82 protein-coding genes (2 of these 82 cut by a window edge) are annotated in these 115,343 nt (G+C 67.6%); 36 read left to right on the forward strand and 46 right to left on the reverse strand.

Annotation, left to right across the window (positions count from 1 at the left end; genetic code table 11):
- On the reverse strand, positions 1–670 hold the 5' portion of the coding sequence (locus ACZ7LE_RS14280) for a carbohydrate ABC transporter permease (RefSeq protein ID WP_470403914.1). The gene continues 272 nt to the left of window position 1, outside the view; only the first 670 of its 942 coding nucleotides appear in the window; the start codon lies at positions 668–670; its stop codon lies beyond the left edge, outside the window.
- On the reverse strand, positions 667–1,959 hold the full coding sequence (locus ACZ7LE_RS14285) for an ABC transporter substrate-binding protein (RefSeq protein ID WP_470403915.1): 1,293 nt from the start codon (positions 1,957–1,959) through the stop codon (positions 667–669). Before ACZ7LE_RS14285 ends, ACZ7LE_RS14280 begins: the two co-directional genes overlap by 4 nt.
- Before the next feature lie 140 nt (positions 1,960–2,099).
- On the opposite strand from ACZ7LE_RS14285, the gene ACZ7LE_RS14290 reads away from it, so the two are divergent.
- The 4 genes from ACZ7LE_RS14290 to ACZ7LE_RS14305 all read left to right on the forward strand — a co-directional run bounded on the left by ACZ7LE_RS14290 (position 2,100) and on the right by ACZ7LE_RS14305 (position 5,588).
- Entirely contained in the window at positions 2,100–2,819 is a 720-nt protein-coding gene (locus tag ACZ7LE_RS14290) for a TMEM175 family protein (protein ID WP_470403916.1), read from the forward strand.
- Between the two features lie 10 nt (positions 2,820–2,829).
- Positions 2,830–3,432, forward strand: a complete 603-nt coding sequence (locus ACZ7LE_RS14295) for a VOC family protein (RefSeq protein WP_470403917.1) — start codon at positions 2,830–2,832, stop codon at positions 3,430–3,432.
- Positions 3,433–3,823: 391 nt separating this feature from the next.
- A complete protein-coding gene (locus tag ACZ7LE_RS14300) occupies positions 3,824–4,882 on the forward strand; it encodes a DUF4241 domain-containing protein (protein ID WP_470403918.1) in 1,059 nt (352 codons plus the stop codon).
- 82 nt (positions 4,883–4,964) lie between these two features.
- The gene (locus ACZ7LE_RS14305; protein WP_470403919.1) at positions 4,965–5,588 is read left to right on the forward strand and encodes a hypothetical protein; all 624 of its coding nucleotides are present in this window, start codon (positions 4,965–4,967) and stop codon (positions 5,586–5,588) included.
- Positions 5,589–5,692: 104 nt separating this feature from the next.
- Here ACZ7LE_RS14305 and ACZ7LE_RS14310 read toward each other — a convergent pair whose 3' ends face one another.
- The 3 genes from ACZ7LE_RS14310 to ACZ7LE_RS14320 form a co-directional block, all read right to left on the reverse strand.
- Positions 5,693–7,045, reverse strand: coding sequence for a M15 family metallopeptidase (locus ACZ7LE_RS14310; protein WP_470403920.1), 1,353 nt, complete (start codon positions 7,043–7,045; stop codon positions 5,693–5,695).
- Positions 7,046–7,341: 296 nt separating this feature from the next.
- On the reverse strand, positions 7,342–7,911 hold the full coding sequence (locus tag ACZ7LE_RS14315) for a hypothetical protein (RefSeq protein WP_470403921.1): 570 nt from the start codon (positions 7,909–7,911) through the stop codon (positions 7,342–7,344).
- A gap of 9 nt (positions 7,912–7,920) precedes the next feature.
- Positions 7,921–17,073, reverse strand: coding sequence for a golvesin C-terminal-like domain-containing protein (locus tag ACZ7LE_RS14320; protein ID WP_470403922.1), 9,153 nt, complete (start codon positions 17,071–17,073; stop codon positions 7,921–7,923).
- A gap of 284 nt (positions 17,074–17,357) precedes the next feature.
- Here ACZ7LE_RS14320 and ACZ7LE_RS14325 point away from each other — a divergent pair, with 284 nt between their 5' ends.
- Positions 17,358–17,669 (forward strand): hypothetical protein, encoded by a 312-nt coding sequence (locus ACZ7LE_RS14325; RefSeq protein WP_470403923.1) that lies wholly within the window; start codon positions 17,358–17,360, stop codon positions 17,667–17,669.
- 37 nt (positions 17,670–17,706) lie between these two features.
- Here ACZ7LE_RS14325 and ACZ7LE_RS14330 read toward each other — a convergent pair whose 3' ends face one another.
- The gene (locus tag ACZ7LE_RS14330; RefSeq protein WP_470403924.1) at positions 17,707–18,297 is read right to left on the reverse strand and encodes a uracil-DNA glycosylase family protein; all 591 of its coding nucleotides are present in this window, start codon (positions 18,295–18,297) and stop codon (positions 17,707–17,709) included.
- Positions 18,298–18,427: 130 nt separating this feature from the next.
- On the opposite strand from ACZ7LE_RS14330, the gene ACZ7LE_RS14335 reads away from it, so the two are divergent.
- The 3 genes from ACZ7LE_RS14335 to ACZ7LE_RS14345 are packed head-to-tail and all read left to right on the forward strand — an operon-like array spanning position 18,428 to position 21,194.
- Positions 18,428–19,261 carry a lysostaphin resistance A-like protein gene (locus ACZ7LE_RS14335; protein WP_470403925.1) on the forward strand — a complete coding sequence of 278 codons (834 nt, stop codon included), beginning with the start codon at positions 18,428–18,430 and terminating at the stop codon, positions 19,259–19,261.
- Positions 19,258–20,460, forward strand: coding sequence for a sensor histidine kinase (locus tag ACZ7LE_RS14340; protein ID WP_470403926.1), 1,203 nt, complete (start codon positions 19,258–19,260; stop codon positions 20,458–20,460). Before ACZ7LE_RS14335 ends, ACZ7LE_RS14340 begins: the two co-directional genes overlap by 4 nt.
- A gap of 35 nt (positions 20,461–20,495) precedes the next feature.
- A complete protein-coding gene (locus ACZ7LE_RS14345; protein WP_470404554.1) occupies positions 20,496–21,194 on the forward strand; it encodes a response regulator in 699 nt (232 codons plus the stop codon).
- Between the two features lie 677 nt (positions 21,195–21,871).
- Here ACZ7LE_RS14345 and ACZ7LE_RS14350 read toward each other — a convergent pair.
- Together ACZ7LE_RS14350 and ACZ7LE_RS14355 are read right to left on the reverse strand one after the other, a co-directional pair.
- The gene (locus ACZ7LE_RS14350) at positions 21,872–24,748 is read right to left on the reverse strand and encodes a glycoside hydrolase family 43 protein (protein ID WP_470403927.1); all 2,877 of its coding nucleotides are present in this window, start codon (positions 24,746–24,748) and stop codon (positions 21,872–21,874) included.
- A gap of 161 nt (positions 24,749–24,909) precedes the next feature.
- Complete coding sequence (locus tag ACZ7LE_RS14355; protein ID WP_470403928.1) at positions 24,910–25,449, reverse strand: hypothetical protein; 540 nt, start codon at positions 25,447–25,449, stop codon at positions 24,910–24,912.
- 155 nt (positions 25,450–25,604) lie between these two features.
- Here ACZ7LE_RS14355 and ACZ7LE_RS14360 point away from each other — a divergent pair, with 155 nt between their 5' ends.
- A complete protein-coding gene (locus tag ACZ7LE_RS14360) occupies positions 25,605–26,417 on the forward strand; it encodes an NAD-dependent epimerase/dehydratase family protein (protein WP_470403929.1) in 813 nt (270 codons plus the stop codon).
- Positions 26,418–26,427: 10 nt separating this feature from the next.
- On the opposite strand, the gene ACZ7LE_RS14365 is transcribed toward ACZ7LE_RS14360, so the two are convergent.
- The gene (locus ACZ7LE_RS14365) at positions 26,428–27,210 is read right to left on the reverse strand and encodes an SDR family oxidoreductase (protein WP_470403930.1); all 783 of its coding nucleotides are present in this window, start codon (positions 27,208–27,210) and stop codon (positions 26,428–26,430) included.
- Between the two features lie 88 nt (positions 27,211–27,298).
- Here ACZ7LE_RS14365 and ACZ7LE_RS14370 point away from each other — a divergent pair, with 88 nt between their 5' ends.
- On the forward strand, positions 27,299–28,246 hold the full coding sequence (locus ACZ7LE_RS14370) for a DUF2797 domain-containing protein (RefSeq protein ID WP_470403931.1): 948 nt from the start codon (positions 27,299–27,301) through the stop codon (positions 28,244–28,246).
- Between the two features lie 58 nt (positions 28,247–28,304).
- Here ACZ7LE_RS14370 and ACZ7LE_RS14375 read toward each other — a convergent pair whose 3' ends face one another.
- A complete protein-coding gene (locus ACZ7LE_RS14375) occupies positions 28,305–29,048 on the reverse strand; it encodes a hypothetical protein (RefSeq protein ID WP_470403932.1) in 744 nt (247 codons plus the stop codon).
- A 25-nt stretch (positions 29,049–29,073) separates the two neighbouring features.
- The gene (locus tag ACZ7LE_RS14380) at positions 29,074–29,646 is read right to left on the reverse strand and encodes a CGNR zinc finger domain-containing protein (protein ID WP_470403933.1); all 573 of its coding nucleotides are present in this window, start codon (positions 29,644–29,646) and stop codon (positions 29,074–29,076) included.
- A gap of 97 nt (positions 29,647–29,743) precedes the next feature.
- On the opposite strand from ACZ7LE_RS14380, the gene ACZ7LE_RS14385 reads away from it, so the two are divergent.
- The 3 genes from ACZ7LE_RS14385 to ACZ7LE_RS14395 all read left to right on the forward strand — a co-directional run bounded on the left by ACZ7LE_RS14385 (position 29,744) and on the right by ACZ7LE_RS14395 (position 32,991).
- Positions 29,744–31,036: a Bcr/CflA family efflux MFS transporter gene (locus ACZ7LE_RS14385; protein ID WP_470403934.1), complete on the forward strand. Its 1,293-nt coding sequence runs from the start codon at positions 29,744–29,746 to the stop codon at positions 31,034–31,036.
- Between the two features lie 199 nt (positions 31,037–31,235).
- Positions 31,236–32,444, forward strand: coding sequence for an MFS transporter (locus tag ACZ7LE_RS14390; protein ID WP_470403935.1), 1,209 nt, complete (start codon positions 31,236–31,238; stop codon positions 32,442–32,444).
- Positions 32,445–32,547: 103 nt separating this feature from the next.
- On the forward strand, positions 32,548–32,991 hold the full coding sequence (locus ACZ7LE_RS14395; protein WP_470403936.1) for a hypothetical protein: 444 nt from the start codon (positions 32,548–32,550) through the stop codon (positions 32,989–32,991).
- Between the two features lie 42 nt (positions 32,992–33,033).
- On the opposite strand, the gene ACZ7LE_RS14400 is transcribed toward ACZ7LE_RS14395, so the two are convergent.
- From ACZ7LE_RS14400 to ACZ7LE_RS14415, 4 genes are all read right to left on the reverse strand, one after another.
- Positions 33,034–33,486 (reverse strand): hypothetical protein, encoded by a 453-nt coding sequence (locus ACZ7LE_RS14400; RefSeq protein ID WP_470403937.1) that lies wholly within the window; start codon positions 33,484–33,486, stop codon positions 33,034–33,036.
- Positions 33,479–33,937 (reverse strand): DUF4259 domain-containing protein, encoded by a 459-nt coding sequence (locus ACZ7LE_RS14405; protein ID WP_470403938.1) that lies wholly within the window; start codon positions 33,935–33,937, stop codon positions 33,479–33,481. The genes ACZ7LE_RS14400 and ACZ7LE_RS14405 overlap by 8 nt, the downstream gene beginning before the upstream one ends.
- Before the next feature lie 28 nt (positions 33,938–33,965).
- Positions 33,966–34,934 (reverse strand): phosphotransferase, encoded by a 969-nt coding sequence (locus tag ACZ7LE_RS14410; protein ID WP_470403939.1) that lies wholly within the window; start codon positions 34,932–34,934, stop codon positions 33,966–33,968.
- 82 nt (positions 34,935–35,016) lie between these two features.
- The gene (locus tag ACZ7LE_RS14415; protein ID WP_470403940.1) at positions 35,017–35,400 is read right to left on the reverse strand and encodes a MerR family transcriptional regulator; all 384 of its coding nucleotides are present in this window, start codon (positions 35,398–35,400) and stop codon (positions 35,017–35,019) included.
- A gap of 65 nt (positions 35,401–35,465) precedes the next feature.
- On the opposite strand from ACZ7LE_RS14415, the gene ACZ7LE_RS14420 reads away from it, so the two are divergent.
- Positions 35,466–37,010, forward strand: coding sequence for a SulP family inorganic anion transporter (locus tag ACZ7LE_RS14420; RefSeq protein WP_470403941.1), 1,545 nt, complete (start codon positions 35,466–35,468; stop codon positions 37,008–37,010).
- Between the two features lie 152 nt (positions 37,011–37,162).
- On the opposite strand, the gene ACZ7LE_RS14425 is transcribed toward ACZ7LE_RS14420, so the two are convergent.
- The 3 genes from ACZ7LE_RS14425 to ACZ7LE_RS14435 form a co-directional block, all read right to left on the reverse strand.
- A complete protein-coding gene (locus ACZ7LE_RS14425) occupies positions 37,163–37,783 on the reverse strand; it encodes a hypothetical protein (protein ID WP_470403942.1) in 621 nt (206 codons plus the stop codon).
- Positions 37,784–37,918: 135 nt separating this feature from the next.
- Entirely contained in the window at positions 37,919–38,404 is a 486-nt protein-coding gene (locus ACZ7LE_RS14430; RefSeq protein ID WP_470403943.1) for a hypothetical protein, read from the reverse strand.
- 75 nt (positions 38,405–38,479) lie between these two features.
- Positions 38,480–38,791 (reverse strand): hypothetical protein, encoded by a 312-nt coding sequence (locus tag ACZ7LE_RS14435; protein ID WP_470403944.1) that lies wholly within the window; start codon positions 38,789–38,791, stop codon positions 38,480–38,482.
- Positions 38,792–38,967: 176 nt separating this feature from the next.
- On the opposite strand from ACZ7LE_RS14435, the gene ACZ7LE_RS14440 reads away from it, so the two are divergent.
- The gene (locus tag ACZ7LE_RS14440; RefSeq protein WP_470403945.1) at positions 38,968–39,948 is read left to right on the forward strand and encodes an aminoglycoside phosphotransferase family protein; all 981 of its coding nucleotides are present in this window, start codon (positions 38,968–38,970) and stop codon (positions 39,946–39,948) included.
- A 125-nt stretch (positions 39,949–40,073) separates the two neighbouring features.
- On the forward strand, positions 40,074–41,204 hold the full coding sequence (locus ACZ7LE_RS14445; protein ID WP_470403946.1) for a PrsW family glutamic-type intramembrane protease: 1,131 nt from the start codon (positions 40,074–40,076) through the stop codon (positions 41,202–41,204).
- An 845-nt stretch (positions 41,205–42,049) separates the two neighbouring features.
- Here the strand turns inward: ACZ7LE_RS14445 and ACZ7LE_RS14450 are convergent.
- From ACZ7LE_RS14450 to ACZ7LE_RS14460, 3 genes are all read right to left on the reverse strand, one after another.
- The gene (locus ACZ7LE_RS14450) at positions 42,050–44,032 is read right to left on the reverse strand and encodes an ATP-binding protein (RefSeq protein WP_470403947.1); all 1,983 of its coding nucleotides are present in this window, start codon (positions 44,030–44,032) and stop codon (positions 42,050–42,052) included.
- A 34-nt stretch (positions 44,033–44,066) separates the two neighbouring features.
- Positions 44,067–45,479, reverse strand: a complete 1,413-nt coding sequence (locus tag ACZ7LE_RS14455) for a DNA cytosine methyltransferase (RefSeq protein ID WP_470403948.1) — start codon at positions 45,477–45,479, stop codon at positions 44,067–44,069.
- Positions 45,480–46,064: 585 nt separating this feature from the next.
- A complete protein-coding gene (locus ACZ7LE_RS14460) occupies positions 46,065–46,307 on the reverse strand; it encodes a hypothetical protein (RefSeq protein ID WP_470403949.1) in 243 nt (80 codons plus the stop codon).
- Positions 46,308–46,976: 669 nt separating this feature from the next.
- Here ACZ7LE_RS14460 and ACZ7LE_RS14465 point away from each other — a divergent pair.
- The 3 genes from ACZ7LE_RS14465 (at position 46,977) to ACZ7LE_RS14475 (ending at position 49,751) form a co-directional block, all read left to right on the forward strand.
- Positions 46,977–48,113, forward strand: a complete 1,137-nt coding sequence (locus ACZ7LE_RS14465; protein WP_470403950.1) for a DNA cytosine methyltransferase — start codon at positions 46,977–46,979, stop codon at positions 48,111–48,113.
- A 36-nt stretch (positions 48,114–48,149) separates the two neighbouring features.
- Entirely contained in the window at positions 48,150–48,557 is a 408-nt protein-coding gene (locus ACZ7LE_RS14470) for a very short patch repair endonuclease (RefSeq protein ID WP_470404555.1), read from the forward strand.
- A 399-nt stretch (positions 48,558–48,956) separates the two neighbouring features.
- On the forward strand, positions 48,957–49,751 hold the full coding sequence (locus ACZ7LE_RS14475; protein WP_470403951.1) for an NgoMIV family type II restriction endonuclease: 795 nt from the start codon (positions 48,957–48,959) through the stop codon (positions 49,749–49,751).
- Between the two features lie 42 nt (positions 49,752–49,793).
- Here ACZ7LE_RS14475 and drmB read toward each other — a convergent pair whose 3' ends face one another.
- The 9 genes from drmB to ACZ7LE_RS14520 form a co-directional block, all read right to left on the reverse strand.
- The gene (gene drmB, locus ACZ7LE_RS14480; protein WP_470403952.1) at positions 49,794–51,608 is read right to left on the reverse strand and encodes a DrmB family protein; all 1,815 of its coding nucleotides are present in this window, start codon (positions 51,606–51,608) and stop codon (positions 49,794–49,796) included.
- Entirely contained in the window at positions 51,589–54,765 is a 3,177-nt protein-coding gene (locus tag ACZ7LE_RS14485; protein ID WP_470403953.1) for a helicase-related protein, read from the reverse strand. Before ACZ7LE_RS14485 ends, drmB begins: the two co-directional genes overlap by 20 nt.
- Positions 54,762–56,279 carry an NERD domain-containing protein gene (locus ACZ7LE_RS14490; protein WP_470403954.1) on the reverse strand — a complete coding sequence of 506 codons (1,518 nt, stop codon included), beginning with the start codon at positions 56,277–56,279 and terminating at the stop codon, positions 54,762–54,764. Before ACZ7LE_RS14490 ends, ACZ7LE_RS14485 begins: the two co-directional genes overlap by 4 nt.
- A complete protein-coding gene (locus tag ACZ7LE_RS14495; protein ID WP_470403955.1) occupies positions 56,276–61,027 on the reverse strand; it encodes a DEAD/DEAH box helicase in 4,752 nt (1,583 codons plus the stop codon). Before ACZ7LE_RS14495 ends, ACZ7LE_RS14490 begins: the two co-directional genes overlap by 4 nt.
- Before the next feature lie 422 nt (positions 61,028–61,449).
- Complete coding sequence (mobF, locus tag ACZ7LE_RS14500; protein WP_470403956.1) at positions 61,450–66,672, reverse strand: MobF family relaxase; 5,223 nt, start codon at positions 66,670–66,672, stop codon at positions 61,450–61,452.
- A gap of 503 nt (positions 66,673–67,175) precedes the next feature.
- On the reverse strand, positions 67,176–68,909 hold the full coding sequence (locus ACZ7LE_RS14505; RefSeq protein WP_470403957.1) for a class I SAM-dependent methyltransferase: 1,734 nt from the start codon (positions 68,907–68,909) through the stop codon (positions 67,176–67,178).
- A gap of 116 nt (positions 68,910–69,025) precedes the next feature.
- A complete protein-coding gene (locus tag ACZ7LE_RS14510; protein WP_470403958.1) occupies positions 69,026–70,396 on the reverse strand; it encodes a competence protein CoiA family protein in 1,371 nt (456 codons plus the stop codon).
- 175 nt (positions 70,397–70,571) lie between these two features.
- Complete coding sequence (locus tag ACZ7LE_RS14515) at positions 70,572–71,498, reverse strand: phosphotransferase enzyme family protein (protein ID WP_470403959.1); 927 nt, start codon at positions 71,496–71,498, stop codon at positions 70,572–70,574.
- A gap of 5 nt (positions 71,499–71,503) precedes the next feature.
- Positions 71,504–72,844 (reverse strand): helix-turn-helix transcriptional regulator, encoded by a 1,341-nt coding sequence (locus tag ACZ7LE_RS14520; protein WP_470403960.1) that lies wholly within the window; start codon positions 72,842–72,844, stop codon positions 71,504–71,506.
- 237 nt (positions 72,845–73,081) lie between these two features.
- Between ACZ7LE_RS14520 and ACZ7LE_RS14525 the strand changes: the two genes are divergently transcribed.
- From ACZ7LE_RS14525 to ACZ7LE_RS14535, 3 genes are read left to right on the forward strand one after another with little or no spacing between them, the layout of a single operon-like run.
- Positions 73,082–73,357, forward strand: coding sequence for a hypothetical protein (locus ACZ7LE_RS14525; RefSeq protein ID WP_470403961.1), 276 nt, complete (start codon positions 73,082–73,084; stop codon positions 73,355–73,357).
- Positions 73,354–73,722 (forward strand): hypothetical protein, encoded by a 369-nt coding sequence (locus tag ACZ7LE_RS14530; RefSeq protein WP_470403962.1) that lies wholly within the window; start codon positions 73,354–73,356, stop codon positions 73,720–73,722. Before ACZ7LE_RS14525 ends, ACZ7LE_RS14530 begins: the two co-directional genes overlap by 4 nt.
- Entirely contained in the window at positions 73,719–74,927 is a 1,209-nt protein-coding gene (locus ACZ7LE_RS14535; protein ID WP_470403963.1) for an HAD family hydrolase, read from the forward strand. Before ACZ7LE_RS14530 ends, ACZ7LE_RS14535 begins: the two co-directional genes overlap by 4 nt.
- A 22-nt stretch (positions 74,928–74,949) precedes the next feature.
- Here ACZ7LE_RS14535 and ACZ7LE_RS14540 read toward each other — a convergent pair whose 3' ends face one another.
- Complete coding sequence (locus tag ACZ7LE_RS14540) at positions 74,950–76,197, reverse strand: ATP phosphoribosyltransferase regulatory subunit (protein WP_470403964.1); 1,248 nt, start codon at positions 76,195–76,197, stop codon at positions 74,950–74,952.
- A gap of 83 nt (positions 76,198–76,280) precedes the next feature.
- Here ACZ7LE_RS14540 and ACZ7LE_RS14545 point away from each other — a divergent pair, with 83 nt between their 5' ends.
- On the forward strand, positions 76,281–77,333 hold the full coding sequence (locus ACZ7LE_RS14545; RefSeq protein ID WP_470403965.1) for a D-alanine--D-alanine ligase family protein: 1,053 nt from the start codon (positions 76,281–76,283) through the stop codon (positions 77,331–77,333).
- Between the two features lie 3 nt (positions 77,334–77,336).
- Here the strand turns inward: ACZ7LE_RS14545 and hisS are convergent, their stop codons facing one another.
- The 4 genes from hisS to ACZ7LE_RS14565 all read right to left on the reverse strand — a co-directional run bounded on the left by hisS (position 77,337) and on the right by ACZ7LE_RS14565 (position 82,384).
- Complete coding sequence (gene hisS / locus ACZ7LE_RS14550; RefSeq protein ID WP_470403966.1) at positions 77,337–78,653, reverse strand: histidine--tRNA ligase; 1,317 nt, start codon at positions 78,651–78,653, stop codon at positions 77,337–77,339.
- A 106-nt stretch (positions 78,654–78,759) separates the two neighbouring features.
- Positions 78,760–79,929: a glycosyltransferase family protein gene (locus ACZ7LE_RS14555; RefSeq protein ID WP_470403967.1), complete on the reverse strand. Its 1,170-nt coding sequence runs from the start codon at positions 79,927–79,929 to the stop codon at positions 78,760–78,762.
- Complete coding sequence (locus tag ACZ7LE_RS14560; RefSeq protein ID WP_470403968.1) at positions 79,926–80,816, reverse strand: pantoate--beta-alanine ligase; 891 nt, start codon at positions 80,814–80,816, stop codon at positions 79,926–79,928. The genes ACZ7LE_RS14555 and ACZ7LE_RS14560 overlap by 4 nt, the downstream gene beginning before the upstream one ends.
- A gap of 92 nt (positions 80,817–80,908) precedes the next feature.
- A complete protein-coding gene (locus tag ACZ7LE_RS14565; protein WP_470403969.1) occupies positions 80,909–82,384 on the reverse strand; it encodes a pentapeptide repeat-containing protein in 1,476 nt (491 codons plus the stop codon).
- A gap of 595 nt (positions 82,385–82,979) precedes the next feature.
- On the opposite strand from ACZ7LE_RS14565, the gene ACZ7LE_RS14570 reads away from it, so the two are divergent.
- From ACZ7LE_RS14570 to ACZ7LE_RS14580, 3 genes are all read left to right on the forward strand, one after another.
- On the forward strand, positions 82,980–83,333 hold the full coding sequence (locus ACZ7LE_RS14570; protein WP_470403970.1) for a GNAT family N-acetyltransferase: 354 nt from the start codon (positions 82,980–82,982) through the stop codon (positions 83,331–83,333).
- Positions 83,334–83,407: 74 nt separating this feature from the next.
- Positions 83,408–84,037 carry a GNAT family N-acetyltransferase gene (locus ACZ7LE_RS14575; RefSeq protein WP_470403971.1) on the forward strand — a complete coding sequence of 210 codons (630 nt, stop codon included), beginning with the start codon at positions 83,408–83,410 and terminating at the stop codon, positions 84,035–84,037.
- Positions 84,034–85,287 carry a class I SAM-dependent methyltransferase gene (locus ACZ7LE_RS14580; protein ID WP_470403972.1) on the forward strand — a complete coding sequence of 418 codons (1,254 nt, stop codon included), beginning with the start codon at positions 84,034–84,036 and terminating at the stop codon, positions 85,285–85,287. The genes ACZ7LE_RS14575 and ACZ7LE_RS14580 overlap by 4 nt, the downstream gene beginning before the upstream one ends.
- Before the next feature lie 788 nt (positions 85,288–86,075).
- Here the strand turns inward: ACZ7LE_RS14580 and ACZ7LE_RS14585 are convergent.
- The gene (locus ACZ7LE_RS14585) at positions 86,076–86,576 is read right to left on the reverse strand and encodes an HAD domain-containing protein (RefSeq protein WP_470403973.1); all 501 of its coding nucleotides are present in this window, start codon (positions 86,574–86,576) and stop codon (positions 86,076–86,078) included.
- A gap of 506 nt (positions 86,577–87,082) precedes the next feature.
- Between ACZ7LE_RS14585 and ACZ7LE_RS14590 the strand changes: the two genes are divergently transcribed.
- The 9 genes from ACZ7LE_RS14590 (at position 87,083) to ACZ7LE_RS14630 (ending at position 99,384) form a co-directional block, all read left to right on the forward strand.
- Complete coding sequence (locus ACZ7LE_RS14590) at positions 87,083–88,015, forward strand: hypothetical protein (protein WP_470403974.1); 933 nt, start codon at positions 87,083–87,085, stop codon at positions 88,013–88,015.
- Positions 88,008–89,147, forward strand: coding sequence for a ParB N-terminal domain-containing protein (locus tag ACZ7LE_RS14595; RefSeq protein ID WP_470403975.1), 1,140 nt, complete (start codon positions 88,008–88,010; stop codon positions 89,145–89,147). Before ACZ7LE_RS14590 ends, ACZ7LE_RS14595 begins: the two co-directional genes overlap by 8 nt.
- Before the next feature lie 139 nt (positions 89,148–89,286).
- On the forward strand, positions 89,287–90,726 hold the full coding sequence (locus ACZ7LE_RS14600; protein ID WP_470403976.1) for a DUF3375 domain-containing protein: 1,440 nt from the start codon (positions 89,287–89,289) through the stop codon (positions 90,724–90,726).
- Positions 90,723–91,316 (forward strand): DUF4194 domain-containing protein, encoded by a 594-nt coding sequence (locus ACZ7LE_RS14605; protein ID WP_470403977.1) that lies wholly within the window; start codon positions 90,723–90,725, stop codon positions 91,314–91,316. The genes ACZ7LE_RS14600 and ACZ7LE_RS14605 overlap by 4 nt, the downstream gene beginning before the upstream one ends.
- Entirely contained in the window at positions 91,309–94,689 is a 3,381-nt protein-coding gene (locus ACZ7LE_RS14610) for an ATP-binding protein (RefSeq protein WP_470403978.1), read from the forward strand. The genes ACZ7LE_RS14605 and ACZ7LE_RS14610 overlap by 8 nt, the downstream gene beginning before the upstream one ends.
- A complete protein-coding gene (locus ACZ7LE_RS14615; RefSeq protein WP_470403979.1) occupies positions 94,686–95,951 on the forward strand; it encodes a Wadjet anti-phage system protein JetD domain-containing protein in 1,266 nt (421 codons plus the stop codon). The genes ACZ7LE_RS14610 and ACZ7LE_RS14615 overlap by 4 nt, the downstream gene beginning before the upstream one ends.
- A gap of 257 nt (positions 95,952–96,208) precedes the next feature.
- Positions 96,209–96,655: a hypothetical protein gene (locus tag ACZ7LE_RS14620; RefSeq protein WP_470403980.1), complete on the forward strand. Its 447-nt coding sequence runs from the start codon at positions 96,209–96,211 to the stop codon at positions 96,653–96,655.
- Positions 96,652–97,887 (forward strand): hypothetical protein, encoded by a 1,236-nt coding sequence (locus ACZ7LE_RS14625; RefSeq protein ID WP_470403981.1) that lies wholly within the window; start codon positions 96,652–96,654, stop codon positions 97,885–97,887. Before ACZ7LE_RS14620 ends, ACZ7LE_RS14625 begins: the two co-directional genes overlap by 4 nt.
- 3 nt (positions 97,888–97,890) lie before the next feature.
- Entirely contained in the window at positions 97,891–99,384 is a 1,494-nt protein-coding gene (locus ACZ7LE_RS14630; protein ID WP_470403982.1) for a hypothetical protein, read from the forward strand.
- Between the two features lie 82 nt (positions 99,385–99,466).
- Here the strand turns inward: ACZ7LE_RS14630 and ACZ7LE_RS14635 are convergent, their stop codons facing one another.
- The 9 genes from ACZ7LE_RS14635 to ACZ7LE_RS14675 form a co-directional block, all read right to left on the reverse strand.
- Entirely contained in the window at positions 99,467–100,444 is a 978-nt protein-coding gene (locus ACZ7LE_RS14635; protein ID WP_470403983.1) for a hypothetical protein, read from the reverse strand.
- 84 nt (positions 100,445–100,528) lie between these two features.
- Entirely contained in the window at positions 100,529–101,293 is a 765-nt protein-coding gene (locus ACZ7LE_RS14640) for an SMI1/KNR4 family protein (RefSeq protein WP_470403984.1), read from the reverse strand.
- Entirely contained in the window at positions 101,290–102,039 is a 750-nt protein-coding gene (locus ACZ7LE_RS14645; RefSeq protein ID WP_470403985.1) for a hypothetical protein, read from the reverse strand. Before ACZ7LE_RS14645 ends, ACZ7LE_RS14640 begins: the two co-directional genes overlap by 4 nt.
- A 1-nt stretch (position 102,040) precedes the next feature.
- Complete coding sequence (locus tag ACZ7LE_RS14650; RefSeq protein WP_470403986.1) at positions 102,041–102,634, reverse strand: hypothetical protein; 594 nt, start codon at positions 102,632–102,634, stop codon at positions 102,041–102,043.
- Positions 102,635–102,745: 111 nt separating this feature from the next.
- Entirely contained in the window at positions 102,746–102,979 is a 234-nt protein-coding gene (locus ACZ7LE_RS14655) for a hypothetical protein (RefSeq protein ID WP_470403987.1), read from the reverse strand.
- Between the two features lie 28 nt (positions 102,980–103,007).
- A complete protein-coding gene (locus tag ACZ7LE_RS14660) occupies positions 103,008–103,436 on the reverse strand; it encodes a hypothetical protein (RefSeq protein WP_470403988.1) in 429 nt (142 codons plus the stop codon).
- A 2-nt stretch (positions 103,437–103,438) separates the two neighbouring features.
- Positions 103,439–103,687 (reverse strand): hypothetical protein, encoded by a 249-nt coding sequence (locus ACZ7LE_RS14665; protein ID WP_470403989.1) that lies wholly within the window; start codon positions 103,685–103,687, stop codon positions 103,439–103,441.
- On the reverse strand, positions 103,687–110,343 hold the full coding sequence (locus ACZ7LE_RS14670) for a glycohydrolase toxin TNT-related protein (RefSeq protein ID WP_470403990.1): 6,657 nt from the start codon (positions 110,341–110,343) through the stop codon (positions 103,687–103,689). Before ACZ7LE_RS14670 ends, ACZ7LE_RS14665 begins: the two co-directional genes overlap by 1 nt.
- A gap of 104 nt (positions 110,344–110,447) precedes the next feature.
- Positions 110,448–113,492 (reverse strand): LamG-like jellyroll fold domain-containing protein, encoded by a 3,045-nt coding sequence (locus tag ACZ7LE_RS14675; protein WP_470404556.1) that lies wholly within the window; start codon positions 113,490–113,492, stop codon positions 110,448–110,450.
- Between the two features lie 549 nt (positions 113,493–114,041).
- Here ACZ7LE_RS14675 and ACZ7LE_RS14680 point away from each other — a divergent pair.
- Complete coding sequence (locus ACZ7LE_RS14680) at positions 114,042–114,254, forward strand: helix-turn-helix domain-containing protein (protein WP_470403991.1); 213 nt, start codon at positions 114,042–114,044, stop codon at positions 114,252–114,254.
- Positions 114,255–114,336: 82 nt separating this feature from the next.
- On the opposite strand, the gene ACZ7LE_RS14685 is transcribed toward ACZ7LE_RS14680, so the two are convergent.
- A protein-coding gene (locus ACZ7LE_RS14685) for a tyrosine-type recombinase/integrase (RefSeq protein WP_470403992.1) crosses the window boundary here: on the reverse strand, positions 114,337–115,343 show its 3' portion. 301 nt of this gene lie beyond the right edge of the window; only the last 1,007 of its 1,308 coding nucleotides appear in the window; its start codon lies off the right edge, out of view; its stop codon occupies positions 114,337–114,339.

Below are 115,343 nucleotides of genomic sequence, written 5' to 3' on the forward strand. Positions count from 1 at the left end.
GGAACTGCCGCCAGGGCGTGGCGCCGTCCAGCGCGCTCGCCTCGTACAGGTCGCTCGGGATCGACGTCAGCCCGGCGGTGTAGACGAGCAGCGCGCCGGGGATCGTCTGCCACGCGGACACGATCACGATCGACAGCCAGGCCAGGTCCGGGTTGCCGAGGATGCTCTCCTCCAGCGGTCCGAACCCCACCGCCGTCGCGATCGCGGGCAGCGAGTTGGAGAACAGGAAGTTGAACACGTAGGCCACGACGATCCCGGAGACCACCATCGGGATGACGAACACCGTGCGCAGCGTGGTCGTGAACCGGATGCGCCGGGTCAGCGCCACGGCCAGCGCCAGCGCGATCGTCTGCGCGACGACGACGGTCACCAGCGCGAACCCGAGCGTGAACCCGTACGACTCCAGGATGCGCGGGTCGCTGAACAGCGCGGCGTAGTTGCGCAGACCCAGGAACGACCAGTCGCCGAAGCCGACGTAGTCGGTGAGGCTGTAGAAGATGCCGATCAGGGCGGGGATGATCACGAACGCCGTGAAGATCAGCAGCGTCGGGACCAGGAACACGTAGTACAGCGGCTCCACGCGCCGTCCGCTCGTGCGACGGGCCGTGCGCCGGGCCGTCGTCGTGCCCGGGGACGTCGTCTCGCCCTGGTACATCGTTGTGTCAGTCATACCGTGGCCTCCCGTCCGGCGAGCCGGCGCCAGTCGGCGTCGAGCTGACGGAGCATGCCCTCGAAGTTGCCGCTGCGGATCGCGGACTGCAGGTAGTTGCCGAGCGGGATCGACGTCGGCACGAACGTCCCGGCCCCCTGGTAGAAGGCGGCACGGTCCACGTAGTCCTGGAGCCCGGCCAGCCGCTCGTCCTGCTGCGGCGGGGCGTCCTTGAGCGTCGAGTACGCGAGGTTGTCGGCGTTGTAGGCGTTGAGGATGTCGGGCCGCATGAGGAACTCGACCAGCTCGCGGGCCTCGTCCTGGTGGGCCGACGCCGTCGGGATCCACAGGCCCAGGTCGATGTTGACCCGCGCCTGCCGGTCCTCGGGGTTCTCGGAGACGGGCAGCGCGAAGGTGCCGATCTCCAGGTCCGGGTCGACCAGCGCGATCTGGCTGAGCGCCCACGGACCCTGGAGGTACATGGCGGCCTCGCCCTTGCCGAACGCGAGGTTGCCGTCGGCGTAGGCCCGCACCGCGTGGTCCTTGTTGAAGTACGACGAGATGGTCTTGGCGCGCTCCATCGGCACGGCGAAGTCCTTCTCGAAGGAGACCTCCGAGTCCGGCCCGACGTCGGTGCCCAGCTCTTTCAGGCGGCGGAAGAACTCGCCCGGCGCCACGAGGCTGCCCACGGAGTAGTCGAAGAGGCCCTGCCAGAGCGTCCAGGTGTCCCGGTCGGTCGCGTAGACCGGCGTGATCCCGGCGCGGGTCAGCTCGTCGCAGACGTCCACGAACTGCGACCACGTCTCCGGGACGGGCAGCTCGTGCTCCGCGAAGATCTTCTTGTTGTAGATGACGCCGGCCGCGGCGAGCGAGTACGGCAGCACGCTGGTGCGGCCGGGGTAGGTGGCGTACTGGTCGGTGAGCTCGCCGATGTCCGTGCGGACCGCCTGCGCCGACGGCAGATCGGAGAGGTCCCCGAGCACGCCGCGCTTGATGTAGCGGGCCAGCTCCAGGTTGTCGTTGAAGCAGCCGACGTCGGCGGGCTCGTTGCGCACGAACTGCGGGGCGATGGCGACGGTGCTGTCGTGCACCACGGTGATGCCCGGCCGCTCCTTCTCGAACCGCCGCAGCAGCTCGTCGAAGTAGGCGATGACCTCCTGCTTCTGCTCGTAGAAGCGCAGGGTGGTACCCCCGCCGGACCCCGCCGAGGCCGACGCGCACCCCGCCACGCCGAGCGCGACCAGTGCGGCCGAGCCGGTGAGAAAGGACCGTCGGCTCAGCGATGAGGAACGACCTGAACCTGGACTCACGCTGCATCTCCCATGCTCGAACTCCGTTGCTCGCTGCGACCGTCGGAATTTACAGCGCTGTAAATGATCCGTCAAACATCCGGCGGTGCGGAGTGGCAGGATCACCGACGAACGGTCCAGGACGGTCCAGGGAGGCCCGGATGGAAACTCGGACGGATACCGCACCACCGCACGTGCGCACCAGCGAGCGCCTCATCGCGTTCCTCGACGCCGCGATCGCGATCGCGCTGACCCTGCTGATCCTGCCGCTCATGGAGAGCGTGTCCGAGGCGGTCGACGAGCAGCAGACGCTCGGCGACTACGCCGCGGAGCACAGCTGGCAGCTGCTGGCCTTCGCGCTCAGCTTCGTGATCATCGCGATGTTCTGGCGCATGCACCACGGGATCCAGGCGCCGGACACTCCCCTGACCCAGCCGCACCTGACGCTGCAGCTCGCGTGGCTGTTCACCATCACGGTGATGCCCGTGGTCACGGCGCTGACGGGCGGCCTGGACACGGACCGGGCGCTGGTGGCCTCGTACATCGGCAACCTGGCGGTGAGCGCGTGGCTGCTGTTCGTGATCGCCCTCGTCGAGCGCCGCGACCGGACGGCGGCGGGGCTGCCCGTGGAGGCGGCGCTCCCGGCGACGCCGCTGGCCGTCGCGCTGCTGTTCACTCTGACCCTGGTGCTGGCGCTGATCGTGCCGTCGTACACATGGCTGTTCCTCATGGCGCTGTCGGGTCTGGTCCGCGCCGGGCTGGTGCGGTTCGGGGTCGTGGGGCGGGTGCGGCCGACCGGCAAGGGGGCCGATGACGGGGCCGGCGCCGCCGCCGAGCACTCGTCAGGAATCGAGAAGCGCACCCCGCCGTCCGCTCCCTAACGTGGTGGGCATGGCAAACATCGACTCCGTCACCCTCGAGGTGGCCGACCCCAGCACCGCCCGTTCCTTCTACGACGCCGCCTTCGGCCTGGGCGAGGACCGCCTCGACCTGCGCGCCGGCGAGACGCCCAGCACCGGCTTCCGCGGCTTCCACATCTCGCTGGTCTCCGACCAGCCCGGCGACGTCCACGCCCTGTTCGACGCCGCCGTCGACGCCGGAGCCACCGTGCTCAAGCCCATGGCCAAGTCCATGTGGGGCCACGGCGGCGTGGTCCAGGCGCCCGACGGCACGATCTGGAAGGTGGCGACGTCCGCCAAGAAGGACACGCGACCGGCCGAGCGGCGGTTCGACGAGATCGTGCTCCTGATCGGCGCCGAGGACGTCTCGGCGAGCAAGAAGTTCTACGTGGGCCACGGCCTGACGGTCGGCAAGAGCTTCGGCTCGTACGTCGACTTCAAGATGGGCTCCAGCCCCATCGGCTTCGGCCTCTACAAGCGCGCCGCCCTGGCCAAGGACGCCGGGGTACCGCCGGAGGGCACGGGCTCGCACCGGCTCACGGTGGGCGGCGACCTCGGGGAGGTCACGGACCCGGACGGGTTCGCGTGGGCGTGAGCCCGGACGACACCGTCGTGTGTCGCCGGTGACTGCCCGAGATGTACAGTTCCGGCTCGTGGATGGGAACGGTCGGCCGCGGCCGGCGACAATCGTGCTGCTGTGCTCGCTCGTCATCGGCACTTTCGTGCTGGCGGCCGTCCTTCCAGCCGAAACTCACGCGGGCCGGACGTGGTTCCGCCGGAACGATGCCGTAGTCCCTAGTGCGGACCCTCTGCCGTCAGCCTTCCTCGACTGGCCCGACGCTCCCGACGGCGACCCGTGCGCAGCCGAGCGGGATCCGGCACCCGCCGGGCTGACCGCGGCCTACGCCCTGGGCTGGGATGACGGGCTGGTCGGCCCGCTGAGTCCCGAGCAGGCGAGCCACCGCGACGAGGCTGGGCTCCCATACGTGGCGGTGCTGCACGCCGACGGGGATCCGCGCGCGGTGGTCCGCGTGGCCTGGCAGGAGCGTCGCGCAGAGGTCGACCTGCTCGACGACGCCGGCGAGCCGACGTCCAGGGACGAGTTCAGGGTCGACGACGACGGGTCGCTCTTCCTGCTGCACCACACCGACGGTGAGCCGATCACGGTCGCGCCCTCCAAGGAGCACGTGGTGCGGACGGTGGCCTACGGGCGGGACGGCCATGCACTCTGCGGTCTGGATGACGGCGGCCTCTTCCAGACATCGGCCGAGATCGACCGTTCGCGTGCCGATCGTCCCGCCTTCGGTGCCTGGCAGGAAGTCCTCGCAATCGCAGGCATCGAGGGCGCCGACCTGTCCGGCACGGCAGGACCGCCGCCGCTCCCGATCAACGACGACGGCGACCGGTGGGCACCGGGTCACCCGCTGCGTCCGGGTGACCTCGCGGCGATGTTCACTCCGGGTGCGCGCGCCCGCGAGTCGGGTGATCCCGTGGAGATCGAGGTGGTCGACGCCGGCGAGGTCCGGCTCCCGTCGGGCCGGCTCCTGGCCACCGACCCCGGGTACCTGACACGGAAGCTCCTGCCCGAGGAAGGACCGCTCGCGGTTCGGGTCGCGCCGGGCTCCTACCCGGTGGAGCTGAGCATTGCGCAGAACCTGGCGAACGACTGGGGCACGGTAGCCGGCGCGCGAGTCGTCGTGTCCGACGAGCCCGTGGTGTCCTGGGAGCTCGGTCTGCGCGAGGGCGAGATCGAGGCCGATCTCAACGACGAGGAGTTCTTCGGGTTCGGCGTCGACACAGGGACTGCGTCGTTCACCGACGTCGAGGCGATCCCCGCCGTCGCGGACCCCGCACAAGAGGTTTCGGCCAGGCTGGACGGCTGGTACGGAACCGTCGACAAGGGCGACCTGGTGATGTGGCACGCCGGCTACGGCGACGGGTCGTACCCCGTGTGGGTGGGACGTGACGGTGACGGCGCGGTCGCAGCCTTCGTCGCCGACATGCTCATCCTCGACGGACCGGACGGATCGACCGCAGGACCCTGACCGGCTGGCGGGCCGTCTCGACTGACCCGCCGTAGGCCTTGGGGTCGATCTTGAGCCAGGACGGCTCAGCTAGAGTCCGCGCATGGTCCGCTATGAGCAGTTGTGGAACCGGACGAGGACAGACGAGCACATCGCCTGGGCGGCCCCGCTGCTCGACCTGCTCTACGTTGAACCGCGAACGAAAGACCTCTCACCGGGATGCAGCATGGGCGTTCTCCGCTTCTGGTCCCATGACCGCCGCGGAACACGCGAAGTGGTTCTGATCCGGCGCGAGTACTCCGCAGGCGAACCTACGGGCCGCGCTCAGGTTCTCGTCCCGACCCCGGACGAACTGTATGACCCGTGGGGGCCGTGGGGTTCCTGGCGCACCGCCGAGACCGACGACGAGGCGCTCGCGATCATCTGCGACGAGCTCGACAATCTGCCGCACAAAACTGTTGAACCTGTGGTGTGGACACTGCGGGACAACGACGGTGTTGTCGCACGGCTGATCGCGACAGAGCCGGACTACCCCGGTCTAGCTGGTCGGATGGATCCGACGCACCTGTCCACCCGATGGAACGAACACCTGGCTGAAAAGCGACGGATCGAGTCCGTTTCCGGGCTCACGATGCACGACCACACCGGTGCCAGTGTGCCCGCCTACCGGATCACCGTCTTCGACGACGGCGAAGTCAGCTGGCGCTGGGACCTGGCGGAGAGCTGACGAGACCACGTCCGGTGTGGGCTCATTGACGTCCACGACCGCCCGATCCGGAACGCGCCCACAGAGCCCTCATCGCCGTGACCATCGAAAGGACCCCGAGCGCGTCAGTAGCTGTTCGGTGCCTTGACTGACTGCCAGTGCCACGGCTCCGGGTTGCGCCCGGACGGCTCGGCAAACGGCGGGTGCACCCAGCCGTAGGCCTCCGCGTTGTCCTTGAGCCAGTCGTACTCTGCCGACCCGAACGCGGCCACGCCGCCGCCGATGTCGATCGCCAGGCCCGTGCCGTGGTTGGAGCAGCCCGGCGGGGCCGCGGTCTTGGACGACGGGTCATACAGCGCCTCCTGCTCCGCGTAGGTGCGGTAGGAGGAGTTGATGGTCATGTTCACGCCGAACTCCGCCGCGTAGGCGGCGTTCAGCTCGGCCAGAGCGCCGACGACGTCCGAGCGCACGTAGTGCCCCGAGGCGAACGGGATCTGGGCCAGCTCGGACGACGACAGGTGCCCGTTCTCGGCGGACCACACCTGGTCGGGCTCGGGGCAGGTGCCGGCGGGAGCAGTGTCGGTGTCATCGGTCGTGCCGGTGTCGTCGCCCGGGTCGGCGCCGGTGTCGTCCGCATCCGGGTCGGTGGCGTCGGCCTCAGCCGCTGCCGCGTCGTCCGCTGCCTCCGCCGACACTGCGGCGGCGGCCTCCTCGATACCGGTGGTCGCCTCGGTCAGGGCATTGGTCAGCCGTCCAGCGTCGCCGAGCAGGTTGGTGCTCGCCTTCGATACCGGGTTCGCCTGGGCAGTGCTGGCCGCGGCGCCGCCGGCCTGCGCCGTCGCGGCCGGAGAGGCGTCCGCCTGCGCATCCGTCGTGGTCTGGACCTCCGCCGCCCGTGTGAGCAGCTTGTCCGCCTGGGCGGTCAGATCGCCCGCATCGTCCAGGGCGCTGCGCAGGGCATCCCGCCCGGCGACGTCCGCGGCCGACTCCGCGTAAGCCTGCTCGCCGTCCGCCACCGCCGTCCTCAGACCGTCCCGTGCCGCCTCCAGCCCGGAAACAGCTCGGGCGATCCGGGCGTGCCGCCCCGAGGCGACCACCGCATCGCTCGCCTCGCGGAGCGCAGCCGTCACGGCAGGCGCGTCGACGTCGAGCACGTCGCTCGCCTCCAGCACCACATTGGCGTCGACCTCTGAACCCGATGCCAAGGTGGTCACCGACTTCAGGGACGTCACCGCCCGCTCGGCGTCCTCGATCGCAGTGTTGAGCGCACGACGCGTGGACTTGTTTGCGGCCTTGCCGTCCGGGCTCTTCAGCACAGCCCGGGCGTCGCCCAGCTCAGCGGTGAGGCCGGTCTGGAGCGACATGCTCTCGGCGATCGCCACCTGCGCTTCTGCCACCACGGACGAAGGGCTAGCCGCCTCCGGTTCGAACACGTCGAACGCGTAGGCGCCTCCGGCGGCGACGATCAGGCTTGTCACGGCCGCGACGATGCCGATGGTCCATCGCTTGCGCCTCCGCTCCGAGGCGCGCATGCCCCGCCGGGGCCGCGGCGACGTTGGAGGCGCCGGCGGCTCGGGCCAGAGGGGCGTCTGGGTCAGCACCGACGGAATCTACCGTCGATCCGGCGCTGGCGCTCGGGTCGCAGAGGGTGAATTTACGTTCCAATCTCACTGGCTTCAGATGAAGTTGACACCGTCAGACTTTCTTTGACGGACGGGGACGCACATTCATCGCCCTCAGCAGCTCGTTCCACGGGACGACCGCGTAGTCCGGACTAGCGACCACCCGAGGAATCGATCTCGGGAGGAGATGCGAACCAGACATCTCTCACCGAGTTCGCTATCCCGAATGGAGTGAATCCTGGATCGCCCAAGACGTGCCACAGGAATTCTGACGCGGACATCTCGAACCGGGCCATTCCGCCCTTCAGGGTGTCATCAAGCCCATCACTGGCTTTGACAACAACCGGCCAAGAACTCGGGTCGACTGCCGGATCTGCATACCAGAAGTAAAGTTCACCAACGTCGGTCCCACCCCAGGGGATTAGCCCCGGCCCGCCTGACTCAAAAATCGAGTACGGCGAAAGAGGTCCACCGCCGTCAGCACCACTCTGACCAATCGTCGCCGATAGATGACGCCACATAGCAAGCACGCCATCTCGGCTATCCGCGCGCCCGTCATACAAGAAGACGAACTGGCAGAATGACCCTTCGCCAAACCTGATCGCCAATTCGAAGTAATCGTCAGGCAAGCCGACCTGAAGGCTCGCCTCGATCTCGGAGCGGTCGACAGTGAAAGACGGATCGACCCGACCTACAAGTTCACCGATTCTCTGCACCCACATATTGCCTCCCTAGCCGTAGCACCCTGCGCCATCAGCTTCACCGAATGGGGTGTTGAAGATCGTACACTGACCGCCTGCACCACTTGAACTTTGCCAGGTTATATCCACCGAAACTGGGATACCACCATTCCCGACATATTTCGGGACCGAGGAATAGAAGATTGACTCGCCCCCATCGATTCGGGCCGCGATCCTATTCTCTAAGCCAGCCATCATCTGGGCGTTGGCAGATGCATACAACGGGACCAGATTCCGCCTGTCCGTCCCGGACCCTCCAAGCTGGCGACCGAGAAGGTGCCCTCTGTGCATCTGCCCCGGACCCTTGGAGTTGGTCCGCGGAAAGCCGGCCACCTTCGGCGGAAATCCGCCGGTGTACAAGCTCGGCACGGGAGTTCCTCGGACCGCGGAATCGGGATTTCCCGTCACGTTGCCCTGCGCATCATTGTAGCCGAACCCACCCTTGGTCAGGCAGGCATACGTTCCTTGCGCACGCTCTTGACTGTCGAGGGGCATGTAGTAGACGGCACTGACGCCATCGCTACAGTCAGACTCTTGGACATCCGTTGCATCGTAGTATCGACGCTCGTACGCCTTTTCCTCGGTTACCGACAGAGCGGTCCCATTGGAATAGTCGGGACTTCCTTCGTCGTATTCGTGCTCGAAGTTGTCAGGTTTTGCAGCCGCGACGTCAAGTGCAAGTAGGCCAGCAGTCGCTACACCAATCCATCCGAGTATCGAACCAGCTCCTGCGGCAACCCCACCGCCGCCCATCGCCTCGAGGAGCGCCGATGGTCCGGTAGGGGGCACCCAACGGTGCCCGTCGTTCTCGATTCGGCCGATGGGGTTTCCACTGGTAAAGGCGTACCGGTTTCCGGTATAGGGATCGGTCCCCATCCCCATGTCCGCAAGTGCGCCGTTGTACATGTCCCGCGTGGTGAAGCGGTTCAGGCCCGGGGCGTAGTCGCGGAACCCCATGTCGTAAGTGTCAGAACCCGCGTCCCAACGCTTTGAGTTGTATCGGTACGCGTTGTATGGCTCCGCATTCTCCGGCGCACCGGCCTCAGGCTTGTCGATCCCCGTGTACTCGGACTCGTCTGTGTTTCCATACGCGGTGTACCCGTAGGTCGCGACCGCGTCGCCGGCATCGTCCGTCAGAGTCTCGACGTCCGTGTGTGCGTTGTACCCGTAGTACGCGCTCTCCCCCGCCTCGACACCCGACTCCGGATCAGCCTGGTGCGTGATCTGCGACAACCGCTGACCCCACGGCGAGTACTGGTACGACTTGGTCAGCTCACCAGCGACCTCCTCGCCCAGCACCTCCGAGGAGAGGCCGAGGTAGGTGTAGTCGGTCGTCTCGCCGCTGGCAGTCTTCGATGCCGTCCTGTCCAGCGGGTCGTACGCGTAGGTAGTCGAGTCCATTCCGCCGGACTCGTTCAGCTTCTCCGAGGTGGCGATGTGGTCGAACCCGTCATACGTGGTCCGGCTGATCGTCAGCCCTGCCGAGACCACTGACGTCTGCCGACCGAACGGGTCATACCGGTAGGACGCCGTCGCACCATCCGCCGTTGCCGTGAGCAACCGGTTACGGTCGTACGCGTACGTCGTCGGCGTCCCGCCCACGCTCTGCGAGATGACATTCGCGTTGTCGTCGTGCACGTACGTCTCGGTCGCAGCCCCGTTGCCGGTCTTCACCGACTGAGACAGCCGGTCCACCGGGTCGTATGAGTACGTCGTGGTGCTGTTCAGGAACGCACCCGCGACATCGGCGTTCGCCTTGGAGGCGACGTCGGTGGCCTTGTTGCCGTTGTTGTCGTAGGTGTAGGCGTGCGAGGAGATCAGCGCACCGCCCGACTTCTCCTCACGCAGCGACTTGAGCGCACCGTCCAGGAAGAACCCGTTGGTGACGACGTTCCCGTTGGCCTTGGTCTGCGTCGCCTGACGCCCCAGAGCGTCGTAGGTGTACCGGGTCACCTTCGCCGCCGCAGTGTCGTTCAGATCGTCCACCGACAGGGACGTGAGAGGTCCGCGCGCGTCGAGCGCGAGGTCGTAGGTGTACTCCGACCGCTGGTCCGGGTGCGCCACCGTCAGCGGCTGCCCCAGCACGTCGTACGAGTAGCTCGTGGTCGCCGTGTCCTGACCCGCCAACGCCTCCTTGACGCTGGCCACCTGGTTCAGCCCGGTATAGGTGACCTGGTAGTCGTCCGCCCGGGCACCCGAGGAGGTGTCGTTGATCCCCGTGAGGTTCCCGTTGACGTCGTACGAGTACGCGAACGCGCGCGCCTCCGTGTCGTTGTCGGCGGCGTTGTCCCGCACCAGCCGCACCCCGTCAGCGAGCACCTTGCCCGTCGCCGACGGCTTCAGGGTCACCGTCACCGGGTCGCCCTTGCGCAACTCGACCTGGCCCACGTCCTTCCACCCGGCGGCACCCGTGGTCTGGTTGACCGTGTAGGCCGGCTCGGTCACCACACCGCCGTGGCCGTCGCCGTCCTTGCCATGCGTCAGCTCGAACTTCGCGTCCGTGGCCGCACCCGACACCTGCGGGTACGTCACCGCCACCTTGTACGTCCCGTCCGCTGGCGCGTCCAGGGTCCACGTGAACTTGTCCGTGCTCGACGTCGCCGCCGCATGTGTACGGTGGTCCGTTCCCTGCTCCCCCGCCACCGACGCGGTTGCCCACGTACCGGTCGCCGTGGCCAACCCGGCCGTGTCGTTGTCCGTCACCACGGAGTGCGAGCCCACCGGCACACCGTCATCCGCCTTGGTCTGCAGCTTCCCGTCCGGGAAGTACGACCACGTCATCGTCCGGTTCGCCGAACCATCCGCACTGGTCAAAGTACGGGCCGTCTGCGCACCCAGGTCGTCATACTCGTACGTCGTGGAGATGTCCCAGGCATCGCTGGACTTCTTGATCCACCCGTTGTCGAAGTACTCCGTCGTGGACTCGTTGCGCGCCGTCTGCCCCTCCGACGCCGGCATCGACGACTTGGTCACGCGGCCCGCGGCGTCGTACGTCGTCTCGGTGAAGACGTTCGCGTCGTTGTACCGGGCATCGGCCGGGTCATACGGCTGGAACTGCTTGACCGGCCGGTTCAGCGCGTCGTACTGCGTCCGCGACGCGAAGTCGTCCGCGTTGGCCGTCGCCACACCGCGCGGAGTGATCACCCGCGTCGTGTTGCCGACCTCGTCGTACTCCACCTTCGTGGTCCGGTACTGCACCACGCCGCCGACGCTCTCGTGCGGCGTCTTGGTCTCCACCTGCGCGCCACGCTCGTCATAAGTGACATAGGACGTGTTGCCGTCCGGGTCCGTCGAGGACACCGCCAGGCCGTCCGCGTCATACTCCGTCGAGCTCGAGTTGCCCGCCGCGTCCGTCGCCGAGACCGGCCGGTGGTTCAGGTCGTACTCGGTCGTGGACGTGAAGTCGTCCGGATCCGATGTGGCGTTCTTCTTCGGGTCGACCGTCTTGACCAGGTTGCCGACCTCGTCGTAGCTGTACCTGATGACGTCACCGTCAGCGTTGGTCACCGACGTCTGCTGGTAGATCGCGTCGTACCCGTAGGCCGTGACGAAGTCCGTGGCGTCGCCGGTGGTGGCCACACCCTTGGGCTCGGTCACCGTGTCGAGATTGCCGACCGTGTCGTAGGTGTACACGCTCGCGCGCTCCGGACCGGTGGGCGTGTCCTTCGGCATCGTCGACTTCGTGACCTGGTCGGTCGCGTCGTACGTCGCCGTCGACACTGCCCCGTTCGGCGCCGTCGACTTCGTCACGTTGTCGTTCGCGTCGTACACCGGCGCCGGCGTCGTGATCGTCTCGTCCGCCGACTTGCGCACCGTCGAAGCGAGCGGCCGCCCGAACGCGTCGTATGCCTGCGTGACCAGTCCGTCCAGCGGGTCCTCGACCTGCGTCACCAGGCCACGCCCGTCGTTCGAGTACGTGGTCCGCGAGACGTTGCCGAGCGCGTCCTCGGTCACCACGGGGTAGCCCACGTCGGTGTACTCGCGGTACTCCGTCACGTTCTCGTTCGCGTCCGTGGCCGTCAGCAACTGCCCGAACGAGTCGTACGTGTACGACGTCGTGTAGTCGCCCGCCGTCGTCGTCGCGATGCCCTTGCCGTCCGTGACGGTCAGCAAATTGCCCTTGGCGTCATACGTGAACTGGTTCTTGCGGCCCTGCGGTGACGTGGTCTTCGCGATCTGCGCGACATACCCGTTCTCCCAGGGCTGGTACTCCATGACCTGTGCACCGGGCGGCGCCTGCTCCGCCGTCTCCCCAGCGACACACTCCGACGCCGCCGGCGCACCGCCCCGAGCGTCGTTCTGCTCCGCGTCCCGCTGCCACAGCGGGTACCCGGTCTTGGGGTCGTAGCAGTACGCGGTGACCGCCCCGTTGTCCTCGGTCAGCGTGCGGACGTTGTTGTCCGAGTCCCACGAGAGCGAGACCGTCTCGGACTTCGCGTTCGTCACCGAGCGCGGCCGACCGAAGTCGTCCGACACGTAGGTCGTGGCGTGGTCCTCGGCGTCCGTCACCGTCGAGTTCCACCAGCCAGCCGTGGTGTGCGGGGCGTAGTCGAACGTCGTCACCCCGTCGTTGCGGTCCGTGATCGTCTGCACCGACCAGTGGTCCTTCGGGTCGTCGCCCTCGGACGGGTAGAAGTACGACAGCTCCGTGTCGTTGCCGCGCGGGTCGGTGATCCGCGTGAGCTTCGCGTTCTTGTTGCCCTGGTCGGCGTCGTAGGTGAACTTGAACGTCTTGGCGATCGACGCGCCCGAGGCGTCGGTCGCGCCCGCGCCGTCGATCATCCGGCCCATCAGGCCCTTGCCGGTGTAGTAGAACTCGATCTTCCGCCCGGAGATGTCGGTCATGGACCGCACGTGGTCGTAGATCTTGGAGTTGTTCAGCCCGCCCGAACCGGCCACCAGGTTGCCGGTGGCCTCGTCCACGTACTGCCAGCCGGTCTGGCCCTTGGTCCAGTAGTTCACCGTCAGGGTCTGCCGGCCCGTGGGGTCGGTGACGTACTGCAGGAACTTGCGCGGCTGGTTGTTCGACTGCCGCTCGGCGTAGGTGAACTGCTGCGTGTTGCCGTTCTTGTCGATCACCTGGTTCAGGTAGCCGTCGCAGCCGAACACGAACTTCGTGCCGTCCGGACGCAGCATCGTCCAGGCCGCCGGGTCCGGATCCTTGTTCGACGCACGGCAGTCCACCCCGGCCTTCTGCGTCAGCCGGTAGTTCACGCCCGCGGGCGCGTCCCACTGGCCCGTCGTCGTGTTGAGCCGGAAGACGTGGGTCGTGCCGTCGCCGTCGGGCAGCATGACCTCGCGCGGGCTGTTGTTCGGGTGGAACTCGAGCGGCGCGCCGAGCCGGATCGGCCCGGACACCTGCGCCGACCAGCCGAAGCCCGACACCGTGTCGGAAGTGTCCTGCGAGTTGTACGAGAACCGCGCGAACGTCGACAGGCCACGCCCGGGGTTGCTGAACGCGTCGTACGACCAGACGGCATTGCCCGCCGCCACGTTGTTCATCAGCGTGGACCCAGCGCCGGTGTTCTTCCCGGCGTAGGTGTAGAAGCTCTCCAGACCCAGCTGGTCGGACGTCGGGTCCTCGACCGCGACGTTCTGCTTGAGCTGGCCCGCCGGCAGCGCCGCGATGCCGGCCTCGGCCAGGGTGCTGGCCTCGGTCTGCTCCGCCGCGCCCCCGGTCGCGATGGTGTCCAGGCCCTGGGCCGACGCCGCGGCCTCGACCGAGTCCTCACCCGCCGCCTGGGCCTCCTGGCGAGCGGTCTTCTCCTGCGCCGCCGAGGCGGTGTTCGCGATCTCCCACGACAGCGAGTAGTCGCTGCGCAGGTTGCCGTCGCTCACCGGCGGGGCGACGACGGACGCCGTCATGTCCGCCACCTCACCGGACGACAGGTCCTGCGGCAGCGCCGACGTCGTCGAGGTCGAGCCCGGCGCCACGGAACCGTCCGGCAGCGTCCAGGACGCGACCAGTGCCTGGGCACCCTTGACCCAGGTGGTCGGGGTCGTGTTCGAGACCGTCACCGGCACCTGGTAGGTCGTGCCCGGCGTCATCCGCTCCGGGGTGTCCGGCGCGTAGAACGTGTCCTCCGGCGCCGTCGACAGGTACGTCACCGACAGAAGCGGACCGGAACGCTCCAGACCGTTGTTCGCCTCCGCCTCACCCGAGGCGAACAGGGACCGGTCCTGGGACGCGGCCTCGTCAGCCATCTTGACGACCAGGCCCCGGTACTGGGTGGGTCCGTCGGCCCAGCTCTGGACCGCGGCCTTGACGTCCCACGACAGGCGCGACGGACCCTCCCCGACATTCGACACGGAATCGAGCAGGACACTGCCCAGGTTGCCGCCGGCAGGCCAGGTGCCACCGGTGCCCGGCGAGTTCCAGGTCGCGGCGGTCTCGACGAAGTCGGTGTTCTGCCGGTAAGCCCGATACACGCCCTGGGTCGGGTAGACCATGTCCCCGTTCGCGTCCACACGGGTTGTCTCGGTGGTCTCCTGCCACAGGCGCAGGGACGCATCGGTCACCACCGCGTTGTCAGGGACGTCCCAGCTCGCGTCGTCCCACTCCATGACCGTGCGCGTGTCGCCGTACACCGCCGACGCGTTCCCGACCAGGTCCCAACGCTGCGTGGTGATGTCCTGCACCGAGTCCCAGTTGGTCGTCGGCTGCGCCGACGCGAGCGACGTGTCCCCCGAAGCCACGAGGATCTTCGTCGTGTGCCCGGCCTTGGGCAGCCGCACGATCTGCGTCGACGACGGCACGATCGCGCCGTCCTTCCGCTTCACCGCGACCTGGTAGTAGTACAGCTTGCCCTCACCGGTCGCGTCGGCCGCGGTCGGCACCGCCGTCGTGTCGACGAACGACGTCGTCCCGGGGGCAATCGGTGCCACCAGCGTGGTGGCCGACGGCTGGAACGTCTGCGAGACCGAGCGGTGCACCTGGTACTCCACCAGGTTGTCGCTGGTGGACGACGACGGGTCCTTGTACGCCGACCAGGACAGCTCCGCGCCCGTGGCATGGATGGTCTCCGGGATGTCCATGACCACACCGGGCTGGCCGTAGGTGACCGTCAGCCGCGGCATGTTGCGGGTCTCGCCGCCGTAGACGTTCTCACCCGCCTCGTAGCGCGGACCACCCACGGGGCCTGCGGCGGTCTCGTCGGCCGCCTTGATCATGAACCCGTTGTCGAGCGTCGGGTCCTTGGCCCACTCCCCGACCGTGCCGGACACGTCGTAGGTGTGCCACTTGCCGATCTCGCCGGCCGTCCGGACCTCGGTGGCGTCCTTGATGAACCGCACCCCGTCCGCGATCACCGCGGTCGTCGACGTCGCCGGCGTGTCCAGGATCTCCACCTTGCCGCTGGTGCCGGCGTCGAAGGTGTGCGCCGCGACCTGGCTCCATCCGGTCGCCGCCTGCTGGTTCACCGTGTAGGTGTGCACCGGGTTGGAGGTGGCGTGCGTGATCCGCACCGGCACCTGCGTGGACCGGTTGCTCCCGGTCACGTTGTGCAGCCACACCTGCCACAGCCCGGAGGCCGGGAGATCGGGGGTCCAGGTGAAGATGTCGCCCGCGACCGTGTCCCGGTTGAACTGGTAGTCGCCGCCGAACCCGTCCGCGCCCGTCGCCGAGGCGGGCCAGTTGCCCGTCGCCGACGCGTACGGCGAGACGTTGTTCAGCGTGCGGCGCGTGCCCGCGACCGCGCCCATCAGGCCGTTCGCGCTGTTCCACGTGGTGGTCGACGACGTCCACGGTGCCGTGACCTCCCGCACCTCCAGCGGAACCCGCGTCGCCCAGTCGGTGTGCGCCTGGTCGAAGTAGAGCTCCAGGTCGGCGTGCGTGACGGTGGCGCCCACCGGCACCACGCCGTTCGTACCGGTCAGTCCCGGGAACTGCACCATCGAGCGCGCGACTCCGCCCTCGGTACGACCGACCGAGAGCCGCGACGACGTGTAGTAGCTCGTGGTCGGCGCCTCCGACAGGATCATCGTGTCCTTCGAGAACGCCTGCGTCGGCGAGATGATGATCGTCGGGTCCACCGTCACCGGCCACACCCGCGCCTCGTCGGTGAGCCACTCCTGGTCCGGCGTCACGGTCAGCGTCCAGGCAGCCTTGCCGGCACGCTCCAGCTCGTAGTCCACGTCCGTCGAGACGGCCGCACCCTGGTCGTCGGGCGCGGACAGCTTGCCGCCCTGCGTGGTCTCGGCCTCGCGCGAGTCCCACATCACGCCCGCGGGGATCGACGCCACCGGCTCCGGGTCGAGCTCACCGTAGAAGCCGATCGAGCCGTCGTCCTCGACCCGCGGGGTCAGGTCGCCCAGGTCGGACAGCGTGAACGTGAACTCGGTCTGCTCGCTGCCGACCGGGGGCTCGGCCAGGACGATCGACTCCTTGACCCGCCCGGGCAGCACCTCGTAGGACAGGTCCGCGCCGCCCAGCGCTGCCACGTCCGGGTGCGTGACGGTGTCACCGTCGACCCGCGGCGAGTCGAGGTCACCGGCGTCGGGCAGCCCGACGGTCACACCACGGCCGGCGGCGTCCTCCACCCGCACCACCCGGTCCGCGCGCCGGCCGAAGTACGCGCGGGCGGTGTTCGCCACGCTCGCGTGGGACCAGCCGTCCGAGGTGGCGGCCTTGCCTGCCTTCGCGGACAGGCCCTTGGCCTCCGCCCCGGCCACGGCCTTGCCCGTCGCGGCGACCGTCGTGTCGATCTCGGCCAGACCGTCCTGTGCGGTCTCGTAGAACTGCGGCTCGGCGGAGAGCTCGACCTGGCGCTGACCGTCGTCCAGCAGGAACGTCCTGGAGTTGACCGTGCGCTTGCCCGTCAGCTCACGGACACGCTCGCCCGGCTCGCCGGCCGTCGCGACCGGTGCGTCGACCGGGTGCTGCTGGGTCGCGAGCGCGGAGTCCGCGGGGATCGGGTCGCCCTCGGGCTCGTCGTCACCGCCGCCGAACAGGTCCGTGAACCAGTTCCCGCCCTCGTCCCCGTCCTGTTCGGGCGAGGTGTCGGACGGCGGAGCCGCAGCCGCCGCCGCAGCGGCACGATCCGCTTCCGAGAGCCCGTCGTCGGCAGCCGCGAAGGCCGAGCCGGCAGGCACCAGGTACACGCCGACCAGTGCGGCAGCCGTCACCCCCACCGTCGACGCGCGCACCCACCGTCGTGCGCCCGACCTGGGCATCGTCGTCGGAACCGCCACCGGACCGGTCGTCCTGCGAGCCATCGAAAAACTCCCCTGAGCTGCGCCCCCACCACTTCCAGGCAGAGGTCAAGAAACCTCCGGTAGCGAACCAGCGCCTGCTCAGGACGAACAGAGGAAGAAAACCTACGGGTGAAACTGAATATCGGTATATGTCGGACTTTGACGTCCACTCACCGACGTGCTTACGGTGTCGGTCCATGCCGCGAAGCTGAGGGTTGGGGGAAGGAACCGCCACGATGGGGAGCTCCAAGAGGGCCACCAGCGAGAACCTGCTTGCTGTACTGACACTCCATGAGCGTGGCTCGTACGGGGCGGCGGCCAACGCCCTCGACCGGGACTCGGCGACGGTCAAGTACCACCTCATGGCCACACGGCAGGCGTACGACGACGACGTGCTGATCTACACCGAGGGCAGCTGGCAGCCGACAGCCAAGGGGGAGCAGATCCTGGAGCTCGCCAAGTCGGCCCGCCTGCTCAACGAGGCGCTCCGTGGGTTCGACGACACGGAGCCGCCCGCGCCGGTCCCGGCGTCCGAGGACGCCGCCTGACGGCCGGGCTGAGGTCAGCCCTGCGCGCCCGCCCGACTCATCGGTCTGCGAGCGCCCCCGCGACCGCCGCGCGCAGCGCCGGCACGACGTCCGCCTCGAACCAGGGGTTCTTGGCCTGCCAGCGGAAGTTCAGCGGCGACGGATGCACCAGCGGCACCGTCTCTGGCAGGTACTCCTGGTAGGCCCGCACGGTCTCCGTCAGGCTCTTCTTCGCCCGGTCGCCCAGGTAGTACTTCTGGGCGTAGCTGCCCACCAGGACCGTGAGACTGCGGCTCGGCAGCTCGGCAAGGATCCGCGGATGCCACCGCCCTGCGAAATCTTTGCGCGGCGGCAGGTCGCCGGACGCCCCCTTGCCCGGGTAGTAGAAGTCCATCGGGAGGATCGCGAACAGGTCGGGATCGTAGAACTGCTCGTCGGTCACGCCGAGCCAGGACCGCAGCTTCACGCCGCTGGCGTCGTTCCAGGGCTTGCCGCTCTCCTGGGCCTTGCGGCCGGGGGCCTGCCCGACGAGCACGATCCGGGCACCCGATGCCACCGAGTAGAGCGGCTCCCAGCCGAGCTCGGCCGCCCACGCGTTGGAGGGGTCGGCGGCGATCTCCGCACGGATCAGGTCGAGGGTGCCGGTCACCGGCCCAGTCTGTCCCCCGTGCGAGCTACCCGCGAGTGTCCACCCCGCGGTGACGACTGTTGACCTGGGAATTCATAGCGTTCGGGGTACCCCGCGGCGCCCGGCCGCGGCCCCTTCCCAAGGAGTCATCGTGCGTCTGGTGTGGCAGCTCATCGCGATCGTGGCGGTCTCGTTCCTCGGCGGCCAAGGCCTTGTGGCGGTCCAGGACAACCCCTGGCTGACGCTCGGCGTCGGCCTCGCCACGGCCCTGGTCGGCATCGTGGTCTACCGGTGGGTGGTGCGGCTCACCGAGCGCCGTCCCGTCATCGAGGTGGAGCTCAAGGGTGCGGCGCCCGCGCTGACCTGGGGCACGCTGCTCGGCCTCGGGCTGTTCGGCCTGGTCATCGTCAACCTCGCCTTTCTCGACAGCTACACCGTGCACGGCCTCGGCTCGCCGCTCGGCGCCCTGGGCCTGGTCGGGTTCATGGCCGCCGCGGCCGTGACCGAGGAGCTGCTGTGGCGCGGCGTCCTGTTCCGGATCGTCGAGGGCTGGACCGGCACCTGGGTCGCGCTGACGCTCACCGGCCTGCTGTTCGGACTGGCGCACCTGCTCAACGCGAACGCCACCCTGTGGGGCGCCCTCGCCATCGCCATCGAGGCCGGCGGCATGCTCACCGCCGCGTACGTCGCCACCCGCAAGCTCTGGGTGCCGATCGGCCTGCACCTCGGCTGGAACATCGCCGGCAGCGCGATCTTCAGCACCGAGGTCTCGGGCAACGACACCCCGCAGGGCCTGCTCGACGCCACCACGCAGGGCCACGTGCTGGTCACCGGCGGCGCCTTCGGCCCCGAGGGCAGCCTCTACTCCGTGGTGTTCTGCGCGATCACCGCCGCGATCTTCCTCGTGGTCGCCCACCGGCGCGGCCGCATCGTGCCGGTCCGCCGCGCCGCCCGGGCCGAGGTGGCCGCTAGGCTCCCCCGGTGATCGAGCTGAGGCAGGTCCGGGACCGGTGGCGCCGTCTCGACGTCACGATCCGGGACCTGCCGCTCGCCCTCGGGCTCGCCGGAGCGGCGTTCCTGCCCGCGCTGCGCGACTACGGCACCCAGGTGGGCGAGCTGCCCGCCCGGCCCCTCGACGGGTGGGCCGTGCTGGTCATCGCCCTGGAGTGCCTGCCCCTCGCCGTCCGACGGCGGTGGCCCGCGCTCTGCATCCTCCTGGTGGCGGCCGGCTTCGCCGCCGGCCAGGTGTTCGGCTACCACTCCTTCGCGGGCAACGCGCTCGGCATCGCGCTCGTCAGCACGGGCGCCCACCTGGGCCGACGGCGCCGCGTGGTCGCCGCCGTCCTGACCATCGGCTACCCAGCGCTCGCGATCGCGCTCGACCGGCTGACCGGCGCCGAGCGGGTGGACGAGTTCGTGACGTTCTACCTGGCGATGGCCCTCGCGTGGGGCATCGGCGCCTGGCTGCGCTCCACGCGGGCGACCGAGGCCGAGCGCCGACGCCGGGTCGCGCAGGACACCCTGATCGCGGAGCGCACCCGCATCGCCCGCGAGCTGCACGACGTCGTGACGCACCACGTCACCGCGATGGTGGTGCAGACCGAGGCCGCGAAGTATCTGACGGCGGCGCCCGACCGGCTGGAGCAGACCCTGGACGCCGTCACCGACACGGGCCGGCGCGCCATCGCCGACCTGCGGCACCTGCTGGACCTGCTCGATCCGGGGCACGACGGCGCCGCACGGACGCCGTCCGCCGCCGAGGTGCGCACCCTCGTGGAGCAGACGCGCCGGGCCGGGCAGCCGGTGGACCTGATGGCGGACGGCGAGCCGGTCGGGTCGGCGGACAGCGCGGGGCTGACCGCGTACCGCGTGGTGCAGGAGGCCCTGACGAACGCGCTCAAGCACGCGCACGGCGCGCCGACGACGGTCGCGGTGCGGCACACGGAGAGGGAGGTCGTGGTGGAGGTCAGCACAGCGGGGCGGGGTGCCGGGGCAGGTTCCGGGCTGACCGGAGCGGCGCGTCCGCCCGTCGTCCCCGGCGGGAGCGGCCGGGGCCTGGCCGGTCTCCGCGAACGCGTCGAGGCCCTGGGCGGCGAGTTCGGCACGCAGCGGCTGGACGACGGCGGGTTCGTCGTCCGGGCTTGCGTGCCGCGCACGTACTCGGCGGCGGGGAGCCGGTCGTGAGCGGGGGCGAGCCGGCTGCGGCGGTCGACCCGGCCGTGGCGCCCGACGACCCGGTCGCGCCGTCCGGGCCTGCCGCGACCCCGCCCGTCCGGGTCCTGGTGTGCGACGACCAGGCGCTGATCCGCACCGGCTTCGCGACGATCATCGACGCCCAGCCTGACCTGGAGGTCGTGGGCGAGTGCGCGGACGGGCGCGCCGCCGTCGACCTCGCCCGCCGCCTGGAGCCGGACGTCGTGGTGATGGACGTGCGGATGCCGGTGCTCGACGGCATCGAGGCGACGCGCCTGCTCGCGGGCGCCGGCGTCGAACGCCCCGTGAAGGTGCTCGTCGTGACCACGTTCAACCTCGACGAGTACGTGTACGAGGCGCTGCGCGCGGGGGCCAGCGGGTTCCTGCTCAAGGACGCCCCGGCGGGCCAGCTCCTGGCGGGCATCCGCACGGTCGCGAGCGGCGCCGCGCTGCTCGCCCCCGAGGTGACGCGGCAGCTCGTGGGCCGGTACGCCGCCCGGATCCGGCCCGCCGGGGACGCCCCCGCCGACACGACCCTGACGCCGCGCGAGCTCGAGGTGCTGCGCCTCATCGCCGACGGCCGGTCCAACAGCGAGATCGCCGCGACGCTCGTGATCAGCCAGGAGACCGTCAAGACCTACGTGTCGCGGCTCCTGGCGAAGCTCAACCTGCGCGACCGCGTGCAGGCCGTCGTCTACGCGTACCGCACGGGGCTGATGACCTGACTGGCGGCAGCGCACGGCAACCGTCGGGGTGATCTCTGTCCCTCCGGCGGTCGCGGCCGGAACGCGGACGTACGTTGAAGATCGGGAGGGCGGACCGGGTTCGACCGACCTACCCGGACGCCCTTCGCCACAAGGAGGTGGTGACCATGAGGCGTGTCATCCTGACGTGCGTCGTGACAGCAGGGCTGACCCTCGGCGGAGCCATATCGGCGATGGCCGGCGAGACCAACGGCAACGGCGACCCGATCCCGGGCGCGCACTAGGCCAGCTCGGCGTGCGCGTTCTCCGGCCGGGACCTGCCCGACGCGCAGGAGAACCAGCCGCCCGAGTTCAACGACGACTTCGTCACGGACGGCCGGGTCCAGAGCTACGGCAAGTACGTGAGCCACGGACTCAAGGACGCCGTGCCGAGCCCCGGCCAGGCGTGCCGCGGCAACGTCGACTTCGAGGGCTGACGCCGCGACCGCCGCGACCGGAACGACCGCCGCGACCGGCCGGCAACCGTCCCTACCGGCGGCCGGCCCTCCCCTTTGAGGCCCGGGTTTCTTCGCTTTCGATCGGCCGAAAGCGAAGAAACCCGGGCCTCAAAGGGGAGTTGCGCGTCAGGCCCAGCCGCGCCCGGCCGTCACCACCAGCCGTCACCGCAGCCGTCAGCCCGAGCGATCAACCTTTGGCCGTCAGGCGCACTCCGCCGCCGGGTAGCCCGTCGTCAGGCCGACGTCGCCCCGGGTCGCGACGGTGACGCTCCCCGCCTCCAGCGCCGTGGACTTGGTGCTGACCACGGCCGATCCCGTCCGGCCCGGCGCGACGTCGCGCACCACGCGGGTGCCGAACGGCGTCCGGACCTCGATGTCCGCCCTCCGGTCGCCGAGGTTCCGCACCGTGGTCACGAGCTGGGCCGTGTCGCGCCCCACGCACCGCGCCGCCACCTCGGGCACGACGGCGGTGGCGCGCGCCCCCACGCCGAGCGCGGGGATCTTGAGGTACGAGCCCGGGGTCGCGAACGTCAGCCGCACGGCCGACGCCCAGACCGGCTCGAACTCGACCGACACCGGCGTCCCGGTGGCGCCGGGCACCACGTCCTGGGCCGTGGTCGGGTGCCAGGTGCCCGCGGCGTCGCGGTACTCGACGCCCACGGTCGCGATGGTGCCCTCGGTCGTGGTGAAGCCCACGCGGTCGACGGCGCGCGCCTCGGCCGGCTCGACCGTGAACGTCACCTCGTCGCGCCCGGCGCTGCCGGACCACGTCGACCACGAGGTCGAGGCGTTGCCGTCGCACGCGTTGGCCGCCGGCATCGTCTCCCATTCCGTCTGGTGGAAGCTCGCCGAGACGGTGGTGCCCTCGGCGCGGCAGAGGTCGACGACGTCGTCCGCGCCCCAGACCTGCACCTCCGAGACCGACTGCCACGTGTTGGTCGCCGTCGTCAGCCGCAGGCGCAGGCCGTTGGTACGCGGCAGGCCGGAGACGTCGAGGGTCGCGACGGGCGCGGCCGACGCCGCGTCCTGCGCGAGGTCGACACTGATGTCCGTCGTCGTCCACGTGCCCGACGCGTCCAGGTACTCCGCGGCGACCGTGGACGGCCAGGTCGCGCCCGCACCGTCCTTGTAGGTGTGCACCACCACCTCGGTCAGGTCCTGCGTGAGCGGCCACGTGAAGGACAGCCAGCTGTTGCGGGGATAGCCCGACGACGTCCAGTCGTCCCAGCCCTTGCCCTTGACGTTGCCGTCCACGACGGTCGGCGCGAGGTTCGCCCGGCTGGAGGCCGCGACGGACGCGTCGGGCGCGAGGTTGGCGACGCCGTCCTCGTGCACCTCGACGGTGCGCGTGAACGTGCGGCCGGCCGTGAAGCCGTCGCCGGCGGCGAGCGTGCCCGTGATGGTCTGGGTGCCGCGCTCGGCGAACGACGTGGCGCTCCAGGTCACCGCGACGTCCGTCGTGACGCCGTCGACCTCGACCGGGACGGCGTCGGGGAGCACGGCGCCGAAGTCCTCGCTGGGCGCGACCTGATCGGGCACGCCGTCCTCGGTCACGCGCCAGATCTGGGTGCCGGCGCCCTTGTCGTCCCAGTAGCTGTCGTCCCAGCCGTCGCCCCAGCGGGCCGGGTCCTCCGTGGCGGGGTTGCGCATCTCGGCGCGGCCGTTCTCGCCGATCGTGACCGGGAGCCACACGTAGTTGGAGTTCGCGGCCCCGGCGTTCCACCGGTCGCCCATGTAGACGAACCGGCCACCGCCCAGGTCGAGCACGTTCGTGGACTGCGAGCCGAAGGTGGTGCGGCGGGTGTCGCCGACCGAGAGCAGGCCGTCGCCACCCTCGGGGATCGCGTTGTAGGCGACGTTCTCGTGCGGGTCGCCCGCCTCGACGCCGCGGATCCACGACCCGAGGATGCTGTCGGCCGTGTAGTAGGTCTGCGGGTTCGGCGCCCAGCCCGTCGCGCCCGACGCCACCGTGTAGTACCTGCCGCCGTGCTGGAACAGCGCGGGCGCCTCCAGCACGCCGCACTCCTTGACGATCTGGAAGTCCTCGCCGCGCACCGGGGCGGCGGCGGTGCCGTCCGCGAACAGGTACGGGAAGCGGCCGTCCTCCGAGTACTGCCCGGCGTTCACCATGTCGACGTCGGTGGTGTGCGTGACGTTCGTGTAGTCCGCGTCGAGCTCCGCGATGTAGAGGGAACGGTTCTCCTCGGAGGAGTAGACGATGTACGCGGTGCCGTCGTCGTCCTGGAAGACCGTCATGTCGCGGGCCTGCCCGGGCACGGCCGCGGAGATGCACGCCTGGTAGTTGGTCCGGTTCGGCATCCGGTACACGCCCGTCATCCTGAACGGACCGGTGGGGCTGTCCGAGACCGCGACGCCCGCCATCGAGCGCGCGTACATGCTGCCGCCCACGGTGGTCTGCCCGTCGGAGTGCCACCACAGCACCCACTGCTTGGTCGCCTCGTTGTAGAGCACCTTGGGGCGCTCGAAGATCGTCGTGTAGTCGGCGGCCTCGTTGGTGTTCAGGTGGTAGTTCACCTCGGCGATCCGGTCCGCGCGCGGTTCGCCGGCGTCGTCGACCGTGTCGTAGAGGGCGTCGAAGTAGTCCGACTCCAGCTCCGCGGCGTCGGACACCGAACGTAGGACGACGCCCTCGTCGGTCCAGTTCCTCGTGTCGTACGACTTGTACGCGTGCACGCCCGGGCTGCCGTAGTAGCCGTTGCTGCGGTCCTCGCCGTACCAGTAGTAGACGGTCTGCCCCGCCTCCTCGCCCTCGACGACGGACCCGGCGTCGACGCCGAGCTCCTCCGCCGAGACGGAGACGACCTGGCCGCCGTGGGCCTGGATGTGGTTGCCGCCGTCGTCGAGCCAGGACGGCGTGAAGTAGTCGGCCGCGCCGGAGCCGGGGTCGAGGATCGTCGGGTACGTGGTGTAGGCGGCGTCGTCAGCCGCGTGCGCGACGGCGGGCAGCGCCGGGAGGGCGAGCGTCGCGGCCAGCGCGACGGCGAGCGCCGGGCGAACGGGTGCCGGGCGAACGGGTGGTGCGGAGGGGCTGGTGCGCCGAGCGCGGCGAAGTCCCATGTCCGTCTCCTTCATCCTCGAAGTCTGTGGACGTGCGAGGACGGACGGCGCCGGCCTCGCGGAACGCGACCCTGCGTTCCGGCGGGCCCTGCGGGACCGCCGCGCAACAGGCTGGCACCCGCGGAATGTTCACGTCAACAAGATGTCCGAAAGTGATCGACTCAGCCGTGCGCGAGCAGCTTGAGCCCCACCACGCCGACCGCGAGCGCCGCGAGCACACCGAGCGCCAGGATCCGCGCGAGCCAGGGCAGCTTCGTGCGGCGGATGCCGAGCCAGGCGATGAGCACCAGGGTGGCGATGAACACGCCGACGCCCACGCGCAGCGCGGTCGTCACCTCCCACCAGCCGAGGCCCGCGGCGGCCAGTGCGAGCAGCGGGATCACGAGCGTCAGGAGGGCGCCGCCGCTGGTCCGGGTCATGGCGCCGAGGTGGTGCCGGTCGGGGAACCCGCCGTGCGCGGCGAGGTGGGAGATAAGCTCGGCGAGCCAGGCGGCGGCCACGGTGCCGACGGCGGTGATGGTCAGCGACGCCGCCGCGGTCCCGGCCCCGAGCCCGTGCGCGTGGGCCAGCAGGGTGAGGATGACGGCGAGCGAGGCGAACGTGACGTAGACGCGCTCGCGCAGTCGCTCGGCGAGGTCTTCCCGCTCCTCGGGGGTGATCGTCTCGGGATCCGGGTGCGGGGCGCGGCGCGAGGTGCTCATACGGCCATTCTCTCGCGCCGGCCCCGAACCAGCCCCGTGCCGCCCTCGAACCCATCCGGTGCCGCTCGCGCGTGTCGCCGCAGGTCGGCGCGGTCGTCCGCCGTGAAATCCCCTACCCTCTCGTCAGAACGCCGACCGGACGAGGGAGCCCGAGCATGTCGAACGACGCACCGCAGGTGGTCGCGATCACGGGAGCGGCGGGCCGGATCGGCCGCGCGGTCGCGCCCCTTCTCCGGCGCGAGGGCCGGGAGCTGCGCCTGCTGGACCGGGCGGTGCCCGCCGAGCGCGACGACCGCGACGTGTGGTTCGCGGGTGACATCACGGACCCGGCCACCCTGGACGACGCCGTCCGGGACGCCGACCTGGTGGTGCACCTCGCGGCCCACCCCTGGGAACGGCCGTGGCCCGAGATCCTCGCCGTCAACATCGACGGCACCCAGAAGGTGCTCGACGCCGCGCACCGCGCAGGCGTCCCGCGCGTGCTCCTGGCGAGCACCATCCACGCCGTCGGCTACGCGACGCCCGACGAGGCCGGCGCCGCCGACGTGCTCGTCCCGCGGCCCGACACGTTCTACGGCGTGAGCAAGGCGGCCGGCGAGGCGCTGGGCAGCGTCTACGCCGACCGCTTCGGCATGACGGTCGTCAGCGCGCGGATCTGCGCCTTCAGCACCGACGTCCGCGAGGGCCGGTCGGTCGCGGAGTGGCTCTCCCCCGCCGACGCCGCCCGCCTGGTCGAGGCCGTCGCCGCCCTGGACCGGCCCGGGCACCACATCGTCTGGGGCGTCTCCGACAACGCGCCCGGCTGGTTCCCCCTCGGCCCCGGGCACGCGATCGGCTTCCACCCGCAGGACGACGGGGTACGCCGCGCGACCGAGCGCGACGGCGTCGCACCGCCCGTGCCTGAGCGTGAGGGGGCGCTCGCGGGCATCTTCGCGGACGACGACCACCCGCTGGGCGGCGAGTGGTGACCTGCCGACCTCAGCCGTGGGCGGCCATGCGGGCGGGCCGCTCGGCCCCGCCCGGCCAGTCCCGCAGCGCCGTCGGCGCGATGCGGGCACCAGGTTCGGGCAGGAGCGCGCGGCGGTCGACCACCCCACCGAAGTAGGTGGCGTCCGGGTCGCGGACGACGGCGTGGGAGGCGCCCAGCCGCGACAGCGCCACGCGCACGAAGGTGTCGAGCTCGTACTGGTCGGGGCCGGCCAGGTCGAGGTCGGTCATGCCCGGCGGCGCGCTTACGAGCCGAACGAGCTCGGCGGCGACGTCCAACCCCGCGACCGGCTGCACCAGCAGCGGGGTGATCAGGGCGGGCCCGCCCTCCGGTGCCGTCGAGGCGCGGGCGATGGCCGGGGCGAACTCGAAGAACTGGGTCGCGTGCAAGATGGTGCAATGCGCGTCGCCGCCGCGGACGGCGTCCTCCAGCCGCACCTTGGCCGCGTAGAACGGGACGTCGGGCGCACGGTCCGACCCCACGATGGACAGCATGACGTGGTGCCCCACGCCCGCCTCGCGCTCGTACCGCGTGACGTTCTCCCCGGCCCGCCCGAAGAACTCGTCGATGCGGGCCGGGTCCAGCGATCCGGGCTTGGCGGTGTCGACCACCACCCGGGCGCCGTCCAGCGCCTCGCCCAAGCCCTGCCCCGTGACGAGGTCGACGCCACTGGCGCGCGACGCGACGCGAACGTCGTCGCCCCGCGCCCGCAGGAGCCGGACCACCTGGGCGCCGATGGTGCCGGTGCCGCCCAGCACAACGATCGTCGTCATCGTCGACCCTCCCTCCGGCCGTGCACAGAAACCCATCGTGTACCCGGGAGGCGGTGATCGGCTTGTTGTTCGGCTCTAGAGTCGGTCCGTGTCCGACGCACGCACCCCGCCGAGCGCCACCCCGCCCGCCTGGCGGCCGACGGGTCTGGCCTGGGCCGATGGCGCCGCGGCGCTGGAGTGGCTCTCCCCCGCCGGTGCGACGCGGCGCAGCCCGCTGGACGTCGGGGCGCGGCTCGGGCTGCGGGTCGGCGCCGACCGGCGGTGCCTCGGCCTGTGGTGGGACGGGCGCCGGGTCCCGTGCGTGGCGGGAGTGCGGATCGACGCCGCGGCGAAGTCGGGCCAGTGCGAGTCGTGCGCCGCGATCGCCCGCACCCGGTCCGTCGCGACCGACACCGCGCTGGACGATCCCCGGGAGTTCCGCGTCTACCTCGCCCACCACGGGAGCGTGATCAAGGCGGGCATCACGGCGTCAGCGCGCGGACCGGCCAGGCTGCTGGAGCAGGGCGCGCTCTCGTCGGTGTTCCTCTCGGCGGGCACGCTGGTCTCGGCCCGGCGGTGCGAAGCCCTGCTGACCACCGCGCTCGGCCTGCCGCAGCAGGTGCACACCGCGCGCAAGCGGGCGGCCCGTCGGGCACCGGGGACGACGGCGGCGCGCGCCGCCGAGCTGGCCGCCGTCGTCGGGCAGGCGGCCGGGCTGGACTGGCCGCCCGGGCAGGCGTGGGCGCCGACTCGCCCCGCCGACCATGCCCCGGCCTACGGCCTGCCCGAGAGCGGACTGACGCCCGCCCGGCAGCTCGACCCGCTGCGCCCGGGGACGACGGTCACGGGCGAGGTGATCTGCCGGATCGGGCGGGACCTGTACCTGAGCGCGCCGGAGCGGACGACGCCGGGCGGCGTGCTGCTGGTCGACACCGGGCTGCTGGAGGGCTGGGACCTGACGCGGGCTGACCCGGCGGCGCCGGGGACGGCGAGCACCTCCGTCGTCAGCACGCCGGGCGGTTCCGGTCCGGGGCCGGAGCAGGACGCGCTCTTCTGAGCCGGCACGCCGAGCCGATGTCGCGCTCCGAGGCGGCGCCGGTCCGGGGCCGCCGCCGTCAGAGCCGCAGCAGGTCCCGGGCGAGGCCCTCGCGCAGCCCCTCGGGCGGGTCCGCGTAACCCTCCTCGTACAGGGCCTCGGGGAACCCGCCGGCCGCGAACGCGGTGTTGAGGTCGTCCACGAACCAGAGCGTCGGGCCAACCAGCCCGTCCACGCCGACGCCCGGGAGCTGGATCCCATACGGACCGTCGCCGCTGATGTTGGCCTTGTGAAGGGCGTCGGGGGCGAAGTCGAGCTGGAACGGCTGGGCGTCGTCGTCCTCGTCGGCGTCCTGCTGCCAGTTCTGCCACTCGTCCGCGTAGTACTCGCGGGAGCCGCCGCCGTAGAAGCTGTGCTCGAACTCGACCACGAGCGGGTCCGCGAGCACGCTCTCGGACCACCGCGGATGCTCACCGACGAGCCACACGTCCCCGACGTGGCGGATCCACGCCGACACCGTCATCGGGAAGGGCGCGAACGTCTCTTCCAGCCAGTCGGCCAGGTCGGCGGCGCCGTCCGACGGCGGGAAGTGGGCGGGGCGAGGCGTGGCCTCGTCGTCGTTCTCGGTGGCGACAAAACCGTCGGCCTGGAGCCGGTCGACGATCGTCTCCACGTTCCGGCGTGCCCGCGCCGCCATCTCGCGGGCCACGGCCTGGGCGTCCTCGCGGTGCGGCTCGTCGAACGCGGTCACGCCCAGGGCGCGCAGGTCGCGCCACACGTCGTCGTGCTCCCCGGCCTGGTACCGGGCGAAGTAACTGGTCACGGGAGGAATCCTGGCAGAACCCGCGCTACGCCTGCGCCCGGTCCGCCGACCGCCGCCGCATCTTGATGTAGTTGCCGCAGCCCGCCATGGAGCACCAGCGCCGCGCGTGGTTGCGGGAGGCGTCGTAGAACGCCCAGCGGCAGGTGTCGCGCGCGCAGACCTTGAGTCGTTCCCACTCACCGGCCGCCTCGCTGCGCCGGACGGCGTCGAGCACACCGGCGATCCCCCGCTCGAACGCGCTGCCCGGGGAGGTGAGCAGCAGCCCGCCGTCGGCATCGAACGAGACATGCAGCGGAAGGCGCGCGAGCTCGGCGTCGAGGGCGGCCCGGGCCGCGCCGCCGTCGTCCGCGTCGTGACCGGCATGTCCCAGCAGCACGGCACGCAGGCCCTCCCGGATCCGGTGCGCGGCGGCGACGTCGTCCGCCGTCATGCGGGCGCTTGCCGGCACGAGCCCGCGCGCGGCGAACCAGTCGCGCAGGGCGGTCGCGCTGCCGAGGCTCTCGGCGTCCTCCTGCGGCTCGTAGCTGTTCACGAAGTCGCGCACGAGCCCGGGCGACGGCGGCGCCCAGGTGTCGAAGCCGTTCTCCTCGAGCTGCATGACACCAGCGTAATGGCTTGACCGGTGTCGCGGGGATGGGCAACCATGACACCGGCAAACGCCAGACGGTGGTGTACAACGATGTGCAGGGGGCACGATGACGAACGCGGCGACGGTGCGGCGCACAGGACTGCTGATCGTGGCGCTCGGGCTGCTCACGACGCTCGGCCCGCTGTCGATCGACCTCTACCTCCCCGCCTTCCCCGCGCTGCGGCGGGAGTTCGGCGCGGACGACGGCGCGGTTCAGCTCACGCTCGCCGGCATGACCGTGGGTCTCGCGCTCAGCAACCTGGTCACGGGTGCGTGGAGCGACCGGGTCGGACGACGCCGGCCGCTCCTGCTCGCGTCCGCCCTGCACGTGGCGGTGACCCTCGCGTGCGCCGCAGCCCCGACGCTGGAGGCGCTGGCCGCGCTGCGCGTCGTCCAGGGCGTCGCGGCCGCGGGCAGCTCGGTGCTCGTCCTGGCGATCGCGCGGGACGTCAGCGACGGGCCCGGGCTGGTGCGCCTGGTCTCGCGCATCACCCTGATCACGACGACGGTGCCGCTGCTCGCGCCGGTCGCGGGTGCTGCGCTGCTGCTGCTGGTGGGCTGGCGCGGGATCTTCGGGGTGCTCGGGGCGTTCTCGGCGGCGGTGCTCGCGGTGACGGCGGTGGTGGTGCCGGAGACGCACGGGGTGCGTCGGGGCGGCTCGGCCGACCGAGACGGTGCGACGCACCGCGCCGACCGCGGCACGCGTGCCCGCCTCCGCGCCGTGCTCCGCGACCGTGGCTTCCGCACCGCGACGGTCCTCGGCGCGATGACCTACGCCGGCGTCTACGCCTACGTCGCGGCGTCACCGCTCCTGCTGCAGGACGTGCACGGCCTGACCGCCGGCCAGTTCGCCGCCGTGTTCCTGGCCAACTCGCTCGGCCTCGTCGTCGGGGTGCAGGCCAGCGCGTCGCTGCAACGGCGCCGTCCGAACGCGCCCGTACTGATCGGGTTCGCGGCGCTGACCGCCGTCGCGGCGCTGGCGATCGTCCCGCTGGAACGCGCCGACGCCGGGCTGCCGGGCCTGCTCCCCTGCCTGTGGCTGTTCGTCGCCGGCTGCGGCGGCTGCTTCGCCGGCGCGGCCGGGCGCGCGCTGCGCGACCAGTCCGCGCAGGCCGGCACCGCGACCTCCTTGTACGGTTTCGGCACGTTCGCCGCGGCGGGGCTCATCGCCCCGGTCGCCGGCCTGATCGGCCTGCACGACGCCGCGCCGATCGCCGGCGTGCTGACCGCGACGGCGCTCGTCGGGACGGCGTCGGCGGTGCTGCTGCGCCGTCTGGACCGGCGGGCGGTACTGCCGCTCGGCGGTGCCGCCGGGTCGGACGCCGGGGACACGGGCTCGGCCGGACGCGGGCGGGTCTGACCGGCCTGACCCGCCCGGCCACGCAACCGGCTCTGTCCCTTCGAACCGACCTCGTCCGGCCGGCCTCGCCCGCCCGGACGAATCCGCCCGACTTCGTCCGCCCCAACCCGACCCGACCTCGTCCGCCCAGCCACGTCCGAATCGACGTCGCACCAGCCCGTCACGGGCCACACCCTCAACCCGACTGGAGACCCGCACCGTGTTCGACCTGCCCGAGCTTCGCCGGCACATCCCCCTCGCGGTCGCGCTCGGCGTGGACTCGATCGGCACCGGCATCAGCGGGCCGCTGCTCCTGCTGTTCCTGACTCGCGTCGCCGACATCCCGCTGCAGCAGGCCGGGCTCACGCTCTCGGCGACCTTCGCCGTCGCGCTGGTGGTGCCCGCGCTGGTCGGTCAGGTCGTGCCCCGGCTGGGCGGGCGGAACATCCTGATCGCCGCGCAGGTGCTCCAGGCGGCGGGGCTCGGCGGGCTGCTGATCGCCCGCGACCTCCCGGCCGTCGCCGCCTGCACCCTCGTCGCCGCGATCGGGCAGCGGGCGTTCTGGTCGTCGGTCTTCGCCGTCGTCGCCGACGCCTCGGACTCCGGCCCCGCCGAGGACAAGGACCGCTGGTTCGCGTTCACCAACATGGTGCAGGCCACGGGCTACGCGCTCGGTGCCCTGACGGCGGGCGCCCTGCTGCTCATCCCGGGCGACCTGCCGTACCTGCTGGCGATCGGCACCAACGCCGTCTGCTTCGTGATTTCCGCGGTGCTGCTCCTGGGCGACCGTTCGGGCCGGCGGGCCGGCGCCGCGGACGCCGCCCCAGTCCGGGCCCACCGCATACCGACGCTCCCGTACCTCGGCCTCATCGGCGTGGCCTCGCTGTTCGCGTTCTGCAGCACGATCCTCGGATCAGGCCTCGGCGTCTACGTGGTCGACGGGCTGGCGGCGCCCGCGGCCGTCGTCGGACCGCTGCTCGCGATCAACACGATCCTCAACGCGCTCGGGCAGGCCCTGGCGGTCCGGCTCACGCGCCGCCGCTCGCGCGTCACGGTCATGGTGATCGCCGGGGTCATCTGGTCCGTCTGGGGTGTCTGCACGGCGGCGCTCGGCCTCGCGCCCGCGAGCCTGATCGTCCCCGGCCTGGCACTGTCGGTGCTGGTCTACTCGGTCGCCGAGCTGCTGCACGGCCCGCGCTCGATCGCCTACGCCGCCGACGCCGCGCCGCCCGGTCAGCGCAGCACCTACCTGTCGTGGTTCCAGTACAGCTTCGCGCTTGCCAACATCGCGGCCCCGGGCGTCTTCGCCGCCACCTTCGGCGTGGACCCGGGCCTGCCGTGGATCGTCACGTCGGTGGTAGCGCTGGTCGCCTGCGTGGGGCTGGTGCTGGTCGCGCGAGCGCTGCCTCGAGAGGCGGCGCGGCCGTGACGCGTCGAGCCGTGGCCCGGCCCACGCGTCGATCCTGACTGAGAACGGACCCACGGCTGGCGGCCGTGCCAGGCGGACGAGACCTCGCGGTACGGTGCGCACCGTGAGCCTGCTTCTCGACCCCGACTACAACGTCGTGACCTACACCTGTGACTGCGGAAACGTGCACGAACGAGTCACAGGGTTCGTCAACCACGAGACGATCGGAGCCTTCGCTGTCTTCTACGCCGACTGCGTGCACCACGGCGGGGAGCACGAGGCATACATCGATGTGATCCTCGACGACGAGTGGGACCCCGAGCACCCCGCCACGGTGGTCGGTGATCGTGTCACCTTCAGCTGCCGGTACGGCTTCATCGAGGGCCACGGCTACGCGTGCTCCCTCGTGACTCCTCCCGGCGACAGCTCGACCGCCTTCCGAGGAATTCAGCTCTCCCGTGAGGAGGCCCTGCAGCACGAATGGCTTCCGCGGTTCTGGGACGTCGTCGACCTGATCATCGAGAAGGACCCGACCGTGCGGAAGCACTTCGGTCTCGACCCTCACTGAGGACCTGGCGCCCGCGGCTCTCGCGCGGGCTCTCGTCGAGTTTCAGCCTGGACGGAAGGACAGCAGGTCGGACCGCATCCGCTCGGTCTCGGGCTGCGGTCCTTGGAACCGGTCCCGCGCGTCCAGCGCCTTGAGCACCAGCCCGCGGCCGACGTCGTCGATCTGGCCGGTCAGGCGCAGCAGCGCGAAGCCCGCGCCGATGACGATGTCGGCCAGGTCGACATCGCCCTCGTCAAGGTCTGCCGCCACCACCGGATTGATCGTGAACCACTCCGGGATCATCTGCGCCACTGTTGTCGCGCTGTCCAGTTCGTCGATCCGCTCCACCGACTCGGCGAGGATGTCCCAGCCCTCGTCGTTGCCGAACGGAGCGAAGTCGTCGGCGGGTTCGTCGTAGACCGGATCGCGAAAGTGGGCGGCGAACGCAGGGTGCTTCGGTCCGAGGTCCTCGTCGTCCGGTCCCGCCGTGTCCGTGGAGTCGAGGCGCTCAGTCATCGGAGCCCCCGCCCCCGGCACCGGCCAGCGCCGCCGTCCCCAACGCCTGCCGCAGATCCTCGATCGAGGCCTCGACCTTGCCGAGCCACTCGCTGAGCGACTGCTCGCTCGCCTCCTGCCACAGCTCGTACACCTCGGAGCCCGAGCCGAGCACCCGGTCCGTCTGCTCCAGCAGCCAGGCGGCGCGCTCGTCGTCGAGCACGTCGCGGGCCGCCTCCACCGCCTCGCCGTGCGGCAGCTCGCGGAGCCCACGCGCGGCCAGCGCCACCTCGATGAGCGCGAGGACGGCCGCACCGGCGTCGCTCTCGATGTAGTCGCCCCGCAGCTCGTCGGCGAGGTCGGTGAAGGAGAGGTCGCGGTCCGCGAGCGCCCCCAGCGTGTCCAGGGCCGCGTCGTTGCCCAGGATGTCAGTGCTCCATGTACCCATGGCGGGGAACTTACGCGGGGTCACTGACACTCCCCGGCTGCTCGGAACAGCCCTACCGCAGGAGCTCCCGCAGCCAGGCGATGCACGCCTCGGCCTGCACGCGCTGGAACTGGCGCAGGTGCGGGATGCCGGGCGGCGGCTCCTGCAGCGACCCGTGGACGAAGTAGGCGGTCAGCACCGCGACCTGTGTCGCGACGGCCTCGGGCTCGGTCCCGCGCGGGAGCGGCGTCCGGTCCAGCACCGCCTGCGGCGCGGGCCCGCCGAGGGCGTGCATGGCCGGCAGCATCCCGACGAGATCGATGAACCCGGCGCCTCGCGCCGAGTGCGGCCAGTCGACGACGACCCCGCGCGGCCGGTCGTCCGACCCGAGGACCAGCACGTTGTCCGCGCGGAAGTCGGCGTGCACCAGCCGGTCGCCCCCGGAGGCCTCGGCCTGCCGCTCCGGCGAGGCGACCTCCGCGATCAGGTCGACGTGCTCGGCGAGCCAGGGGTCGTAGGTCGCCAGCCCCTGCGGACGCTCGTCGGCCAGGACTTGCGCGTCGGGCCGCGGCTTGTCGGCGGAGTCGGGGAACACGCCGCCGTCGGGCGCCGGATGCTCGCCGATCTCGAGGGCGAGGCGGGCCAGCAGGTCGACGTCGTCCAGGTCCCACGGGTCGGTGCGCACCGCGCGCCCGTGCACGGGCTCGAAGGCGAGGACGGCCCAGGTGGGCGTGTCCGCGCCGGTGACGCCGCCGTCGTCCGGCACGTCGAGCGACCACCGGAAGGCGGGTGACGGGAGGGTCGCCGGCAGCCGCGCGGCCTTGACCGCTTCGTTCCGGTGCAGCCGCAGTGCCTCGGTCTGGTCCGGGGCGGCGGTCTTGACGAAGACCTGGCCGCGCTCGGTGGTGAGCACGCTGGCCAGGCCGGGCGAGTATCCGCCGTCGTGGGAGACCCAGGAGGTGACCTTCGCGCCCAGGCGGTCCTCGATCGCCGTCCTGATCGGGGCGGGCAGGTCGGGCCAGGTGGGGCGTACGCGGGTCATGCCAGTGCAGCCTGCCGGAGCGGTCAGCGCCGCACCAACGGAATTTCGTGACGACGCCGGGGCGGACGGCGCGGAAGCCGACTCAGAGCCCGCGCAGCAGGTCGATGAACTCGTCGGCCATTGCGAGCTTGCGCGCCAGGTCCGCGCGCCGCTCCTGGGCGCTGGTGACGTAGGCCTCCAGACGGGCGCGCGCCCCGGGGGTGTCGTCGTCGGCGAGGGAGTCGGTCAGGTCCAGGAGGTCCGCCATCTCCTCCAGGCTGAACCCCAGCGGCTTCATGCGCCGGATCAGCAGCAGCCGCTGCACGTCGGCCTCGGTGTACAAGCGGAAGCCGCCGTCGGTCCGGCCGGAGGGGCGCAGCAGGCCGACGTCGTCGTAGTGGCGCAGGGTGCGCAGCGAGAGCCCGGTCCGCTCGGCGACCGCCCCGATGTGGAACGTGACCTCGTCGGCCACCGGTCGCTGCACCATGGAGCCAGCCTCCCACATCCGGGCCACGCCAAATCTACCCTTACGTCAGGGTAGAGTTGCCGCCCGTGTCTCACACTCCTGCCGGCCCGCCCGGCTCCGCCCCGGTGACCGGAGCCCCCGAAGCAACCGCCTCAGGCTCGTTCCGCGCCGCCTTCAGCAGCGCCCGGACCCTGCGCACCGAGGTGCTGGGCGGTCTGGTGGTGGCGCTGGCCCTGATCCCGGAGGCGATCGCCTTCTCGATCATCGCGGGCGTCGACCCGCGGATCGGCCTGTTCGCGTCGTTCACGATGGCGGTCACCATCGCGTTCCTCGGCGGACGCCCCGCCATGATCTCCGCGGCGACGGGCGCCGTGGCCCTGGTGGTCGCGCCGGTCGTGCGCGAGCACGGGCTCGACTACCTGATCGCCACGGTCATCCTGGCCGGCGCGATCCAGGTGGTGCTCGGTGTGCTCGGCGTCGCGAAGCTCATGCGGTTCATCCCGCGCTCGGTGATGGTCGGCTTCGTCAACGCGCTCGCGATCCTGATCTTCCTGTCCCAGGTGACGCACCTGATCGGTGTGCCGTGGGTGGTGTACCCGCTGGTCGCGGCCGGTATCGCGATCATCGTGCTGCTGCCCCGGTGGACGACGGCGGTGCCCGCGCCGCTGGTCGCGATCGCCCTGCTGACGGCCGCCGTCGTCGTCGCGGGAATCGACGTGCCCACCGTGGGCGACGAGGGCGCGCTGCCCGAGTCGCTGCCGACGCTCCTCTTCCCGGACGTGCCGCTGAACCTGGAGACGCTGCGGATCATCGCGCCGTACGCGCTGGCGATGGCGCTGGTCGGACTGCTGGAGTCGCTGCTGACGGCGAAGCTCGTCGACGACGTGACCGACACCCACTCGAACAAGACCCGCGAGGCGTGGGGCCAAGGCGTCGCCAACGTCGTGACCGGGTTCTTCGGCGGGATGGGCGGCTGCGCCATGATCGGCCAGACCATGATCAACGTGCGCGCCTCCGGCGCACGCACCCGGCTGTCGACGTTGCTGGCCGGCGTGTTCCTGCTGATCCTCGTGGTCGGGCTGGGCGACGTCGTGGCCATGATGCCGATGGCCGCGCTGGTCGCCGTGATGATCATGGTCTCGGTCGGCACGTTCGACTGGCGCTCGATCACGACGCTGCGCCGCATGCCGAAGTCCGAGACGACGGTCATGCTCGCGACCGTCGCCGTCACCGTCGCGACGCACAACCTGGCCTACGGCGTGATCGTGGGGGTGCTGACGGCGACGGTGCTGTTCGCGCACCGGGTCGCGCACCTGGTGTCGGTCACGCGGCTGGATCCTTCTTCTGATGCTGTGGACGACGGCGGCGAGCGGGTCTACGCCGTGCGGGGCGAGCTGTTCTTCGCGTCGTCCAACGATCTCGTGTACCAGTTCGACTACGCGGGCGACCCGCAGAACGTCGTGATCGACCTGTCCGAGGCACATGTGTGGGACGCCTCGACCGTCGCGTCGCTCGATGCGGTGCGGGCCAAGTACGAGGCGCGGGGCAAGACCGTGAGGATCGTCGGGATGAACGAAGACTCGGCGGCGCGGCACGGACGGCTGGCCGAGGTGGTCGGGGGCGGGCACTGACCGGAGTGATCGGTGAACACGACGGTCGCCGCCATGCGCTTCCGCGGGATGGTGTGCGTGTGCGCGGCTGAGCCGATGTCCTGGGGCTGTCCGTCGGATGCCATGGTGGCGAAGGTAGACCTCGCCGGAAGCCGCTCGTCGGTGAGCGGCCCTCAGAAGACGGTGGCGGAGAACCAGTCGAACCCGACCTCGCCGTTGCGCTGGATGAGGATGCTCGCGAACCCCTGGTCCGTCGTCTTGACGCCGACGGGCACCTTGAGGGGGATGGAGCTCTGCCCCACGGTGAGCGCGGCCGGGCTGTTCAGGCCCGTGATGCGCACCGTGCCCGCCGAGAACACCTGGAGGGTGACGTCGACGGTGTGGGTCTGGTTCGGCGGAAACTTGAGCAGGTAGACGATGTGGTACGGGAAGTGCGAGGCGAAGCTCGGGAGCCGGTGGTACGGGGGTTCCGCCTCCGTGCTGATGAGGCAGTCCTGCACGTACATGCCGAGAATGCGTCCGCCCGGCAGGCTCCGCCGGGACTGCCGGGGGCCGAGGCGCCCGATCGGCGTGGCGTCGAGCGCGGCGGCGTCGTCCTCCTCGGCGAAGGTGGCGGCCAGGTTCGTGCCGTCCCGTTCGGCCTCGTAGAGGACGTCGCGTACCGGCAGGTCGTCCCCCAGGTCGACCAGCCCGGCCGCGTGGAGTCGTTCGAGGACGGCGCGGTCCGGGCCGGTCGCCGTGATGTCTCTCAGCTGCGTGAGGGGGTCTGTTCCCGCGCGGGTCTCATCAGACATGATCGCTCCTCGTCGAGCGTCTTCCGCGGGCCTGGTTGCCGCGGATTCCTGACGATTCGATCGTAAGAGCGGGACGGCGCGGGTTCCTGGCGAGGCGGGTGCATTCACCCCTTCCGACCGCCGGACACCGCGCTTCTACGACGACGGCTGCAGCAGAGCCCTCAGACGATCGCCGATCGGCCCTTCACGCCAGTTCTTGTCGTAGAAGCTGACCTGGATCCGCGACAGGGCCGGGTGTCCGGCGGCGGCCTTGGGGACGCGGGTCGGCTCGCCCGCCGCGTCGACGAAGGTGACGACGGGGTTAGCAAGCACGAGTTCGTCAGCAAGAAGGCCCTGGCGACGCTTGCGGTCGATCCCCACCACCTCGGACCAGGGCGCCTCGATCCTGTACGCGTCGCGCTGGACTGCCAGACCGGATTCCGAGACCGTGAGCGTCCGACGGCGTACGCGCCGGTACATCCGGATCGTGAGCACCAGGGAGACCACAACGTAGACGACGGCCAGCACAACAAGGACCGACCGCTGTGTCGTGATCAGGACGAGTGAGATTGCAGCCGTGAGAATCGGGATCGGCAGAACAAGGAAAAGGGCGAGGTCCTGTCGAATCCGGTAGACGGTCACGGCTCGGAGCGTAGTGGACGTCTTCCGCGTCAGGTGCCGCGGATTCCTGATCGCTCGATCGTCAGGGCGCCTTGCTCACTCATCCCGAGCGCCGGACAGGCCGGCGTCCTCGACGGCTCGTTCGAGGGCGTCGACGGACTGGTCGAGGATGTCGCGCAGCAGGCGCGCCTTGTGCAGGGCGTTGCGCGCCTCGGCCGGGGTGTCGGCGTCGAGGTCGAGTGTGACGACGCGGCCGCAGTCAGCGATGGTCAGGCGTGCGCTGACGCGCTTGGCCCGCTCGTCGTCGGTGTATCCGGGTTCGGTGGTGATGTTGGCCAGCGCGTACGCGCCGGCGTGGTGGCCGCGGCGGTTCAGGAAGGTGCGGCGGTAGAAGCGTCGGAACGCCATGGGTACCTCGTCTCAGGACAACTCCCGCCTGAGTGGGCGGGGTCGGTACCCGCTCGTGCTGCTCACCATGGTGGAACTGTAGGTCGGTGGGGTTGGAGTTCGCACGGGAATTCGGACGCGCGCGCCGGGCCCGACGACGCTGCGGCGCGGCAGGCCCGGAACCTACGCTGGCGGGCATGACGGTCTCCCGGCGCCTCCTCGACGACCCCGCCACACTTCGCGAGGCCCTGTCCGAGGCCGGCGCGATCCCGCCGGGGTACTCGGGCAGCCTGGAGGTCACGCGGATCGGCGCCGGGTTCGGCCTGAGCGGCACGACGGCGAGCGTCCGCCTCGACGACGCCTCCCCCGGGCTGGTCGTCAAGCTCGACACCGCGGAGACGATCCGTCGCGAGCGCCTCTTCTACACCCGGTATGCCGAGGCGCTCGCGGGCCAGGTGCCCCGCTACGTCGGTTCTCTGCTCGACGACGATGCCGGGCTCCTCGCGCTCGAACAGGTCACGCCGGCGGAGCAGCTCGACGTGCTCGCCGGCTGCGACGACGCGACCGCCGAGCGCCTGGTGTCCCTGCTCGCCACGCTGCACGCGGGCACATGGGACGAGCCGGTTGACGTCGACCCGGCGTTGCCACGCTGGCGGCGGCGCGCGTGCGCCGAGGACGAGTGGGGCGTGCGGCTCGATACTGCGCAGCGTCGGTTTCCGGAGTTCCTCGATGCCGGGGCGACCGAGCGCCTCGCCGGGCTGCCGAACCGAGTCGCCGGTGCGCTCGACCGCCTCGCCGCCGTCCCGCACGCCTGGATCCATGCCGACGCCCATCTCGACAACGTGCTGCGCCGACCGGACGGCGACGTGGTGCTGCTGGACTGGGCGACGTCGTGCGTGGGCCCGCCGCTCGCGGACCTGGCGCAGCTGCTGGCCGGCGGGCTTGTCGACGACCCGTCAGGGTCGGCTCGACTGAGGCGCTTGCTCGGGATCTACGTCGAGGCACTGGGTGCGCACGGGATCGAGGTCGACCCTGACGACGTCGCCTCGCTCACGCGCGACGCCGTGCTGCTCTGGGTCCAGGGCATGGTCGGCTGGGCGGCGTCGCCGGCCCGTCCAACCGGGCGAACGGACGCGGTGCTCCGTTTCCAGCTCGGCGTCGCTGGGGCCTGGAGCTGAGCCGGGCAGTCGGGGCCATGTGACCGTAGGCGGCGCCGACGGTCCGACGTCCGCCCGATGCGTCGGCACCGGGGTGCTGTTCGCGTCCGATGGTGGTGTGCGACGGGTGATGGTTCTCTCCAGTCATGACACTCGTCGTGGTGGGCGCGATCCTGTTCCTGGCGGGCACGACGGGTGCCTTCGTCGCTGCCCGACCGCGGGACGGCGTTCCCGCAGCCGGCTGGTACCCGGACCCGAGCACCCGTGAGGCCCGGCAGCGGTTCTGGGACAGCCGTGCCTGGACCGGCGAGGTAGCCGACGGCGGCCCGCCTGCCGCACGCGGTCGGCACTTCCACGGACGCTTCTGGGGTCCGTGGGTCTGGTACCTCGTGGCGGCCGTCGTCGTTCTGGCGGCTGGGTCGATCGTGTACCAGTCGTCGGGAAACATCCACGTCATGGGCGTGGCGAGCCTGCTCGGCATGGCCGGCGTCTGCTGGGCCTTCTACCGCTTTGTGAACCGCCAACTCGCGCTGGACGACGTCGTCGGCCCGGTCACCGTCCTGGCGGTGGCCGTGGGCACCAGCGGAGCCGTGCTGCTGATCGCCGCGAACATCAACTCCTGGATCATCAACGGCGCGGGGATCGCGACGGCGACCGCGTGGGTCGGCGTCGTCGAGGAGGGGACCAAGCTCCTGGTCCCGCTGCTGCTCTTCGCGCTTGGCCGGTACCGCGACCCGCGCGCCGGCATCGCAGTGGGCCTGGCCTCAGGCTTCGGCTTCGCGATCACCGAGACCACCCAGTACGCGTATCAGACGGCAGCGGCGTCTGGGCCCAACTTCTGCGGAACGGGTGTTCTGGATGCCACGCCCGCCGCGGTGGTGCAGGAGCAGGTCTTCCGGGTATTCACCGTCTCGCCGCTGCACTGGCTGTGGACCGGGATTGCCGCGGCGATCGCCTGGCGGCTGTGGCACCTGTACGGGTGGCGCAGCACGTGGGGCGCGCTGGGTGGGATCGCGCTGGTGATGGTGGTGCACTCGCTCAATGACAGCTCGGCGACGGCGTTCTGCGACGATCCGGCGGCGAGTACTGGTGCGGTCGTGCTGCGGTGGGTGCTGGTGGTGGTGATGTACGTGGTGTTCCGGGCGTGGGCGCGGAAGTCGGTGCCGCCGCAGCTGGTGGGGGTGGTGAGTCGGGGGTGGGTGCCTCGGCGACTGCATGGGCGAAATACACAAGCCACGCCTGAGACGGGACGTCAGGAGCCAACTGCGCGGTCGTAGTCCGCGTTGGGCTAGGAGCGGCTGTCGCGACGGCGCAGCAGCAATGACCTGCACAAGGATCAGGTCGTGACGTCAAGGTCCACGCGATGGACGTGTGAGCGCCGCTTCGTCACATATCGATCCGATCAACGGCCAGAAGTTGATCATGTGGGTCTGGCGGAGTGGATCGTTGGAATTCTGCGGTTTCTAGGTTAGCGGAGGCTGGGCGTGCCTGCTGCGTGCCACTCCGGAACTGGTCGCAACGCCGGTCTACGAATCGAGCGAAACGTCGAATGCATCTAGCCGAGTGCATCTACGAGTCGACGCATACCTTCTCCGACTCTCCGTTCACTGAACTCCTCGTACAGCCAGGGTGTGAGACGCGCGGACGCACCGGTCCGAAGAAGTCGCACAGGCCGTCGCCGTGAACGCGACCGGACGCTCGTGGCCGTGAAAAGCTGAGCGCGCTCAGGGACGCAGGGCGCTTCGCCTTCAAGGTCTGTGCCCTCAAGTCCTCTGCGACATACGACAACTAGAGAGCCATCGACATCCACCGCGCCGTCCTCTGCACGAGATCGGCGAAAGCACCACCACCAAAGCAGCTGACCGAGTGGCGCCAGCATAGCCACGGCTCACTCTTCGCCTAACCGAGGACTGCAGGGCGAAGGGTGGAGTACTAGGTTGAGCTGGGCGCCGGGCATAGATACAACAGGTCGACAGCATCGGCCGCGCGGGCTTCGCCAGCTCCGCAGCGCCACCGTTGGCGCCCGGACCTATCAGCCCTACCCCGCAAGGCGCCACCACCACGAGGCCTCACCACCGCCACATGCTGGCGCGAATCGCCCGATCAACATCAAGAACAGACCCTACGGTCCTGTCGAACCGGTCCGCTCTGAACGCCCACGAGAAACTTCAAGCCAACCGAGATGCATACGATGGGTCTCGTCGAGTACCCGATCCCAGGTCTTAAACTCAAGGCGGGGCGCCGTGATCTGCTCCAATGCCTTTCTAATTGGATCAGCCTGCTGCGTATATCCCTGCGCCACCATAAGGCCTCGAATGGTGGGAGGCGTACTGTTCCTTGCATAATGCTGCGTCACAGCTTGCACGTATGCATGGAACTTGTTCACCTCGTCCAAATTAGCCTTCCGAATGCTGCCATTCTCATAGGTTCCACGCTTGATCTCGACTACAACAACTTCGTCCACAGTGGCTGGAGCCTTCGGCACTAATGCGAAAAGATAATCGAGGTGATGCCCGCTCTCTGCATCGACCTCCGGCTGAAAATTGACGCCGGACAAGGTAGTCACATCTATCTCGTCGCCTAGCAAATGCCAACGAGGATCAAGGAGCCATGCATCATCCCGAACGATGTTATGTATATCCGGGACTTCTCTTGCGCCCTCATCGAGCGCTTCCTGCAGCTTCTCAATGGTCGCGATCCTCGCCTCAATAACAGACATCAGTCGACGCGCATCGATCAGCCCAAACTGAGCCACCAGGGACCACATTCGCTCCTGGACCGGTTCGTCCTCTTCCTCGATCTGCTCCATGAGTTGGCGCACCTGGACATCACTGCGGCTGTCGACCACGGATCGCATGATCGTGTTGACATCTTTCTGGTCGACCTCCGGAAGTCTAGCCAGTTTTCCTGCGACACCCAGCATCGCTTTCTTTTCGCGGGCGGTGTAAACATCCAACATCTCGTCGAGCTCGGTGTTCTGCTGAGCTTCGGCCGCCGCCGCGTCGGCACGCAGGTCTTGCCGAGCGCGGAGAGCCCAGTTTAGCCGTCGACGGCCCCATGTCATGAACTCGTCGAGTCGCGCATCTTCAAGTTGTAGCTGGTCGCGGTTGCTCTGGATGAAGTCAGACTCGATGTCGTTTCCTTGATCCAACCAATCAGCTTCGACCTCGCCAACCAGGTACTCGAGCCCAAGTTGTGCGGTCGTGCCCTGTGCCCGCTCGAATTTGAAAGGGCGCTGGGCCATCTTGCTACGCGCAAGAATGCTAATACCTTGCTGCTCTCCTTCAGCAAGGGGCTTCTCGGTAAAACCGATCCACCAGCGGACGCGCTCCCCCGTTGAAAGGGTCTCTACGCCCCAGCCCTCGTCGTCTACCTCGACACCATCGGGTGCGTGGTCCTTGGGCAGCCGAAACTGTAGCTCTATGGAGAAACGCTTGAGGGGCTCACCGTTAATTAGTACCTTCATTTCACGAAGTGCGAATCTGCGCGACATCGAAACCTGAAAGGACTCAGCTGAAATCTTGCGCTTCACCCGCAACCGGCTGAGACGGATGCGCGTCCCATGTTCGAGCACAGCGCCATCTGGGCTTACGAGTTGCGTGGGAGTGACGGTGTCAACTTGGTAGTCCTGGTCAGGTTGTAGCTTCCGCACCGCGTCGTAGTCGATTCCAAAAGCTACGAGCGCGTCACCTCTGGTTGTGGTGCATTCCAGGTATCCCGCGGTTCCAAACGCGGCAAGTTTGCCGATCCCCTTCCGCCCATGGACGAGACGGCCGCCTTCCGATCGATCACCCAGTGACGTCAGCCGCCGCTTACGCCCCACTACGAGGTACGAAGACTGTGCCTGCTGCTTCGTCATGCCGTGGCCGTCATCGAGCACAATGAGTTCGGCGCCCGCTGCCCAGTCCTCCTCGAAAGGCACCGAGACCCAGACGTTCTGCGCGTCGGCATCCCAAGCGTTGCTGATGAGCTCTGCCACGGTTGCGGTAACCGAAGGGTAGAGCTGCGCGCCAAGTTGTTCGACTAGAGAACCGCCGAACTTCAGTACGAGCGGCTCGTCAGGGGGTAGCGCGGCTTGTCCTGCTCCGATGTCAAGACCATCCATAAATCGGCATTCTACGCAGCAACCTACGCGAAAGTCAGGCTTCGACCTGCGCGCCGTGCGACTTCACCCGAGCCTTGTCGAGTTGCCTGCTCGCTTTGAGCACACGTGGATCCGTAGCCGGCAGCAGCGGAACCGGCGAGTTCGTCTCAAGGAACGAACGGATCGCGCGGCCATGCATCTCTGTGAAGCGAGGGGGAACGGCTTCACCGATCATCTCCCGCAAGTTCGTGTGACCCCATCGCACGAGCGCGTCACCCCATTTAAAGTCCTTAGGGATTGTTTGTAAGTGCGCGCACTCGTATACGCTCAGGAGCCGGTTTTCCCATGGATGTATCGTCTTGTCGCTGCCGAGCCGACCACTTGCCGTCGTAACGGTCGAGGCAGGCGCATAGGGCTTCATTCGGGTATAGCTACTAGTGCGGAATCCCTTAATGAGGCGCCACGCTCCGCTCTCGCTTACGACGGGTCGAAGTAGTGGTTCGTCACAGACGGCGCATGTGGCGGCTTCAGGGTCAGTAGTCATCGCCGAGCATGACGAGCACTGCTGGTTTTCCCACGCTCCCCTGCCCGAGTTCGGCGGGATAGCAGCAACCATGCGGTACTGACGCTCGCTCCAGACAGGCACGAAGTGCATGGAGTTATTTGGGTCCACGGCACCTGTCGCGCTCGACGCGTCCAGGGAAGGGGGATTAAGCTCATGCAAAGATTCGGAGATTGTTATCTGCTTTCCACCCCAATCTGCGGCGTGGGTCGGGCGAGGAAATGCCGTGGCACCCGCATTTCGGGCGAGCCCTTCCTCATCATTGCGAATCAGTGTGAGGAAAGACCGCTTACGAGTCTGCGGCACTCCCCAGTCAGCCAGATCAGCGATCATCGAGAAAACCTTGTAGTCCTTGGAAAGCGCCAAAATCAGTAGTAGCGCGGCGCTGATCGGGCCACCCGTGGCCGGATCAGGGACCGCGCGAGTGAGAAACGCTGGAACGTTCTCGACCACGATTGCACGGGGCTTCAGCTCCTTCGCGACGGCCTCGATCACCGTCACTAAGAGATTGCGAGGGTCCTTGCCCCCCGCCTCGTGATCGTCATGGTTCCCCATTCCGCCTCGAGCACTGCTCATACCCTGGCATGGAGGACAAGCGGCTAGGAGATCAGGGCGCCGATCGCCCTCGCTAGACCTCCATTCGTCAATGACAGCCACCCAAGACGTTCGGAGATCACCGGGAATTCCAAATGCCGATGGGTGATTCCCAAGAGCAACCGCGAGTCGATTTGGGTCAATTTCAGCCATAACTCGAAACTCGAATCCAGCCGCCTTGTATCCAACATCGCCCGCGCCACAATTTGAGAAAAGACTGATCGCCTTCACGCGCCATCGCCTGCCTTGTGGAACATCTTGACGGCCGATCGATTGTGGGATTTTGCAGCCTTTGGGAGAGCTGCACGGCACGCATTGACACTTATGGGGGCCCTCCAGCCAGGCCCAATCGTTCCTTGAACACCCAACAGACTCATGGTGACAAGATCGGCTCGACCACTAGCGACACCGCTAGTGTCGGCTACGACCCCAGTAATGGCCGCGCTCACGCGGCCACGCACGCCGAGCCGATGATCGACACGGCTGGACACGTCGGCCTGTCGCAGACATCGTCAGCCCGTACGAGCGCTCCAACAGCCTTGGTCTCACTCATGTGCGCAAGACTAGCTGCGGCCCAGGGCCGTGCACGCATGCGCAGCGCGTGGCGCCTCGACGGATCAGCGGAGGCCAACAGACATCTGGAGAACCGTCGGTCGTCACTCAGTAGCTCGGGCAACGATGTGAAGTGCCTGCATGTACGAGTAGTGGCGCGCGGGTGTCAAGCCCTGTCAGTGCGGGCCCCTCTGGGTGTCGTCCCAGCACCGCCCGTCAGCGATGCACCACCCATTCCAGCGCTTGGTTTAGCTGGGATGTAGATCAAGACATTTTCGCCGCGATGGGTCCTCGAGCGCATCGATCAACCCTGGCGACTATCCGGCCGTTGCGCGTAGCGATCGGTCAGGCCACCCACGGACCGAACTCGGCCTGCAGGTCGTCCATCCGACCGAACGGAGGCTGATAGGCCTTACGCACCATTGAGTGTCGTCCCTTGGAGGTGCCACAAATCGCTTCAGCCATCTTGACGTTTACTTCCGCGCGCAGCGGGAGCGTGAGACCCTTCCGATCGGCGTACTGGCGGCAGTACTCGCACGTGCATTCGACGGTCGTGGTTGGGATGTCGGTGCGCGACTTTGCGTTCATGACCTCAGACCATCCTTCCGTTCAATCCTCATCCTACCTAGCGCAGCGAGACACACGAGGTCCGCACGACCGAGAAATGTGGCTCGTTGCAGCGGGCAGCATCCGACGACTTCGACAACGGCGCACGGCGATTTGTGAGCCGCGCAGCAAGGACGAATGCGACGAGCCGACTCTGCACTCAAGGCTACCTGGCACCTGACGGCCAGCCGCGCCGTCAAGGACGACGCGCTCGCCACTCCCACGCCCACGCGATCCGGATCGTGAGTCTCCCCGCACGCGGATCGCGCGCGCCCTCCCTGCTCTATCTGACGTTCTGGCAGACGGTACCTGTCAGCTGGCCGCGGACGGCGGCGTTGACGCGAACCGCAACTCGAACCGGAGCGCCCTAGCCCGCTGGCGAGGACATCAGAGTCACCAGACACGCCCGGTCACGAGCAGGGCCAGCGAACGGATGCAAGCGAGTCCTACCTCTCGTGCACGTCGACACCGGAGGATCACTCAGTGGACGCGGCACATCAGCGACATCGAGCCCGATGGCCTAGTGGGTCATAGCTCTTGACGCGAGACGAGGCCCAAGTGCGCAGCGCAGCCCTCCGCTTACCGAACATCCGTTCGGATGATCGGCGTGGCGCGCCATACGTGTCGGTGACCCCGCGTACGATCATGGCCATGAAGCGTGGGATCCCGATGATCGACCTGTTCGCCGGTTGCGGTGGCATGACGCAAGGCTTTGCCCGGGAGGGGTTCGAGCCGCTCATGGCAGTCGAGTGGGACAAAGCCGCGGCTGCGACTTACGCCGCGAATTGGGGCGAGGACCACGTCATCGCCGGCGATATCGCCGCCGTCGAGACGGCAGACATCCCACGCGCACGCGTGATCATCGGCGGCCCGCCTTGCCAAGGCTTCTCGAACCTGGGCCTGAAGAACCTCAACGATCCGCGCAACCAGCTCTGGCGGGAGTACCTACGCTTCGTCGAAGCCGCTCGCCCCGAGATCTTCGTCATCGAGAACGTCGACAGGTTCTCGAAGAGCCCAGAGTTCCAGATGCTCCTCGCCGAAGCGGACCACGGCAAGCTCCAGGATTACGAGCTGACACATGCGGTGCTCAACGCCGCCGACTATGGCGTCGCACAGCGGCGGAAGCGCACTATCGTCATCGGTTCGCGCGTAGGCAAGATCGAGATGCCTGCTCCGACTCACGCGAAGGATCCCGCTGCCGGCTCGGATCTGCTGCCCTGGCGCACCCTCAGGGACGTCATCGGTGGGTTACCGAGTGATCCAGCGTCAACGGATCTGCCCGATTCCACTGAAACGTACTTTGGCAGTCCGATGCCAGGGCCATTCAAGGGCCTGGACATTCACATCAAGCGTCAGCCGCTCCCGAAGAGCCTCGAACGCTACTCGTTCGTGCCTCCGGGTGGCGGACGGTTCGACGTACCAACCGAGCTGCTTCCCCGCTGCTGGCGGGAGAAGCCGACCGGAACGACCGACGTAATGGGCCGTGGTCGCTGGGACACGCCTTCGGTCACGATTCGAACCGAGTTCTTCAAGCCGGAAAAGGGTCAGTACCTTCACCCTCAGTGGGAGCCTGCCGCGGTCCAGGAGAGCTCCCAGTGGACCAAGGGTGACCCGTCGCGCAGTGTCGACCGTGTCATCACCCACTACGAAGCGTCACTCATCCAAGACTTCCCGTCGGACTACCAGTGGGTTGGCACGAAGATCCAGATCGCACGCCAAATTGGAAACGCCGTCCCAGGTGGCCTCGCGCAGGCCATTGCACGGCACATCAAGCCGTACCTGGTCTGACATGCCATGATCACCGACCCGGCGACCAGTCGACGGATGGCACGAGTACGCAACCGCGACACTGCTCCCGAGGTGGCGGTCCGTCGCGAACTACACCGTCGTGGTCGTCGGTTTTACGTCCAACGGCCAATGGTAGGAACGCGACGCCGTGCAGATATCGTCTTTCCGACGAGGAAAGTTGCCGTGCTGGTCGACGGGTGCTTCTGGCACTCGTGCCCCGAGCACGCAACGAGACCTAAGCGGAACGCCGAGTGGTGGGCAGAGAAGCTAGCACGCAACGTTGCGCGCGACCGCGAGACCGACATGCTTCTCGCAGAAGCAGGCTGGACCGTCGTGCGGATTTGGGAGCATGAGATGCCAACCGAAGCTGCGGACCGCGTCGAGCTTGCTCTCGGCGAATCCGACGCCAGACGTCGTAGGTCAAGCGCTGCGCCGAGCTCGTGAGTTCACCAGCCTCGCGAGCGACTGAGATCGCTGTCTCTCCCTCGACCAGGACTCACCCTTCCAGCTCAATTCGTGAATCGGTCGTCCGGGGGGCGTGCGTTATATCTCACGAGCCATCGGGCCTTCAGGCCCAGGATCGGAGCATCAGCGCCGTTGTGATCGCTTCGGCAGGCGGAAGATCCTTACGAACCGTCGGGATCAACAGCATGGCGAAGAGAGCGCGAACAGATGCAACGAGCTCCTCCGACTCGAGCTCGACGCGGAATCGACAACACTGGAAGTATCCGGTTTGTCGTGTCGTGGCCGGAAGCCCGTCCGGGCAGGTATCGTCTGCCGGGTGCCCATGCCACACGGTCCTGACCTCGACTTTTGCCGCTCGATCGACATCGAGGCCCGTGCATGACGGTTTCTAGCATCCTGACGTTCACAGGCTGGAAGAAGTCGCCCGTCGAGAACGGCCGGCCAAAGAACAAGGCGGGCTGGGCCTGGGTCCCGAACTGTTCCGACGTCGACTCCTTGGCAAGCCTTCGCCTCGGCGGTGCGATGCTCGACGCGCTCGGAATGTCGAACCCGAACGAGTCTGGCGAAATACCCCCTGACTTGCCTAGGAACCCGGGTGCGAACCTCGAAATCTGGGTTAGAGACCGACTGCTTACGGAGCTGCCGACTCATGACGCGGACCGCGAGTGGGACGTGGACCGTGGCTCGCTAATCACGGAATTTGCCCAGTACCAGCACCTCACAGCACTCGACCGGCTCATACAGTCCGACCCGAACTTGCGAGTGTCGGTCGGACAGGACTACCTCATCAAGCCTGACGTCACCGTGGGCCTTGGTGGTGCTTCTAGCTCGCAGGGAGTGCCGTTCCTCCATGCGGCAGTCTCGTGCAAGTGGACGATTCGGTCGGACCGAGTCCAGAACATCCGGCACGAGTTCAACCAGATGATTCGTCATCGTCGGGGTCGCCAACCGCATCTCGTAACCGTAACTGCGGAGCCCCTTCCGAGCCGTCTCGCCTCAATCGCGCGTGGAACGGGTGAGGTCGACGCTACGTACCACATTGCCTTTCAGGAACTCCACACGGCCGTTCTGAACTCCGGAGGCGATGCACAACAGGCCGCCTGGTCGGAGGTCGTAGGCCAGGGCAGGCTCAAGGACTTCAACGACCTCGCGAGCGACCTCGCACGCTGGTAGTAGAAGCCGATTTGACCGCCGCGGTCCCGGTCCTCATTTGCTTCAAGGCGTCCCGGTCCTCATTTGCTTCAGCACGTGGTCGAGGAACCCGGGCACGTTGCCACCACCGAGCACCAGCTGTCGGTCAAGGAGCCTGTTGCCGGTCTCGCAAGACGTTTCGCTGACAAGCGAGCATCCATGACACGCCGAAAGATTCAGGTTCGATGAGCCCTGGCGGTCGCTCTCGATGCAGACGGGATCGTTGGAGCAAACATCTGCGTCGTCGAGCGCGGCGATTAGCAGCGGCATCAGCTTGTCCTGATCGCCGAGCCTGACGAGACCCCCGAGTGTCCCCTGCGCGTCGCCCGCCGCCGTATAGATCAGGATCCCCGCTGTGCGGTCCGGCCGGTCGGAGTGCGCGTAGACACGCTCTTGCAGAGACGCCGAGGAGTACCCACTCGCGTAAGCCAGACGTCGAATGAGAAGGTGCGCGATCGTATGCAGGGCGATATAACGCGGTTCGGGTACGTCGAGCCGCTGTGCGTAGGAGCTCTTCTTCCGACGCTCGACGAGGACTCCTGCGCGAGCGCGGACCTCGGGCTGGTCCTCCCACGCAGCGAGCGCCCCCTCGTCGAACCGTAGAAAGATTCCCTCGCCGAACACCTCGGTCGCCGGGTACACCGGTTTGAGCTTGGAGGTCCCGCTCAGATCTGCAAGTATCAGGTCCGCTTCGGGTGCGTACCGACGGAATCCCTTCAGCGCCCTTACCTCGCGCACACGCCGCACCTGTCCGACTGCAGTGACGACGTCCGTCAGAGCCTTGGGCCAATGCGTATCGTCCTCGACGTGCCACGAGTCAACGACGAAGTTGCCAGGGCTTCTGTCTCTACCCGGCACATCGAGCTTCTGCAGAAATGCAGCCCATTCCCCGTCCTTAAGGTCCAGGAGTAGTTGGGCGTCACCGTCGGGCTGTCCGTCGTTTGCGACCGCCAGCACCTCCTCGAGCGTGACACCGACCTGGGCTGCGATTTGCTCGGCGGCCATCTCCGCCAGAGGCCCCCCGTTGTCCGCAACGATCGTCGCAAAGAAGGCATGCTCCCGAATTTCGTCGGCCTTCGTGACCGACATTGGCACTTCCTCGGGAATGTCCAGTGCCGAGAGCTGCTCAGCCATATAGTTCCCGGTGGCGCCACGCTGGACGGCAACCAGCTTGTGGTCGCATGCCTTGGCAGCCTTCGGATTTTGCCAGGGCTGAACGCCGAAGCAACGCAACCCGTCGCGCTGGAGTGCGTCGGCCGTGACCAGCTCGGACAATGGCCGGGCCCGCTTGCACCCGTTGCAGACGACGCGCAGTGACCCCAGACCTTCGCCGGCATTCGCCGACCGCTCGAACCTGAGTTCTTTGTGAGCATGGCAGTGCCGCACTTCGTCAGTGATTTCGGTGGCGTTGCCCCGGTGTGCCCACATAAACCAAGGGATGTCCTGGATGTGGCTGCCCTTGTCGCAGACGGCGACGTACCGCATCGGCACGAGATGTCCCTTGCAGTCCTTGCAGGTGTTCGACCACTTGCCTTTGTTCGAGCTAGTGAAGCGTGTCAGACGGCTGCATCGCTCACAGAACCGCCACTGAGGAAATCGCCAGTACCGTAACCCCTCGGTCTCCTTCGCGACCCTGCCGGCATGCGTCGGTGCCTGCTGCAGGACACCCGGCCCGAGTCTGGCGAGTAGACGCTCGCAACTGATCACGAGCCAAGGTTTCTTTTCCCACCACGACGTGTCTGGGGCGATGAGCGACTCGCCCCGGACGTCGACGACAGCACCGACTCCGAATGGCGAGACGGTCTCGGACAGACGCAGGTCATGCTTGATCGGATCCATTGGGACCTCCCTCGGACGGTTCACGGATCTCGATGGCGACGTTGGGTTCCACGGATCGCATGGAGTCGCCTACGACCCAACCCTCGCCGGGCTGGTCGAAGCGTTTGAGTAGCGCCGAGTCCTGGACGGTCTTCCGCTCGTAGCGCAGCGGTTCCTTGGCGTCCCGGGCGTCTCGTGCGCGGCGATCCCAGTCGCGGAGGAGGCGGTCGACCTCTTCGCGGGTCTCCTCGACCTCGGTGTGCTCGGACCGCTCCACGAGTGCAAGCAAGCGCTCGGCGAGTATCTCGACCTGCCCAGACATCGCCCCATCGAGATCGAATCGTCCCGCAGCGTCGTTCGCCGCGAGCTCGGGGATCGCGTGGCGTAGTAGCGCCACGAGGGCACCTGCGAGTGACCTTTCGCGCGAGGCGAGAGACCAAGGCGTGACGCTCGTCGGCTCGACGCTTCGGTAGAGCGTCTCGTGGTACGCACGGAACGTCTCGAAGTGGGAGCGATCGCGTGCCCGGTTCGACCGGAACAGCGTCGTCACCACTCCCTTCACGTCACCTCGCCCGACGCGGCTGGTGGCTTGGATGTACTCCGCAGTCGTCTTGGGTTGTCCCACCATCAGCATGAGCGCGAGGCGTGGGACGTCGATGCCCACGGAAAGCATGTTGGATGACAGCACTACATCGACCGCCTCGTCACTGTCATCGACAGATTTCTTGAGGGCCTTGAGATCCTTGGGGAGTTCTTCGGGGCCACGCCGGCTCGTTAGCTCCAGCACCCTGTCGCCACGGACGTTCCGCAATGTCAGTCCGAGCCGTTGGGCCCGCGCGCCCAGGCGAGCATTCACGTCGTCAGAGACAAGCGTGCCGGTCCGGCCAAGTTCACGCAGACTGTTGTGGTACATGACGACCGTCCAGTAGGCATCACGTGGCATCCATGCGTCCCCTGCTGCCCCTACGACCTCCGGGATTTCCAGCAAAGGCGATGCGGCCGCGACGACCGCCGACATCTGTGACAGTGACTGCGGCATGAGCCCGATGTATAGCCGTCCCTCTCCGGACTTGACGGGCCGCGAGAAGAAGGTCTGGTCGTCGTCGAGGCCCGCCGGTGGGTAGAGGGCGACCTGGCGTCCGTAGAGCCCTTGCACCTGCTTCTCCGATGCACGAATCGTCGCCGTCGACGCGATCACCTTTGGTGCGGAGCCGCCCAGCGCAAGGAGCTGCTGGATCACGGCGTCGAACACTGCGACGGTCGTCCCAAGTGGACCGGACAGCAGGTGGAGTTCGTCCTGGATGATCAGCGACGCCTGTCTGAATGCAGTCTGGAGCCCGAGCAGGCGGCCCGCCTCGGGTCGAAACTGGAGCCGCGCGAACTTGTCCACGGTTGCAAGAAGGATCGTGGGCGGATCTGCATAGATTGCCTCATCGACGACAAGCACGGGCAGCTCCTGGTGGAACTCGCACGAAGTGTTCGTGCAGTACACGGCGACTTCGTTGCCGAGCCGTCGCACGCCGTAAGCGGATTCGTCGGAGGACCCCGCCTTTGGCAACAGGCCCGTTCCGCACCACGGGCAACTCTCGACCTGGAACTTGTTTGCTTCTTCCGGACGGGCTGCCTTGTAGAGCCGTTTCAGCGCGTCCCGCGCTTCGGAGTGGGTTCCAGGGGTGGCCTCGTTGCCGATCCAGAGCCCGATGCTGAATGGGGCCAACCCTTGTACTCGTGGATCAGCATGGGAGCCCGGTCGCCGGAGCAGCTCCATGGCACAGATGAGCGTCGCGGCGCGCTGGAACTGTTGGGCAGTCAGGAGCCGCAGTGTGTACCGCGTAATGATGGCAGTACCCCCACCCGCCGTCCCATAGACGAGCCTGCGTCGGAAGATCTCGATCGCTGCGAGGCCGAGGTAAGCCTCAGTCTTCCCACCACCGGTCGGGAACCAGATCAAGTCGACCAACTCACGGTCAGCGTGCCCGTCATCGACGGTAGACGCGACGGACACCAGCAGGAACCCGAGTTGGAACGGGCGCCAGCTCGGCTCCCGCCCAGGTCGGCCCTGAAGCATCTGGAGGCGCATCGCCTTCATCCCGAGGGCAAAGGCGACTCGCAGTGTCGCCGAGTCCTCGTGCCGCAGGAGGTCGACGGCTGCCTGCATTCGTTCTGCTGCGGCGCGTGACCGCTCGACGATCCGCTCGGCGACCTTCTCGTCGTCACCGAAACCGGCGACCTTGGCTTCCTGCTTCTCGACCCACCCGGTGAATGCGACGACGAACGCGTCGAGCGACGCCACGACATGGCCGGTCTCGATGTCGATACGAGAGAGATGCTCCAGGCTCAGGGCGCCTGCCTCCGGACTTCCCTCCTCGAATCCCGTCGTCTCGATCGCTGGTACGACGAACGACGGCGCGGGATCAAGCCAGATGCGAGTGCACCGGTCACCGGTCACTTCCCAGTCGGCTGCCATGCCATGTCCGGCGGCGTAGACGGTTCGGTTGCTGTAGCGCAGGCGGAGTTCCGCGGTCTCGTCGTCGAAGTCGAACTTCCGGCTGGTGTCGTACTCGAGGATCGCTCCCCCGTCGGCTGGCATCACCTCGAGTGCGACCTGGTAGAGCGTGCGCACGACGTCGAGCCGGCCGTCGCCAGTACCCTCCGCGAGGGACCTCACGTAGACCGTGACCAGCCAGTCATCCCCGTACTCGCGCCAGCGGGAGCCGATCTCGCACTCGATCTCACCGACCTGGTACAGCGTCCGCGGAAGCTCGCGTGAGAGCTCCAGCCCATCGACCTCGAATGCCCGTCGGCGCCATCGGGCCGGCCCGTCGTCTTCCAACGCCTCATAGCAAGCGCCAGCGAAACGGACTGTGGTCGACTGGCGGTTGGTGACAAATGAGATCGCCGTGGAGGCGGGACGCCATTCCTCAGCGACGGGCCCAGCGGCACCGTTCTCCTCGACGTCACCGTCTTCGACGTCGGCGAGCATCTCGTCGACGCCGGCTTGCTCCGCTTCCAGCCTCTGCTCGACAGTCCGGTCCGGTGGGTCGGTGGGGTAGAGCATGCCGATGGTGTATTGCCGGTTCGGAGGGTTGGTGACGACCTCGTCGGCACCGCCCTCTGGCCCGATGTATGCGGACCGGAGGTGCGCGAGGACAACCTGTTGCGCTGGGGTCCTGCTCACTGGTCCTCCTTCCCGCGGCGCACTAGATCTTGCAACCGCTTCCGGTCGTCCTTGGAGACGACAACATGCAGCGCCACTCGTGCGCGCGTTACGGCCACGTAAAAGGCAGCGGTCCCGGCGTCGTCGAACTGCTGGGGCAGGTTGCAGACGATGACATGCTCCGCCTCCAAACCCTTCGCGTACCGCGGGCTGGTGACGGTGAACCCACCGTCGGCGTGCGGCGCCTCGATCGAGCGGACGTCAATGATCCAGAGACTGTCCCGATCCGCTCCATTGGTGACCAGTTCCTTTGCGAGGCTCTTCGCCTCGGCCACGGTCGCTGTACCACCCGTCGTACGCCAGGCGACTCCTTCGCCGTGCACTATGCCGGGATCGCCGACGTCAGCGGCGAGGTATTGCTGGACCATTTGGACGATGGCCTTCGTATTACGGACGTTGAGGTCGAGCTCGACCTCAACGGCCTCGTCCTTGATGAGTTCGGCGACGTCTTCGTCGTAGCCGCCGTCGACGTGCGCCTGGTTGTTGGGATCGAGGAACATCCGCCAGCGTCCGCCGGCGCGGCCGCCAGCGATGACGGTGTCGATACGATCCATGGCTTCGGGGTTCATCATGTCCTGGGCTTCGTCGACGAAGACAACGTCATACGGGATGGACTCAGCCAGGTCATCGAACGCAATGACATCGACGTCATGACCATCTAGGTGCGGCGCGAAGAACCGCACAAGTTCCGGAGACCGGAACGTGACCAGAACGGACCGACCGCGGTCGGCCTCCTGCTTGGCTGCCTCGACGAGGACAAGTGACTTGCCTGTGCCAGCACCACCGTAGACGAGCACACGTGGGTTGCGGGCGAGGGCGGCAAGCACCCGAGCCTGACCGGCAGTCGCTCGTGTCTGTTCCTCGATAACTGCCCCGCGTTGGGCGTCGATGACCGGCATCCGGGTGAACTCGCCGAAGAGCCGGGTGCGCAGCTCGTCGAGTCGGGCGACCTTTGTCCGACCTGGCGCCTGGCGCCGCTTGGCGAAGATGGTCTCCAGGGCCTGTTCGATGCCTTGCGCACTCATACTGTCGTTGGCGAGCCAGTGAGTCGACAACCACTCGGGGTCAGCGGGCGGAGACGAGATGTCGGGAGTCATGACGACGGCCTCGCTCGCAAACCAGCCGAGGCCATCCTCGTGGAGGATCTTGCGCAGGGCGTGCATGCCGGACCGCGACTGCTCCATGGGCGACGTTCTCAGGCGATGCCAGTCGTTGCGCCTGTCGACAGACCACCAGACGCCTTCGTGTTTGCGCACTCCGCCGCCCTTGACCTCGACGACAACAACGACCCCGCGCCACAGGATCACGAAGTCCGCCTCGGACTGTTGCTTGTACTCGTGCGAACGCAACGCCCGGGACCAGAACGCGACTGCTTCCGGGTCACCGTCGATGTCGCGAAGCAGGCGGGCAACCTTTCTCTCCGCGCCGCTCTTCGAAGTCCGTTCGATGTCTTCCAGGGAGGGAGCAAGGATCATCCGCGCTGCTCCTTCCAGAGTTCTTCGTACTCGTGGTAGCCGAGCATGATGTCGTTACTGGCGCCCCAGTTGTCCTCAACATCGACGATGAGGCACTCCTCCTTGCCACCGTTCTTCGGCCCACGCAGGCCACGGCCTGCCATCTGTATGTAGGCGCTCGGGCTGAAGGTAGGGCGAGCGATGTAGAGGGCCCGAACCCCTGGGGCGTCGAAGCCCTGGACAAGGAGGTCGCAGTTGGCAAGTACTTTGATCTCGCCGGACTTGAACTTCCGGATTACGTCACGACGCTGCTGCCGCCCGGTCGTGCCGCTGATGGATGCCGCGTCAACATCCCGGTAGCGCAAGGAGGCCGCGAGCACCTGGGCCGACAGGACGCTGGGCGTGAAAACGAGGATCGGCCACTCTGGGTTATCGCCGTGGACGCCCATGATGTGGTCGACAAGCACCTTCATGCGAGCCCCACTGCCACCGATGCGCTCGTAGACCCGGGGGTCGATGAAACCGTTCGAATTGAGCGCTTCTCTCTCGTCCCGATCGAGTGATACGTCGATACCGGGCAGCACCTCGTGCTTCACACTCGCCAGGACACCTCGCCCCACAAGTTGTCGGTACGCGTCCGTCTCGAAGGCCGCCAGCCGCTTCGTACCAAACCTTGCCGCGAGTTCCTTCGTCTGCTCGTTGTTGGCCTCGACTCGACCCTTGAAGGGTGTCGCCGAGAGCCCGACAAGCGGACGTTCCCAGTTGTAACCGTCGATTCCCAAAGAGCGAAGCAGACGCTTGTACCGCTTCGACCCCCCGGCTCGATGGGCCTCATCGATGAAGACGGCCGTCGCCTTCCGCAGCCAGTCGTACTCCGGCTGGTCGAGGACTTCCTCAAGTTTGGCGTCCGTCGCAACGACGACTGCATGCTCGGTTTCAGGCTCGTTGACACGGTTGCCCTGCCAGAGCCGACCGATTGTCAATGGCCGTACATCGCCGAGGTAGCGCCATATTTCCTGGAATGTCTGTACGGCCTGTTCGCAGAGCTCGCTCGACTGGGCGATCCAAAGAATCGTGCCCGATAGCTCATCATCGACGAACAGGCGCAGACTAGTCTGGGCCGCGACGCGCGTCTTGCCCGCCCCCGTCGGAAGCTCGACCATCGCCTTTTGCGCATGGCCGTTCGGCATCGGCCGAGTTAGGACGTCACGCAGCTCGGCACTGATCTTCTTCTGGTAGTCGTGCAGGTCCGGGAGCCGCACTGCACCCGGAACAACGAATTCGTCGGGACGCGACTGGATCCGCTGACCTGCGAATTCCTGGCCGAATCCCATCTTACGAACCCAAGAAACCGCCGCGGGGAGGCCCGCCCATTTGTCCGGCACGTCGGAGAATCCTTCGCTCCGGAACCGTTGCCGCAGGCTCTGCACAGCGTCGGCGCCGTAGACGGTGAGGAACAGCTCCGCCACGGACGTCTTCTTGCTGACCAACCCCTGCACCTCCAGTGCGGACCACAGTCCCGGTGGGAGAGCTTCCTTGAGGTCGTGGTCGCCGAAGTAGACCGCGAGGCGGTCCGCGTCCGTCGTAGCCGCGCGTGCTTCGAGACGTTGCTGCTCACGCTGAAGATCGAGGCCCGCCTTGAGAATCTTGTCGATTTGCGCATTGTCGAACCCCAGGCTGAATGCCTCTCCGACGAGCCGGAGCATCATATGGTCATCGGCGTCACCACGGACGACCAGATCGCTTCCCTCTAGGTGGAAATCGAGGGGCTGGTCCTCGTTGCCCTCCGGTGTCGTTACACGCTTTTGGAGCACCAGGGCACGGGTGACCGTGCTTCCGCCGACCCTTCCAGCGGCCACCGTATTGTGCAGGCCAGGAAAGACATCCAAAATTGGCTGCCGATCCCGCAGGCCGTCAATCGTCATCGTGAAGTCGAAGCTGTCCGCAAAGCTGCGGCACCCCACGATATCTAGCAGCTCCTTGGCTCCCGCTTCCGTTGTCCGGAGATATGGACGCCGCCGGGTCGAGAGATAGTTTTCCTCCTCATCGTCGACGGCGACGAAAACATCACGCGGGGCACGCGGCTCGATCGCTTTCCCAACCTTCGCGGGGATGGTCATCGCCGGGCTGCCGCCACAGCCCAACCGAGTCGCTGCGACCACGAACTCGACCAGAGCGTCGTCCTTGATCGCCGGAAGGAACAACGGGGCCTCGAGTGCCGTCCGGAGCACCCGCGGCGGAATGGCAGCCAGGTCATCGGGCAAGCCAAGCGCCTCGGCGACCTCACGAGGCCCCCTGAACAGTGGCAGGAGTGATTCGAACCGCAACAGCGACGGCGCGACCGTCTCCGCTGGCTCTCGAAAGCCACGGTTGGTCTGGACGATCCCGGATTGCGCGACAGCCCATCGAGCTGGAGAGACGATCGGGTACGTGCGGCCCGTGTCGGTGTCCTCGCAGATCCACTGTTGGTCACCGGCCGCCAGAAGCGCGATCGTCCATGCTGCACGGCTCTTCTCCGGCGCATCCGCGTCACGAAGCATGAAGAGGACCGAGAACGGGCCGGGACCCTCGCCGGGTGTCAGATCGATGTGCTCAATTAAACGATCGCCCGGGCCGCGGGCCGCGTTGACCGTGGAAAGGACCCAGTCACGGTAGTCCTCGAGCAAGGGCTCGTCCTCCACCGCGAACTTCTTCACTGGGCTCCGGACGACCCCGAGTTGATGCGCCACGTCCGGGACACACCGTCGCCGGTCCAGTCTCCGCGACCCGAAGTCGTCGCCGAACGCCAGCTCGATGTCCAGAACCTGCCGCGGCCAAGCCCAGCCGCCGTCGACGGTTGGGACTCTGATACCGACCGCATGGTCCCGCATGGCCTTGACCGCCACCGGAACGGCCACGTTGAGAGCGGCGTCCCAGACATTGGTGAGGTCATCGTCCGACGCAGTAACCGACAGACCAGCGAGCCTAGCGTTCAAGATCGCCTCAGGATCGAGGTCGCGAAACCCGAGTTCGCGGAGCTGCTTCTCAATCCCAGGCTCCGTAAGGAACATGGGATCCACGAACACGGCTCTGTCGATTTCCACGCCCTCCTCCTGGTGAAGGAACACGACATGACGATCGGCGGGAGAGCGCATGCCGTCGGTCGTCGGGATGACCTTCGCGTGCTCGATCCCAGACACGCCCCGGTTGCCAAGTACCGCCCGGAAGGCATTAGCAGCCGATTGCGGGTCGTCGCCCTCGGCCCACTCGCGCAACCACGAGAGCAGGCCACGTTTCGGCATGTGCCGCAGTGCTGCGTCCTCCTCGGAACGGGAAATATCCAGTTTGCCAGTGTGTGCGCTTGCTGCGTAGAGCGTGCGTAAGCGTGTGATCCGCGTCGAGGTCGTGTAGCAGGACCAGTGGGGTGCGTCACTTCCCGTGTTGGGCGAAAGCGCCCACCCCTGCTGCATCTCAGCCGCGCGCTTCAGATCGCTGACCACCTCGAAGTCAAGAGGCAAAACTTCCGAAGCGTGGCGGAGGGTGCCGTCCACGTCGGGAATCACGCCGCGGTCACTGGCGATCCGGCGCACGTGGGTGATGACCTGTTCGTCGCCAAAACCTTGAACCTCGCTCGCTCGACCGCGCGCGGGCATGTGGTCGAGGTGCTCCGCCGGGTCATCGTCGGTACTCAGTCGCGGCAAAATGTCCACGAACGCCTCTGAGAGGGTTCGGAGGATTTCCTGGTTGTAGGTGTTGGGGAGGAGCGTCGTGCGGTCGTCGTTGACGCTCCAGGGAGCGTTGAAGAGCGCCGACGCCGAAGTCGTGTCCTGCAAGGGGAAATACGACCAGAAACGTCCGGTCCGCATGTCGGCATACCGGCGTGGCACTGCAACGGTCACCTTGACCTCGGAGCGGGAGACCGCCTCACCGACCTCACGACGAGCCTCATTCGAAGGGCGATGCATACGATCCGCGACCAACCACTCGGCACCTGCCCCTCCCGGCGCCTCGATCTTGAAAACACCATTGCCGAGGCTTCGCGACACGTGGCTGATATGGAACGGATCCGCGCCAAGCACCGCCAGCCGGACCTCGCGCACCGCGGTTACGAAGAGCAGAAACTCGGAGTCGAAGTTCTCGATGTCCTGCTTGATTTGCTGAAAGTCCTTGATCCCGGGCAGACGGACGATCGTCGTCGCCCAGCTCGCGAGGTCCGCTAAGACGGGGTCCTCCGCAAACGCCGCTGGAGCGTTCACAACGGTCGCTGTCCGTAGGATCGGGTATCGCTTCGCCGCGGGGTTCACCTCGGCGAGATCATCCCGGGCAGCCCTCGTGCCAAACTCGAAGGAGATCGATCTGCTGAACACTTGTGGCGAGTCGGAGACCGCGAGAACCGACTTGAAGCCGAGGCCAAAACGTCCAATCTCGTCGCCGCGCTTACCACTCAGGTGCGCCATCGTGATGGATTCGATGCCCTTGGCCGAAAACGGAAGGCCGCTGTTGGCGCAGTACAGCGTGCCCGTCGTCTCGTCCAGAACGATTTCCACGTGGCCGTTAACCGCATTCAGGGAATCCGACCCCGCGCCAGCGAGCGCGTCCGCGGCGTTCTGAGTCAGTTCCGGCAGCGTGCGCTTCGCATAGCCGCCCGTCCGGATCGACTCCTCATGATTGGCATGCTCGATGACAAGGGCAGGATGTGCCCGGTACGAGGCAAGCGTCTTGGCGAACTGAGCCTCGACCTCTCGCACCAGGCTCGCATCCGGCGTCCAAGCCGCGTCGTTGAAAGTCACTGCTTTGCCCCCCACCAGGTTCCACTCCCGCATTCGGTCTGCTGGTGCCCGTCCCCTTCGACCGTCGTCGCAGATCTCGTCATCGTGTCGTGCCTCCGCTGTCGTCGGGGTGTCTGCACGTCGTCGCCGGTCACCGTCCGCCAGCACCCGGTGGATGCAACGTGACGCAAGTCACTGATCGTAGGATCCCCCAGATGGTCATGTGCGACATTTGTGCATCTGAGGCCAGGTTTCACCCTGTATCTCACCCATGCGCCGAGCCCACCTGGAGGTAGTACCTCGTCACCGGCTCTGATACCGACCGCTCCGCATCCTCATGAACGGTGGCTGTCGGGAGCTACCCGACGATCCGGGGCTGCGGTGCTCGTCCGCGATCCACAGTGACGACGCCGGTTCGGGCCGCCCGTCACCGTTGAGCAGGGCTACCAGCCGCGACTGGTCTCGTGGTCGCGTTGTCGGTCTGCTTGGTCTTGCCGGGCGCGTTCCTCGGCCTGGCGGCGCAGGTATTCACTTCGGCTCCTTGCCTGGGCCAGAACGGCTGGCACACGTTCCATGCGCCGCAGACCACGCGAGGGTGCCTGAGTCATTCGTCCAAACTCGGCCGGGGTGATGGCCTGCAATGCTCGAGCGGCCACCAAGTACGCCTCCCCACGTTCGCCCTGAACTTGGGGCCCGAGCGGGTCGGTGGGGTCGGTGATCTGGTAGCGGTCGCGGTAGGCCAGCACCTGCCGCAGAGCCACCGCCCATTCGTACCGTGCAGCGCCGGGTAGCGGAGGGGGCGTGATGTTTTCCATCCACAGCTCTCGTTCGAGGAGCGCCTGCTCGACCAATCGGTCCAGGCGGGTGGAGATGAGGTCGGCCTGCCGGGCGAGCCAAGCCTGAACGAGCGGATCGCTCTGCGGCTGCTCCTCGCTGGCTTCGCTCGCCTCAGGCGCAGGGTCGGCCGACCGCTGACGCTGAGTGTATGTCTGGTTCAGGAGGCGGTCCGCGTAGTGCTCGACCATGACCCGGCGCACGTCACCGGTGGACAGCTGCTCCCGAGAAGTCGTGTCGGTCACGCCCACGACCTGGGCGACGTGCTCGACCAGGGCAGGCCACTGTCCGGGCTCGATACGGCCGTGGAGGTGGTCGACGAGGGCGCGCAGGAGTGGGATCTGCCGGTCGAAGTGATCCAGGTTCCGGAGCTGGTGCAGGTTGGGTTCCATCGCGAACCAGGACAGCGGGATGGTCTCGGCGAGTGCCGTTGCCAGAGCGTCAGGGGCGTCGATGGTGGCCTGGGCGGGGTCGGTCCCGGCCGGCAGGTCCAGTGCCCGGGCTTGGGTGGCTTCGTCGCGGGTGAGCATGTCCCACACGCGCGCGGCGGCGGTGCGGCCGGCGGTGTCTGGGTCAAGTGCGACGATCAGATCCGTCAGGCCGCGACCGGACGCGTCACGCAGCGCCTGGAGGTGCTGCCTGGTGATGCCGGTTCCGCACGCGGCCACGGGCACGATCTCGAGACCCGTCCGCTCAGCCAAGTCAGCAGCGGCAAGCTGGAGGGCCGCATGGTCGGTGGGGCCCTCGACCAGGACTGGGCGCGCCCCGGCGGCAAGGCGTCCGATGGTGGCAGGGTCGAGGCCGAGCAGCAGCTCGCTCTTGCGGTACGCGGCCGTCTCCGGCGTGTTCAGATACTTCGGGGCACGTTCGTCTGTCTCGGCGGGGTTGATGCGCGCGGTGACACCGACGACCTGCCCGGCCTGGTCACGAACGGGGAAGATGATCCGGTTCCGGAACCGGTCGATCAGCCGCCCGTTCCTGGTCCGGGTCGCCACCCCTGCGTCGATGAGCTGGTCGGCGGTATAGCCGAGCGCCTGCAGGTATTCGCTGAGCCCGGTCCAGGACGCGGGAGCAACGCCCCACTCGGCATCGGCCAGACCGCGCCCGGCCATGTACCGGGCGGCCCACGACTGAGCGGTGGGTTGCCCGCTCCACCACGCCCACGCGTGCCCCGTGATCTCGACAACCAGTGACCGAACGGCCGGGTCGACGGCCGCAGTCGGTTCGGCAGGGCGCGTGAAAGCGGGTTCCCCGACCTCGGGCGGGGGGATTCTCAGTGGCTGCGTGTCGGACCAAGCCATGTTGTCGGAGGTGTCGGGCGACGTGGTGATCCAGACCGGCAAACCCCGCCCATCGTCACGGGGTCGGGATAGGCCGATGCGGTGGTGCAGGACCTTCGCGACGGACCGGGCACCCTGGAAGCCGCCCTCGACCGCTCGTCGCACCACGATCGCGGCATCGCTGCCCGCGGCTTCGTGTTGCGACAGTCGCTTGGCCACCGCAGGCCACGCCTCGTCCGCGAGGACCAGGTCTGCCATCCGCTCAGGCAGGGCCGACCGCACGGCCTGGCCCAGGCGCCCGGCGCGGTCGGGTTCGAGGAACGCGAGGTAAGCGTCCTCGTACTCCGGGACCAGCCGGGCCAGGGAGTGCGCGTAGTCCCATTCCTCCTCGATGACCTTCGAGGCGGACTTCTCTTCACCGTCGCGGTCCAGGACGCTCTTGAGCGCGTTCAGGACGGCGCGCTCCAGGTCCGGCTGGCGGTGTGGGTCGAGGTCGAGGACGTCGTCGGTCTCCACGTACACCCGGTTCGAGGCCCTACCGCGGGTGATGGCGGTGTAGAACTCGTTGCGGGTCATGCCGACCCCGACAACCGCGTGGGAGGTGTCGACGGTCATGCCCTGCACCCGGTGAATAGTCGCCGCGTACCCGAGCTCGACATGCGCGGCGACGTAGTCCGCCGGGAGCACCACGCTCGCCCCGGTGTCCAGGTGCCGGGCCTGCACGGTACCGTCACCACTACGGGCAGTAACGCGCCAGAGGTCGCCGTTCTTGACCCATTCCCGGCCCCTGTCGATGTTCCCGTTGTCGTGCTGGGCGCGTAGGTGGCGGTTGTTCAGCCGGGTCACGATGACGTCCCCGATCCCGGCACGGGTCTCGTCGTGCAGCGTGATGCCGTCTTCCTCGACGTCGCCACGAGCTACCCGGTGCAGCCGGGCGCGGGCAGAGAGTTCGGTGACCAGAGTGTTGGTCGCCGCGATCATGATCGTCTTGCAACCTGCGTCGGAGTCGGTCTGCCAGTTCGCGAACATCTCCTCCGCCATCGCCGCCGCGCTGCCACCTTGGGTGCGGTGCCGGGTGATGTAGAAGTCCAGGCCTTGGTGGTCCCCCACTCGGATCTGGAGGGAGGCGTCGGCCTCACCGTAGGTGTGGAACCGGTGGATCTGCGTCAGCTCGACCGCGCCCGCCTGCTCCGCGATCAGGCGGAGCGCGCCACCAGCGGCGACGGCGCCGAGCTGAGCGGAGTCACCGAGCAGCCGGACACTGCCCCCGGCTTGTCGGGTGATGTCCAGTACCTGGGCGAGGGCGAGGGTGCCGGCCAGACTGGCCTCGTCCACCAGCACCACCGTCCCCGGCTCCACCGTGAGGCGCTCCCGCAGGCGTTCCCCACCGGCGCCCTGGTTGGCCAGGAGGAACATGTCCACGGTCTCCGCGGTGATCCCCTCGCCCAGGTCCGCACCAAGTACCTCCGCGGCCGCAGCCGAGGGGGCGAGGGCGATGAGCTTGCCACCCGACTCCTGGACCGCGTGCGCGAAGGCGCGCATGGCCGTGGTCTTCCCGGTCCCGGCCGGGCCGATCCCTGCTGCGAGCACCGTGCTGGCCGCGAAGTGGGTTACCAGGTCCCGCTGCCCTGGGTTCAGGACGTGTCCCTTGTCCAGTCGGACCTGCTCGATCGAGCGCTCCACCACGCCCGCGTCGATCGCGAGGCCACCTGACATACGGGTGCCGGTCAGTAGCTGGTCTTCGGCTTCCAGGACCGCCAGGGAGGTGTACCGGGTGGAGCCGTGCACGAAGTAGACGCTTTCGCCGTCCCTGCGGCGCATCACGTCCGGGGGTTCGTTCAGGTCCGGGGGCGTGATCACGAGGCTGGCCGCGACCGCGTGCCCGTCGATCGTCGCGGCCAACACGAGCAGGTCGGTACCGGTAGGGGCGTGCTCCCGGGCGAGGCGAGTGGCCTCGGCCTGCAGGTGGTAGGTCGTCCACGTCGCCCGCTTACCCGCCACATTCGTCAGGCAGGCGTCCACCAGGTCGCCCTGGGCCAGCACCTGTGCTGCCAGGTCTGCGAGCTGGGTCTGGCGGTCGGTGGTCGTCCTCCGCCGCAGCGGCCGGAAGAGTTGCGCGCGCGGTTGCCCGGCGGCGAGACGCTCGACCGCGTCCCTGACGTCCTGGACCGCCCACCGGGCGATCCCACGCCCGGCGAGATCCTGAGCGACAGCGGGCCACAGGTCCTTGAGCTGGTCGACCACGACCTGCCCCGTGTCCGGGCGGGGGTGGAGAGCGCGCGCGAGCATCCGCGCCACCGCCTCCGGACCGCCCAAGACCACCGCCGCCATCTCGGCCCACTGCGGGAGCCGATGACGTAGCCCGATGGGAGCACCCTTGCCTTGCCGGGTGTCCAGGTTGGCCTGCTGGCCCAAGCTGTAGGCCGCCTTCGTGCCAGGCTCGTGCCCGTACTTGGCGCGGTAGGCGGCGCGGAGGGTCTCGTAGGACTCCTGGATCACAGCACGCCGCCGAGAGAACGCATCCCGGAGCGCCTTCGGGATGCCGACGATCTCGCGTACGCCTTGCTTCCCTCGACCGCGGGACTCGGTGTGGAACGCGACGCCCAGTACTTCGACGAGGAGTTGCTCGATGCGGGTGTTGTACCGCTCCGACGCCGCCACCTTCAGACTCAGCAGGACCCGACCGTCCAGCGCACGCCAGATCCCGTCCACACCGAGAACCTTCGTGGAGACCGCCACGTGCGTATGCAGGTTCGGGTCCCCGGCCCGGGAGTCCAGGTGATCGAACGCCACGGCAGTCAGACCGTGGGTGTCGATCTGCCGCACCCCACCCGCACCCCCGCGGGTGAGCGCGGCCTCGGACTCGATCCACGCCAGCGTGTCCCGCCACGCCTGGGTGTGCGCCTTCGTGATCGCCTCGCGTGTCGCCGCATCGCCCAGACCCCACAACACACTGATCGACTTCGACGGCGTGAACACCAGGTCATACCCCGCGACCGCTTTGCGGGGCTGCTGCCCACGCTTGGCCAACCACGTAGCGACGTCCTGGTCCGAGAGCTCGCCCGAGGCGCCCTTGTCCGTGTGCTCCTGCTGCGCGAGAGCGCGAGCGACGTTCCAGCGGATCAGGTCCCGCTCGATCCCCGCCTCCGGCGGACGATCGTTCTCGGCAGCGAACACGGCGAACGCGGCTTCCAACGCCTGCCTGTACCCGTCGTCGGCCCGCGCCTTGAACTCCGGAAATGCTCGACCCAGCCGGCCGGCGCGCGCCGCATCCTGCTTCGACAGTCCGCGGGCCAGGGCCTCGGCCTCAAGCCGGTCCGCGTCCGGGTGCCGACCCTGCCCGAACAACGACTTCATCTGCTTCTCGAGCACCTGCCCGGACACCCCGAGCTGGTCCAGCCCCGACCCGACCCACTGCCCGGGCGGGTTGCCGTGCTGCATGTAGTAGTCCGTCAGCGACGCGCCCCGGCCGCGGGGCACGTCGCCCGAGGCGACCTGCTGAGTCAGGTACGTGTACCCGCTTCCCGCGCTGAGCACATGGGCCGTCATCATGTCCCTCACCCCCTCCGCAGCAGGGCTGGAGCGGGTCAACTCGGTGTTGGCTCAGGACCGCTCACAGCTTGTGCATTAGGTGTGTGGCCTTCGTCGTGGCGGTCCGCGGGACCCGCAGTCCCGCTACTCGCCTGCCCTCGTCACGCAGCCGCGTCCGTCGCGCCGCGGTGTCCGTCGCGCCGCTGTGTCCATCGCGCGTACGTCGTCGCATGCTCGTGCGTAGCCGTCGCGTGCTCGTCGGCCGTGTGCCCGTGCCGCGCGGTACCGGGGGCGCGGCAGCGGGATCCCTCCGGCTTGGGGCGTAACCTCTCCCGGGCATGCGACGAGGCCGCCCATCCCGGGGTCGGGGGATGGACGGCCTCGTGCTCTATGAATGCTGCTGCCGTTGGCGGATTTGGCGAGCAGCTGCGCACGGCTACCAATGCGGCGGCGACCAAATCAACGACCGAGCTCAGTGGCTAACGGACCACCGTCCATCGGGCTGATAGGACGGCTCAGATCCCCTAGTCGAAGGTGCCGCTCGCGTAGCGCGACGGATCGATGCCACGGCGGGTCATGAAGGCTCGCATCGCCGCCGAGTACGGGCCTTGGACGTAGAACTCCCCGTACTGTGCTTCGAGCGCGTCCCAGACCACGGAGAACAGCCCTGCGCTTCCCGAGCCTCGGAACCCGCGCTCGTACGGATGGATCCACACCCAGGCCAAAGCCCAGCGATCATTGTCCTGGTTCATCCCGACCGCGCCTGCCACGACGGGGAACGTAGTGCCGTAGTACTTCGACAGGATCAGAAGCGGCTGTGAGGCATCGTCATCGGGGTCGTATGGGCTGTAGTCATACCCACCTTCTCGCCTGAAATGGCGCCCCATCTGCGCGGCGGCCGCGCGGTGGGCCTCGGTGGTGACGGGCAGCAAAGGGCCCCTCGGGTGCCTCTCACCGAGTAGTGGGACCAGACTCATCGTGAGCAGCGAGTCGATGCCGCGGAGCTCGGCCGTTTGCTCGCGCAGCATGCGTGCTTGCTCGTCCTCGCGAACCTCGCCCGGCCACGTGATCAGGAGGGCGCCATCCGTTCGCCGCAGCACAGTGATGTAGGGCGGCGCATTGACGCTCACGGGCCCTGAGATCCACCGGTAGACCGGTGTGCCATCGCGGTGCTGGGCGTCGTAGGTACGGACGATCTCGACGAGACGGCCTGCCAGGTGACCAGCATCGGGTCCCTTCGCGACGACACCAATCTCGGTGCAGTCGTGCCCTGGGACGGGTCGGGTTGCCAGGACGGCGTACGAGGCACCTTCGGTGATACCAGGAGAGAGCGTCGTGACTGGTCCAAGATCGGTGCGGTCGTCGGCGGTGACCTGGCAGCCTCCAGGCTGGACCAGAACCCAGGTGAGCAGGTCAACCCACTCTGTCCTGTTCATGTAGGTGACGCCAGACCATGCCTCGACGGCGGGCGCGACCAGGGCCTCGTCAGTTACGTCGAAGTCGTCGGGGGTCCCGTCGTCGTCGAACTGGAACGTCACGCGGCCACCGGACGGCCCGACGAGCACCGGTTCCAGCTCGTCGTAGTAGTCGAGTCCCTGCACGACCACGACGGACTCTGAGACGAGGATGTCCTCGCGATGCCGGAATCCGATCACCCGCTGACTAATCGGCGCGAGTCGTACTGAGACGACCAGGATGCCGCCTGGGACGAGCTCCTCGAGCCAGGCGTCCGGGATCGTGTCCGTGCCAGTGGTGGCGATGATTCGGTCGAACAGGCCACGGCGAAGCGGCAGGCTTGCATCAGCAGTGACGACCTCGACCCGGTCGGCCAGCCTCAGCTGTTCGATGCTGGCGCGTGTGCGCTCGGTGACAACCTCGTCGACGTCGACCGCCACGACTTCGCCGTCCGGTCCGACCAGGTGCGCCAGGAGCGCAGTGAGCGGTCCGCTGCTACCCACCTCCAGGACCCGCATCCCCGGTTCGACCTGAAGCTGAGCGAGATTGCGGGCGTGCAGGATCGGCGCGGACAGCGTCGCATTGTCGGCGCCGAGACGAGTTCCGCCTTTGTCATGGATCAGGTGGAGCTGCTCGGCTGGCGTGTCGGGTGGGTAGAACGCCTCACGGGGTACCGCCCGGAACGCCGCTTCGATTCGCGGGTCGCTAATCGCACCGACTTCGATCAGTTCAGCAACTATCTGCTCCCGCAGAACGCTGGGCTCGGGAATCGCTGGCGTTGCCTGCGCGTGCTGCTCGGTCACGATGTGTCTCAACCTCTCGTTGGGCTCTCGTTGGGCTCTCGTCGGCATTGACACAATGTTGTCCGGAGTCAACGTCGACCTGAGTCGAGCTATATGCGTGCTACGGCGACCACTACTCAGCGCACGTTGTGCCCCATGTGCGGATCCCAATCGGCTTTGTCCGCAGGCATCGCGTGATCACAGTCGTAGCACCAGGGGCTGGGCTTCGTGTACTGGATGTGCGCCGCCTCGTAAGGCTGCTGGGTGGGCTCGTCTTGTGACGAAGGTGGGGACACGGCTTCCTGGCGTAGCCACCAGTTGAGGTCTCGGTATGTGCGCCAGCCGTACTTGCCCGCCGGCTCGATCAATCGAGCTCTTTCGAGCGTATTGAGGAACGAGGTGATGGCGCGGTACCGGTCCGAGGTGCTGCCGCTCCATCCGACGGACGCGTCGTTGAGTGTGTCGTAGCAGTCGCCGATCGTGAACTGGTGCGCCCACGGCTGACGGTGCACGTGCGCTTCGTACAGGATCGCGCGCCAATGCACGGGTGAGGCGTGGATGCAGTCGCCGCCTTCTCCGGAAGAATTCAGCAGCGTCGGGATCTTTCCCCACCGACCAAGAATTCTCTTGCGCTCGGGCGACAGCTCCCAGCGGCGCTCGTACTCGTACCACCTACCTCGCCGGGCGTTGGAACGCATCTTCTCGAGCGCTTTCTCAGCAGCCAGCGCCTTCCTTCTCGCTTCTTCGATCTGCCGCATTGCCGGCGTGACCAATCCGGCGTCCGGGTCGAGGTCGCAGTCGTCCAGGTCGTCGATGTGAAGGCGTGCCAAGTAGGTCCACTCGCTTAGAGCCTTGCTGTGATCGCTGACGGCCAACGTCCCGATCTGCCGGGTGACCGGGTTGACGACCAAGGGATGACGGCCTGCGGCCGCAAGGGTCCCGGCGAGGCCGGGGACCCGAACTAAGATTGGGTCTGCCGCGTCGGTGGTAAGCCGTGTATGTCCAATTAGCCATGAGCACGTGACGGCGTCGCGATCTAAGTCGTCCTGCTTGGATCGCCAAGCAGCCGGTGGGAACCGCTTGTACTCGACTTCGAGTGCGACACGTCGCCCGTCGTTCCATGTCACCAGCACATCGGGCCGACGGTTCAATTCCAGCTCGACGTTCTTGATCGTCTGCTCCTCGACAACCTGCGCATCGTCGCCCAACTTGGCGGATGCCCACTGAGCAAGCATCGCCTTGGCCGCCAGGTGATGAACAGACTCTGGTCCACCGGGATGCTCGACCCGTGCGACGTGGAAGAAGTGGTCACGCCTTGAGCCGCCACGAGTCGAGATCGGCGCGTCACACCCAGGGACCAGGCAGCTCCACTCTGCCTTCGCGATCTCCCGGACCGCAGAAGCCGTGCCCGGAGCGATGAACACCGCCTCGCCCGTCACACAGTGTCGTGCCCAGACCTGTCTGAGATCGCGAGCGACAAACCGCTCCACTGTTTCGGCCGAATCCACCAACGTAGACAACCCCCACCACGGTCGCTGCACCAGTCGCCAAGGCCAGCGCATCCACTCGAAACCTGCTGATTCCCCAAATCCTGGTCCGTATATGCCGCGCGACACACCCGCTTAAGTTCCCAGCCACGCCGGCCAGACAGCCGACCGTCCACCGCCGACCCTAGAAAGCAGGTCAGCTGTACGTAGTCCAGACCGCATCCATATCTCCGGCGCGGAAGGTGTCGAACCGGTAGCGCCATTGCTCCCGGATGCGCGGGCTGGAGCGCAGTACGGGCAGCACGCTGGTGACGAGCTGAAGCTCACGGATACGACGAAAGACAGGGAAACCGGGCCAATCGAGGATGTCCAGGCCGTACCCATCGGCGAGCTGGCCGTGATAGTCGATCGGGTAGTGGAAACGGAGCCGTCCGACGGCGGCTGGAGTCAGGTCCCACTCCCGCGGTCCGGTGCAGGTTGAGTCAAAGTCGCATAGCACGGGCCCGTCGGGGCCTGGAATGAGGTTGCCCGCGAACACGTCACCATGGATAGGACCGGGCTCCAGGAGAAAGTCGACGTCCGCGAGGTCCGCCTCGAGCTCGTCGGTGACATCAGCGAGGTACTGACGTTCGTTGTCAGTCAGGACATCTTGAGCAGCCAGGCGCGTACGGACCGTGCCGAGCTGGTCCCAAACAGGCAGGCCATCGGGTGCGTCTGAGAGCGCATGGAAACGCCGGGCAATGCGACCCAGGTCGTGCCCGGTGGGGCGCGGTCCGACGTCGGTCACCTTGTGCCACACGGTGACCGCGTGACCGTCCGTGGCGAGTGGCTGTACGACACCTTCGAGAAGACGGACGGTCGGCATGTCGTGCTTGGCGAGCCATTCGGCGACGGCTACGACTTTCTCTGCTCTACTCGAAATGGCGTCGGAGCCGGCGATGCGGACGACGTACGGGTCGCGGGAGAGCGCGAAGACGGCGTTGTTGGTGAACTTGATTAGCCGAGCGTCGGCTGGGTTGGCGCCGATGTACTCGCAGATTCTGGCCAATACTTCGTATGGCCAGCCGATGTCGTCCACATGCTTCGGCTTGGCGCTAGTGCCACCGGTGGTGTTCGTGGTCATTGTCCTCAGACGGCGGGTTGCAGTTCCGTGATGCGCTGAGCGAGTTCGTCCGCCCCGACACGCGGCGGCCGCGCGGCAGCTTCGACGCGCAGCGGTTCGAGCCGGTCGATGGTACGCACGGACCGAACCGACGCCGCCCCGTCGACCGCCTGGTGACCAAAGGCAATTCCCTCGTCGTACGCGCCAAGACGCAGATGCGCCACGGCGAGCGAGATGTGCTCGAAGGTCCTGCTGCGCGCCATCTCCGGTCCCCGGAGCCCGACCGTGGGGGTGACGAGATCGATCGCGCGCGTCATCTCCCGGTCTTGCGGGTCTGGCAGCGACGTTAGGGCCGCGCCGGTCACCGCGTGCAGATCCATCTCGCCGAAGAATCGCACCCAGGACGCTGCCTGATCGTGGTCGGCGCCACCGAACGCTTCGTTGGCCGCCGAGACAGCGTGGTCCATCTTGGTGCGGTCTCCGAGGTAGGCGTAGGCCCACGCCATGTTGGCCCACAGCATCGAGTCCGTGACACCGCAGGAGTCCTGCGCGACGAGCTGTCCGAGTTGGAAGAACCGCAGTGCCTCCTTGCTCAGGCCTCGGTGCAGGTGCAGGCGTCCCAACCGGTAGAGGATGTTCGCAGCCAACGAGTCAGCCCCGGCGTGGCGCGCCTGCTGCAACGCTCGCGCGAAGTGACGGCGTGCGGTGGAGAACATTCCGACGTCGAACGACGCCCAGCCCGCGAGGTTGTGCAGGTCGGCCAGCGCGACCAACAGGTGCCGTCGCGTCTCGTCGGTCGCGTCTGCCGCCAGGAGCTGTTGCGACCAGCGCACCTGGGCTGAGATCGCGTCCCTGCAGGCACCTCCGCCATGGGCGTAGTCAACCGCTCGCATCGCGGCAGTCAGTGCCTGCACGTGCTCGACGTCGACCATCCCGATCCGTGCCGGGGCCGACGCCATCAGCCGTTCAACAGGCTCAGCCCATGCCGGATCGGCGCCCTGGTCAGGTGCCATAGCGACGGAGGCGAGCTGGCCCAGGAGCAGGCGTGCTTCGTTGCGTTCCTGCCCATCAGGCAACACCTCAACGACCGCGGCGTCCTTGCCAGGTCCGAGAGCCAATAGCTCATCGAGGTCCTTCAACGTGACTTGGAGCGCCTCGGCCAGGCGCGCTCGGATCCATAGGCCGGGCTCCATGAAGCCGGTCTCCCAGCGCGCGACGGTGGTGCGTTCGACGTCGCACCGGGCGGCAAGGGCCTCCTGGGTCAGGCCAAGAGCACGACGCCGCTCGGACAATCTGCTGCGGCGTTTCCCCATGGCGTCCCCCCAGATGCGCGGCGCCAACGCCGCTCGCGGTCGATCGTCTGGCACGTCCACGGTATCCGTAGCCGGCTCCGGGATCCACGGTCCGGGAGGGTTGCGCGTAAGACGCTACAAGGCCGCTACAGCCCTGCAACTAACAAGCCCCGCGGCGTAGCAGGCGCTACGCGCCTGCTACACGATCGACGCCACGACGCCCTATGGACGGGTTCCCCGTGCCGATTCGATGGGAAAGAACAGGAGCCTGCCTCGCCGACGCGGGCCCATGAGTCGAACCAGGAGCGAATCATGCAGACCACCACACCATCGTTGCGTGACGTCGTCACGATGCTCACCGACATCCTCGATAGCCTCGGCGAAGACCGTGTCGCCGGCCTGACCCTCATGCGCGGCAGCCTGCGGATCGAGCCGTCCGCCCTGGCCGACGGGGCAACGATCGCCCGCGAGCTGGGCCTCGCTTCGCGCCTCGACCACTCGATGACGGTTCCTGCCGTCACCGACTGGTCCGGGTCCGTCGGCGGGCTGGATTGCCATGTCCGCGCTCTCGCCGGGACAGCCCTGTGAACCGGCAGCGGCCGATCGCGTTGGGCTACGTTGCCGCACGGGGCGCCACAGACACGGCGAGCCAGCGTGCGCTCGTAACCACCTACGCATCTGCCGAAGGGCTTGCCCTGGCGGATGTCCTGGACGACCACCGCGACGGGCTCACCATCAGCCAGATCGCAGACACCGCCTGCCTGCGCGGGGCCACCGCTGTCATCGTCCCCGGACAGTCGAGGCTTGCCAGCGCCTACACCCGGCTTGCCTACGAACTCGAACAGCACGGCATCCAGTGCGTGCTGATCGGCGCGGCACCTGGCAAGTCGGTGCTGACCGGACGGATCACGACGTCGTCGACACCCGCCGTTGCGGAAGCGGTCCCCTCATGAACGCCACACCCGCAAGGAATCCGTTGCTGGTGGCGCTGGACATCGACGGCACGCTCATGCATCCCGACGGCCACATCGCCGAGGACGTGCACCAGGCGATCGACCTTGCCCGCGCAGCAGGGCATTACCTGGTACTCGCCACAGGTCGGTCTCTGGCCGGGCTCCTGCCCGTCGCCGAACGTCTCGGCCTGGCCGAGGGCCACGCCGTGGCATCCAACGGCGCGCTCACGATCCGCCTGGACCCCAACGCACCCGGCGGACACCGGTTCACGGGCACACGGCTGTTTGACCCCGCGGCCGTGATCCGCCAAGCGACCTCACTCGCCCCGGCTGTTCGCATAGCGGTCGAGGAACCCGGTTGGGGATGGCGGGTGAACCGGCTGTTCAACCCGGACGTGCTCAACGGAGAGCAGAAATGCACCTCCGTCGCGGACATGTGCGCGACGCCCGCGACCCGGGTCGTGCTGTCTTCTCCCAAGATCCGGCTGCACCTGGACGCGCTACGCGAGACGGGTATGACGGTCACGCCGGCAGGCCCGAACTGGCTCGACGTGACGGGTGCTGGAGTCTCCAAAGCGACGACTCTGGAGAAGCTCCGGAACAAGCTGAAAGTGCCGCAAGAGGCCACAGTCGCGATCGGCGACGGCGTCAACGACATCGAAGCCCTGACCTGGGCGACCCGAGGCTTCGCGATGGGCCACGCCCCCGCGGCGGTCCGCTCGGCAGCCGATGAGGTAACCGGCACGATCGATGAGGACGGCGCCGCCACGGTGCTGGACTCGCTCATGCGCGACGCCATCGACACATCGAACTGGTCACCGCTGCCGGCACAGCTCGCCATCGCCGTCGCGAGCGCGCGAGGCCCGCTGCGAGTCAGAGTTTGGCGCAGCACTGGTGCCACTCTCGAGAGCGCCGAGACGTTCACGTTCGTGGCTGGCGAGTGGGTGCGGCACGGGCCTATCCCGGCCGCGGCGGGCTCGCTGACGCTCGACGTCACCAACGCTGCCACGGCCGCGGGGCTCGAGTACCCGCGGACGGACCTCGGTCTGCGAGCGCGCTGGACCAAGACCGAGACTGACGCGGGGCCAGTCTGCTTCGATCTGCCGTTGTGGCAGCCTCGGCCCTCTAAGCACGTCGAACTCAGCCGAGAAGCATACGTCCAAACCATCCACCAGGGTCAGCCAGGCCGTGTCGAAGCAGAGTAGGTCAGCGCAACTTGAAAGATCGTCAAGCAGATCTGCGCGAGCGGGAACCGAGCAGCCACGGAATCACCTGATCTCGAGGCACGTCGTGCAGAACGCCATACTCATCGCGGATGCGGAGTGCGGTCGCAGCGTCGTCTCTCAGACCGAGCGCGATGACGTTTCGGATGCCAAGCCGGTCGGCATCTCGCAGGTGCGCCGCCATGGACTGTTCCAGGTGGTCCGTCCAAACCGTGAGCCCGGCGGAGCGAACTGCCCTGCCCAGCTCGTCCGCGGTCTGGATCGTGCTCCGATCGAGGCTAAGCACCATGACGTCGGCCGCCGGTCGCACTGCTCGCTCGACCAAGTCGCCCAAACGTTCGAGCCCCACCATTGCCGCGTTCACACGTACCGGCCGCTGGAGAAAACGACGCGCGAAAGCGCTGTAGTCGCCGCCATCGCCGAGCAGCCGTTCCTCGTTGGCCGGACGGATCGTGAACGACGGTGCATCGTGGAACTCGCTGGCATGGAGCGACGAGAGATCAATTGTCGCGGTGGCGCCAGCAGACTCTGCTGCCGCAGCCAGTGCCTGGGCCCGTGCGACCCGGCGTCGGATCGCATCTGGCAGATCGGTCCAAGATTCCGCGCCTCTGGCGCTCGGATCATCGACAAGCAGCTCCGCCAAGCGAACGAGGTGGTGCTCACCATCGATGCCGGCAGCGAGGGCGGGTCGGTCCGCAGCGTGAGCACGTCGAAGGGCATCAAGCAGGTCCGTAGACGGCACCTCCATCGCAGTGAGCCAAGTCCCTGGGTCGGTGATCGAGAAGGTGGCGGCGACCCTCTGTGCGACGAACTCAGCGAGTATCTGGATCTGACGTGCGGTAGAGCGGTCATCGTCCCCGGTCGGTTTCTCGGCCACGTCAAGGAGTCCGAGGTGGTGGAAGTGCCTGCGGGGACGACGCTCGTACCGAAACACGGGTGCGGCGTAGCTGACGCGCTGACGTTGCAGATCCCTGGCGGTAGCGAGCCGAAGCGCCGCGGGCAGGCTGTCCGAGGCCAACGCAAGCCGGCGCCCCCGGCGGTCGTCGAATTCGTAGGTCCGGTTCTCCCCCGCGTGATGGCTGTCACTGAAGGTCGAAGCAAACCCGACCGGAGGAAGCGTTACCGCCTGATAGCCGTGAGAACCGCACAGGTCGAGCCATTCGTTCTGCAGTCGTCGCCGGACTTCCGTGGTCTCTGGGGAGACGTCGTCGAACCCTCGAGGCAGCGTCAGGTGTTGTGGTCGCTGGTGCACGGCGCCTCCGTGGTCGAACTAGCAGACTGGACAATTGGGCCATCAGCATCATGAGGTCCCGTGAAGCTTCAGGGCGGAGAAATATGGGTACTGCAGGTGTAGGTGTGGTCTTCGGAGGGCCGTCTCCCGAGCACGAGGTGAGCCTGGCCAGTGCCCGGGGCGTCTTGGAGAACGCTCAGTTGCTGGGGTGGAACCTCCTCCCGGTTGGCGTAGGCCGCGACGGGACATGGCACGTCGGCCCGGGCGCCCTGCGCCTGCTCTGGGAACAGTCGGAACAGAGACGGGTACCCGGTCACGAAACCTTCCAGGCTGCGCCGGGGCCAGTTATGTCGTACCCGGCCCTGCCTGTTGATGCGTTTGCCGGTTTTCCCCTGGTGCTGCCTGTAACCCATGGTGGTTGGGGCGAGGACGGCACACTTCAGCAGATGCTTCTGACGGCTGGCCTGCGCCTGATCGGATGTGGTCCACAGACTTCCTCCGACTGCCTGGACAAAGCCCGGACGAAGTCGGTCCTCGCGGATGCGGGAATTCCCGTGACCCGCGGGATGGTTGTGCCCCGTGCCGACGCCGAGGCTCCCGACCTGCTGCAGCGCCTGGTCGAGCACGTCGGCCCGCCGCCGTGGTTCGTCAAGCCGCAGTCCGGTGGGTCGAGCGTCGGGATCAGCCGAGTTGATACGCCCGACGACGTTCGAACCGCCCTGCAGCGCGCCCTGGTGCACGACGAGGGTGTGGTCGTAGAACAACTCGTCCAGCACCGCGAACTCGTAGTCGGGGTCGTCGGCCGGAACTCGTTGATCGTGTCTTCGCCAGGTGAATGCCGCCCTGTCGGGAACCTGTACACCTACGAGGAGAAGTACGCAGTGGGCAATCCGCTGTTCACTTGTCCCGCTGACCTCGACAGCGCCACGACCGAGGAGGCTCGTGTCCTCGCCGAAGCGGCCTACCGGGCTCTGAACTGCGACGTGTTCGCTCGGGTCGACCTCTTCCTCGACCAGCAGACTGGAAAGCTCCTCGTCAACGAGGTCAACACCATTCCAGGAATGACAAACAGCAGCGTCTTCCCCAAGGTGATGCGTGCAGCAGGTCTGGACTATCCGAACCTGCTGCACGCGCTCCACACTGCCGCCTTGGAGTAACCGTCAGGCCCGGGACCAGGCAGCAGGGTCGGCGACAGACTGCTCCCCCGAGGCCATGTCCTTGACCTCATGGTCCCTGCCGTCCTCGAAGGGCGGGAACCAAACGAACGGGATCCGTTTGCGGGAGGCGTACTTGAGCTGCTTGGCGATCTTGTCTGCCTGGTGGTACAGCTCGACGTTCAGGCCGCGTCCCCGCAGCGTGGCTGCAGCGGACTGAGCGTCAACTCGTCGATCGTCGCTGGGCACCACGACCAGGACGTCAGTAGGACTGCTCGGACCGGTCTCAATCAGCCCCTCGGCGACGAGCTTGGCAAAGATCCGTGTCAGGCCGATCGACAGCCCGATACCCGGAAGCTTTTTCCTTGTGAAGCTGCCTGTCAGATTCTCGTAGCGGCCACCAGCGCTGATACTCCCGTAGCCGGGCCAGTCGAGGAACTTGGCCTCGTACACGGTGCCCGTGTAGTAGTCGAGACCGCGTGCGATCGACAGGTCGGCCGTCACGGTGCCTGCCGGGAGGTCCGCGAACGAATCGAGGAGCTGCCCGAGTTCGACGAGACCCTCTTCCAGAAGGTCCGACTTCACGCCCAGGGCTCGGATCTCGTCGATGACGGTTGAGTCCGTGCCGCGGATAAGTGCCAGCGACCTGGTCGCAGAAACCTGGTCGGCGGTAAGGCCGACGTCGGACGACAGGAGATCGGAAACGGCCTCTGGGCCGATCTTGTCGATCTTGTCGACGACACGGATGACAGCCATCGTGTCGTGGATGCCGAGGCCCTCATAGAAGCCCTGCAGCACCTTGCGGTTGTTGACGTTGACCGTCCAGGCCGGCAGATCCAGAGCAGTGAGGACCTCGACAACGATGCGCAGAAGCTCGGAGTCGAAGTGCAGCGGAACGTCATCCTGGCCGATGACGTCAATGTCGCACTGGGTGAACTCGCGGTAGCGGCCTTCCTGCGGTCGTTCACCACGCCAGACTCGCTGGATCTGATAGCGCTTGAAGGGGAAGACAAGCCTGCCGGCGTTCGCGGCCACGTACCGCGCGAACGGAACAGTGAGGTCGAAATGCAGTCCGAGGCTGGCATCGGTCTGATCCTTCGCATCGGCCTGGAGCCGCTGGAGGGTGTACACCTCCTGCGAGGTCTCCCCCTTGGACTGCAGCACGTCGAGCCGCTCAACCGACGGAGTCTCGATGGAACAGAAGCCGTAGCTCTCGAAGATCTGGCGGATCCTGTCGAGCCAATGCTGCTCGACCAGCCGGACCTCGGGCAACCACTCAGGGAAGCCGCTGATCGGGTCAGGTCGAACCAGCTGTTCGGTCATTCGGGTGCTCCAGGTTCAAATCTCGGGGTGATGCCCGGTCGTTGGTCGGGCGATGGCCCACCTCTACCAACCGCGTGTTGGCGAGGAGTGAGGGCCGCGGACGATTCTAGGTGCTGGGCCATAGATGCTGCCGGTGATCGAAGAAGTCCTGCGCCTGATCAACAACGGTCTGGTACCAGTCCGGCTCGCCCGCGATCTCGCGATGGTGTCCCACCACCCTGCTGAGGAAGAGCGTCTCCAACAGGTCGACTGGGGCCACTACACCGTTGCCCATCACTTCGGGGCTGACCCACGAGGCAAGGGCGTCACGCCAGAGCGGCCACGGCAACCCGCGCTCGGCACCCGCCGCCACGAAGTCGATCAACATGCTGGCTATGTGCGGTGGGAACGCCAAGAAACCATGTTCGTCGCGATCGTGCAGAAGGCGACTCAACGTCCCGCGAGCGAGTCTGTCGATGTCACAGTCGCGAGCAGGGACTTTGAATGCCGAGTCGACCGGAGTTTGGACACCCATCGGCACAAGCCTTGTCGGTGGCGGCCCGGCGGCGATTCGCGCTCGGGCTCGATGCTGGACGCTCAGTGCGTTCTCTCTGAACTTCCCGCCCATTCGGTAGTCGTCGTCGGTTACACCTGAGAAGCTGCGTAGCTTGTTTCGACGCTTTGCACCCAGGCTGATACAAGTCCACGCCTCCGTCGCGGTGAGCGATGCGATGAGGAAATCAGCGCCGTAGCGCAGGTCTCCAGTGGTCCACTGCTCACCGAGCACCTGTTGAACCGCACGGCGAGACAGTGCCACATCACCGCAGAGCGGTTCACGCAGATCGACGCCAAAGACGCCGGCGAGCGCCGGGTAGGCGAGGTGGTAGGTGAGGTCGCCGCCGTTCCAGCGTGGAGGGCGAATGGGGTAGCAGTAGTCGGCTCCTTCGTGTAGAGCCTTAGTGAGGCCGTGGATCCATTCCTGCGGCACCTCGGCGAGGTCGGTGTCGACGGAGATCACGGCGTCGAACCCGTCATCGATCATGTGTTGGAGGATGGCGACGGTGTTGGTTCCCTTGCCGGCAGCGTGTTCGGTGATGACGACACGCTTGGGGAAATGAGTGGTGGTCGCCAGAAAGCGGTCTGTGGTGCCATCGATCGAGGCGTTGTCGCAGTTGAGGAGTAGCGCATCGACAGGAAACGGCAGTCTCAGCAGTGCTTGGTCGATGTCGCTGGCGACCTTGGCGATGGTGTCTGCCTCGTTGAAGCTCGGCAGGCCGATGAGGAGCCTGTACGTCATGGGATCCAGATCACCTCGGGAGACTCCGCAAGCTCTTGTTCAGTTCGCAGGCAGAGTCCGTCGAAGTGAGTGATCGTGCCGTCAGTGATCGCGACATGAAGGATGCAAGGCGGCTTGGCCCGATCCAAGGGAACGAAGGTCTCGGCATCGACGACCGTCACGTACAGGATCTGGAATGTCGTCAGGGCCGCCTCGAGCTGCTCCCGGACTGCGTCGACGATGACCGTTGCTTTCGTCTCGCCGTCGCAGATCAGTCGCCGCCCGCTCTCGAGCGCGTGATAGACCGCTCCGACTTCAACGAGTCGTTCGGACGGTAGGAATCGGAGCCGTGAGGAGACGGGTACGCCGGTGTCGCGGTAGCGCACGCAGGGCACGTGGCGGATGTCGCAGTCGATCAGCAGGTCCTTGACGGCGCGCTGGACAAGGAGCGACTGCTCGATGTCCTTCATCCCGAAGTAGCTCGCGGTCGGGCGGCACAGGGAGATCCATCGGATCGCTCCGGTGACCTGGCCACGTGAGGCGTAGTCGAATACGGAGCTGTTCAGGCGGTGAGCACGGTCGCCCTGGTCGATGTAGGTCGAATAGTCGGGCGGGTACATCTCGGTGTCGTCCGACGAGATCACGATGTCGGCGCCACAGTGTTCGGCGAAGGCAATGTCCTCTTCGAGGTCGTACTGGTACACGCTGCCGGGGAAGAGCTGGATCCGATTCGGGTACACAGTGACGATGGTGTGTTCGTTCTCCCCTGCCGCCCGCTTGATCACCTCGCCGTGCGCGACATGCAGTGCGCCGAGCGTGTGGACGGAGCCGATGCTCCGGCCGGTACACCAGAGTTCCCTCAAACGCGGACGCGCCTTGGCTACGGACGTGTAGTGCTCGACAGGCATGGGTCGACTCCCTCTCGCGGTGGAAGATCTGGTCCGGCGGGCGGCGGCGCGAACCCTGCGCCGCCGCCCGCACGGTGTCTGGCTTCCTGATGTCAGGTGGACTTACCTGTGTCGCGCGCCAGGAGGGAGGTGAGATCGTCGACCAGCTCGCCGATCCTCTTCGCTCCCGGATCGGCGTCGCCCAGTGCTGTGGCGAGACCTGCACACCGGTCGGCAAATAAGAGACCGCGCTGCCCACCGAGGCGGCTACCCGTGAAGTCGGTCTTCACGGCGCTCGCCCGGAACAGGGAAGTGCCTTGCAGGTCGGCGTCGGCGAGGATGGACTGGTTGATCCGGGCGTAGGTTGCCCAGGCGTGTTGAATGGACGCCCCGGTCATATCTGCCGCCAGGTACGCCTGGGTGAGGTTCGCACCGTCGAGAGTCGCACCGGTCAAGCGGGCTGATGGCGGTGGGTCGCCGACGATGACAGACCGGTACAGGTACGCCCCAGAAAGGTCCACGTTGCGCAGATCGCAACCGCGGAACGTCGCGTAGCGTCCCGCGAAGCCCGTGAGGATCGCCTCAGCGAACGAACACTCAGTGCAGGTCATAGCCTCAGCGCGCACGCTGCGCAAAGTTGCCTGGACGGCACTTACGCGGGTCCAGGTGGATCCTCCAACGGCAGCTTCGTCGAAGGTCGCCCGCGCCAGACTGCTGTCGATCCACCGCCCATCGGTCAGGTCGGCGCCGGTGAAGTCAGCGCCTGGCAGGTCACTGCCCCGGACGTCGATCCCAGGTGCATGCAAGTCGCGCGCATCCAGCCGCTCGGCGCGCACCTGGACGAACTTCAAGCCGGCGAGGTTCGCTCCAGAGAACACCATCCCGTCGGCCGTCGTCGGACGCTGGATGCTGGCGTCACTCCCCCTCGCCCCCTCCAGCACCAGCCCGGTCATGCCGCTGCGGAGGAACGTTGTCCCGCTGAGATTCGCCCGTGAGAGGTTTGCCTGGTCGAGGCGGCTCTCGTTGAACAGTGAGCCGTGCAGGTCGGCACCCGTCAGGTCGGCGCCTGCAAACGAGCATTGGTAGAAACTCGTCCCAGCGATCTCGGCGCCGGCGAGGTTGGCATCGGTGAGGTTGCAGCCGTGGAACAAGGCACCGGTCGCGTCGACCAGCCCGCTCAGATCGGCACGCACGAAGGTGCTCGCCTGCGCCGCCAGAGAGTGAACATAGGCGCCGGCCAGGACAGCGTCGGTGAAGTCCGTACGCTCGATGCCTGCGCAGACCAGCGCCGCTCCTCGCAGGTTCGCTCCGACCAGCCGGGTGCCGAACAGGGAGGCCCGGTTGAGTACAGCATGACGTAGGTCCATACCCGATAGGTCGAGTCCCGAAAGGTCTGACTGGGTGAGGTTCAGGCCAGTCCCCGTGCTGGTGAGCAACTGCTCGGTGAGCGCTCGGACTCGATTGATCCCGGCCTGCCGATCCGAGCTCTGCGCCGCTTCTCGCAGGACGTCCGCATGGCTCGGTGGCCTGCTGCTTGTCTCTGGTTCCGTCTCCAGGTCGTGGTGCTCTGGTGCCTTGAGTTGATCCACGCCGCATACCTCCACACTGTGAGTGGGGCCAATTCCCCTTTGCCGTTGTTTTGCTTGATCGTTGCTCATCGAAGCGATTTTCAGAGGCGACGCCTAGCGCATCTCTGCGGCGTCTCTGTCGCGTCCTTGTAGCGGCGGCGCTCTGACCTGCGCAAACGTTGCTTGACGCGCCGCCGCCGATCGCAGTACCAGCCCCCGGATGGAAGCCCGCGCTGTACCGTCGACGTCGTGATCGATTCGCCGGGGGGGGGCAACCGCGTGACGCAGACAGACACGACTGCTTACGGCCCGGTTGAAGTGCCAAGAGGCGCCGATGCCTCGTGCGCTTACTCACGGGAGCCCACCATCAACGACGCCTACGCCACCGATCTGTGGCTGACCCACGACGGCGTCGGCCTGGGTCCGCTCCGCGCTGACCTCGCCGAGACCTACTGGCGCTGGGAGAACTCGCTACCGGTGATGGCGGGCTATGCCCGCCAGACCCCGGAATCCCTCACCGAACGCACCGCCGGCCTCGAAGCCCAGCTCGAAGGCAGCGCCGACCAAACCCGCTTCACCATCTACCGCCACCACGACCACCTGGACGCCAGTCGGCATGACGTCCCTGCTCATCGACGACCGCTACCGCACCGCCGAGTTCTTCATCTACATCGGCGAACCCGACCACCGCGGGCACGGCACCGGCACCATCGCCACCACGATGGCCCTGGACTGGGCCTTCCACATCACCGCGCTGCGCTGCGTCTACCTCGAAGTCCTCGCGACCAACACCGCCGCCATCCGCGCCTACGAGAGGGCCGGATTCCGCACCGTCGGCACCAGACGCCGCACCGGCTCCTGGCTCGGCCAACCCGCCGACGAAGTCATCATGGACGCCATCCCGGAGGAGTACAGCGGACCACGACTCGTCGAAGCCGCCGTCCTCGGTACCCAGCGACCCCACCTATGACGGGTACTTCTCGGGACGCCCTGAGCGCGGTCCTACCGACATTCGGATTGCGGGTTCGTTGGGATGACCTGGAGTTGCGCCTGCCCGACGACATCGAGCTGCTCGCGCTCGCCAGTCTCGCCGCCGACGGCGTGCACAACCCCGAGGTCGCCCCGTTCTCCTGGCCATGGACCCGGGGCACCCACGAAGAGGTCAAGCGGAACGTCCTCGCCCACCAGTGGAAGAACCGGGGCCGGACCGCCGCCGACGACTGGGCACTGTCGCTTGCCGTGTTCCGCAACGGCGAGATCGTCGGGGAGCAACAGATCTCCGCGAAGAACTTCCAGGTCACCCGCTCGGGGCTTACCGGCTCCTGGCTCGGGCTTCGACACCATGGCCAGGGCATCGGCACCCGCATGCGACTCATGGTGCTGCACCTCGCCTTCGAAGGGCTCGACGCGGCAGAGATGATCAGCGAGGCGTACGACGACAACCCCGCCTCGAACGCCGTGTCCCGCCGTCTCGGGTACACGGCAAACGGGTGGCGGGTGACCGCCAGGGAAGGGCAGTCGGTCATCGAGCGCAGCTACCGCATGACCCGAGAGCTGTGGGACGCCCGCCCGGACGACCTGCATGCCGCGGTCGCAATCGACGGAGCATCATCGGTCCGCCAGCTGTTCGGAATCGATCAACCGAAGCAGTCAACTGACAGGGAGAACACATGACACAGACTGACGCACAGAGCGGCATCGACGCCGACCCGACGTTGAGTTCCGAGGCCTTGCGTGAGCGGATGATCGCTGAGCTCATCGAGTCTGGCGTGCTCTCGGACCCGAAGATCGAGGCAGCGTTCCGTGCAGTACCCCGCGAGGTGTTCGCACCCGCTGGCACCCCAGCAGACCTGCCATACGCGATCCACGATGCCTTGCGGACGCGGTTCGCCGACGACGGCACGGCCCTGTCCTCGCTGTCCGCACCAACGATGCACGCCGGCAACCTCGCGCAGGCCGAGATCCGGGAAGGGCAGCGCGTGCTGGAGATCGGGTCCGGTGGCCCCAATGCCGCCATGCTCGCGCACCTTGTCGGACCCACCGGCATCGTGGTCAGCGTCGACATCGACGAAGACGTCAACTCACGCACCCGCACCGGCCTCCAACATCTCGGCCTGAGCGACCGGGTCGAGGTCATCACCGCCGATGCCGCCGAACTCCTCGGGCGTAGCGTGTTCGACCGGATCATGGTCACCGTCTCCCCCTGGTCCCTCCCGCAAACCTGGATCGAGCAGCTCGCGCCCGACGGGATCCTGGTCGTCCCCCTCCAAATAGCACCAGGACTGCAACGCATCATCGGGTTCCGCAACAAGGACGGTCGACTCGTCTCGGAGTCAACAGTCCCGGGTGGGTTCGTGCCCCTACAGGGCGCAGGACTGTTCAACCCGCCCTCGGTCCAGCTGACCGGCCCGTCGGGCAAGCCCGTCACGTTCACGTTCCCCGGCACCAAGGTCCCCGAAGGATTCGCGGTGTCGGACGACGTCCTGGCGACCGAACCGATCGAGGCCTGGTCCGGCGTGATCTACAAGAACCGCACCATCTGGCTCGACCTGCTCACCTACGTCCTGGTCCAGCCAGGCGCCTGCGCGATGGAAGCCGAGGACCCGGCGGACCGCGGCTCGGACATGTCGTTCTACCCGGCCCTCGTCGACGGGGCTTCGTTCGCGGCTCTGCACCGCCGTCCCGCCACGGAGACCACGCTCGAAGTCGGCGCGATCGGCAAAGGCTCCGACGCAGCCCGCCTCACCCGGCGGCTCGCCGACACGATCGCCCGCTACGGCGCCGACTACCGGGGCGCCGAGCCGCTGTTCCAGTGGTGGCCCGTCGGTACCGAGCCAGACGAGGATGTCTCATCGTCCGTGGCGGTCCTGCCACGGACGCACGGCACGCTGACCATCAGCTGGCCCGTTGCAGGGCCCCGGTAACGCCGAACCGCAGCCGTTGGGTCCACATGGCACCGTGAACCCCGACCCGCGACCGCTTCAAGGCAGAAGGGCGGAACGTAGCGTCACCTGAGCTGGCGCTGTGGGCCGTGGCTACGGTCTCCGCGTCGCGCCGTCGGGCCAAACAGTCACGACTGGTCGGTCCACGCTCCGTGCGTACGCAACCGCTTGTCCGGTTCCGCTGCGCCAACTTCCGTCCCAGGCCGCCAGCATGAGGTCGCTCCGGTCGACGACCTCTCGGCTCGCGGCGAGGTATGCGTCGTCATTCGCCGTCGCACGGGCCAGGGTATGGACGGCGGAAGCCTGTCTCAGGTAGGCGTCGCACCGCTCACGGCTGGCCTTGTCGTCGATCCGGTCGAAGTAGTCGGCTGCAGGAACCACTACTTCGATGGCGCCTCCTAGGTCGAGTACGACATCGGCGAATACCTGATCTGAGCCTCGGGCTAAGCAGGTGACCCCGACCAAGCTCGCGCTAGAGAACTTGGCGAGTTCAGCGCGAATACCCTCGCGGATCAGCGCTGTAGTGGTGTCCGTGAGGTGGGCATGCCCTGTGATGCCGACAATCGTCATGACGCCTGCCCGCAGCAGTCGACGGCATCGCTCTCTCGATCCCTGGTCACGAGCAAGTGGGAGTACGCCTTCACCCATCCAGTGTGGTGCAGACTGCGATCGCCTCGGCAACTCCGAGGTCTGCGGGTGTACGTGGCGCGGGTCGGTACCGTGTCCAGATCAGGTACCACCACCGGCCGGCAGCGTAGCGCGACCCGTCGCTATTCCAGACCTCGCAGCCATGTCGCGATCTCGTTGACGCCGTCGGAAGTCAGCCCGACAGACGATTCGACCTGGAACAGCAGCGCAGGCCCAGGATGCTCCCGCTCGACGAACGAGCGGTCCGTCTCCGTGATGACGTCGTCGACCCACACGAACGGTCGGCCCTCCGCAACTCGTACCAGGGCGCGCGTCTTCCACCCCAGACCGTTCGGGTCGCCATCGCCGTAGGCCGGCAGGTCTGCGACCGACAGCTCTGGTAGCCCGACCCGCGGCGCGATCACTTCGTTCGCGTCATTCATCCAGGCCGTCGCCCACACCAGGTCGCAACCCAGACCCAGCAGGAGCGGACCAAGGGCCGGATCGATGAAGTCGAACTCCGGCCGCGGCGTGTCGGGGTCCTCGGGCTTGCCATCGCGAGGCTGAGGGAGCATCCCGGGCCCGCCGAACGGCAAGAGGGTCCCGTCGACGTCGAGGAACAGCAGCGGGTGGGCAGGAGTCACGCACGCACGATAGCGGCCTGCGAACAGCGGCGGGCACCGTTGTGCGTCCGCCGTCGCAGACGATAGGAGGCGGACGATGCGCGCGGACGGGCACCGCCCGGGAAATGCAGCAGACCAGATGCCAATCTCGAGCGACTGTGCCGCGAAGCAGGCCTCACGACGACCAATTGGTGCGCGCCCCTGACCAGGGCGTACGCCCCGCACACCACAGGTGTGCGCTCCTTGGGTGTGCGGAAAGTGCGCGCATGATCTGCATGATCGCGCCCATGAACACGAAGCCAAACGCTCCCTCGCCAGACCCCGCGTTGCACGGTGACCCACGCATTTCGTGCGACTCGCGACCACCAGACACCGCGGCCAATCTGCACGAGTTGGGGGACATGGACGACCCACACATCGACCTGCGTGAACGCCATGTCCCCCAACCGCCTGGACTGCAGAATGCGCACCCAGGGGGACGTCGCGTGGTACCTCGACGGGTACAGGTGCATGTCACGGTGCAGGACATGGACGCCACTGATCGCATGACGCCGCCCGCCCCGCTCGGCCAGTCGGCAGAGCCACGCAGATTCGCTTCACCAGAAGGCCTGCGCCAACTCTTGCTTCGACTGCATGACGCAGGCCCCGACGTCTGGGCCACCGATCCGGAGGCAGAGGCCCTACTTGAGCACTGCGCACACCGGTTCGGTGCGCTGGCCCGCCGGTACCGGCAGACTCCGCACGACGCCGCGGTGGCCGCGTTCGAGGTGCTGCGTGCCGCTGCTACCGCGCGTGCCGTGGATCCGTGGGCGGTGGTGACCAGAGCGGTGGAACTGACCGTGCAGGCGAACGAGCGCGCAGACGCCCTGCTGTGCTCCACCGGCAAGGCCCGGCGCCTGATGTCCGGCGGGCACCATGACGTGGTCCGATTCGGCGAGCGCGATGACGACGACCGCTCCTGGACGGACCACCTCGACGCGATCACTGATGCTCGGCGCCGGTCGTCGGACGACACTTCCGCCGACCCGAGTCCAGTCAATGGCGTCGCTCCCGGGGAGGTTCGGGTGGCCGTGGCGAACATCGTCGAGCTGCTCGTCGCGCTCGGCTGGCCCCGCGCCGTCGCCACGAACGGCCTGGACTACATCTGCTCCCGCCTGGTCGAGGCCGGCAACCCAGCCACCGCTTTCGAGTACCTGCGGCGTGACCTGACGCCACTGACCCTGCTGGACATCCCGCACCGCTCGTGGACCGCCCTGTGCCGCATCGTCCTGGGACCCGATGATGGCCTCGGGCAGGTCTCCGGTCTCCTTCGCCGTGTCCTGTCCGGCGAACCGATCGCCACTCTGCTGGCGGATCAGAAGCTCGTCAGCCAGGTCGCCCATTCCTGGCTGTCAGGACGCGAGGCCATCGTGCCCGCGACAGATCGATCGGGCATGACACGGGCGGTGCGCGATGCCTGACGAAGCCGACGCCCACGCCGGGGCGCTCACCGTGACAGTTGACTCGATCATCGTCGGGGCTCGCCATCGCAAGGACGCCGGCGACCTTGATTCGCTCGCCGCGTCGATCGACCAGCTCGGGCTGCTGCAGCCCATCACCGTCACGCCGGACCGGGTGCTGGTGTGCGGATGGCGACGTCTGGAGGCCGTCAAGCGCCTGGGCTGGGAGTCGATCAAGGTCTGGGTGCGCTCCGGGATCTCCGACCCGGTCACAGCTCTGCTGGCCGAGCGCGACGAGAACACCCAACGCAAGGACTACACCCCTCTGGAGAAGGAGGCGCTCTACCGCGAGATCAAGGAACTACTCCGCGAAGACGCTGAACGCCGACAGGCCGAGACGCGGTTCGGCGGGGCACGGAGGAACGAGAACAAGAAGACGGGCACGGTCGATGCGAGCGGTGGAGTCCACCGGACCTCACCGGGACAGACTGAGGGTAGAACGGAGGCCGCGCAGGACCGGTCCGGACGGGGCAAGGTCCGGGAACAGGCAGCGCTGATCGTCACCGGCAGCAAGTCGCAGAACACGCTCGAACGCCTCAGCATGCTCGTCGACCTCACCCGCGACACCACCCGGCCCGACCACATCCGGAGCCTCGCCACTGAGGCCCTGGCTCGGATCCAGGACGGGCACCCGGTATACCCCGAGTACGAGGCCGTACGGGCAGCTCTCGCCGCCACCGATCCCGACCAGCAGACCATCGAGCCCGTGACCTCCGACGACGTTCAGGAGCTCCTGGCCACGGTCGGGAAGAACGCGAATCGCCCTCACGCCTCAGGCAACGACGTGGGCACGGTCGAGGAGCGCGAGAGTACCCATCCCGCCAGCAGGCTGCACTCCGCCCCGGCCAGCCTCCGCCAGTGGGCATCGATCTGGCCTGGCCTCAAGGGCTGGTCCGCCCGGTACGACCCCACGGTCATCGCCGCGAATGCCACCGAGGCGGACTGGGCCACATTCCGCGAGGTTCTCGCGGAGACCAACGCGTTTGCTCGGCGAGCGATGGCCGCACGGAATATGAACCGGCCGTCGTCCAACACCGGCAGCGACCAGACCCTTTTCGACGTCCCGAACCCAGTTCCAGATGAAAACGGATGACCGCGAGTGCCGTGGCCCGGCGCGATCCCACGAGTCTCGGCTCCATCAGGGGCTTCCTTGGCGGCCGTGCAGGATCCATTCGCACGTTCACATGCTCGCGTAATACCACTGTCGGTGGCGCCGCCTACGCTGTCTCCCGATGGATCTTGACCTCGTCGATCAGCTTCGGGAGCGCCACCCCGCGTGGCGCCTGCTGCGCGCCCGCAACGCCCCTCTCATTCTGTCTTTCCTCGGCGCGCACTTCATCGACGCCAACCACGGCCCGACCCCGGCCGGCCACCTGACGGCGGCCCTCGACGATGTCCTGCTCGACCTACACCGCACCGATCCCGACCTCTACCCGTCCGAGCCACAGTCCTACCTCGACGACTGGTCCGGGACCGAGTCTGGATGGCTGCGGCGCTACTACCCGGCGGACTCGGAGGAGATCCACTACGACGCGACGCCCGCGCTCGAGCGCGCCTACCGGTGGGTCGAGGGCTTGCAGGCGCGGTCCTTCGTGGGCACCGAGTCACGCCTGCACACCCTCGTGGAGCTGTTGCGGCAGATCGTCCACGGCACGGAGGAGGACCCGGACGTCCGACTAGCCGAGCTGCAGCGGCGCCGGGCGGAGATCGACGAGGAGATCGCACAGGTCAAGACGGGCGATGTGGCGGTCATGGACGAGACCGCGGTCCGCGACCGGTACCAGCAGTTCTCTTCGACCGCTCGCGAGCTGCTGTCAGACTTCCGTGAGGTGGAGGAGAACTTCCGGGCCTTAGATCGGTCTGCGCGCGAGAAGATCGCGAGCTGGGACGGCGGCAAGGGCGGGTTGCTCGCCGAGCTGGTCGGCGGCCGCACCGACATCGCCTCCTCCGACCAGGGGCGCAGCTTCCAGGCGTTCTACGACTTCCTGCTTAGCGAGGACCGCCAGGACGAGCTGGCCGGCCTCCTCGCCCAGGTGCAGGCGATTCCGAGGATCGGCGCCGACCAGCGGCTGCGCACCGTGCACCACGACTGGTCCGACGCCGCCGAGCGCACCCAGCAGACGGTTCGCAACCTTTCCGAGCAGCTGCGCAGGTTCCTCGAGGACCGCGTCTGGCTGGAGAACCGGCGCGTCCTCGACCTCGTCCGCTCCATCGAGGCGACCGCGATCGCCGTCCGCTCATCGCCGCCGCCGGACGCCTCAGGGGTCGGCCTCGAGGTCGACCAGCCCGGGGTCGCCGTCGCCCTCCCGTTCGAACGGCCCCTGTACGACACGGTCCCGGCGTCGGCGGTGGACAGCCTGATCGCTCCCGAGGAGCCCGATCCCGTCGAGATCGGCGCCCTGCTGGAGCAGCGGTTCGTGGACACCGCGCGCCTGGTCGACAACATCCTCGCCGTAGTGCCGCCACACAGCACCGCCGTCCTCAGCGACGTGGTGCTGATGTACCCGGTCGAGCAGGGCGTCGCCGAGATCGTGGGCTACCTGTCGCTGGGCGACCAGGGGCAGGTCGCGGTCGACGTGGACGACACCGAGCAGATGGTCCTCGAGTACACCGACCCGGATGGCGTCCCGCGCCGGGTCACGATGCCGAAGGTGACGGTGACCCGCCGATGAGGACCCCGGAGGAACAGGCGATCGGCACGGCCGTGATCGGCCTGATGCGCGGCGTCGTGTACCGCGAGTCGGACGAGACCCGGTGGGTGGCGCTGGGCCGTCACGCGGGGCCCGTGCGGGACCACTTCGCGGCGATCGGCGTCGATGTGGTGATCGATGATGTCGAGGGTTACGCCTACCTGCGCGCCCGGGAGGCAGAGGACGGCGAGGAGCCGCTCCCCCGCCTGGTCAACCGGCGTGCCCTGACCTACAACGTGAGCCTGCTGCTCGTGCTGCTGCGCAAGCGCCTCGCCGAGTTCGAGGCGACCGGCGGCGAGGGACGCCTGGTGCTGAGCCGCGACCAGATCGTCGAGATGCTGCGGGTCTTCCTGGCGGAGTCGACCAACGAGGCGCGTGTGCTCGACCAGGCGGTGCGCACGATCGGCCAGGTCAGGGACCTGGGCTTCCTCCGCGAGCTGCGGGGCCAGACGGACCTGTGGGAGGTGCGCCGCGTCCTGAAGGCGTATGTCGACGCATCGACCATGGGCGACTTCGACGCGAAGCTCACCGAGTACGCGAACGCTCAGACGGGAGGGGCGTCCGATGACTGACGCACTGTTCTCGGCGGTGGAGGTCGAGTCGGCGAACAAGCACACCGGCTTCCGCCTGCAGCGCATCGAGGTCTACAACTGGGGCACCTTCCACAAGCACGTGTGGTCGCTCTCGCCGGCGGGGCAGACGTCCCTGCTCACCGGCGACATCGGCAGCGGCAAGTCGACCCTGGTCGACGCCGTGACGACCCTGCTGCTGCCCGCCAACCGCATCGCGTACAACAAGGCGGCGGGGGCCGACAGCAAGGAGCGCACGCTGCGCTCGTACGTGCTGGGCCACTACAAGTCGGAGCGCAACGAGACCACCGGTGCGTCCCGGCCGGTCGGGCTGCGCGACCACACGTCGTACTCGGTGATCCTGGGGGTCTTCGGCAACACCGGGTTCGACGAGACCGTGACGATCGCCCAGGTCTTCCACCAGCGGGACCGCACCGGCCAGCCCGACCGGTTTTTCGTCACCGCGCAGGCAGACCTCTCCGTCGACCCCGACTTCAGCGGTTTCGGCGCCGACCTGAAGGCCCTCAGGTCCCGCCTGCGCGCCGCGGGCGCACACGTCGACACGACGTTCCCCGACTACTCGCGGCGGGTGCGCCGGCTGCTCGGGATTCGTTCGGAGCAGGCGATGGAGCTGTTCCACCAGACGGTCTCGATGAAGTCGGTGGGCAACCTCAACGAGTTCGTCCGCGGCCACATGCTGGAGCCCGCCGATGCCGCGAGCCGCGTCAGCGGCATCGTCGACCACTTCGAGAACCTCACCAAGGCGCACGAGGCCGTCCGCCGCGCGACCGACCAGCTCGCGGCCCTCGAACCGCTGATCGAGTCCTGCGACCGCTACGAGGAGACCGTCGAACGGCACAGGTCCCACGTCCGCCAGCGGGACGCCGTAGCCCCCTACCTTGCCGAACGAGCCGCGACGATCCTGGAGGCCACGCTCGGCCGGGACCGCACCGCGCTAGTCGCCCTCGAGGGCGAGCAGCGGGACCTGGAACGTGAGCGGCGGTCGCTCGCCCCGCAGCGTGACCGCCTCGTGGGCGAGCGGCAGAGCGCGGGCGGTGACCGCCTCGGCGAGCTGGAGGAAGCAATCCCGAAGGCCGAGGGGACGCTCCAGGACCGCACCGGCCGTCGTCAGGCCTACGCGCTCCTGCTCGACCAGGCGAGCCTCGACGACGTCACGACGGCGGCGGACTTCGCGGGCCGCGTGGCCGACGTCGCGGCCCGCCGCGAAGGACTCAAGGACGAGCGTGACCGGATCGACGCCGACAGGCGGCCCCTGCTGGAGCGCCACTCCGAGATCAACCGGACGGGCGCTGCGCTGCTCCAGGAGATCTCCGGGCTGGAGAGCCGGCGCAACAACCTTCCCGGCCGCCTGGTCGAGCTGCGCGAACGGCTGTGCACCGAGCTGGGCCTCGACGAGGCCGACGTGCCGTTCGCGGGCGAGCTCGTCGACGTGCGCGACCAGCACGCGCAGTGGCGCGGCGCCGCGGAACGGGTCCTGCGCGGTTTCGCACAGAACCTCCTGGTGCCCCAGCGCCTGTACGAGGACGTGACCGGCTGGGTCAACGCCAACCACCTCGGCGCCCGGCTGGTCTACCTGCGCGTCCCCGAACGCCGGGTCCCCTCCCGGCCGGTGGACCGCGGGCCGGGACTGCGCCTGTACGACGTCCTGGAGGTCGAGGACGGCGGCTTCGCCGGCTACCTCACGGCCGAGCTGGCGCACCGGGCCGACCACCGGTGCGTCGACGACGTCGGCCAGCTGCGCCGGGAGGACCGTGCCGTCACGCGCGAGGGTCTGGTCAGGGATCGCGACCGGCACGAGAAGGACGACCGCACCCGTGCGGACGACCCCCGCACCTGGGTGCTCGGCCGCGGCAGCGAGCAGAAGATCAAGGCGCTCAACGCCGAGGCCCGCACGCTCCAGGGAGAGCTGACCGGGATCAACGCCCAGCTCACTGCACTGGACACGCGGCGCAACGCCCTCGACGACAGCGCCGCCGCGCTCGCCGGCCTGGCCCAGTACACGACCTGGCGCGAGATCGACGTGGATGAGGCGCGCGAGGCCCTGGCGGCTCTGACCGGCGAGCGCGACCGACTCGTAGCCGGATCGTCCCGGCTGACGGAGATCGACCGACAGCTCAGCGAGCTCGCCGAGCGCGAAGACAAGCTGACCCAGCGAATCGGCAGCATCGGCGAGACGATCGGCGGCCTCAAGAGCGACGTCACGGCCGCGCAGCGCCGCCTTGACCGGGAACGCTCCACCATCGACGCGCTCGACGAGGCCGCTCTCGCGGGTGCCCGCGACTGCTACCCGTTGCTCGAGGAGCGGATGGGTCGCAAGGTGCCGGCCACGATCGACGAGTGCGACGCGACCGCCGCGACGCTCCCGCGCGCTATCAACGCGGCCGTCGACGACGCACAGCGCCAGATGAACGGCTTCGTGACCAACATCCAGCAGCAGATGGCCGAGGTCCGACGCCGCTGGCCCGAGGCGACCACCGAGATGGACGCCAACGTCGCGGCGATCGGCGAGTACCGGAGCCTGCGGGACCGGGTGCGCCGTGACGACCTGCCGCGGTTCGAAGCCGAGTTCAAGCACCAGCTCAACACCAACGCCGTCCGCGAGCTGACCCAGTTCTTCTCCTGGCTCCGCCGGCAGGCGGAGCAGATCGGCGACCGGGTGGACAGGATCAACGAGGCGCTCTCGGCGATCGACTACAGCCCTGGCCGGATCGTGCGCCTGGTCGCGGAGCCCACACCCAACCAGGAGATCAAGCAGTTCCGGTTCGACCTGCGCGCCGCGACTACCAACGTACTCAGCCCGGACGACGCGTACACGGAGCAGCGGTTCGAGGAGGTGCGCCGCATCATCGAACGGTTCCGCGGCCGGGAGAACCACGCCGAGAGCGACAAGGCATGGACGCGCCGGGTCACGGACGTGCGCAACTGGTTCACATTCGCCGCCTCCGAACAGGACCGGGAGACGGGCGCCGAGCACGAGCACTACACCGACTCCGACGGCAAGTCCGGCGGTCAGAAGGAGAAGCTCGCCTACACGATCCTGGCCGCGTCGCTCGCCTACCAGTTCGGCCTGGAGTGGGGCGCCGAGGCCTCGCGCGACTTCCGCTTCGCCGTGATCGACGAGGCGTTCGGCCGTGGCTCGGACGCCTCGACCCGGTACGCGCTCGGGCTGTTCGCCAAGCTCGGCCTCCAGCTCCTGATCGTGACCCCGCTACAGAAGGTGCACGTGATCGAGCCGTACGTGCACTCGATCGGCTTCGTCGACAACCCGACAGGCGCCTCCTCCCGCGTGCACACCCTCACCATCGAGGAGTACCACGAGCGGCGGCGCGAGCACGCCGGGCAGGGAGGCGCGTGAGCGGCCGGGCGGTACGGCCGGCCAAGCGCTGGACGGCGCCGTCGGACATCGCGGCGAAGGTGCGCCGCCGGTGGGACGACGGCGCCCTGCTGCGCGCCCTCGCAGCAGGCGACCCTTTCCCGGTGCTCGACGTCCCGGTCCACGGCCCGTCAGCCGCCGACCTCGGCGAGCGCTTCGACGAGGCGCGCGACTGGCTGGCGACCTTGGACGCCGGCTCACGTGGCGGCCGGGCGTACGACCTGGTCAGCACCAGCGTCGGCGGCCGGGACCTCGGCCGCACCGAGGTTCCAGGACGCGCGGTGGTCACGTCGTTCGACCAGGCCTGGCGCCTGCTCGGCGTCCTCGACGACGTCGCGGCGTTCGGCCGCGTGCTCACGACCGCCGACGCCGTCCTGCCTGACGCCGCCGTCCGCACCTGGGTGCTGGACAAGCCCCTGCGGGCCCTGGCACTGGAAGCCGAATGGCCGGCGATCACCGCCGCCTACAGGTGGCTACGGGACAACCGCGGCTCCGGCAAGTACCTGCGCCAGGTCGACGCACCGGGCGTGGACACCAAGTTGGTCGAGCGGCACCGGGCCGTCCTCGCGGAACTGCTCGGTGTCAGCTCGCGCGCACTCGGCTTCACCGCCGACCTCGGCCTGTCCGCCAAGCCCACGATGGTTCGGCTGCGCTGCGCACCCGGCCTGCTCGGTCTGCCCGACGTCGTGACGGACGTGACGCTGCGCCTGGACGAGGCCCGGCAACTCGCTCCCCGTGCCATCACGCAGGCGCTGATCGTGGAGAACGAGATCACCTACCTGAGCGTGCCGGTCCCCGCGGGCGGGCTGGTCCTGTGGGGCAAGGGGTTCGACGTCGACCAGCCTGCCTCGCTCCCCTGGCTCCGGGACACCGACGTGACCTACTGGGGCGACCTCGACACCCACGGGTTCGCGATCCTCGACCGCCTCCGCGCATGGCTCCCGCAGGCGCGCTCGGTGCTGATGGACCAGGACACCCTCCTGGCCCACGAGGACCGCTGGGGGCGGGAGGAGCGTCCGACGTCCGCAGCCCTCACGCGCCTGACCGACGCCGAGGCGGCGCTCTACGCCGACCTCGTCATCGACCGGTACGGGGCACGGGTGCGCCTGGAGCAGGAACGGATCGACTGGGCGTGGGCTTCCGGACGGTTGTCAGGTGAACACACCTCTGAGACGAGAGCAGACGTCGACGGTCGCGAAAGCGATCCCAACGCCACCAGGTTTGAGCGTCAACGCAACGACTAGTGTCACGCGATGCGTACAGCCGGTGTCACGACCGAGGGTGAGCCGAGCAAAGGCCGCATGCGCCCGGGGCCCCCACCCGCACGGCAGCAGTGCAACCCTCTGACCTGCAGGAGCAGGCCCGGTAGTTCGCCCGGGTGAACAACCGCCCGCGAGCAGACACGACAGCAGAATCTCGACGAAGGTTGGGCAGTGGCTCATGGGCTGTCGCAGAGGGCGAGAGCGTAGGAGAGCCCAGCCCGCGTCAGACGGAGGATGCAATGACGCACTGGCTCTATCCGGTGAATCCGACGAACCGAGACTCCTGGGGATACGACGTTTCGCCGACGACGGTGATGGCAGGTAAGAAGCGCGCCCGCACATGGCACCTGCCCAGGAAGCTCGACACGGCCGACGGTGACCTGATCTGGGTGCGTGAGTCCATACACCCGGACAATCCCGTGGCGAAGGTGGTCGGCGTGGGCGTGGTGCAGAGTGACGAGCCCGAGCCTCACGACGGCGCCTATCTGTTCGACGTCCTCTTCGGTACCGACCTGTGCTATCACCTGGCAGCCAACCCGTTGGCCCTGGTGGTGGACAGCATCCCGATGAGCGCGAGGAAGCTGAAGGACCAGGAGCAGGCCCAGCTTGCCCTGGCGGTCTTCGAGTTCACCGTGGCCGAGACGCGAACGCAGGCTCGCGGCAAGCGATCAGGGAGCCTCCGGTGAACCAGGAGATCCAGCTCATCAGTGACGGCGACGGCCTGGCTGTCATCGGGCACCCTGACGCCGTCGAACGTTTCCTCAGCGCCGAGGGTCTGCCGTCGAAGGATCTCGGACTGAACCGGCTCGGGCCGGGCCTCAGCGCCGCGGCCGGCATCACGCAGGCGGGTTCCGAACTGGCAGCCAACTCCGGCCGCTGGGTGAAGCTGTCCAAGGAGTCGGCTCAGCTCGTCGACAAGTGGGGACTTCGGACGAGCTCGAAGACTGGCCTGAGTACTGGCGTGCTGAAGGGGCCTAGCGGTCAGATCAAGGGGTTCGTCGAGTTCTCGACGAAGGGTCTGCTGACCAACCCGGCGGTGCTGGCAGGCGCCGCCGGGATCATGGCGCATCTCGCGATGCAGCAGGTCATGGACGAGATCACTGACTATCTCGCCACGATCGATGCCAAGGTCGACGACGTCCTGCGTGCCCAGAAGGACGCTGTGCTGGCCGAGATGATCGGGGCGGACCTCGTGATCGAAGAGGCCATGACGATCCGCGAGCACGTAGGACGGGTTTCAGAGGTGACCTGGTCGAAGGTCCAGGCGACGTCGATGTCGATCGCACAGACACAGGCCTATGCGTTGCGCCGGCTCGACGCGCTCGCGGAGAAGCTGGAGCGCAAGGCCTCCATCGGCGATCTCGCCGCTGCGTCAAAGGGCGCCGAGTCCACGGTCACGGAGTGGCTCGCTGTTCTCGCCCGCTGCTTCCAGCTGCACGACGCGCTCGCGGTGCTCGAGCTCGACCGTGTGCTGGACACGTCGCCGGAGGAGCTGGACCGTCATCGTGTCGCGCTGAAAGTGGCCCGCGGAAGGCGCCTGGTACTCATCTCGCGCAGCACTGCACACCTCCTGACCCGCATCGACAGCGCGGCTGGCACGGCGAACACGAAGGTTCTCCTGCACCCGACCTCGTCGAGGGCTGTGGTCCACTCCAGCAACCAGGTGGTGACCGCCGTCGTCGACTTCCAGGGACGCCTCGGGATCGAGGACGATCGACAGGCTCTGGAAGCGAGCCGATGGTTGGACGCTGTCACCGAGGTGAAGGACAAGGCTCTCGAAACAGGGGCCGAGGGCGTGGACGCCGCCAGGCGCCTCGGCAACGGCGCCTTCGACCGGGCCAGATCCGTGACGGGCAGGCTCTCCGGCGAGATCGCCACAAGGACTCTCCGCAGACGCGGGGACGAAGAGACGAGGTAACTGGTGACTAAGGCTGCCCAGCTCGCCGGATATCTGCTCGAGGAATTCATCGCCCACTTGCTGACAGCAAATGGGTACAGGCTCCTCGCTAAGGAGGACGATCCCGAGGTCCTCGAATGGCAAGGCAGCGGCCTCACCGTCAAGGGCCGAGGCGCCGTCCACCAGGCGGACGCACTTGGAGCGCTCGACATCACCATTCCGTTCTCACTGCCAGTGCGGCTGTTCGCCGAAGCGAAGAACACCACCTCGAAGATCGGCCTTGACGTCATACGCAACGCTCACGGCGTCGTACACGATGTCAACGAGTACGTCCGTATGACAGAGGGGGTCAGCCGGGCCGAGCACCTGCGGCGCGTTCAGTACCGCTACTCGCTCTTCTCGACCGGAGGCTTCACGACCGATGCCCAGAATTTCGCACTCGCACACCAGATCTCGCTGATCGACTTGTCCGGCCCGTCGTGGCGCGAGCTCGGCGAAACACTCCGGACAGCCGCGCAGGAAATCCTCCTCGACGATTTGGAGGTGTCACTGGGTGCCGCGCGCATGGCCGTACGTCACGTCCTCGCGGTACGGAGTGCAGAGAGCGCCCACGACCTCCGCCAGGTCGCCGCTCCCAGCACGCCACTTCTCGCATGGTGGGCCGAGGACACGGTCACGCGTGCGCTCCCCCATGACAACGTTCAAGAACTGTTTGTCGGGTTCGTAGATGCGCCGTTCGTCCTCGCTTTACGCGCCACGGATACCGAAGCCTTCCGCACGTACACCGAGGCCGCGACCGGCCCCATACCTATCGGGATCGGCTACGGCCACACCGGTCCGACAGGCGGCGAGTGGCTCATTTGGCCTTCGGACGAACCCGAAGCATTTACCCTGACTTTCCCGCTTCCCGGAATCCTCGAGCGTCTCCTTCTCACCGCTAACTCGGACGACGTCGCTCGGATGGCCTCCGACGCCAAGCAAGCGCTGATGCAGTCCATCACCATGTACGTCGACGGTCGGCCCGTACGCCTCAAGTACGAACGTCAGCGCCGGGCCATACCCGACCCCATCCCTGAAGACTCGACCTCGACAGACGCGCTCCGTCGAGCACTTCCGGTACCGGATGGCGTAGGCACCGAACGCTCGAGACCGCGGCCCCGGCGACACCCTCGACCAACGGGGTGGACGCGCAACACTGCCACGGATCTGATCGACCGGCTGCAGCAAGGCCAATACCTGGTCCAGCGTGGGGTGATCCGTCGAGCAGTGGCGAACGGCGGCCAGATCTCACGCAACGAGCTCTACGAAGTGGCTGGGTTCGATCCTGAGCGCTCTCTCAGAGGACTCGCGCGCTCGACCAACCGGATCACGGAGGCCCTCATCAACGAGGGACGCCTCGCCGTGGGCACACCACGGGCCTTGCGGCCGATCTATGGCACGGGCGGACGGGCCGAGGCCTACGAAGTTCCCGACGATCTGGTACAGGCGCTGGACCTGTGGGCCGCTGGCCGGTCGTGAAATAAGCGCGTCCCCCTTTCGGGCGTGGGCCGATCACTGCTAGCGTCGGAGAACGCGCTCCAGCCAGGTGATGCGTCGGGTGCTACGCCTCTGTGTCGACCACGATCGCTGTGGGCGTTCCGGCGTCGTCGAGTTCGAGGTGCACGGGGAAGTCACCGTCGCCGACCGATGTCATCGCCATCATGACGTCGGCGCTGCCGACCGAGATCGTGCCTGCCTCATGCTCGTCTGCGCGAACCTTGGCCATGACCAGCCAGTGGTGCGAATGCGGCCGGAAGTCGAAGTTGAACATCGCCTGCCTACTCGATCGCCGTCGCGACTCCAGGTCGAGCGCCCGGTCCAGCGCGTCCTGGAACGGCAGGTCCACCCAGCCGTAGCCGACGTCGCCCGGGCCGGTCAGACGCGGGGCGTCGAGCTCGACTGCGACCTGCGCCTGGTCCCGACCCCAGAACACGACGTCGGCCAGGCCGTCGATCGGGTCCTCGTGCACCCACGAGCTGAGGGCGTCGGCGTCGCCGATCACGAGGCGGGCATGATCGACGCGCAGGTGGCCGAGCTCCCGGGTGTGGGCGGGCGGTGCGGCACTTAGCACGACGCGGATCTGTGTCCAGCCCCAGTCACTGGCGGTCGCGGTCACGCAAAGCGCGCTGCTGGTGGAGATACCACCGACGGAAATCACCGGCACACCGTAGTTCAGGAAGGTGGGATCACCGCTGGCGATCGCGTGCCGAACCCGCTCGCGATGCGGGACCTGGTGCGGCAAGACCTGGAGGCCGGCATCGAGCCCCGCCTTCTTGCAGTGCTCGACGAACGCCTCGGTGATCTCCTCGATGCCTTGGGCCGGGATGTCATAGAGCCTGGTCCCGGGCTGCCGGTCGAACGACCGTGCGGCGGCACTGGCATCGGGTCCGACGATCTCCATGTCCGCGGCGGGACCCGGCCGCGCCGCGACGTCCTCGGGGCGACGGTCACCCGACCACAGGCTGAGGTAGCCGCCGTCGGTCAGCACGAGCTGTCCCGAGGGGCAGGTGATCTTCCCGAGTTCAACAACGTCAGCCATGTGCCGGGAGTCTAGGGCTCTCCTCGGCCGTCGTGCCGAGGGTGACCGATACCGCTCAGACCTGAGCCGGTGGGAACGTGATCGCTATTCGATGAGCCAGTCAGCCTGGTAGCGACGACGAAACTCATCGGCCGCCTCATGGGTCCGTGCACTCATATGAATTGTCGTCTCGTCGACCAGCACGATGACGTCATCGACCATCAGCCAGCGCGCTCCGGTCTGGGTGCTCAGGTGCCCCGTGGGGAAGGGGGCGATGTCCAGCGACCTGCCATGTGCAGCGACCTCGGCGAAGTCGTCAAGTCGGTCGAATTCCGTAGCCAGATCACCGACGGCGTGACGCATGCACGACTCGTAGACCAGCCACTGGACCATCGCGCCGGAGAACGTTTCGGTCCATGGCTCCCACGCCTCCTGAGACTTGTCCGCGAGGTCGCCAAGCACGACGACGGGCGGGTCGTCGCGGTCCAGGTGTTCCAGAAGAATGCCCCATCGGCAGACACCCTGGTTCTCGTGGCGAAGGATCAGTGCGCCTTCGTCGACGTACATCTGTCTCTGCACGACGGACAACAGCACATCCTGGTTACTGAACAGGTCATGGCGGCGGCCGAAATGCCGGTAGAACTCACGCACCGCCGGGGGCAGCCGAACACCAAGGTCGGCCTCACGCACCTCGATCTGTTCCGCGGACACTCCGGATGTAGCGTCGAGCGGTTGTCCGAGCCAGTACTCGGCGAACCGCGCCACAAACCGCCACGCTGACGAACGCTCTCCCGCGGCTTCTGAAACTTCGGCGATGAGGTCAAAGCGATCAGAATCACCAGCGCTTCCACCGGAGGAGTTCCGCATCACTCCACCCATCCTTCGTACGTGCGAAAGCGCTGTGCGGCTTCAGAAGCCTTGCCCAGAAGCACGAACGAAGGGCAGCTCTCCGAGCGCTCCGGCTTGCCGCTCCACGTAGGGTGCACGACCGTCAGGGTGCCGTCATCGAGACGTGCCAGGACGTCGTCCGACGCCGCATGGAAGGCCTCGATCCCGGTGATCCTGGCGAACAGTGGATGCCTCCGCACCAACTCACGTCTCAGTTCGGCCAGGACGGCGCTGCGACGACTTTCGGTCATCGCATCTGATTCGCTGAACCCAGTCCATCGGGGCCAGATCATCGGGTCGCCAGGCTCGTCCGGCTGCACTTCGAAGATCGCCCGCGGTTCGTGAGTGCTGCTGTCGCTCCCTGGGTGCCCAGGCCGCGCCAGCCATCGTGATCCAGGCAGGTCACCGAACCGCAGGTACGGTCCGTAGTTGGTGTCGAGGACGCCGTGGAGCCCTTCGGTCACCGCCAGCACGAGTGGCCTGACGTCTTCGCGCACGCCGTACTCAAGCATCACCGCGCGCGCCTGCACGCCTGGCAGCGCCTGCTCGAGCACGCCTGCGTCGTACTCGGCAAGGACCTCGTCGGTGGGATCGACGCCGAACGACGCACCGGCCACGGTCAGGCGGTCAAAGACTGGCTCCGGCCGATACTCCCCGGCGGACAGAAGTCGTTCGAGAATCACCGCCTTCGTGTCGGCATCGGACAGCAGGATCAGGGTCGGGCGCACCTCAGACGCCCCCGAGAGGCTCGTCGGTTGCGTCCCGTATCCCGATCCCACGCCGGAAGCGGCCGACGACGTCGTCGGCCTTTCCGGGCAGGTGAGCTGCGGCCCACGTCTCAAGCGTCGCGAGGAACCCCCGCAGGTCGCCTTCGATCGGGTCGAGCGCGACCCGCACCTCGTCGAGGCCCGCCGTGAACGCGACCTCCTCGATCCGCTCGGTGTCGACGACAAAGCGGACCTCGTCTCCGTTGAACTGAACCGCAGGCCATGGACCGTGCCCGAGCCAGGGGTCGCCCGCGCCGTCGGCCACGCACTGGACAAGGTCGAAGCGGCTCGACAGGTCGCTGCAGCACCCGGGCAGCAGCACGGTTCCGGTCGTCGTGTCGGTGATCCGGACCCCGCCGAGCAAGATCGAGCCGTCGGCATCTGGATCGTCGAATGCGTGGTTCGCGTTCAGGAACGACCACACCACCGATCCGACCTCCCCGACAGACAGACCGGCGTGCAGCCTCGCGTGTCCGAACCCCGCGGTTCTGGTCGTAGGCCAGCCGTCGAAGTCAGCATGATCAGACAGCTCGATGACGGCGTCGGCGATAAGCACGTCCCGGACCGTATCTGAGCCGCGATCTCCTGCCGAGTCCTTTCCCCTCGTGGCATTAGCGGCTGGTGCCGATGCTTGCTCCTGGAGCGAGCAGAGCCCCGGTTGTCCTGGTTACCGCGGCATCCCGAGGCTTCCCGGGGCGAGCCACTCAACGTCCCAGCCGTCCTCCGTCATATCGAGCTCGAAATCTCTCATGTCGGCGAACCACCAGTCGCCGATCGTGGTCAGAGAGCCGGGCTGCCCCTCGCAGATGATCGCGATGATCGAGCCACTCTCGTCCGCTTCGGCAACGACGAACTTGCCCGTGTACGGGCCGACCGTGAAGCGGGCGTCTCGCCGACTCATCGCACTCGCCGCAGGGATCGACACGTTCCTACTGCTCCGTGCTCTGCGTGGCGCCTCCTTGACCGGCCGCACGGTCGCGGAACGACTGGAAGTCGGCCCACCCATCTCTACCGCCGTCCTCGATGAACTCACCGGACGAGCAGTCGAACGCACGACACCCGATCACGTGCGCGGTCTCGCGGACCACCTGCGCGACGTCGTTCCCACCACCGCGCACGTGCAACATGATGGACTTGACCGGGTCCTCACGACCGATGTTGAACTCGATCACGCAGCCCGGGCGCACGAGGTCGCCCCACGTCGGGTCGCTCAGGTTCGGGTCCGCGAACGTGGCCTGCAGCCAGTCGAGGATCTCCGCGACGGACCCGAGTGGTGCCGGATCGTAGTCGCGCGGGATCTCCTCGATCGTGACCCCGGGTGGTGCGTTGAACAGGCTCCACCCCTGCCGGGAAATCACACCTAATGATCCTTCATCCATTGTTGAAGCGTGCCGTCCGCCATCAACCTCCGCAGGAGTTCATCACAAGCCGCGGTCTCAGTTGCAAACACTTGTTCATTGTTCCGGTTGCCTCGCTCGCTGTAAAACACGTGCCACCCATCGGGCTCACCAATGAGACAGTACGTCTCGTTCTCATCCCTTCCGATGCTGTAAGCGAACTCCGGAATCGCGCGACGTTGCAACTCACCACGAAGGCTCTCGATTGTCATCAGTCAACCTTTCTCAAATAGCCAGCGTCTCGGAGATCTTGGATCGACGCCGGCAAGTGGTACTGGGTCCCCATTCCGGGCTGCCCATAATAGGGTTCGGCTGGGCCACGCTGCACCACAAGCCTATTCGTAACTTCGAAGACGCTGTACGGCTTGTCCGTTGTACCAGGTTTGAGCGAACGCTGCCCAATCGGTGTTCCGTTCGGCGCTACGAAGCGACCATCGTCGAAGCCGAAGCGATCGACAAGCGTCCCAGGCTTGAGCACGGTGACGCCCGGGTTGCCGTGCGGCCCGAGCTCTCCGTGGAAACCATTGTTTGGTGGCCATCCGACCGCTGCTTCGTCCGCCACTCTTGCGGCGGTGCCAGCGGCCGCGTTCCGAGCACCGGCGGCGGCCCCCTTCAAACCAGCCTTGATACCTGCCCCAGCGGCTGCTCCACCAAAGGGCACCAACAAAACTCCCAACGCGACTCCGGCGCAACTATCGTCGATACCTCCTTGGAAGAAACAACCGCTATAGTCCGACAGGCCCGAAAACATCGAAATGTTGGGGTGCGCCGCCTCAAAGGCGGCCAACCACGAAGGCCGGTTGTCGGGGTACTGGTGTGGAACTACCGGAACCAAACCCCAGCATGCCGGACATACTTCTGGCGGAAGGACCGGATACGCCAGCACCGGCGGATCCACCTCGTTGCCACCCCCTGAGCTGCCATCACCCGAGGTGCCGCCCCCGCCGTCGGAGGAGTCGCCACCGCCGTAACCGTTGTCGCAACCACAGCCACCGCCGCTACCGGGGTCAAGTGTGTAACCGACGTAGAGCCCGGTGGGGTCGCTCAGGGTGGTGGGGTTGTTGTTGGAGTACGAGTACGCGTTCCACTGCTGCGGGTCGGTCAGGTCCATGATCGGATCGACCGTGATGAACCGACCCAGGGCCACGTCGTACATCCGTGCACCGACGGCGGTCAGCCCGGTGGCGTCCAGCGGCTTGTCGAGGAACCCGTGGTCGCCGGTCCACTCGTCCACGGCACCGGTGGTGCCACGCTCGACACCGAACGGGTCGGTGTATTTGCGGGTGACCACGCCGGAGACGTTGGTGATCTGGATCTGAGCGGTGTTGTGGTGGTCGGGAACGATCGTGGAGACGTCGTCCCGGGCCATCCCCGTGCGTACCGCGACGGTCTTGCCCTCGAGGGCGTAGTACCGCGACGCGGTCAGCTGACTCGTGGTCTTGTCGAGCACGAGTTCCTGCCCGCCGGGCAGGTAGACCGTGGTCGTGGAGCCCTGCTCACCAGTCTGGTGTCGGACCAAACGGTCGCCGTCGGCGGTGTAGACGTACTTGTCCCCGGCGGCCTTCTCGGTGTCCGAGACGGTTCCGTCGCCGTTCTGGTCGCTCCCCACACTTGCCAGCTCGCCCTCCGCGTCCCAGGTCAAGGCTTGGGCCGCCTGGCCCGCTACAGCTCGCTGGATCATGTTCCCGGAAGCGTCGTAGGTGAACGACGACGTCCCGGCACCAGTCCCCGTAGCAGTCACCCCGGTGACCGCATGCGGTCGCGCCACACCCGGCCCAGAGGTCGGGTAGGCGTAGGTCGAGGTCGTCGACGTCGCAGCAGTACCGCCGACCGCGGGCGTGCGGCTCGTGACGCCAGTCCTGTTGCCGATCGCGTTATATGAGTAGGTGTTCCAGTACGGCGCACCCCCGCCCAGGACGGTCGAGGTGGTGGGCGACGTGGCGCAGTCACCGTTGGACGGCGTCCACGCCTGAGTCAGCCGGCGAGCCCAGTCATACCGGTAGCACTGCTGGTCGGCCGGCTGGCCGCCATCCGCGGTAACCGGGGTGTCCTTGACCGAGGTCAGGTTCCCGGCGTCGTCCCAGTCGTAGGTCGCCTTGACCAAGGAGTCGAGACTGCCGTCAGCACGGTCAGCGTTCTGGGTCACGCCGACCAGGCGGCGCGTGCCACGCTCGATGTCCAGGGAGTGCTGGTAGCTATATTCAGAACCGAGGTCGAGGTAGTCCAGTTCGCCGAACGGTGAGTGGCTGGCTGCGGCCACGTAGTACCCGTAGTTCCCGGCCCCAGACAGGGCGTCGGGCAGGTTCGCGTCCCCGTAATGGATCCGGACGTTCTCCGCACTGAGTTGTCCGGCGGCAGGGTAGTCGGTCTCGTACAGGCGACCGTCCTGCGTGTATGTGTACCCCGTCGTGTACGAGGTGCCCGCAAGGCTGCCGAGAGCGGCCACGTTCGTCGGCAGGGTCACCTTCTGTCCGGTTGGCTGGTAGTCGTTGGAGTACCCCGTCACCGTGGTGATGTACTCCGCGGTGCCCTCCACGCGGGTGCTGGAGGTGAGCTGCCCCTTCTGGACGGTGTCGTAGGCCCACTTGGCGCGCACCGTGCCGCTGACACCGCCCGACCGCTGGGTGGTCTTCCGGTCCAGCGCGTCGTAGGTGTAGCCGAGGATCTGGTTGCGAGCGTCCTTGGTGGTCAGGACGTTGCCGACCTCGTCATAGGTGGTTTCGGTGGTGCCCTTGTCCGGGTCAGTCGTGCGGGTCTGCCGACCTCGTAGGTCGTACTTGTAGCTCCACTGGTTGCCCGCGTCGTCGGTCACGGTCTCCAGGCGGTTGGCGTGGTCGTACTTGTACGTCGTGTCGTGGTAGGTGCCGGAGTGGGTGGCGCCTTCGTACTGGCGCAGCTCGATCGTGTTGCCCCGCGCGTCATTGATCGTCGTGGTCGGGGTGCCACCGGCGGGCGGGTTCACGTGCACACGGTCGCCCGCGTAAGTCGTAAGGGTGGTCCAGGACGGGTCGTAGGAGCCGTCGTCGTGCGGTGCACCGTCCTCACCGACGTAGAACGTCTCGTCCACGGCGCGGCCGGCCCCGTCAAACTTGGTCACGGTACGGGCGGGCACCGCCATCGTCGGGACAGCCAACGTCGTGACCGGTGCGCTGGTGTTGTACCAGCCGTCATTTGTCTTGATCGGCAGGTTGCGCGAGTCGTAGATCGTGTCAGTCAGCACGCGTCCGGTCTGCGTGTCCGACGCCGACGGCGCCTGTGTCTGGATGGTGCGCAGCAGGCCGTCGAAGATCTGGGTCGACTTCACGTACGCTGACGCGTCGTAGTTCAGGGTCTCGGTGATGACGGCGTTCAGGCCCGTGGTCCGTACCCAGTACGCGTACTTGGTGTTCGGGGTCGCGGTGGCCTGAGGACGGCCCGGCTCCCAGACCTGCTTGAGCCGGCCCAGCGCGTCATAGCTGCCGGAGGTGACCTTGTTGTTGGGGTCGGTGACCTTGATCGGGGAACCCCAGGCGGGGTCCACCTCGGTGGTCGTCTCATGCACCGTGAGCGCACCGGTCCCGTCCGGGTCCGGGCTCTTCACCTTGGTCTGCGTGTTCAGACCGGCGGCGGTATCCACATAGCTTGTCTCGGTGACCCGAAGCTTGGGGTCGGTGACCTTGGTCGGCCGTGCGTAACCGGTGCCGGCTGGCTCGTATCCCGTCGTCGTGGACACGTACTTCGGGGTGGTCCCCTCGTACCGATCCAGCTCCTCGGTCTTTGTCACCAGGCCGCGCGACAGCGTGCCGCCGTCGTAGGTGTACTTCGTCTCGGAGATGGCCTGGTCCGGCAGTGTGGGCGTCTGGTCGCAGCGCACGCTGACAACGTCCTGCTGCTGCACCGGCGTCAGCTGGTTGCGCTTCAGCACCTCCGGATCCGCGCCGGGGTTCACCATGTACGTGGTGGTCGTGCACGTCTCGTCGCCGGTCGTGCTGGTGTCACCCCGGTCGGACAGCGTGTGCGGTCGGCCGAAGCCGTCGTGCACGGTGTCGACCTGGGTGACCATCTGACCACTGGCACGTTCCGGGGCGCGTGTGGTGGTCACCACCGAGCTAACACCAGTGTGGAATGCCTTCTTGGTGGTGTCGTCCGGATTCGTCGCCGTGGAGGACGAACGCCACGGCGTGTTCACCGTCGAGGAGACCTGGGTGGCACCCGCGGCGTCCTGGTAGGTGATCTCCTCGCGCACCATGCTGGCGTACTGGTCGAGGTCCGTGATGCCGTCGACGTCCTTCGACTTGACGGTGTTGCCATCGCGGTCGTTGCGGTCACCGTCCATTCCCCTGAAGTACCGGTAGGCGGTGCGTAACCGCGGAGCGTTCGCATCCCCGCTGTCGCCGGTGTACACGTCAACACGGGAGTAACCACGGAGCTCACCCCAGGTGCGTTCCTTGGCCTTGACCAGCTCGTTGTCGTCGTAGTGCCAGGCCGGCCCGCCCGTGTACACGAAGTCCGTAGTCACCGGGGTGCCGCCGATCGCCGAGCCGGCCGACTCGGTCATCCGCTCCACCCGGTAGTGATGGAAGTAGTGCTCCGTCGCCTTCTCCACGCCTGGCGGTGTGAAATACACCGGCATGCACCGCATCTCGTTGCTCCACGGGTTGGGCGGAAGAACGTTGGGCGAGCACTCCGTCTCGGAATAGTCAATAGATGTGACGCCACCAGACTCAGACAGGACCTTGGCAACGCGGAGTCGACTCATCGCTTTGGCACCGTCGTCACCAATGCCGTTGACCCGGTTAGCGTGCTGCTCACCGGTGAACTGCACGACAGGCAGAGCGAGGTCGTCGTTGTCGTCGTTGTTGCCGCCCAGGCCCTTGTGGGTGATCGTGTCCAGCCACAGGGTCGGCATCGAGTCGCCCACCGTGGGTATCGTCTGGTTCAGGCCCCAGTTGTCGACGCCCACCAGGGTGCCGTTGGACCGGATCTGTGTGGTGATGCCGGTCATGCGGAAACGGTCGAAGAAGACCTGGCTCTGCACGTCCGGGCACGTCGTGCTCGACGTGCACACCAGGTCCAGGGGCAGGTCGGGCCAGTGCGAACCGTGCTCGACGGTGCGGTCCTCGGCCGCGCAGGTGAACGTGCTGGTCGGGATGCACCGCTCGCCGTAAGAGAACGCGACACGTGCGGGGGCCGCAGCGGTCGACCCGGTCTTGGTGCCGTACTCGATCGAGGCCAGGCGTCCGCCGGTGACGTACTGCGTGACGCCGCCGTTGTTGTTGTGGCCGTACCGGTTGACCTCACGGTTGTAGGTGTAGGTCATCGTGTTGCCGCGTACGTCCTCGACGTAGTCGAGCATCCATCGCCAGCCCATCGTGCAGGCAGAGCCCGAGTACGTCGTGACATTGCACGGCTCACCGGCGTGGTTGCTGTAGACGCGAGCAAAGTAGACCGAGCCCAGCGCGGCTCCGGTGGCCGAGGTCTTGTTGCGCCCGAAGTAGTACTTGGTCCCGTCGTCCGTGGTGACGATCCAGTACTCGCCGGCGTTGGTTCCGTCCTCGCCCTCGCCCCAACCACCGGTCGCTCGGGTGACCATGGTGTTGTCGTCGTTCACCGGGCGCCACGTGTCCGATTCACCGTCGCGCACCAGCTCGGTAGCAGACCCGTTGAAGACGAGGGTTGCGTTGTTCGTCTTCCAGCACAGGTCGCCGGTGTCCCGCGTTGCGTTGTTCGGCGCGACGTTGTTCTTGTCCTGCTGGTCTTCGACGCAGGGCACGTACTTGCGCTCCACGTATCCAGAGACGTTCGCCTCCCAGCCGTCACCGACCTGCGAGGACTGGGTGTTGCTGGATGCGACCTTGCCGTCCAGCGATGCCGAGGAATAGGCCAGCGACAGCTGCGGGGCCAGACCACCCGGGACCGGAGGCGTCCGCATCGGGTAGGACCAGTTGAAGCTGCCGGTCTGCTCGGACACGTCCCATGACGCAGACGCCGAAAGCGATGTCGCGGCCCAGTCACCGTTCGGGCCTTCGTCCTCGGCCATCAGTGCGACCACGGTCTGGCTCTCGGCCGTGGTGCTGCTTGCCGAACGGACCGCAGTGGTGGCCGTGTCCTCAGCGAGAAGGTCGACCTCACCAGACAGGATCATGGCGCCCGACGTGGAGCTCTCACCGCGCTGATCGTCCAGCGTGACGCCCTCGAGCGGGGCGCGCGTGCGGCACTCCTCCAGCTCCGGTGTGCTCAGAGCGCACTGTGGCAACTGCACCAGCGTCAATCGGGAGGCAAGGTCGGCGCCCGCCCCGGCCAGGAACCCGACGTCCACCCCCACGCGCACCCGGGTGGCCCCATCAGTGCCAGCAGTTGTACGGGAGGTCGCGACTGCCGATCCCGACTGATCGAGGCTGATGACACCGCCGATCGCGCCGACCTGCGCCGCGACCGAGCGCGGTTCGTGCTCGACACGGACGTCACCCGCAGCAGCCACCGCGCTACGAGCAGCGTCCGCTTCCTTGCCGGCAGTCTGCTTTGCGGCCGCCTGCTCGATCTGCACGGGCAGCCCGCCCGCGCGACCCTCAGCAGCCCCGGCGGCCGGTGCGGGCAACGGCAGGGTGACGTCACCGGCTGCAGGCCACGTCACCGGGTCGGCCTCGACCCGGGCCTCAGGCGTGTCCTCGTATCCGGTCAGATCTGGTGCCGGAGAGTCCGGGTCGACGTCGACTGCCGGGACGGGCGTCTCCTCCGAGGAGAGTGCGGGGTCCTTGAGCTCCTCGCCGTACTCGCGGCGCTCCTCCAAGGTCCAGGTCGCGCGATCGTCACCATTGGCCGCCGCAGTAGCGGGCACGACGCCCGTCCCCATCAGCGTCATCACGACGGCTGCGGCCACGACACTCATGCCAGCCCTGCTCGTCCACCTTGCCGCGCCGTACCCGCTCACGAATGTCTCCCGCTCGTAGCCGCTAGCACCTGACGTTCGAACTGCCCTTGCACTCGCGCCCCTCATGGCTCCACCTGGACCGAGCAGAGCCGTGCGATCTCGGCGACGGCCTTCGCGTCACTGCCGGTCCCGAGGACCTGGTCCTCGTACACGCGGACCTCGTCAATAGCGCCCTTGTACTGCCAGATGGTGCTCTCGTCGCTGAACCCGGAGCCCAATCGCAAGGGCCCCGTCGCGTTCCAGGACGGCTTGAAGTCCACCAGTTCGGAGTGCTTAACCTCGTGGTGGCTCTCCGGACCGGTCAAGCACGCGTAGACGTGGATCTTGTCTGTCGTCGCGTCGTGGACGCCGACCACGAACGTCCACTCGTCAACGTCCACTGGGAGGTCCGCGAACGCGATCGTGTTGTCTGAACCGGGGTCATCGCTGGTTCGCATCCAGAACGCCCAGCACGGTTCGGGAACGGTCGGGCACGCCGACGATGTCGAGAGGCCCAGATGGAAGCTCCCTGCATGTTCACCTTCCTGGGTAATCGCAGCCGCTGAGTGCGTGACCTCGCTCGGACGGAGGAACGCTGAGACGGAGAACGACTGGTCTGTACCGACGACGGCTTTGGACGTCTTGGCTACGTCTTCAGGCTGGTCGAAGACGAGGGCGCCGTCCGGCACTCCGGTCTCGGCCGTGGAACCGGGCGGGAAGGTGCCGTTCACGCCGTCGTAGCCCCAGTCCCAGCCCACCGTCGACGACCTTGTCAGACCGCCCGTGCCCGAACCTGCGAGACTGTTGACGGCCACCAGCGGCGGTGTCGTCTGCCAACCGGCGTCATTGAAGCGCCAGATGCCCGTTGCGTGTGGGAACGATACGTAGAACTCGTACTGCGCAACTGCTGACGGCCGTCCGGACACATCGACGGCGTACGCAGAGACGACGTTGCGGCCCGCATGGGCCAAGCCCAGCGTCAAAGTGCCTGACGGCTGCCCAGGGTTGACGTCCGCCGGCTCATCCGGCTCATCCGTATTGATGCCGTAGTAGAACCTCTCGACGTCCGTCGAGCCGTTGGGCGACAACGTGAACTTGATGGGAGTGCCGATCCCGCCCGACACGACACCGGGAGGATAATTCGAACTGGTGATCTTCGGCTTGTTCGGCTTCTGCAGGTCCGTCCTGAACCGGCACGAGGGCACCTGGTCCCATGACAACGTCCTCGTGGTCTCCACGATCGAGTCGGTGGACTTGGCTCGCGCCTGCCAGCGGTACTCCTTGCCATGAACGAGATCGCCAGTCACCTTCGCGGTGGCGTCCACACCCGGCCCGACCGGGCCCCGCCAGCTCGACTGCCAGACTTGTTCACCGGTCAACGCCATGACCCGGAACTGGAGGTATACCTGAGTACCATCTGGGTCGTTTGTTCGTGCCTCCAGTGTCGGTTCATCTGTCCGGATGACCGGGCGCTGCTCGTCCTGGTAGCAGTCGAATGTCTGCGTCGGGCTGGTCTCATCAATCCTGATATCCATACCCGCCTCGCTCGGCGCCAGCGGCGGACGGTCATACGTGATCCGCAGCGCCCCGGAGTCGCCCCGGTACTGCTTCCACCACGTCATGCTTGTCTCGTTCGCCGCCTGCAGCCCGATCGCGATCCACGACTCGTCCCCGTTCGCCTGGACCTTGGCCCGCGTGGTGAAGTCGAACTCCGCACGGCCGGTCGAGCAGCCCGCGCGGTGTGTGCCCGACCACGTGTCCTGCACAGGCCCCCAGTCAGGCTGGTTGCTCCAGGTCGTCGCGCTGTTGATCCGCCCCGTGGCGTATGCGTTGACCTGGCGCGACGTGCAGTCCCAGCTCGTGGTCCCGTCCACACCGAACTCGGCGCTGACGATGTCCGCGCCGTCCAGGTTGGCAAGGTAGGTGCCGTTGTTGTCCAGGGAGAAGAACTCGAACAGCAGCCGCTCGGTGTTCTCCACACCGGCGCAGCGCGCGTCCCAGCTCGGGTTGCAGAACCCCAGGCCCTCGGAGCCCTCGTAGTTAAAGGTGGCCGTGGTCGGCCAGTGGCTCTGCACCATCGCGTACCGGGCCGGGGTGTGCGCACCCATCTCCGGGTCGAGGTAGAAAGGCGCCACACTGCCCGGTGCCGTCAGTGCCGCACCATCCGCCACCACCGTGAAGGCGTCCTCGGACAACTGCACCTCCATCGCGGCGACGTTGTCACCCAGGACGGGCTGCTCCACCCGGTCCGGCGCATCATCCTCCGCCACGGCGCGGGCCGATGAGCTGCTCACGGCCTGGTCGCCACCGGCGCTGTCCCACATCAGCGCCGGACCCGAGGTGAACCGCGGCGTCCCGTCAGACTTCACGATCTCGAACCCGCCCTCACTCTCCTGCAGGGTCAGGCCGGCGGACGTCTCCAACGGAAAGTCGAGCCCCAGCTCACCCACCGGGTCGCCGGTCCGATCGGCCAGAGCGTCCAGTGCGGCGGAGTCCTCGAGGCGCACGACCGGCGTCACCGATGTCCCCTGACCATTCAGCGAAGCGACCAGCGAGATCCCCTCACCCAGGTCATACGTCACGCGGTCGTCTTCGACGGTGACGGCCCCGGTGATCGGCAGCGATCCGGAGAACATCCGCACCTGGTCGCCCTCGGGCCCGATGATCGCCAGCGGCAGGTCAGCTCCCGCAGCACCACCCGGGTTCAGCCAGATGGGCTCCACACCGCCGGTAACGGCGAGCATGCCGGTGGCTGCATCGGGGGTCGCGGCGATCTGGACGTCGACGAGAGCCCAGGCACCGTCGCCGTCCGAGTCCTGCCGCACCGCCGAGACCGCCGTATCGACAGCAACGTGGCCCGTCTCCGCCTCTACCACGGCCGTCTGCCACGGAGTAAGCGAGTCGGTCACGGTGATGTCGGTGTCGCACTCCGCGGCGATGACCTCGGCCTCAAGGACCGTGCCCGCCTCGGTCGCCGCACAATCCGCCTCGGCCGACGCTGGCAAGACGGCCAGCTCGACCGCGGACGCCGGGATCCCGACCATCACTCCGGACGACAGCGCGAGGCAAAGCGCCACTGCTGCCCCACCACGCAGACGCCAATCCGCACGACCCGACGTTGCCACCATTGCCACCGGTGCTCCCCTTGTCCGCAAAGGCACCACCAGGACAGTGGGGCCAAGACCGCGAAACCGTATCCAATCGGACAAGTCATCGGATCGTTTCGCGAACTAGATCGCGCGGACTTCACCCGGGTGAGATCGGCGGCTGCCTGGGCAAATAACCCATAATATCGATCGGAAATATCGGACAATCGGCCACCAGAGAGCCGCTTCTGATCACCTGGACTCACGCAGATGAACGCAAGCAGCGGCCCATCCAGGCCGAGCGTGTCGCCGTCACCCTTTAGCGATCAGAACCCAGCGCGACACTCCACGGTTCAACCGTCTTTGGTGGAGGGCGGGCGTGATCCCGACGGAGGGACCGGGGCGTCAAGTGCGCAAGGCGCTACTCCCGTCACGCGGCTTCGTAACCGACCCACGGCGCTCATCTACGAGCCATCACGCAGTGCACCGCAAGTGGGCCCCGAGTGAGTGCTGTTCCGATTGCTCGCGCCTCGTCGCCGGAGTTCGCTGCACACCTGTGGCGTAGAGCGCGGACTCCCGGAAGGAGCCACCATGCCGCACACCAGCCAAGCACCCGCCCAACCCACCCGCCTAGTCCCGCTGGGCGTCGCCGCTGAGTACTTTCACGTGTCCGTCAAGACGCTGCGTCGCCGAATCGCAGATGGCACCATCGCGGGCTACCGAGTAGGCCGGCTCATCCGGGTCGACCTTGATGAACTGACACAGACCCTTGTGGTCACGATCCCGTCAGCACGTTCCGTGTGAGCCCCAGACCGACGGCGGCATCGCACACCTTGCGATCACCGCGGCTGGACCTCCTGATGAGGGAGGTCCAGCCACTCGAGCGTCAAGCAGCCCCGTCCCTTTCAAACTTTGCACGCTCCATCTCCACCCGGATCTCCTCCCCCGCAGTCACACTCATCCGCGCAGCGAGCTCGATGTCCCGCGCCATCGTCGCCTTCTGGTACCGCAGCACCACCGACACGTCGGAGTGCCCGCCACGCCGCATGAGCTCGGCGAGCGTCGCCCCCTCCTGCGCGATCCGGGTCAGCCCCGTGTGCCTCAGGTCGTGGAACCGGTAGCCGTCCGGAAGCCCGGACACTGCGCCCCGAGCACCCGCCCAGATGTCGTTCCATCGCGACGCCGACAGGTACTGGTTGCCCCGCGCTTCACCCGGCACCACGGGCGCCATCCGTCCCCGCCCCACGTGCTCGTCAAGGTGCTCGCGCAACCGCTCGATCATGAGCGGAGGCACGGCCATGGACCGGCGTCCGCTGTCCGACTTCGGTTCCGAGAGCTTGCCGGTACTTCCGTTCTTCTGCCGCCGCACGTGCAGGATCGCCGCAGTCCGATCGGCGTTCCAGACGATGTCGTGCCGCTGCAGCCCCAGCACCTCCCCGCGCCGCAGCTGGCACCACGCGGCGAACAGCACGGCGATCCGCCAGGGTTGCGGCACGGCGTCGTAGAGCGCGTCGACCTGAGTCGGCGTGGCGACGTCGTCCTCAGGCGTGTGGGAGTCGTCGTGCCGCACGGACTTGCGGCTAGGCGTCGGCACGTCGGGCATCTTCGCAAGCAGCCCGTCACGCACCGCCGCACGAAGGATCATCTTCAGCACGTCGACGGCGTCGCCAGCGATGCCGTTGTGCCGGGCGTCCTCCTTGAGCACCGAGGGCATGGCGACGAGCTTGATCACGAGGGCTCGTACGCGGTCAGTGTCGATCTCGCGGACCTTCACGTCCCCGAGCGGCGTCATGAGGTAGTTGCGCACCCGCCCTCGGTACGCGAGCACAGTGCCCGGCCGGCGGAGCTTGCCGCCCTTGCCGGGCTCGGTCGCGATGCGCTCCAGCCACCGCT

This window comes from Promicromonospora sp. NPDC110617, from assembly GCF_055598465.1.

What these genes read in the sequence shown, in the direction of transcription:
- ACZ7LE_RS14290 (WP_470403916.1), top strand. Translation starts at nt 2,100, where the DNA reads ATGGAAACTCGGACGGATACCGCACCACCGCACGTGCGCACCAGCGAG.
- ACZ7LE_RS14295 (WP_470403917.1), top strand. Translation starts at nt 2,830, where the DNA reads ATGGCAAACATCGACTCCGTCACCCTCGAGGTGGCCGACCCCAGCACC.
- ACZ7LE_RS14305 (WP_470403919.1), top strand. Translation starts at nt 4,965, where the DNA reads ATGGTCCGCTATGAGCAGTTGTGGAACCGGACGAGGACAGACGAGCAC.
- ACZ7LE_RS14315 (WP_470403921.1), bottom strand. Translation starts at nt 7,911, where the DNA reads ATGTGGGTGCAGAGAATCGGTGAACTTGTAGGTCGGGTCGATCCGTCT.
- ACZ7LE_RS14325 (WP_470403923.1), top strand. Translation starts at nt 17,358, where the DNA reads ATGGGGAGCTCCAAGAGGGCCACCAGCGAGAACCTGCTTGCTGTACTG.
- ACZ7LE_RS14350 (WP_470403927.1), bottom strand. Translation starts at nt 24,748, where the DNA reads ATGGGACTTCGCCGCGCTCGGCGCACCAGCCCCTCCGCACCACCCGTT.
- ACZ7LE_RS14355 (WP_470403928.1), bottom strand. Translation starts at nt 25,449, where the DNA reads ATGAGCACCTCGCGCCGCGCCCCGCACCCGGATCCCGAGACGATCACC.
- ACZ7LE_RS14360 (WP_470403929.1), top strand. Translation starts at nt 25,605, where the DNA reads ATGTCGAACGACGCACCGCAGGTGGTCGCGATCACGGGAGCGGCGGGC.
- ACZ7LE_RS14365 (WP_470403930.1), bottom strand. Translation starts at nt 27,210, where the DNA reads ATGACGACGATCGTTGTGCTGGGCGGCACCGGCACCATCGGCGCCCAG.
- ACZ7LE_RS14380 (WP_470403933.1), bottom strand. Translation starts at nt 29,646, where the DNA reads ATGCAGCTCGAGGAGAACGGCTTCGACACCTGGGCGCCGCCGTCGCCC.
- ACZ7LE_RS14385 (WP_470403934.1), top strand. Translation starts at nt 29,744, where the DNA reads ATGACGAACGCGGCGACGGTGCGGCGCACAGGACTGCTGATCGTGGCG.
- ACZ7LE_RS14400 (WP_470403937.1), bottom strand. Translation starts at nt 33,486, where the DNA reads ATGACTGAGCGCCTCGACTCCACGGACACGGCGGGACCGGACGACGAG.
- ACZ7LE_RS14410 (WP_470403939.1), bottom strand. Translation starts at nt 34,934, where the DNA reads ATGACCCGCGTACGCCCCACCTGGCCCGACCTGCCCGCCCCGATCAGG.
- ACZ7LE_RS14415 (WP_470403940.1), bottom strand. Translation starts at nt 35,400, where the DNA reads ATGGTGCAGCGACCGGTGGCCGACGAGGTCACGTTCCACATCGGGGCG.
- ACZ7LE_RS14425 (WP_470403942.1), bottom strand. Translation starts at nt 37,783, where the DNA reads ATGTCTGATGAGACCCGCGCGGGAACAGACCCCCTCACGCAGCTGAGA.
- ACZ7LE_RS14435 (WP_470403944.1), bottom strand. Translation starts at nt 38,791, where the DNA reads ATGGCGTTCCGACGCTTCTACCGCCGCACCTTCCTGAACCGCCGCGGC.
- ACZ7LE_RS14440 (WP_470403945.1), top strand. Translation starts at nt 38,968, where the DNA reads ATGACGGTCTCCCGGCGCCTCCTCGACGACCCCGCCACACTTCGCGAG.
- ACZ7LE_RS14445 (WP_470403946.1), top strand. Translation starts at nt 40,074, where the DNA reads ATGACACTCGTCGTGGTGGGCGCGATCCTGTTCCTGGCGGGCACGACG.
- ACZ7LE_RS14450 (WP_470403947.1), bottom strand. Translation starts at nt 44,032, where the DNA reads ATGGATGGTCTTGACATCGGAGCAGGACAAGCCGCGCTACCCCCTGAC.
- ACZ7LE_RS14460 (WP_470403949.1), bottom strand. Translation starts at nt 46,307, where the DNA reads ATGAACGCAAAGTCGCGCACCGACATCCCAACCACGACCGTCGAATGC.
- ACZ7LE_RS14465 (WP_470403950.1), top strand. Translation starts at nt 46,977, where the DNA reads ATGAAGCGTGGGATCCCGATGATCGACCTGTTCGCCGGTTGCGGTGGC.
- ACZ7LE_RS14470 (WP_470404555.1), top strand. Translation starts at nt 48,150, where the DNA reads ATGGCACGAGTACGCAACCGCGACACTGCTCCCGAGGTGGCGGTCCGT.
- ACZ7LE_RS14475 (WP_470403951.1), top strand. Translation starts at nt 48,957, where the DNA reads ATGACGGTTTCTAGCATCCTGACGTTCACAGGCTGGAAGAAGTCGCCC.
- drmB (WP_470403952.1), bottom strand. Translation starts at nt 51,608, where the DNA reads ATGGATCCGATCAAGCATGACCTGCGTCTGTCCGAGACCGTCTCGCCA.
- ACZ7LE_RS14490 (WP_470403954.1), bottom strand. Translation starts at nt 56,279, where the DNA reads ATGATCCTTGCTCCCTCCCTGGAAGACATCGAACGGACTTCGAAGAGC.
- mobF (WP_470403956.1), bottom strand. Translation starts at nt 66,672, where the DNA reads ATGATGACGGCCCATGTGCTCAGCGCGGGAAGCGGGTACACGTACCTG.
- ACZ7LE_RS14515 (WP_470403959.1), bottom strand. Translation starts at nt 71,498, where the DNA reads ATGACCACGAACACCACCGGTGGCACTAGCGCCAAGCCGAAGCATGTG.
- ACZ7LE_RS14525 (WP_470403961.1), top strand. Translation starts at nt 73,082, where the DNA reads ATGCAGACCACCACACCATCGTTGCGTGACGTCGTCACGATGCTCACC.
- ACZ7LE_RS14535 (WP_470403963.1), top strand. Translation starts at nt 73,719, where the DNA reads ATGAACGCCACACCCGCAAGGAATCCGTTGCTGGTGGCGCTGGACATC.
- ACZ7LE_RS14545 (WP_470403965.1), top strand. Translation starts at nt 76,281, where the DNA reads ATGGGTACTGCAGGTGTAGGTGTGGTCTTCGGAGGGCCGTCTCCCGAG.
- hisS (WP_470403966.1), bottom strand. Translation starts at nt 78,653, where the DNA reads ATGACCGAACAGCTGGTTCGACCTGACCCGATCAGCGGCTTCCCTGAG.
- ACZ7LE_RS14555 (WP_470403967.1), bottom strand. Translation starts at nt 79,929, where the DNA reads ATGACGTACAGGCTCCTCATCGGCCTGCCGAGCTTCAACGAGGCAGAC.
- ACZ7LE_RS14560 (WP_470403968.1), bottom strand. Translation starts at nt 80,816, where the DNA reads ATGCCTGTCGAGCACTACACGTCCGTAGCCAAGGCGCGTCCGCGTTTG.
- ACZ7LE_RS14570 (WP_470403970.1), top strand. Translation starts at nt 82,980, where the DNA reads ATGACGTCCCTGCTCATCGACGACCGCTACCGCACCGCCGAGTTCTTC.
- ACZ7LE_RS14580 (WP_470403972.1), top strand. Translation starts at nt 84,034, where the DNA reads ATGACACAGACTGACGCACAGAGCGGCATCGACGCCGACCCGACGTTG.
- ACZ7LE_RS14590 (WP_470403974.1), top strand. Translation starts at nt 87,083, where the DNA reads ATGGACGCCACTGATCGCATGACGCCGCCCGCCCCGCTCGGCCAGTCG.
- ACZ7LE_RS14595 (WP_470403975.1), top strand. Translation starts at nt 88,008, where the DNA reads ATGCCTGACGAAGCCGACGCCCACGCCGGGGCGCTCACCGTGACAGTT.
- ACZ7LE_RS14600 (WP_470403976.1), top strand. Translation starts at nt 89,287, where the DNA reads ATGGATCTTGACCTCGTCGATCAGCTTCGGGAGCGCCACCCCGCGTGG.
- ACZ7LE_RS14605 (WP_470403977.1), top strand. Translation starts at nt 90,723, where the DNA reads ATGAGGACCCCGGAGGAACAGGCGATCGGCACGGCCGTGATCGGCCTG.
- ACZ7LE_RS14610 (WP_470403978.1), top strand. Translation starts at nt 91,309, where the DNA reads ATGACTGACGCACTGTTCTCGGCGGTGGAGGTCGAGTCGGCGAACAAG.
- ACZ7LE_RS14620 (WP_470403980.1), top strand. Translation starts at nt 96,209, where the DNA reads ATGACGCACTGGCTCTATCCGGTGAATCCGACGAACCGAGACTCCTGG.
- ACZ7LE_RS14635 (WP_470403983.1), bottom strand. Translation starts at nt 100,444, where the DNA reads ATGGCTGACGTTGTTGAACTCGGGAAGATCACCTGCCCCTCGGGACAG.
- ACZ7LE_RS14655 (WP_470403987.1), bottom strand. Translation starts at nt 102,979, where the DNA reads ATGAGTCGGCGAGACGCCCGCTTCACGGTCGGCCCGTACACGGGCAAG.
- ACZ7LE_RS14665 (WP_470403989.1), bottom strand. Translation starts at nt 103,687, where the DNA reads ATGACAATCGAGAGCCTTCGTGGTGAGTTGCAACGTCGCGCGATTCCG.
- ACZ7LE_RS14670 (WP_470403990.1), bottom strand. Translation starts at nt 110,343, where the DNA reads ATGAGTGTCGTGGCCGCAGCCGTCGTGATGACGCTGATGGGGACGGGC.
- ACZ7LE_RS14675 (WP_470404556.1), bottom strand. Translation starts at nt 113,492, where the DNA reads ATGGTGGCAACGTCGGGTCGTGCGGATTGGCGTCTGCGTGGTGGGGCA.
- ACZ7LE_RS14680 (WP_470403991.1), top strand. Translation starts at nt 114,042, where the DNA reads ATGCCGCACACCAGCCAAGCACCCGCCCAACCCACCCGCCTAGTCCCG.